Origin of the sequence: Pseudomonas sp. F8002 (assembly GCF_013385495.1) — a bacterium.
Lineage (GTDB): Bacteria > Pseudomonadota > Gammaproteobacteria > Pseudomonadales > Pseudomonadaceae > Aquipseudomonas.
Genome location: NZ_JACAPW010000002.1, coordinates 84,728 through 196,175, shown reverse-complemented (window position 1 = coordinate 196,175; position 111,448 = coordinate 84,728). Strand labels below are relative to the sequence as shown.

119 protein-coding genes, 2 tRNA genes and 1 pseudogene (1 of these 122 only partly in view) are annotated in these 111,448 nt (G+C 59.3%); 69 read left to right on the top strand and 53 right to left on the bottom strand.

The features are described from left to right. From HX811_RS03290 to HX811_RS03240, 11 genes are all read right to left on the bottom strand, one after another. Nucleotides 1-795, bottom strand: the beginning of a protein-coding gene (locus HX811_RS03290; RefSeq protein WP_177044746.1) for a malto-oligosyltrehalose synthase. 1,962 nt of this gene lie to the left of the window's left edge; the window shows 795 of its 2,757 coding nt (coding positions 1-795); it begins with the start codon at nt 793-795; its stop codon lies beyond the left edge, outside the window. Then, nucleotides 792-2,876 (bottom strand): 4-alpha-glucanotransferase, encoded by a 2,085-nt coding sequence (gene malQ / locus HX811_RS03285; protein ID WP_177044745.1) that lies wholly within the window; start codon nt 2,874-2,876, stop codon nt 792-794. The genes HX811_RS03290 and malQ overlap by 4 nt, the downstream gene beginning before the upstream one ends. Beyond that, complete coding sequence (gene treZ / locus HX811_RS03280; RefSeq protein ID WP_177044744.1) at nt 2,873-4,624, bottom strand: malto-oligosyltrehalose trehalohydrolase; 1,752 nt, start codon at nt 4,622-4,624, stop codon at nt 2,873-2,875. The genes malQ and treZ overlap by 4 nt, the downstream gene beginning before the upstream one ends. Before the next feature lie 16 nt (nt 4,625-4,640). Beyond that, nucleotides 4,641-6,200 (bottom strand): glycogen synthase GlgA, encoded by a 1,560-nt coding sequence (gene glgA / locus HX811_RS03275; RefSeq protein WP_177044742.1) that lies wholly within the window; start codon nt 6,198-6,200, stop codon nt 4,641-4,643. Between the two features lie 438 nt (nt 6,201-6,638). Beyond that, entirely contained in the window at nt 6,639-7,592 is a 954-nt protein-coding gene (locus HX811_RS03270; protein WP_177044740.1) for a D-2-hydroxyacid dehydrogenase family protein, read from the bottom strand. 26 nt (nt 7,593-7,618) lie between these two features. Beyond that, complete coding sequence (locus HX811_RS03265; protein ID WP_177044738.1) at nt 7,619-8,632, bottom strand: alpha/beta fold hydrolase; 1,014 nt, start codon at nt 8,630-8,632, stop codon at nt 7,619-7,621. A gap of 55 nt (nt 8,633-8,687) precedes the next feature. Next, nucleotides 8,688-9,119: a YqaA family protein gene (locus HX811_RS03260; protein ID WP_177044736.1), complete on the bottom strand. Its 432-nt coding sequence runs from the start codon at nt 9,117-9,119 to the stop codon at nt 8,688-8,690. A gap of 3 nt (nt 9,120-9,122) precedes the next feature. Further along, nucleotides 9,123-9,569 (bottom strand): DUF411 domain-containing protein, encoded by a 447-nt coding sequence (locus tag HX811_RS03255; protein WP_177044735.1) that lies wholly within the window; start codon nt 9,567-9,569, stop codon nt 9,123-9,125. Nucleotides 9,570-9,723: 154 nt separating this feature from the next. Further along, nucleotides 9,724-10,179, bottom strand: a complete 456-nt coding sequence (locus tag HX811_RS03250; protein WP_003207553.1) for an SRPBCC family protein — start codon at nt 10,177-10,179, stop codon at nt 9,724-9,726. 91 nt (nt 10,180-10,270) lie between these two features. Next, nucleotides 10,271-12,265 (bottom strand): methyl-accepting chemotaxis protein, encoded by a 1,995-nt coding sequence (locus tag HX811_RS03245; protein ID WP_177044733.1) that lies wholly within the window; start codon nt 12,263-12,265, stop codon nt 10,271-10,273. Nucleotides 12,266-12,430: 165 nt separating this feature from the next. Then, entirely contained in the window at nt 12,431-13,426 is a 996-nt protein-coding gene (locus tag HX811_RS03240) for an aldo/keto reductase (RefSeq protein WP_177044730.1), read from the bottom strand. Nucleotides 13,427-13,544: 118 nt separating this feature from the next. Between HX811_RS03240 and HX811_RS03235 the strand changes: the two genes are divergently transcribed. After that, entirely contained in the window at nt 13,545-14,462 is a 918-nt protein-coding gene (locus tag HX811_RS03235; protein WP_102605555.1) for a LysR family transcriptional regulator, read from the top strand. Here the strand turns inward: HX811_RS03235 and HX811_RS03230 are convergent. Continuing rightward, a complete protein-coding gene (locus tag HX811_RS03230; protein WP_177044729.1) occupies nt 14,453-15,358 on the bottom strand; it encodes an AraC family transcriptional regulator in 906 nt (301 codons plus the stop codon). The two genes, HX811_RS03235 and HX811_RS03230, sit on opposite strands and share 10 nt — an antisense overlap. 102 nt (nt 15,359-15,460) lie before the next feature. Between HX811_RS03230 and HX811_RS03225 the strand changes: the two genes are divergently transcribed. Genes HX811_RS03225 through HX811_RS03205 form a run of 5 tightly spaced genes read left to right on the top strand, consistent with a single transcriptional unit; the run spans nt 15,461 to nt 19,888 of the window. Further along, nucleotides 15,461-16,021 (top strand): carboxymuconolactone decarboxylase family protein, encoded by a 561-nt coding sequence (locus HX811_RS03225; protein WP_003207562.1) that lies wholly within the window; start codon nt 15,461-15,463, stop codon nt 16,019-16,021. 52 nt (nt 16,022-16,073) lie between these two features. After that, the gene (locus tag HX811_RS03220) at nt 16,074-17,135 is read left to right on the top strand and encodes an acyl-CoA dehydrogenase family protein (RefSeq protein WP_177044727.1); all 1,062 of its coding nucleotides are present in this window, start codon (nt 16,074-16,076) and stop codon (nt 17,133-17,135) included. Next, nucleotides 17,132-17,935 carry an ABC transporter ATP-binding protein gene (locus HX811_RS03215; protein WP_177044725.1) on the top strand — a complete coding sequence of 268 codons (804 nt, stop codon included), beginning with the start codon at nt 17,132-17,134 and terminating at the stop codon, nt 17,933-17,935. Before HX811_RS03220 ends, HX811_RS03215 begins: the two co-directional genes overlap by 4 nt. Next, nucleotides 17,922-19,121 carry an ABC transporter substrate-binding protein gene (locus HX811_RS03210; protein ID WP_010171568.1) on the top strand — a complete coding sequence of 400 codons (1,200 nt, stop codon included), beginning with the start codon at nt 17,922-17,924 and terminating at the stop codon, nt 19,119-19,121. Before HX811_RS03215 ends, HX811_RS03210 begins: the two co-directional genes overlap by 14 nt. A gap of 14 nt (nt 19,122-19,135) precedes the next feature. Further along, complete coding sequence (locus HX811_RS03205) at nt 19,136-19,888, top strand: ABC transporter permease (protein WP_172834573.1); 753 nt, start codon at nt 19,136-19,138, stop codon at nt 19,886-19,888. 47 nt (nt 19,889-19,935) lie between these two features. Here HX811_RS03205 and HX811_RS03200 read toward each other — a convergent pair whose 3' ends face one another. Together HX811_RS03200 and HX811_RS03195 are read right to left on the bottom strand one after the other, a co-directional pair. Next, nucleotides 19,936-23,298, bottom strand: a complete 3,363-nt coding sequence (locus tag HX811_RS03200) for a membrane-targeted effector domain-containing toxin (RefSeq protein ID WP_256344368.1) — start codon at nt 23,296-23,298, stop codon at nt 19,936-19,938. Nucleotides 23,299-23,611: 313 nt separating this feature from the next. Then, the gene (locus HX811_RS03195) at nt 23,612-23,749 is read right to left on the bottom strand and encodes a hypothetical protein (protein ID WP_003207572.1); all 138 of its coding nucleotides are present in this window, start codon (nt 23,747-23,749) and stop codon (nt 23,612-23,614) included. A gap of 173 nt (nt 23,750-23,922) precedes the next feature. On the opposite strand from HX811_RS03195, the gene HX811_RS03190 reads away from it, so the two are divergent. Further along, nucleotides 23,923-24,117 (top strand): hypothetical protein, encoded by a 195-nt coding sequence (locus tag HX811_RS03190; protein WP_003207574.1) that lies wholly within the window; start codon nt 23,923-23,925, stop codon nt 24,115-24,117. Between the two features lies 1 nt (nt 24,118). On the opposite strand, the gene HX811_RS03185 is transcribed toward HX811_RS03190, so the two are convergent. Then, the gene (locus tag HX811_RS03185) at nt 24,119-24,496 is read right to left on the bottom strand and encodes a hypothetical protein (protein WP_032899365.1); all 378 of its coding nucleotides are present in this window, start codon (nt 24,494-24,496) and stop codon (nt 24,119-24,121) included. A 242-nt stretch (nt 24,497-24,738) separates the two neighbouring features. Between HX811_RS03185 and HX811_RS03180 the strand changes: the two genes are divergently transcribed. From HX811_RS03180 to HX811_RS03165, 4 genes are all read left to right on the top strand, one after another. Continuing rightward, nucleotides 24,739-27,036 (top strand): acylase, encoded by a 2,298-nt coding sequence (locus HX811_RS03180; protein ID WP_177044721.1) that lies wholly within the window; start codon nt 24,739-24,741, stop codon nt 27,034-27,036. A gap of 214 nt (nt 27,037-27,250) precedes the next feature. Next, nucleotides 27,251-27,324, top strand: a tRNA-Cys gene (locus HX811_RS03175). Between the two features lie 382 nt (nt 27,325-27,706). After that, nucleotides 27,707-28,762: a DUF262 domain-containing protein gene (locus HX811_RS03170; RefSeq protein WP_177044719.1), complete on the top strand. Its 1,056-nt coding sequence runs from the start codon at nt 27,707-27,709 to the stop codon at nt 28,760-28,762. Further along, nucleotides 28,762-29,457 (top strand): HEPN domain-containing protein, encoded by a 696-nt coding sequence (locus HX811_RS03165; RefSeq protein WP_177044718.1) that lies wholly within the window; start codon nt 28,762-28,764, stop codon nt 29,455-29,457. Before HX811_RS03170 ends, HX811_RS03165 begins: the two co-directional genes overlap by 1 nt. 69 nt (nt 29,458-29,526) lie before the next feature. Here HX811_RS03165 and HX811_RS03160 read toward each other — a convergent pair whose 3' ends face one another. The 10 genes from HX811_RS03160 to HX811_RS03115 are packed head-to-tail and all read right to left on the bottom strand — an operon-like array spanning nt 29,527 to nt 35,489. Next, nucleotides 29,527-30,591, bottom strand: a complete 1,065-nt coding sequence (locus tag HX811_RS03160) for a tyrosine-type recombinase/integrase (RefSeq protein WP_177044716.1) — start codon at nt 30,589-30,591, stop codon at nt 29,527-29,529. Between the two features lie 3 nt (nt 30,592-30,594). Continuing rightward, complete coding sequence (locus HX811_RS03155; protein WP_177045048.1) at nt 30,595-30,831, bottom strand: DUF4224 domain-containing protein; 237 nt, start codon at nt 30,829-30,831, stop codon at nt 30,595-30,597. Beyond that, nucleotides 30,831-32,663, bottom strand: a complete 1,833-nt coding sequence (locus HX811_RS03150) for a DNA cytosine methyltransferase (protein WP_371132346.1) — start codon at nt 32,661-32,663, stop codon at nt 30,831-30,833. Before HX811_RS03150 ends, HX811_RS03155 begins: the two co-directional genes overlap by 1 nt. Beyond that, complete coding sequence (locus HX811_RS31915) at nt 32,660-33,142, bottom strand: hypothetical protein (RefSeq protein WP_256344367.1); 483 nt, start codon at nt 33,140-33,142, stop codon at nt 32,660-32,662. Before HX811_RS31915 ends, HX811_RS03150 begins: the two co-directional genes overlap by 4 nt. After that, nucleotides 33,139-33,681: a phosphohydrolase gene (locus tag HX811_RS03140; RefSeq protein WP_177044714.1), complete on the bottom strand. Its 543-nt coding sequence runs from the start codon at nt 33,679-33,681 to the stop codon at nt 33,139-33,141. The genes HX811_RS31915 and HX811_RS03140 overlap by 4 nt, the downstream gene beginning before the upstream one ends. Beyond that, nucleotides 33,678-34,076 carry a hypothetical protein gene (locus tag HX811_RS03135; RefSeq protein WP_177044712.1) on the bottom strand — a complete coding sequence of 133 codons (399 nt, stop codon included), beginning with the start codon at nt 34,074-34,076 and terminating at the stop codon, nt 33,678-33,680. The genes HX811_RS03140 and HX811_RS03135 overlap by 4 nt, the downstream gene beginning before the upstream one ends. A gap of 55 nt (nt 34,077-34,131) precedes the next feature. Beyond that, nucleotides 34,132-34,449, bottom strand: a complete 318-nt coding sequence (locus HX811_RS03130) for a pyocin activator PrtN family protein (protein WP_177044710.1) — start codon at nt 34,447-34,449, stop codon at nt 34,132-34,134. Further along, nucleotides 34,400-34,618 carry a hypothetical protein gene (locus tag HX811_RS03125; RefSeq protein ID WP_080673232.1) on the bottom strand — a complete coding sequence of 73 codons (219 nt, stop codon included), beginning with the start codon at nt 34,616-34,618 and terminating at the stop codon, nt 34,400-34,402. Before HX811_RS03125 ends, HX811_RS03130 begins: the two co-directional genes overlap by 50 nt. Then, entirely contained in the window at nt 34,605-34,889 is a 285-nt protein-coding gene (locus HX811_RS03120; RefSeq protein ID WP_177044708.1) for a phage antirepressor KilAC domain-containing protein, read from the bottom strand. Before HX811_RS03120 ends, HX811_RS03125 begins: the two co-directional genes overlap by 14 nt. A gap of 9 nt (nt 34,890-34,898) precedes the next feature. Next, nucleotides 34,899-35,489 (bottom strand): hypothetical protein, encoded by a 591-nt coding sequence (locus HX811_RS03115; protein ID WP_177044706.1) that lies wholly within the window; start codon nt 35,487-35,489, stop codon nt 34,899-34,901. A gap of 357 nt (nt 35,490-35,846) precedes the next feature. Here HX811_RS03115 and HX811_RS03110 point away from each other — a divergent pair, with 357 nt between their 5' ends. Beyond that, nucleotides 35,847-37,640, top strand: coding sequence for an NACHT domain-containing NTPase (locus tag HX811_RS03110; RefSeq protein ID WP_177044704.1), 1,794 nt, complete (start codon nt 35,847-35,849; stop codon nt 37,638-37,640). Nucleotides 37,641-37,660: 20 nt separating this feature from the next. Here the strand turns inward: HX811_RS03110 and HX811_RS03105 are convergent, their stop codons facing one another. Beyond that, nucleotides 37,661-38,386, bottom strand: a complete 726-nt coding sequence (locus HX811_RS03105; protein ID WP_177041799.1) for a LexA family transcriptional regulator — start codon at nt 38,384-38,386, stop codon at nt 37,661-37,663. Nucleotides 38,387-38,464: 78 nt separating this feature from the next. On the opposite strand from HX811_RS03105, the gene HX811_RS03100 reads away from it, so the two are divergent. The 30 genes from HX811_RS03100 to HX811_RS02955 all read left to right on the top strand — a co-directional run bounded on the left by HX811_RS03100 (nt 38,465) and on the right by HX811_RS02955 (nt 64,892). Next, nucleotides 38,465-38,725, top strand: a complete 261-nt coding sequence (locus HX811_RS03100; RefSeq protein WP_177044702.1) for a hypothetical protein — start codon at nt 38,465-38,467, stop codon at nt 38,723-38,725. Between the two features lie 328 nt (nt 38,726-39,053). Beyond that, the gene (locus tag HX811_RS03095; protein ID WP_177044700.1) at nt 39,054-39,572 is read left to right on the top strand and encodes a phage regulatory CII family protein; all 519 of its coding nucleotides are present in this window, start codon (nt 39,054-39,056) and stop codon (nt 39,570-39,572) included. Next, on the top strand, nt 39,565-39,792 hold the full coding sequence (locus HX811_RS03090) for a TraR/DksA family transcriptional regulator (protein WP_177041805.1): 228 nt from the start codon (nt 39,565-39,567) through the stop codon (nt 39,790-39,792). The genes HX811_RS03095 and HX811_RS03090 overlap by 8 nt, the downstream gene beginning before the upstream one ends. Further along, nucleotides 39,782-41,998: a VapE domain-containing protein gene (locus HX811_RS03085; protein WP_177044699.1), complete on the top strand. Its 2,217-nt coding sequence runs from the start codon at nt 39,782-39,784 to the stop codon at nt 41,996-41,998. Before HX811_RS03090 ends, HX811_RS03085 begins: the two co-directional genes overlap by 11 nt. Next, a complete protein-coding gene (locus HX811_RS03080) occupies nt 41,991-42,356 on the top strand; it encodes a hypothetical protein (RefSeq protein ID WP_177044697.1) in 366 nt (121 codons plus the stop codon). The genes HX811_RS03085 and HX811_RS03080 overlap by 8 nt, the downstream gene beginning before the upstream one ends. A 527-nt stretch (nt 42,357-42,883) precedes the next feature. Then, on the top strand, nt 42,884-43,231 hold the full coding sequence (locus tag HX811_RS03075) for a phage holin family protein (protein ID WP_032892960.1): 348 nt from the start codon (nt 42,884-42,886) through the stop codon (nt 43,229-43,231). A 19-nt stretch (nt 43,232-43,250) separates the two neighbouring features. Then, nucleotides 43,251-43,982, top strand: coding sequence for a hypothetical protein (locus HX811_RS03070; protein ID WP_177044695.1), 732 nt, complete (start codon nt 43,251-43,253; stop codon nt 43,980-43,982). Between the two features lie 208 nt (nt 43,983-44,190). Beyond that, nucleotides 44,191-44,685 (top strand): hypothetical protein, encoded by a 495-nt coding sequence (locus tag HX811_RS03065; RefSeq protein ID WP_032892956.1) that lies wholly within the window; start codon nt 44,191-44,193, stop codon nt 44,683-44,685. Nucleotides 44,686-44,704: 19 nt separating this feature from the next. Further along, nucleotides 44,705-46,720: a phage terminase large subunit family protein gene (locus HX811_RS03060; RefSeq protein ID WP_177044693.1), complete on the top strand. Its 2,016-nt coding sequence runs from the start codon at nt 44,705-44,707 to the stop codon at nt 46,718-46,720. 2 nt (nt 46,721-46,722) lie between these two features. Next, a complete protein-coding gene (locus HX811_RS03055) occupies nt 46,723-46,944 on the top strand; it encodes a DUF6148 family protein (RefSeq protein WP_032892955.1) in 222 nt (73 codons plus the stop codon). Continuing rightward, nucleotides 46,941-48,551 carry a phage portal protein gene (locus tag HX811_RS03050; protein ID WP_177044691.1) on the top strand — a complete coding sequence of 537 codons (1,611 nt, stop codon included), beginning with the start codon at nt 46,941-46,943 and terminating at the stop codon, nt 48,549-48,551. Before HX811_RS03055 ends, HX811_RS03050 begins: the two co-directional genes overlap by 4 nt. Nucleotides 48,552-48,553: 2 nt before the next feature. Beyond that, nucleotides 48,554-49,903, top strand: coding sequence for a S49 family peptidase (locus HX811_RS03045; RefSeq protein WP_177044688.1), 1,350 nt, complete (start codon nt 48,554-48,556; stop codon nt 49,901-49,903). Nucleotides 49,904-49,944: 41 nt separating this feature from the next. After that, entirely contained in the window at nt 49,945-50,361 is a 417-nt protein-coding gene (locus tag HX811_RS03040) for a cytoplasmic protein (RefSeq protein ID WP_177044686.1), read from the top strand. Nucleotides 50,362-50,415: 54 nt separating this feature from the next. Further along, nucleotides 50,416-51,363 (top strand): Mu-like prophage major head subunit gpT family protein, encoded by a 948-nt coding sequence (locus tag HX811_RS03035; protein WP_177044684.1) that lies wholly within the window; start codon nt 50,416-50,418, stop codon nt 51,361-51,363. A 35-nt stretch (nt 51,364-51,398) separates the two neighbouring features. Beyond that, the gene (locus tag HX811_RS03030) at nt 51,399-51,647 is read left to right on the top strand and encodes a hypothetical protein (protein ID WP_177044681.1); all 249 of its coding nucleotides are present in this window, start codon (nt 51,399-51,401) and stop codon (nt 51,645-51,647) included. Continuing rightward, on the top strand, nt 51,637-51,837 hold the full coding sequence (locus tag HX811_RS03025) for a hypothetical protein (protein ID WP_177044679.1): 201 nt from the start codon (nt 51,637-51,639) through the stop codon (nt 51,835-51,837). Before HX811_RS03030 ends, HX811_RS03025 begins: the two co-directional genes overlap by 11 nt. After that, entirely contained in the window at nt 51,830-52,117 is a 288-nt protein-coding gene (locus HX811_RS03020; RefSeq protein WP_177044677.1) for a hypothetical protein, read from the top strand. The genes HX811_RS03025 and HX811_RS03020 overlap by 8 nt, the downstream gene beginning before the upstream one ends. A 3-nt stretch (nt 52,118-52,120) precedes the next feature. Next, nucleotides 52,121-52,573, top strand: coding sequence for a hypothetical protein (locus tag HX811_RS03015; protein ID WP_177044676.1), 453 nt, complete (start codon nt 52,121-52,123; stop codon nt 52,571-52,573). 10 nt (nt 52,574-52,583) lie between these two features. Continuing rightward, the gene (locus tag HX811_RS03010) at nt 52,584-53,339 is read left to right on the top strand and encodes a hypothetical protein (protein WP_177044674.1); all 756 of its coding nucleotides are present in this window, start codon (nt 52,584-52,586) and stop codon (nt 53,337-53,339) included. Further along, on the top strand, nt 53,336-53,683 hold the full coding sequence (locus HX811_RS03005) for a hypothetical protein (protein WP_177044672.1): 348 nt from the start codon (nt 53,336-53,338) through the stop codon (nt 53,681-53,683). Before HX811_RS03010 ends, HX811_RS03005 begins: the two co-directional genes overlap by 4 nt. Before the next feature lie 65 nt (nt 53,684-53,748). After that, nucleotides 53,749-53,940, top strand: a complete 192-nt coding sequence (locus HX811_RS03000; RefSeq protein ID WP_177044669.1) for a hypothetical protein — start codon at nt 53,749-53,751, stop codon at nt 53,938-53,940. 61 nt (nt 53,941-54,001) lie between these two features. After that, nucleotides 54,002-54,325 (top strand): hypothetical protein, encoded by a 324-nt coding sequence (locus HX811_RS02995; protein ID WP_177044667.1) that lies wholly within the window; start codon nt 54,002-54,004, stop codon nt 54,323-54,325. 66 nt (nt 54,326-54,391) lie between these two features. Then, nucleotides 54,392-57,166 carry a hypothetical protein gene (locus HX811_RS02990; protein ID WP_177044665.1) on the top strand — a complete coding sequence of 925 codons (2,775 nt, stop codon included), beginning with the start codon at nt 54,392-54,394 and terminating at the stop codon, nt 57,164-57,166. Nucleotides 57,167-57,175: 9 nt separating this feature from the next. Further along, complete coding sequence (locus tag HX811_RS02985) at nt 57,176-57,826, top strand: DUF2460 domain-containing protein (protein ID WP_177044663.1); 651 nt, start codon at nt 57,176-57,178, stop codon at nt 57,824-57,826. Continuing rightward, a complete protein-coding gene (locus tag HX811_RS02980; protein WP_177044661.1) occupies nt 57,823-58,683 on the top strand; it encodes a DUF2163 domain-containing protein in 861 nt (286 codons plus the stop codon). Before HX811_RS02985 ends, HX811_RS02980 begins: the two co-directional genes overlap by 4 nt. Continuing rightward, the gene (locus HX811_RS02975; protein WP_177044659.1) at nt 58,680-59,141 is read left to right on the top strand and encodes an NlpC/P60 family protein; all 462 of its coding nucleotides are present in this window, start codon (nt 58,680-58,682) and stop codon (nt 59,139-59,141) included. Before HX811_RS02980 ends, HX811_RS02975 begins: the two co-directional genes overlap by 4 nt. Continuing rightward, nucleotides 59,122-61,662: a phage tail protein gene (locus HX811_RS02970; protein ID WP_177044657.1), complete on the top strand. Its 2,541-nt coding sequence runs from the start codon at nt 59,122-59,124 to the stop codon at nt 61,660-61,662. The genes HX811_RS02975 and HX811_RS02970 overlap by 20 nt, the downstream gene beginning before the upstream one ends. A gap of 12 nt (nt 61,663-61,674) precedes the next feature. Beyond that, entirely contained in the window at nt 61,675-63,807 is a 2,133-nt protein-coding gene (locus HX811_RS02965; RefSeq protein WP_177044655.1) for an SGNH/GDSL hydrolase family protein, read from the top strand. Between the two features lie 60 nt (nt 63,808-63,867). Further along, the gene (locus HX811_RS02960; protein ID WP_177044653.1) at nt 63,868-64,377 is read left to right on the top strand and encodes a glycoside hydrolase family 104 protein; all 510 of its coding nucleotides are present in this window, start codon (nt 63,868-63,870) and stop codon (nt 64,375-64,377) included. Continuing rightward, nucleotides 64,374-64,892 carry a lysis system i-spanin subunit Rz gene (locus tag HX811_RS02955; protein WP_177044651.1) on the top strand — a complete coding sequence of 173 codons (519 nt, stop codon included), beginning with the start codon at nt 64,374-64,376 and terminating at the stop codon, nt 64,890-64,892. The genes HX811_RS02960 and HX811_RS02955 overlap by 4 nt, the downstream gene beginning before the upstream one ends. 1 nt (nt 64,893) lies before the next feature. On the opposite strand, the gene HX811_RS02950 is transcribed toward HX811_RS02955, so the two are convergent. The 6 genes from HX811_RS02950 to HX811_RS02925 all read right to left on the bottom strand — a co-directional run bounded on the left by HX811_RS02950 (nt 64,894) and on the right by HX811_RS02925 (nt 68,302). Beyond that, a complete protein-coding gene (locus tag HX811_RS02950; protein WP_177044649.1) occupies nt 64,894-65,271 on the bottom strand; it encodes a hypothetical protein in 378 nt (125 codons plus the stop codon). A gap of 85 nt (nt 65,272-65,356) precedes the next feature. After that, on the bottom strand, nt 65,357-66,037 hold the full coding sequence (locus tag HX811_RS02945; RefSeq protein WP_177044647.1) for an SOS response-associated peptidase: 681 nt from the start codon (nt 66,035-66,037) through the stop codon (nt 65,357-65,359). A gap of 28 nt (nt 66,038-66,065) precedes the next feature. Next, nucleotides 66,066-66,428, bottom strand: coding sequence for a hypothetical protein (locus tag HX811_RS02940; RefSeq protein WP_177044545.1), 363 nt, complete (start codon nt 66,426-66,428; stop codon nt 66,066-66,068). A 93-nt stretch (nt 66,429-66,521) separates the two neighbouring features. Next, nucleotides 66,522-66,731, bottom strand: a complete 210-nt coding sequence (locus HX811_RS02935; protein WP_177044645.1) for a hypothetical protein — start codon at nt 66,729-66,731, stop codon at nt 66,522-66,524. Nucleotides 66,732-66,965: 234 nt separating this feature from the next. Beyond that, complete coding sequence (locus HX811_RS02930; protein WP_177044643.1) at nt 66,966-67,694, bottom strand: hypothetical protein; 729 nt, start codon at nt 67,692-67,694, stop codon at nt 66,966-66,968. 308 nt (nt 67,695-68,002) lie between these two features. Continuing rightward, entirely contained in the window at nt 68,003-68,302 is a 300-nt protein-coding gene (locus HX811_RS02925) for a hypothetical protein (RefSeq protein ID WP_177044641.1), read from the bottom strand. Nucleotides 68,303-69,253: 951 nt separating this feature from the next. On the opposite strand from HX811_RS02925, the gene HX811_RS02920 reads away from it, so the two are divergent. From HX811_RS02920 to HX811_RS02910, 3 genes are all read left to right on the top strand, one after another. Next, nucleotides 69,254-71,356: a TonB-dependent siderophore receptor gene (locus HX811_RS02920; RefSeq protein ID WP_256344366.1), complete on the top strand. Its 2,103-nt coding sequence runs from the start codon at nt 69,254-69,256 to the stop codon at nt 71,354-71,356. A 69-nt stretch (nt 71,357-71,425) separates the two neighbouring features. Continuing rightward, nucleotides 71,426-72,577, top strand: a complete 1,152-nt coding sequence (locus HX811_RS02915) for a PepSY domain-containing protein (RefSeq protein WP_177044639.1) — start codon at nt 71,426-71,428, stop codon at nt 72,575-72,577. Beyond that, nucleotides 72,574-72,756 (top strand): hypothetical protein, encoded by a 183-nt coding sequence (locus HX811_RS02910; protein WP_177044637.1) that lies wholly within the window; start codon nt 72,574-72,576, stop codon nt 72,754-72,756. Before HX811_RS02915 ends, HX811_RS02910 begins: the two co-directional genes overlap by 4 nt. A 25-nt stretch (nt 72,757-72,781) precedes the next feature. Here HX811_RS02910 and HX811_RS31910 read toward each other — a convergent pair. The 3 genes and pseudogenes from HX811_RS31910 to HX811_RS02900 all read right to left on the bottom strand — a co-directional run. Beyond that, nucleotides 72,782-72,922 (bottom strand): annotated as a pseudogene (locus HX811_RS31910) (DUF159 family protein); the annotation flags it as partial. A gap of 28 nt (nt 72,923-72,950) precedes the next feature. Continuing rightward, nucleotides 72,951-73,289, bottom strand: a complete 339-nt coding sequence (locus tag HX811_RS02905) for a hypothetical protein (protein ID WP_008435088.1) — start codon at nt 73,287-73,289, stop codon at nt 72,951-72,953. Between the two features lie 121 nt (nt 73,290-73,410). Then, nucleotides 73,411-74,343 carry an alpha/beta fold hydrolase gene (locus tag HX811_RS02900; protein WP_256344365.1) on the bottom strand — a complete coding sequence of 311 codons (933 nt, stop codon included), beginning with the start codon at nt 74,341-74,343 and terminating at the stop codon, nt 73,411-73,413. Between the two features lie 173 nt (nt 74,344-74,516). Between HX811_RS02900 and HX811_RS02895 the strand changes: the two genes are divergently transcribed. Continuing rightward, entirely contained in the window at nt 74,517-75,473 is a 957-nt protein-coding gene (locus HX811_RS02895; protein WP_177044635.1) for a GlxA family transcriptional regulator, read from the top strand. A 248-nt stretch (nt 75,474-75,721) separates the two neighbouring features. Further along, nucleotides 75,722-76,258, top strand: coding sequence for a spore coat protein U domain-containing protein (locus HX811_RS02890; protein WP_177044632.1), 537 nt, complete (start codon nt 75,722-75,724; stop codon nt 76,256-76,258). A gap of 99 nt (nt 76,259-76,357) precedes the next feature. On the opposite strand, the gene HX811_RS02885 is transcribed toward HX811_RS02890, so the two are convergent. The 3 genes from HX811_RS02885 to HX811_RS02875 all read right to left on the bottom strand — a co-directional run bounded on the left by HX811_RS02885 (nt 76,358) and on the right by HX811_RS02875 (nt 78,260). Beyond that, complete coding sequence (locus HX811_RS02885; RefSeq protein ID WP_177044630.1) at nt 76,358-76,738, bottom strand: DUF1090 family protein; 381 nt, start codon at nt 76,736-76,738, stop codon at nt 76,358-76,360. 238 nt (nt 76,739-76,976) lie between these two features. Beyond that, complete coding sequence (locus HX811_RS02880; protein ID WP_087693939.1) at nt 76,977-77,297, bottom strand: hypothetical protein; 321 nt, start codon at nt 77,295-77,297, stop codon at nt 76,977-76,979. 6 nt (nt 77,298-77,303) lie between these two features. Continuing rightward, nucleotides 77,304-78,260, bottom strand: a complete 957-nt coding sequence (locus tag HX811_RS02875) for a glycoside hydrolase family 6 protein (protein WP_008435075.1) — start codon at nt 78,258-78,260, stop codon at nt 77,304-77,306. 145 nt (nt 78,261-78,405) lie between these two features. Here HX811_RS02875 and HX811_RS02870 point away from each other — a divergent pair, with 145 nt between their 5' ends. Together HX811_RS02870 and HX811_RS02865 are read left to right on the top strand one after the other, a co-directional pair. Then, nucleotides 78,406-78,924, top strand: a complete 519-nt coding sequence (locus HX811_RS02870) for a DUF1993 family protein (protein ID WP_177044629.1) — start codon at nt 78,406-78,408, stop codon at nt 78,922-78,924. A gap of 80 nt (nt 78,925-79,004) precedes the next feature. Beyond that, nucleotides 79,005-79,328 carry a helix-turn-helix domain-containing protein gene (locus HX811_RS02865; RefSeq protein ID WP_003207700.1) on the top strand — a complete coding sequence of 108 codons (324 nt, stop codon included), beginning with the start codon at nt 79,005-79,007 and terminating at the stop codon, nt 79,326-79,328. A gap of 34 nt (nt 79,329-79,362) precedes the next feature. Here HX811_RS02865 and HX811_RS02860 read toward each other — a convergent pair whose 3' ends face one another. Genes HX811_RS02860 through HX811_RS02850 form a run of 3 tightly spaced genes read right to left on the bottom strand, consistent with a single transcriptional unit; the run spans nt 79,363 to nt 83,067 of the window. Beyond that, nucleotides 79,363-80,736, bottom strand: coding sequence for a hypothetical protein (locus tag HX811_RS02860; RefSeq protein WP_177044627.1), 1,374 nt, complete (start codon nt 80,734-80,736; stop codon nt 79,363-79,365). A gap of 4 nt (nt 80,737-80,740) precedes the next feature. Beyond that, on the bottom strand, nt 80,741-81,928 hold the full coding sequence (locus HX811_RS02855) for a DUF6384 family protein (RefSeq protein WP_008435073.1): 1,188 nt from the start codon (nt 81,926-81,928) through the stop codon (nt 80,741-80,743). Beyond that, complete coding sequence (locus HX811_RS02850) at nt 81,928-83,067, bottom strand: merozoite surface protein 3b (RefSeq protein WP_177044625.1); 1,140 nt, start codon at nt 83,065-83,067, stop codon at nt 81,928-81,930. The genes HX811_RS02855 and HX811_RS02850 overlap by 1 nt, the downstream gene beginning before the upstream one ends. A 211-nt stretch (nt 83,068-83,278) precedes the next feature. Between HX811_RS02850 and HX811_RS02845 the strand changes: the two genes are divergently transcribed. After that, nucleotides 83,279-83,887 carry a LysE family translocator gene (locus HX811_RS02845; protein WP_032899362.1) on the top strand — a complete coding sequence of 203 codons (609 nt, stop codon included), beginning with the start codon at nt 83,279-83,281 and terminating at the stop codon, nt 83,885-83,887. Between the two features lie 822 nt (nt 83,888-84,709). After that, nucleotides 84,710-84,796: transfer RNA gene (locus HX811_RS02840), tRNA-Leu, on the top strand. 165 nt (nt 84,797-84,961) lie between these two features. On the opposite strand, the gene HX811_RS02835 is transcribed toward HX811_RS02840, so the two are convergent. Together HX811_RS02835 and HX811_RS31905 are read right to left on the bottom strand one after the other, a co-directional pair. Then, the gene (locus HX811_RS02835; protein ID WP_177044623.1) at nt 84,962-85,789 is read right to left on the bottom strand and encodes a hypothetical protein; all 828 of its coding nucleotides are present in this window, start codon (nt 85,787-85,789) and stop codon (nt 84,962-84,964) included. Nucleotides 85,790-85,871: 82 nt separating this feature from the next. After that, nucleotides 85,872-86,006, bottom strand: coding sequence for a hypothetical protein (locus HX811_RS31905; RefSeq protein ID WP_023658805.1), 135 nt, complete (start codon nt 86,004-86,006; stop codon nt 85,872-85,874). 219 nt (nt 86,007-86,225) lie between these two features. On the opposite strand from HX811_RS31905, the gene HX811_RS02830 reads away from it, so the two are divergent. Then, nucleotides 86,226-87,254, top strand: a complete 1,029-nt coding sequence (locus HX811_RS02830; protein WP_177044621.1) for an alpha/beta fold hydrolase — start codon at nt 86,226-86,228, stop codon at nt 87,252-87,254. A 73-nt stretch (nt 87,255-87,327) separates the two neighbouring features. Here HX811_RS02830 and xth read toward each other — a convergent pair whose 3' ends face one another. Further along, nucleotides 87,328-88,146 (bottom strand): exodeoxyribonuclease III, encoded by an 819-nt coding sequence (gene xth, locus HX811_RS02825; protein WP_102368989.1) that lies wholly within the window; start codon nt 88,144-88,146, stop codon nt 87,328-87,330. A 251-nt stretch (nt 88,147-88,397) separates the two neighbouring features. After that, a complete protein-coding gene (locus HX811_RS02820; protein WP_177044619.1) occupies nt 88,398-89,408 on the bottom strand; it encodes an NAD(P)-dependent alcohol dehydrogenase in 1,011 nt (336 codons plus the stop codon). A gap of 183 nt (nt 89,409-89,591) precedes the next feature. On the opposite strand from HX811_RS02820, the gene HX811_RS02815 reads away from it, so the two are divergent. The 5 genes from HX811_RS02815 (at nt 89,592) to HX811_RS02795 (ending at nt 92,695) form a co-directional block, all read left to right on the top strand. Next, the gene (locus HX811_RS02815; protein ID WP_177045043.1) at nt 89,592-90,491 is read left to right on the top strand and encodes a LysR family transcriptional regulator; all 900 of its coding nucleotides are present in this window, start codon (nt 89,592-89,594) and stop codon (nt 90,489-90,491) included. A 291-nt stretch (nt 90,492-90,782) separates the two neighbouring features. Then, nucleotides 90,783-91,100: a hypothetical protein gene (locus HX811_RS02810; protein WP_032899360.1), complete on the top strand. Its 318-nt coding sequence runs from the start codon at nt 90,783-90,785 to the stop codon at nt 91,098-91,100. A 165-nt stretch (nt 91,101-91,265) separates the two neighbouring features. Further along, a complete protein-coding gene (locus HX811_RS02805) occupies nt 91,266-91,634 on the top strand; it encodes a VOC family protein (RefSeq protein ID WP_102370267.1) in 369 nt (122 codons plus the stop codon). Nucleotides 91,635-91,738: 104 nt separating this feature from the next. Continuing rightward, nucleotides 91,739-92,161: a hypothetical protein gene (locus tag HX811_RS02800; protein ID WP_003207738.1), complete on the top strand. Its 423-nt coding sequence runs from the start codon at nt 91,739-91,741 to the stop codon at nt 92,159-92,161. 132 nt (nt 92,162-92,293) lie between these two features. Beyond that, nucleotides 92,294-92,695, top strand: a complete 402-nt coding sequence (locus HX811_RS02795; RefSeq protein WP_003207740.1) for a TonB family protein — start codon at nt 92,294-92,296, stop codon at nt 92,693-92,695. Nucleotides 92,696-92,833: 138 nt separating this feature from the next. Here HX811_RS02795 and deoC read toward each other — a convergent pair whose 3' ends face one another. Next, entirely contained in the window at nt 92,834-93,514 is a 681-nt protein-coding gene (gene deoC, locus HX811_RS02790) for a deoxyribose-phosphate aldolase (protein ID WP_003207741.1), read from the bottom strand. A 143-nt stretch (nt 93,515-93,657) separates the two neighbouring features. On the opposite strand from deoC, the gene deoR reads away from it, so the two are divergent. The 10 genes from deoR to HX811_RS02740 all read left to right on the top strand — a co-directional run bounded on the left by deoR (nt 93,658) and on the right by HX811_RS02740 (nt 103,603). After that, a complete protein-coding gene (gene deoR, locus HX811_RS02785) occupies nt 93,658-94,416 on the top strand; it encodes a DNA-binding transcriptional repressor DeoR (protein WP_008435058.1) in 759 nt (252 codons plus the stop codon). A 171-nt stretch (nt 94,417-94,587) separates the two neighbouring features. Beyond that, nucleotides 94,588-95,562: a substrate-binding domain-containing protein gene (locus HX811_RS02780; RefSeq protein ID WP_003207745.1), complete on the top strand. Its 975-nt coding sequence runs from the start codon at nt 94,588-94,590 to the stop codon at nt 95,560-95,562. A 93-nt stretch (nt 95,563-95,655) separates the two neighbouring features. Then, nucleotides 95,656-96,672, top strand: a complete 1,017-nt coding sequence (locus HX811_RS02775; protein WP_371132342.1) for a galactitol-1-phosphate 5-dehydrogenase — start codon at nt 95,656-95,658, stop codon at nt 96,670-96,672. Between the two features lie 96 nt (nt 96,673-96,768). Next, nucleotides 96,769-98,289 carry a ribulokinase gene (locus tag HX811_RS02770; RefSeq protein WP_087693921.1) on the top strand — a complete coding sequence of 507 codons (1,521 nt, stop codon included), beginning with the start codon at nt 96,769-96,771 and terminating at the stop codon, nt 98,287-98,289. Next, nucleotides 98,286-99,272, top strand: a complete 987-nt coding sequence (locus HX811_RS02765; protein WP_102606040.1) for a sugar-binding transcriptional regulator — start codon at nt 98,286-98,288, stop codon at nt 99,270-99,272. The genes HX811_RS02770 and HX811_RS02765 overlap by 4 nt, the downstream gene beginning before the upstream one ends. Beyond that, nucleotides 99,265-100,761, top strand: a complete 1,497-nt coding sequence (locus tag HX811_RS02760; protein ID WP_177044617.1) for a sugar ABC transporter ATP-binding protein — start codon at nt 99,265-99,267, stop codon at nt 100,759-100,761. Before HX811_RS02765 ends, HX811_RS02760 begins: the two co-directional genes overlap by 8 nt. After that, nucleotides 100,758-101,786: an ABC transporter permease gene (locus tag HX811_RS02755; protein ID WP_003207754.1), complete on the top strand. Its 1,029-nt coding sequence runs from the start codon at nt 100,758-100,760 to the stop codon at nt 101,784-101,786. Before HX811_RS02760 ends, HX811_RS02755 begins: the two co-directional genes overlap by 4 nt. Before the next feature lie 10 nt (nt 101,787-101,796). Beyond that, nucleotides 101,797-102,480, top strand: a complete 684-nt coding sequence (locus tag HX811_RS02750) for an HAD-IA family hydrolase (RefSeq protein ID WP_177044615.1) — start codon at nt 101,797-101,799, stop codon at nt 102,478-102,480. 87 nt (nt 102,481-102,567) lie between these two features. Then, nucleotides 102,568-102,759, top strand: a complete 192-nt coding sequence (locus HX811_RS02745; protein ID WP_023658809.1) for a hypothetical protein — start codon at nt 102,568-102,570, stop codon at nt 102,757-102,759. Between the two features lie 208 nt (nt 102,760-102,967). After that, nucleotides 102,968-103,603 (top strand): LysE family translocator, encoded by a 636-nt coding sequence (locus tag HX811_RS02740; RefSeq protein ID WP_177044613.1) that lies wholly within the window; start codon nt 102,968-102,970, stop codon nt 103,601-103,603. Nucleotide 103,604: 1 nt separating this feature from the next. On the opposite strand, the gene HX811_RS02735 is transcribed toward HX811_RS02740, so the two are convergent. Next, the gene (locus tag HX811_RS02735; protein ID WP_003207761.1) at nt 103,605-103,889 is read right to left on the bottom strand and encodes a hypothetical protein; all 285 of its coding nucleotides are present in this window, start codon (nt 103,887-103,889) and stop codon (nt 103,605-103,607) included. A 308-nt stretch (nt 103,890-104,197) separates the two neighbouring features. Between HX811_RS02735 and HX811_RS02730 the strand changes: the two genes are divergently transcribed. Then, on the top strand, nt 104,198-104,653 hold the full coding sequence (locus HX811_RS02730) for a GFA family protein (protein WP_003207766.1): 456 nt from the start codon (nt 104,198-104,200) through the stop codon (nt 104,651-104,653). Nucleotide 104,654: 1 nt separating this feature from the next. Here HX811_RS02730 and HX811_RS02725 read toward each other — a convergent pair whose 3' ends face one another. Then, entirely contained in the window at nt 104,655-105,182 is a 528-nt protein-coding gene (locus HX811_RS02725; protein ID WP_177044610.1) for a DinB family protein, read from the bottom strand. 124 nt (nt 105,183-105,306) lie between these two features. On the opposite strand from HX811_RS02725, the gene HX811_RS02720 reads away from it, so the two are divergent. Beyond that, a complete protein-coding gene (locus tag HX811_RS02720) occupies nt 105,307-106,026 on the top strand; it encodes a tellurite resistance TerB family protein (RefSeq protein ID WP_177044608.1) in 720 nt (239 codons plus the stop codon). Between the two features lie 155 nt (nt 106,027-106,181). Here HX811_RS02720 and HX811_RS02715 read toward each other — a convergent pair whose 3' ends face one another. From HX811_RS02715 to HX811_RS02695, 5 genes are all read right to left on the bottom strand, one after another. Further along, nucleotides 106,182-106,985 (bottom strand): hypothetical protein, encoded by an 804-nt coding sequence (locus HX811_RS02715; protein WP_177044607.1) that lies wholly within the window; start codon nt 106,983-106,985, stop codon nt 106,182-106,184. 144 nt (nt 106,986-107,129) lie between these two features. Next, nucleotides 107,130-107,477, bottom strand: coding sequence for a DUF2493 domain-containing protein (locus tag HX811_RS02710; protein WP_003217865.1), 348 nt, complete (start codon nt 107,475-107,477; stop codon nt 107,130-107,132). 31 nt (nt 107,478-107,508) lie between these two features. Then, nucleotides 107,509-107,712 (bottom strand): hypothetical protein, encoded by a 204-nt coding sequence (locus tag HX811_RS02705; RefSeq protein WP_256343952.1) that lies wholly within the window; start codon nt 107,710-107,712, stop codon nt 107,509-107,511. Between the two features lie 59 nt (nt 107,713-107,771). Then, complete coding sequence (gene mgtA / locus HX811_RS02700) at nt 107,772-110,486, bottom strand: magnesium-translocating P-type ATPase (protein ID WP_177044606.1); 2,715 nt, start codon at nt 110,484-110,486, stop codon at nt 107,772-107,774. A 246-nt stretch (nt 110,487-110,732) separates the two neighbouring features. After that, nucleotides 110,733-111,026: a hypothetical protein gene (locus HX811_RS02695; protein WP_003219143.1), complete on the bottom strand. Its 294-nt coding sequence runs from the start codon at nt 111,024-111,026 to the stop codon at nt 110,733-110,735. Nucleotides 111,027-111,448 lie beyond the last annotated feature (422 nt).

The window sequence follows — 111,448 nt, the reverse complement described above, 5'->3', positions numbered from 1 at the left end:
ATCGTCCGCTGCCGTGCGCCAGCTGGCCAGGCGATAGCTTTGTTGTTCCAGCAGGTGGTGCAGGCGGGCGAAACCTTCGGGCTGGCGGGCGTCGTAGAGGTCGAGGTTCGCTTCGATGGCCTTCAGGGTTTCGGGGTCGCGGGCGGCCTCGATCAGTTCCTGTTTCAGCGCGGCGGCCTGGGGATAGGCGTCCGGCTGGTAGGCCAGGCTGCTGAAGCGATCGGCCAGTGACTTGACGGGCACCAGCTCGCCATATTCCCGCGGGCAGATCGGGAAGCGATGTTCGTAATGCTCGACGTAGAAGCTGCCGTGCTGCGGGTCGAAGCGCAGCGGCAGGGCACCCGATTGCAGGGCTTCGCCGTAGTCGCTGCCAAGGAACGGCATCAGCAGTTGGCCCTTGAGCAGCGGGTCTGGCGAGTGCCATTGAATGTCGAAGAATTCGCTGTAGGGACTCAGGCGACCCCATTCCAGCAAGTCCAGCCACCACAGATTATCGGCACCGCCGACCGCCATGTGGTTGGACACGATATCGAGGATCAGCCCCATGTCATGTTCGCGCAACGCCGCAACCAATCGCCGCAGCGCCGGTTCGCCGCCCAGCTCGGGATTGACGGTGGTGGGATCGACCACGTCATAGCCGTGCATCGAACCGGCGCGGGCGCTCAGCAATGGCGAGGCGTAGAGGTGGCTGATGCCCAGTTCGGCGAAGTACGGCACCAGCGGCACGGCGTCGTCGAGGGTGAAGCCCTTATGAAATTGCAGGCGCTGGGTAGCCCGAAGCGTCAATGCTTTCATCGGTCACGCTCTTGGGCCTGGATGCGCGCCACGGCCAGCAGCTCAAGGCGGCGGGCGGCATTGTCATCATCGAGCAGGGTGGCGGCATCGCCCGGCAGGCGGCGGCGCCAGTTCGGGTGGGTGTCGGTGGTGCCGGGCAGGTTGGATTGTTCCTCGACCCCCAGGGCGTCCTCCAGCGGCAGCAATACCAAGGGTGCGCGGGTGTGGCCCAGGTAGCGCACGCTGGCGTCGATGACGTGGTCGGTTTCGTTGCGCACTTCGTCGATGAAGTTCTGCGGGTCCTGGCTCAAGGCCTGGCGCAGCGCCTGGCGTTCCCGCAGGCGGTGTTCGCTCCATTGCTCGACGGTGGGTGCATCGATCAGGCCCAGCTGGACATTCCAGTCGATATCGCGGCTGTGCCACCAACCGTTGAGGGTCGGCAGGTCGTGGGTGCTGGTGGTGGCCAGCGCGTTGTCCGGCCAATCGAGGATCGGCTTGAACTGGCCGCCGTGGTCTTGTTCGAACAGCAGCACGCGCATGCCGAGGATCGAGCGCGCGATGAGTTTTTCCCGCAGGCCGTCGGGTACGGTGCCGAGGTCTTCGCCGAGGACGATCGCTTGGTGGCGGCTCGACTCCAGGGCCAACAGCCGCAGCAGGTCATCCACCGGGTAATACAGGTAGGCGCCGTCCCGTGGGGAGGCGTCCATCGGGATCACCCACAGGCGTTGCAGGCCCATCACATGGTCGATGCGCAAGCCGCCGGCGTGGGCGAAGTTGGCCCGCAGCATTTCGATAAACGCGCGAAAGCCGTTGCGCTTGAGGCCTTCGGGGGAAAACGCGGAAATACCCCAGCCCTGGCCGGCACGGTTGAGGATGTCAGGTGGCGCACCCACGGTCAGTTCCGCCAACAGTTCATCCTGGCGGCTCCAGGCCTGGCTGCCGCCGCCGTCGGCGCCCACTGCGAGGTCGGCGATCAGGCCGACACCCATGCCGCTGCCGCGCGCCGCTTGTTGCGCGCGTTCCAGGCACCGGGCAATCAGCCATTGGCTGAAGGCGTAAAAGCCGATTTCGTCCCGATTGGCTTCGGCAAACTGCACCAGGGCCGGGCTTTGCGGGCTGTGCCAGTCCTCTGGCCAGTGGCGCCAGTCGAGGCTCTCGCCGTTGGCAGCGCGTTCGGCTTGTACGGCTTCGAAGCGGCAGTGGTTTTCCAGGGCTTCACCGCCAGCCTGGCGGAAGCTCAGGAAGTCGGCATGTTGCGGGTGGTCGCCCTGGCGGAAGTCGTCATACAGGGTGCGCAACAGGCGCTGCTTGGCTTTGGCCGCGGCCGGCCAGTCGATCAGGCTTTGTTGCTCAAGGTCATACAATTCGTCGGCCAGCCCGCTGGCTTCGATGGCAGTTTGCATCGCACGTTCGCCGAGGATGCAGCCGGGGGACGCGTACAAACTGTTGAGGAACAGGCGGCTGGACGGGGAATAGGGGCTGAAGCGCTCGGTGTCGGCGCTGAACATCGCGTGCATGGGGCTGATGGCCAGGGCGTCGGCGCCGCGTTCGGCGGCGGCGCGGGCCAGTTGTTCCAGGGCCTGGGTATCGCCGAAGCCGCCGTCGCCGCTGCGGCGCAGGGAATACAGCTGGGCGCTCAGGCCCCAGGCGCGGGCGGTCTGGGTGTCGACCGCTTCTGCGACGGTGTAGCAATGCGTCGGTGCCACGGCCAGGGTGAAATGCTGGTCGGCAATATGCACTTGTTGGTAGCCGACCGGAATCGAGCCGGGCAATACCGCGTTCTCGTCCAGGCTCAGGTCCAGCACGCTGGAGTCTTCGAGGTGAATCTGGCACGGCGTACCGGGGGCGAAGTAGCGCGCCAGGTCCAGGCCGGCGCCGCTGTCGACGGTCATCAGGGGCGGCAGGTGCTTGTCTTGTTGCACGCGTTCGAGGTCCAGCAGGCTGGCTTCGATCTCGGCGTCGCTGTCGGCCGGGTGGCCCAGGCCTTTGAGCACGGCGCGCAGGGCGTCGGGCTTTACATGTTGCGGGCGGCCATTCGCGTCGATCCAATCGACGGCCAGGCCCGCTCGGCTGGCGAGTATTTCCAATTGCGCGTCGCTCAAGGGTGCTCTCCAACAGGGGAATGGGTGAGGCTGACGCGGGCGCTGAGGGGAGCCAATTGTTCGGCCCCGCTGGCCTGCGTCACAAATAGGAGGTGCTCGGCAGCCGGGTAGTTCAGAGAATCGGCGCTCAGGTTGAGGTCGATCTGCAACAGGCTGCCATTGCCCAGGCGCCAGCGCGCCGTGACCGCGCCCTGCGCCAGCACGTGCGCACCCAGGGCCATGCTGCCGGGCAGGTGCGGCACGATATGTTGGTGGCGCAGGCTCAACAGGTGCCGGTAGAGCTGCGAGTCGCCGCAGTCGGCGAGGGCGGGTGCCGAGCGGCGGAAGGTTTGCAGGGAGTTGGGGTCGGGAATGCGTTCGCGGCGTTCGGGGTCGCTGAACGCGGCGAAGTCGGCAAACTCGTTGCGCCGGCCTTCACGTACCGCCTCGGCCAGTTCGCCGTGATGGTCGGTGAAGAACAGGAACGGCTCCTCGGTGTTGACTTCATCGCCCATGAACATCAGCGGGATCATCGGCGACATCAGCAGCAAGGTCGTCGCGGCGCTCAGGGCCTGGGGCGAACACAGTTGATGCAGGCGTTCGCCCAGGGCGCGGTTACCGATCTGGTCGTGGTTCTGCAGGAACAGCACAAAGGCGCTGGGCGGCAGGTGCCCGCTGGGCTCGCCGCGCGTGTGGCCGTGGCGCGTGGTGTGGCCCTGGTAGATAAATCCTTCGCTCAGGCAGCGCGCCAGTTTGCCCGTGGGGTCCTGGGCGAAATCGCTGTAGTAGGCGTCGGTTTCGCCGGTGAGCAGCACGTGCAGGGCGTTGTGGCCGTCATCGTTCCACTGGGCGTCGAAACCGCTTTCCAGCAGGCTGGCCTGGTTGAATTCGTTTTCCAGCACCAGCCACACATGCCGCCCCGTGTCGACTTGCTGGCGTACTTTTTGCGCCAGCTCCTGCAGAAATTCGGGATCGTTGATGGCGTGCACGGCGTCCAGGCGCAGGCCGTCGAAGCGGTATTCCAGCAGCCACATCAGGGCGTTGTCGATGAAGAAATCCCGGACCTCCCGGCGATCAAAGTCGATGCCCGCGCCCCAGGGCGTGTGCACGTCTTCGCGAAAGAAATCCTTGGCGTAGGTGCCGAGGTAGTTGCCGTCGGGGCCGAAGTGGTTGTAGACCACATCGAGGATTACCGCGAGGCCATAGTGGTGCGCACTGTCGATCAGCTGTTTGAGCTGCTCGGGCGAACCATAGGAGGATTGGGGAGCGTAGGGCAGGACACCGTCGTAACCCCAGTTGCGTTCGCCGGGGAACTGCGCGATGGGCATCAGCTCAATGGCGGTGACCCCCAGTTCGGCGAGGCGCGGCAGTTGTTTCTCGACCTCGGCGTAGCCCCCCAGTACGCCCACGTGTATCTCGTAGATCACCGCTTCGTGCCACGGCCGGCCTTGCCAGTGGCTTTGGCGCCACTGATAGGCCAGGGGGTCGACCACCACGCTGAAGCCGTGAACGTCCGTGGCCTGTGCCCGGGAAGCCGGGTCGGGAACGTCCTGTTCACCGTCGATGTTGTAGCGGTAGCGGGTGCCCGGCGGGCATTGCAGCTGCACCACAAACCAGCCATCGGCCTGGGGCAGCATCGCTACCGATTTTCCTTCCTCAAATTCTACGCTGACATAAAACGCGTCTGGCGCCCATAACGCGAAGCGGGTGTGTTCCGCATCCAGCATGATCGCGCCGTGGGGCCAGGTTTCCAAAGTCCGTGACGGCATCTATGAAGACCTCTTTTTACTGTTTCCCCGATCTTCCCAGCGCTTTCGCTACCAGTTGCTCATAAAGTTCGGCATAGGGTTCCACTGCCTGGCACCAGTTGAACGGTGCGGCCATAGCCCGGCAACGCATGGCGTTGAGCAAGCCTGGGAAGGCGAAGACCTTGAACGCGCGGTTCAGGGCCGCTTCGTAGCTTTCGACAGTGGATTCGTTGAACAGGAAGCCGGTGACGCCATCCTCGATGGTGTCGGCCAGGCCGCCGGTGTTGCGAGCGACCGGCAACGAGCCGAAGCGCTGGGCGTACATCTGGCTCAGGCCGCAGGGTTCGTAACGGGATGGCATCAACAGGAAGTCGCTGCCGGCGAACATGCGGCGCGCGTCGGTCTCGTTGAAGCCGATGCGCACGCCGATCTGGCCGGGAAAGCGCAGGGCCAGGGCACGCATGGCTTGTTCTTCTTCCGGTTCACCACGACCGATAATCGCGATCTGGCCGCCATTTTCGACGATGAAACTGGCGACCGCCTCGGTCAGGTCCAGGCCTTTCTGGTAGACCAGGCGCGATACCACGGCGAACAGCGGGCCGGTGGAGTCGTGCAAGCCAAACAGGTTGCGCACATGGGCGGCGTTTTGTGCCTTGCCTTCCCAGTCACCAATGTTGAAAGGGTGGGTCAGGTGCGGGTCGGTGGACGACTCCCAGCTTTCATCAATGCCGTTGGGAATGCCGCTGAGCAAGCCTTGCTGGGTCTTGCTGGCGAGAAAGCCATCCAGACCGCAGCCAAATTCGGGGGTGGTGATTTCCTGGGCGTAGGTGGCGCTGACCGTGGTGATATGGCTGGAATACGCCATGCCGGCCTTCAGGAATGACAGCTTGCCGTAGAACTCCATGCCTTCTTGCTGCAAGGCGTGTTCGGGAATCCCCAGTTCCGGGCACGAGGCCAGGCTGACCACGCCCTGGTAGGCGAGGTTATGAATGGTGAACAGCGTTGGAGTGCGTGACCCACGCCAGTGCATATAGGCAGGCGCCAGGCCAGCTGGCCAGTCATGGGCGTGCACCAGGTCCGGGCACCAGTGGATCTGCGCCAGGTTGGCGGCAATATCGGCGGCGGCCAGGCCCAGGCGGGCGAAGCGGATATGGTTGTCGGGCCAGTCGCGGCCGTTGTTGGCGCCGTAGGGCGTACCTTCGCGCTCGTAAAGCTCGGGGCAGATCAGCACGTAGATAACCAGGCCGTCCTTGAGGTCCATGCGCCCGATCTTGCACGGTGGCAGCGCGGCGTGGCCCCCCAGCTCACCGATGATATGAATCGGGTTGTCGCTGTCCAGCACCTGCGGGTAGCCGGGGATCAGCACGCGCACATCGTGCAGGTGCGCCATGGCGCGGGGCAGGGCGGCGGACACATCACCCAGGCCGCCGGTTTTCACCAGGTCGGCCAGTTCGGAAGTGACAAACAGCACTTTTTTGCGATTGGGATTCACACGTGGGACCGGCCGCACCGTGTTGGGAAGGTCGGCCAATGAGGTCGGCCCGCCAACCGGCTGACTAAAACGCTCTCCCTGAGTATCTACAGCGGCACTGATCATAGTTCTCTCCCGAGTTCTGGTCGGCTGATGGCATATGGCAATCAGCGAAGGTTGACCGCGTCCTGCGGCCAGGCGCACAAGCGCTACACAGACTGGCAAGCCTTATGCCAGTTGTGCTGGAGTCTTAAATAGAGTGGATGGACGGGCGTTCGGTGGGAACCGTCAGCACTCGCCTTACCTTAAACCTGACCTGTGGCAGAGTTGGAAAGTTTCGATTTTTTGCGGGGTTTTTGTTTTGGATCGGACCCATCGGTCATGAGTCTAGGACAGATCCCAGAGCCTGTGGGGTCTGTGGGGTATTTTTGTAGGACAAATTTTTTTCATGAGCCCCGTAGCAGCTGTCGAGCGCGCTCCGGTTCAGGATCGGCAGTGCGCCCGACGCAGCCTCGCTGGGGCTCGACAGCTGCTACGGGGGGAGTGGGAGGTGAAATGTGTGCACTAGCTTAGTGCGCGAAGGGGCACTCCTTTGGCCCAGGCCTGGATGTCTTCGATCATCTGCTGGTAGAACTGGCGGTAGTTCTGCTCGCTGACGTACCCCACATGAGGGGTGGCCAATACGTTGGGCAACTGGCGGAATGGATGCCCGGCTGGCAGCGGCTCCTGGGCGTACACGTCCAGTGCCGCGCCCGCCAGCCGGCCATTGGCCAGGGCGTCAATCAAGGCGGCCTCATCGACAATCGGCCCGCGTGCCGTGTTCACCAGATGCGCCGAAGGTTTCATCCAGCCCAACGCTTCGGCGTCCACCAGCCCGCGGCTGCGGTCGCTGAGCACCAGGTGAATCGACAACACGTCCGCCTGTTCAAACAACTCGCGCTTGCTGACCCAGGTCACGCCGCTTTCGGCAGCGCGCTCTGGGGTAAGGTTTTCGCTCCAGGCAATCACGCGCATGCCGAAGGCCTGGCCAAATTTGGCGACCTTCTGGCCAATGCTGCCCAGTCCGAGAATCCCCAGGGTCTTGCCGTACAAATCGCCGCCCAGGCCCACTTGCCAACCCCCGGCGCGCAGGGAATTGGCTTCGGCCAGCAGGTTGCGGGTGGACGCCATGATCAGTGCCCAGGTCAGTTCCGGGGCCGCGTGCTTGTAACTGTCAGTGCCGCCTACCTGGATACCCAGGGCCTTGGCCGCAGGAATGTCGATGGCGGCGTTGCGCATGCCGCCGGTCACCAGCAACTTGAGCCTGGGCAAGCCTTGCAACAGAGCCTGGTCGAAGGTGGTGCGTTCGCGCATCACGCAGATCACCTCGAAGCCCTGCAAACGCTCGATCAACGTGGCGGTGTCCGCCGGGTAATCGTGGAGGAAGTGCACCTGGCCGACCGACGCCAGGACTGACCAGTCCACCACGCCACTGGCCACATTCTGCCAATCATCAATCACTGCGATCTGTACCGACATTCACGCATGCCTCGAAAAAGTTTGGATTAAAGGGCGTTCAGCCCTTGCAACAGTGCCTTGTGAAACTGTGCCGGCTCTTCCATTTGCGGTGCATGGCCCAGGCCCGGGAATTCCACCAGGGTGGCGTGGGGAATCAGCTTGGCCACTTGCTTGCCCAGCACCGCGTAGTTGCCGACCTTCGCCTTGACCGCCGGTGGCGCCAGGTCTTTGCCAATGGCGGTGTTGTCGGAGGTGCCGATCAGCAGCAGGGTGGGCATCTGCAGGTCCTTGAACTCGTAGTACACCGGCTGGGTGAAGATCATGTCGTAAATCAGCGCCGAGTTCCACGCCACCTGGGTGTGGCCGGGGCCTTTGTTCATGCCGGCGAGCATATCGACCCAGCGGTCGTATTCAGGCTTCCAGCGGCCGACGTAATAGGTGTCGAGCTCGTACTTGCGGATGCCTTCGGCGGTCAGTTTCAACTCGCGCTCGTACCACTGGTCCACGCTGCGATAGGGCACGCCGATGGCCTTCCAGTCTTCCAGGCCAATAGGGTTCACCAGTGCCAGCTGTTCGGTTTGCTGCGGATAGAGCAGGGCGTAGCGCGTCGCAAGCATGCCGCCGGTGGAATGGCCGAGCAGGGTAGCCTTCTGAATACCAAGTTTTTCCAGGAGTTGATGGGTGTTGATCGCCAGTTGCTGGAAGCTGTACTGGTAATTGTCCGGCTTGCTGGAGGTGCAGAAACCGATCTGGTCGGGAGCGATCACCCGGTAGCCGGCGTCGCTCAGGGCCTTGATCGATTCATCCCAGGTGGCGCCGCAGAAGTTCTTGCCGTGCATCAGCACGATGCTGCGCCCGTTGGCCTTGCCTTTGGCCGGCACGTCCATGTAGCCCATCTGCAGGGATTTGCCCTGGGACTGGAAGGTGAAGTGCTCTACCGGGTACGGGTATTTGAAGCCTTGCAGCTCGGGGCCGTAGGTCGGACCTTCTTCGGCGGCGAAGGCGGGCAGGGCGCTGCCGAGCAACAGGCTGGCGACGCACAGAGAGCGGATCTTGGACATGGTTAGAGCTCCGGGAACAGTGCCCGGATGCTGTGGCGAGGGGATTAACGGGAGATTAAATCCAGTGCAGGGTGAGCATGGCCAGTACCCCGTAGCGCGCCCCTTTTGCAAGGCTCACCAGCACCAGGAACCGCCAGAACGGTTCGCGCATGACCCCGGCCACCAGGGTCAGCGGGTCACCAATGATCGGCACCCAACTGAGCAGCAACGACCAATGGCCCCAGCGCTGATAGTGGGTACGGGCCTTTTCCAGGTGCCTGGGGCTGACCGGAAACCAGCGTCGATCCTTGAAGCGCTCGACCGAGCGGCCCAGCAGCCAGTTCACCACCGAGCCCAAAACGTTGCCGATCGTTGCAACCCCGAGCAGCAGCCACACGCTGTAATGCCCGCTGATCATCAGCCCTACCAGCACCGCCTCCGATTGCATCGGCAACAGCGTGGCGGCGCCGAAGGCGGCGAAAAACAGTCCCAGGTAACCGGCAAGCATCAATCAGCGTGCCGGATAGTCAGCCACTACTACGTCTTTGCCATCGCGAGTCAGGCCGATGACCTGATAGGCATCGCTGCTGCCGTCCATCTCCATGCCTGGCGAGCCCATGGGCATGCCCGGTGCTGCAATGCCCAGCAAGTCGTCGCGCTTGCGCAGGGCCAAGACCTGGTCAGCTGGCACATGGCCTTCGACGAACTTGCCGTCGATCACGCCGGTATGGCAAGACGCCAGGCGCGGCGCCACGCCCAGGCGTTGCTTGACCTCGCTCATGTTGCTTTCCACATGGTCGTTGACCTTGAGCCCGTTGCTTTCCAGGTGGGCAATCCACTTTTTGCAGCAACCGCAGTTGGCATCACGGTGCACGTCAATCGGAATCAGCTCGGCAGCCTGGGCCAGGGTGCTCATGAGCAGGGCCGACAGTGCGGCCAGTCGCAGGGTGGTTTTCATCGTCATCTCGTCGGATAAAGGGCAACAGCGGGGCATTCTCCCTGCTTTTTGGAAAAGGGTTTCCCGGGAGTGTTACGAGGTTTTACGAAAAACCGACAGCACCAGAATAACCGCCTGGTGCTGTCGGAAAACTGAGAGGGATATGACGGTTTTGTCAGGCTGGCGGGGATTCCAGGCGCTGCTTGAGCTGATCAAGGGCCTGGTTGGACAGTGCGATCATGCGCTCATGCAGGGTGGTCAGTTGCAGTTCGGTTTCATAGGTCAGGATGCGCTTGAACAGCGTGCCGTTGCCCTGTACTTGCAGCAGATAATGAATACAGCCATCGACCGCCAATGAGGTGAACGCGGTCTTGAACTCCCGTGGTCGCTGCGCAATCTGCACCCGATAGCTCATGGGAACCCGCACACCCAGCAGGTCGATGGTTTCAGTGAAACGATGACCGGCAGGCAATGAACCGGCGATACCGGTGTCGGCGCCCAGGGATGTCGGATGCCATTCATGCCAGCGATCCGGTTGGGTAACGTAGTCGTAAACATCGTCGATAGAGGCTTGTATATAGCGTTCCTGACTGATCCGCTCCAGACGGATCGGGTGCTCAACTGCGTGCATGACACACCTCCTGTGTGGCGAGACTAAGCACAGCGAATTGTCAGAATAGTCCGGCTCCCGCGCATTGCACGGGAGCTTGCAGGCTATTTTTTCAACGCACCTTGAAGCGACCCATCAATGCAATAACCCGGCCATTGGCATCCAGCAGGCTCTGGGTGTTGTGCTCGGTGGCGTGGCCGCTTTGCACCAGCTCTTCGACCATGTGGCGGATGTGCACCATGCTGCGGTTGATTTCCTCGGTCACTGCGCTTTGCTGTTCGGCGGCGGTGGCGATCTGGGTGCTGAGGTTGTTGATATGGCTGACGGAGCCGGCCATCTCGTCCAATCCCGTGTTCACCCGGGCCGTGGCGTCAGCCGCAGACTGGCAGCTGGCCTGGGTGGCTTCCATGGCCGTCACCGAGGAACTCACGCCCGTGGTCAGGCGCGCCAGCATCTCATTGATCTGCGAGGTGCTGGCCTGGGTGCGGGCGGCGAGGGCGCGGACTTCGTCGGCCACCACCGCAAAACCCCGGCCTTGTTCGCCGGCCCGGGCGGCTTCGATGGCCGCGTTGAGTGCCAGCAGGTTGGTCTGGCCCGCGATGGCGCCGATCACGCCGAGGGTTTCGGTGATGCGGGCGGCATCCTGGCGCATGTTTTCCACGGTGTGGGTGGCGCTGGAGACCTCGCCGATCAACGCGCTGACGCTGCGGGAAGCTTCCCCGACCACCACCCGCGAACGGTCGGCGTGCTCATTGGCGCGCTGGGTGAACGCAGCCGTTTCGGCGGCGTTCTCGGCCACGGTGTCGGCGGTGGAACTCATCTCGGTGATGGCCGTGACGGTCTGGTCGGTTTCCGAGGCATGGCGCACCAGGATCTGGTTGGTCTGGGCCGACGTCTGCTGCAATTGCGCCAGGCTCGACGACATGGCGCCGGTGGCCAGGGTCACTTCTCCAATCATGTTTTGCAGGTAGACGATAAAGCGGTTCACCGAATGGCCAATCGCCCCCAGTTCATCCTCGGCGCGGATGGTGATGCGCCGGGTCAGGTCGGCATCGCCGTTGGACAGTGCGTCGATATTGGTCTTCAGCGCGGTCATCCGGTGCACCAGCTGGCGGATGGCGTACACCGCCAACAGCACCAACAGCAGGATCATCGGGATTTGCAGCATCGCCAACGTGCCCAGTACGTCATCACGTTGGGCGGTGATCAGCGAGGTCGGCAGCGCAGTGGCGAGGAACCACGGGGTGCCTTCGATCGGGCGCATGAAGAACGTGCTGACCACGCCCTGGTTGTCGAACTCGCTGCGTTGCAGGGTTTGATCACGATGGGCCAGGCCGGCGCTGACCTGGGCGGCAAAGGCCGAGGTGCCGGCCAATTCGCTGATGTTCTTCAACACCACGGGGCCGCTGATGCGCGTGCTGTTGCTGATGATCTTGCCGTCGCCTTCGACGATCAGCATTTGCCCGCCGAGGTCTTTTTCCTTGCTGGCCACCAGGTCGTTGAAGAAGCCCAGGGTCACGTCGATGGTGGCGACGCCATAGGCTGCGCCGTCACGCTGGATCGCCATCGCGCAGTTGGTGCGTGGCTCCTGGCTGGCGTCATCCTTGTAGGCCGCCGCCCAGGCGCACTGGCCGCGGGGCGAAGCGAGGCCGCCCTTGTACCAGCTCTGGTCGTAGTAGTTGGGGGCCGCGTCGCTGTTCCAGAAGGTGTTCACCGCCAGCTTGCCCGAGGCATCGCGGTGCCAGAAGGTGCTGTGCTTGTTGCGCCCCGGCGTGCGCTGGTTGGGCAGGGGCCAGATGCCGCCGCCGAACACTTTCAATTCGCCGTACTGGTCCACCAGGCCTGGCAGCACCTTGTCGATGGCGTCGCTGTCCAGCAGCGGGATGGTTTGGGTGATGCTGCGTTGCTGGGCCTGAACCTTGTTCAGTTCGCCCTGGATCTGCTCGGCCACTTCGGCAATGCGATTGAGGGCCACCTGTTCTTCGGTGTGGCGCAGCTTGGGGGCCACCAACTGTCCGATGCCCACCACCGTCAAGACGAATAACAACAGGACGAACAGCACCAGGAACAGGGTGTAGCGGGCTTGGATAGAGCGCAATGAGGGCATGGGGTCGTCCTTACGAAGCGTTTATTGTGCGACGCGGCTTTGTTAGAGCTTCGAAGGGCTATCGGCTTGGGACGGGCGAGCTTGAGGCACTATCGTGCAAGAAAACCCAGGGCAGGGATTCAAGGAGCGGAGCTGGCGAGCCAGCCCCGATCCGGCGTGGCAGGATTATTTGTCCAGCATCTGCATGACCGCTTCCGGGTAGCGCAGCCCGGCTGTGGCGTTGGCCGGGAATATGGCCTCCAGCGCCGCCAACTCGGTCGGGCTGAGCTTGACCTCCAGTGCCGCGACGTTCTCTTCCAGGTACTTGCGTTGCTTGGTCCCCGGGATCGGGATCAGGTAATCCCCTTGCGCCAGCACCCAGGCCAACGCCAGTTGCCCGGCGGTCACGCCCTTGTCGGCAGCCAGGGCTTGTACCTGTTTCACCAGCAGCAGGTTCTTCGCAAAGTTTTCACCCTGGAAACGCGGGCTGAACCGGCGATAGTCATCCGCCGCAAAGTCATCCGGGCTTTTCAGCGCGCCGGTCAGGAAGCCGCGGCCCAGTGGGCTGTAGGGCACAAACGCGATTCCCAGGCGTTGGCAGGCCGCGAGGCAACCGTTGTCTTCCTGGTCGCGGCTCCATAGCGAATATTCGCTTTGCAGGGCGCTGATGGGATGCACTTTATGGGCGCGCTCCAGGGTGGCCGCCGACGCTTCACTCAAGCCCAGGTAACGCACCTTGCCTTGCTTGACCAGTTCGGCCATGGCGCCAACGGTTTCTTCAATCGCCACTTCGGGGTCGATGCGGTGCTGGTAATACAGGTCCAGGGTTTCCACGCCCAGGCGCTTCAAGGTGCCGTCGATGGCCTCGCGAATGTATTCCGGGCGGCCGTTGACGCCACGCAGTGCCGGGTTCGCCGGGTCGCGCACGATGCCGAACTTGCTGGCGAGGAACACCTGGTCGCGCTTGCCGGCGATGGCCTTGCCGATCAGCGCTTCGTTGGTGTGGGGGCCGTACATGTCGGCGGTGTCGAGCAGGTTGATCCCCAGTTCCAGGGCGCGGTGCAGGGTGTATATGGCTTCAGTGGTGTCGGTGCCGGTGGTGTAGAAATCGGTCATGCCCATGCAGCCGAGGCCGATGGCGGAAACCTGAGGGCCGTTTTTGCCGAGTTGACGTGTGTGCATGGGTCCAGCTCCTGTGTGGGAAGGGCTCCATTGTTGCCCTCGACAAAAGCGGGATAAACCGGCTAAAACCACTATCACTATTATGAAATTCTAAATAATCCCTGAAGGAAACCAGCCAGTGGACCGTTTCAACGCCATGCGCGTATTTGTGCGGATTGTCGAGTTGGGCGGCTTTGCCAAGGCGGCCGACAGCCTGCAACTGCCGCGTGCCTCGGTGACCATCCTGATCAAGCAACTGGAGGCGCACCTTGGGGTGCAACTGTTGCAGCGCACCACGCGCCAGGTCAGCCCGACCCTGGACGGCGCCGCTTACTACCAGCGTTGCGTGAGCCTGTTGGCGGACCTTGAGGAAACCGAGGCGGTGTTCTCCACCAGCCGGCGCAACCCGCGCGGCACGTTGCGCATTGATATGCCGTCGGGTATCGGGCGCTTCCTGGTAATTCCGGCAATGCCCGAGTTCACCACGCGTTACCCGCAGATCGATCTGGAAATCGGCCTCAATGACCGCCCGGTGGACCTGATCCGCGAAGGCGTGGATTGCGTGTTGCGCGGCGGCCTGGCGCTGGACGAGTCGCTGGTGGCCCGGCCGCTGGCGATGATGGATCAGGTGACCTGCGCCAGCCCCGGCTACTTGCAGCGGTTCGGCGTGCCATCGACGCTGGATGAGTTGGCCGGCCATCAAGTGGTGGAGTATTTCTCCAGCACCAGCGGCAAACGCTATGGCCTGGAGTTTCAGATCGGCAGCGACATCCGCTTGGTCGACCTGCCCAAGCAAGTGGCGGTCAACAGTGCCGATGGTTACCTGGCGGCCTGTGAGGCGGGTTACGGCCTGGTACAGACGCCGTACTACCACGCCGTTCGCCAGTTGGAAGCGGGCACGCTGGTGGAGGTGCTGGCGCATCAGCCGCCGCCCAGGTTACCGCTGACGGCGCTGTACCCGCCGCATCGCCAGCTGTCGCAACGGGTGCGGGTGTTTGTCGATTGGCTGGTGGAGTTGTGTGCCCGGCCGGGCAATGGGTTGCAGCGTCAACCTTGAGCCTTGCGGTAGGCGCCGGGCTGGAAGCCGGTGACCTTATGGAAGGCCCTGGTAAACGCCGCCACCGATTGATAACCCACGGCGAGGGACACGTCCGCTACGGTCTGGTCCTGCTTGAACAGTTGGCAGGCGTGGCGCACACGCATCATCAGCAGCACTTGCCCCGGCGACTGGCCGCACAGTTCATTGAAGCGCTTGAAGAACGCCGAGCGCGACAGGCCGGTGCAGGCCGCCATGCTTTCCAGGGTCCAGGGCTCGGCCGGGCGTGCGATCAACTGCTCCAGCAGGTTGGCAAATGCCGGTTGCCGGGCCAGCGCCGCGAGGCCCCCGAGGTCGGTGTTGTCCAGCACTTGCTGGCGCAGCACATACAGGAACAGCAGGTGGCAGAGGCGCTCCAGCAGGGCGGGCGAGGGCGCCGGCCTGCGCTCGCATTCCTGCAGGATCAGTTCGAACAGGTTGCGCGCGGCGGTCAGCGATGGGTCACCGGCCCGCAGGATGATCCAGGCGGGCAGGGTGTCGACAATCATCGCCGACAGCCCGGACTGGAAGTAAAAGAACCCGCACACCAGGCCCACGCCGTCACTGGCCTGGCTGTCCAGTGGCAGCATCGGTTTGCGCGGGCATTCCTGGGCGCCGGTGGGGGTGCCATCGCTGGACAAGCGGTAGGCCAGGTCTCGCAGCAGGAAGACTGCATCGCCGTTGTTCAATGGGTAAGGGGTCGAGTCGCCGTCGATGTGCATCCAGCACTGCCCTTGCACCACCAGATGAAAACTCGCGCTTGCCAGGCCGTGGGTGCTGGCGTGCCAGTCGCCGCAGTAACGCCCGACGTGAAACAGGCTGGTGTTGAGTTCAAGGCTATCTAATAACCAATCGACGAGTGAACTGGACGAATTCATCTAACGGAAAGACTCTAGAGCAAGTAATCGCTACTTTAGACTATTGAGCGGATTTTTTATAACCAACAGACTTGGTACACGAATCCATGAGGAGACCACTCCATGTCCCGCGTACCGATGCTAACCCTGGAAACCGCTCCTGAGGCGGCCAAGCCCTTTCTGGAAAATGCCCTGAAGGGTTCCGGGTTCATCCCCAATCTGTTGGCGGTGCTGGCCAACGCCCCGGCAGCCCTGGAAACCTACATCACCGTGTCGGGCCTGAACGCCAAGTCTGACCTGAGCCTGGCCGACCGCGAAGTGGTGCAACTGATTGCCGCCACCAATCACGGTTGCGATTTCTGCGTCGCCGGGCACACTGCCGTAGCGCGCAACAAGGCCAAGCTGCCGGAAGACGTGATCGACGCCCTGCGCCAGCGCGGCGAACTGCCCAACGAGCGTTATGAGACACTGGCCGCGTTCACCCGTGAAGTGATCGCCACCCGCGGTGATGTCAGCGACGCCGGCTACACCGCGTTCCGTGAGGCAGGCTACACCGACGGTCATGCGCTTGAGGTTATCCTCGGTGTGAGCCTGGCCACCCTGTGCAACTTCGCCAACGTGTTTGCCCGTACCCCGTTGAACCCGGAGCTGGCGCAATACCGTTGGGAAAAACCGGCTAGCTGAAGGCGCGCAAGCGTTCGCGATGGTAAACATGCTGCAACAAGGAGAAACATGAATGCTTGACCCAATCTTGAGCCGTTGGCTCGATGTTCAAGCGCAGGCCCTGGATGTGGGCAGTTGCGATCCGCAGGAAGTGCTGCCACGGCTGGCAGAGGCCAATGTATTACGTATCGGTGTGCCCAAGGACCTCGGTGGCCTGGGCGGCGATGTCACCGGCGCGGTGGAAGCTATCGCCGACGTAGCGAGCCATTCCCTGGCGTCGGCGTTTGTGTGCTGGGGCCAACGCTCGTTTATCGAATACCTGCTGCAAAGCCCGAACCAGCGCCTGCGCGAGCAACTGCTGCCGGACCTGCTGAGCGGCAAGCTGGCCGGGGCGACCGGGCTGTCCAACGCGATGAAGTTTTTGTCTGGCATCGAGTCGCTGCAAATCAGCGCCGAGCCGACCGATGACGGCTGGAATCTCAATGGCCGACTGCACTGGGTGACCAACCTGCGCAAGAACGGGTTTGTGGTGGCTGCCGCCATCGAGCATGCCCAGGGCGGCGCGCCGTTTATCCTGGCGATCCCGGACTCGGTGTCCGGGCTGCAACGTTCCCGCGACCTGGAACTGCTGGGCCTGCAATCGAGCAATACCGCGGCCCTCGGCTTTGAAGCCGTGGAGCTGAGCCGCGACTGGTTGCTGCATGAAGATGCGCGCAAGTTCCTGCCGGCCGTGCGCCCGGCATTTCTCGCCCTGCAATGTGGCATGTCCATCGGCCTGGCGCGGCGCTCGCTGGCGGAGGTGGCCAATCACCTGGGCTCCAGCCGCACCGTATTGCGTGAAGAGCTGGAAGTGTTGCGTACCTCCCTGGAACAGGCGGTCAACGACCTGAAGAAAGGCCTGCTGGCCGGCCGCTTCGGCACTGAGCCGGTACCGTTGTTCCGCCTGCGCATCGCCCTCGCGGAAATCGCTGCCAGCGCTGTGCAACTGGAGCTGCAAGCGAGCGGCGGCAAGGCCTACCTGACGGCCCACGGCAGCGGTTTTGCCCGGCGCTGGCGCGAGTCGGCGTTTGTGCCGATCGTGACCCCGAGCCTGGTGCAGTTGCGCACCGAGTTGAACCGTCAGGCCAATCTATGAGCCAGGCGGTATTGCACGCCCAGGGAATTTGCCTGGGCTATGGGGGCAATTCGGTGCTGGAAGGTTTCGACCTGCAATTGCAGCCCGGCGAAGTGGTGTCGATCCTCGGCCCCAGCGGCGTTGGCAAGTCCAGCCTGCTGCGGGCGCTCGCCGGTTTGCAAGCGCCCCAGGGCGGCAGCATCCGCTTGTTGGGCGAGCCGTTGAATGGCCCGCACCCGCGCGTGGCGGTGGCGTTCCAGGACCCCAGCCTGCTGCCGTGGCTGAGCCTGGAAAAGAACGTCGCCTTCGGCCTGGACTTTGCCCGCCAGCCGCACCTCAGCCCTGAAGAACGTCGCAGCCGCGTCGACCATGCGATCCACGCCGTAGGCCTGGAACACGCCCGCCAGCAATTCCCGGCGGCGCTGTCCGGCGGCATGGCCCAGCGCACGGCGCTGGCGCGTTGCCTGGCACGCCAGCCGCAGGTATTGCTGCTGGACGAGCCCTTCGGTTCCCTGGATGAAGTGACCCGTGCCGACATGCAGCACCTGCTGCTCAAGGTCAATCGCGAGCAAGGTTCGGCGGCGGTGCTGATCACCCACGATATCGACGAAGCGCTGCTGTTGTCCGACCGGATTCTGCTACTGGGTAACCGCCCGGCGCGGACCCTCGGCGAATGGCGCATCGACTTGCCGCAACCGCGGGAAGAACAGGTGGAAGCCATCGGCACCCTGCGCATCGAGATTCTCAAAACCCTACGGCGGGCGAGCCGCACTGACCCCCAACCCCCTGAACTGCTGGAGCCTTGCCATGTGTCTGGATGACCTCACTCACTCGCGCCGTGACTTTCTCAAACTCTCGGCCGTGCTCAGTGCCGCCGGAGCCTTGCCACTGCTGAGCAGCTTGCAGGCCCGGGCGGCCAGTGAGCCGGACGCACCGGTACGCATCGGCTATTTGCCGATCACCGACGCCACGCCGTTGCTGGTGGCCCACAACAATGGCCTGTTCGAGGCCGAAGGCATCAAGGCCGAGCGCCCGGTGCTGCTGCGCAGTTGGGCCCAGGTGATCGAGGCGTTCATTTCCGGGCAGGTCAACGTGATTCACCTGCTGTCGCCGATGACCGTATGGGCGCGGTATGGCAGCAAGGTCCCGGCCAAGGTCGTGGCCTGGAACCATGTGGGTGGCTCGGGCTTGACCGTGTCGCCGGGCATTACCGACGTGAAGCAACTGGGCGGCAAGTCGGTGGCGATTCCGTTCTGGTACTCGATTCACAACGTGGTGGTGCAGCAGTTGTTCCGCGACAACGGCCTGACCCCGGTGGCCCGTGCCGCCGGCAGTGCGATTGCCGCAAACGAGGTCAACCTGATCGTGTTGCCGCCCTCGGACATGCCGCCGGCCCTGGCCAGCAAGCGCATCGACGGCTACATCGTCGCCGAGCCGTTCAACGCCCTGGCGGAAAACCTCAATGTGGGTCGCGTACAGCGCTTTACCGGCGACGTGTGGCGCAACCATGCGTGCTGCGTGGTGTTCATGCACGAGCATGACCTGACCAATCGCCCGGAATGGTCGCAGAAGGTGGTGAATGCGATCGTCAAGGCCCAGGTCTGGACCCGCGACAACCGTGAAGAGGCGGTGAAGCTGCTGTCCAAGGACGGCGAGAACCGCTACACCCCGCATGCCGAACCAGTGCTGCGCAAAGTCCTGGCGCCGGCTGCCAGCGACCGTGCGGCTTACCTGGCTGACGGCGCGATCCAGCACGCCAACTGGGACGAGCACCGCATCGACTTCCAGCCGTATCCATTCCCCAGCTACACCGAGGAACTGGTACGCCGCCTGAAAGACACGCTGATCGAGGGCGACAAGAAATTCCTCGCCGACCTGGACCCGGCGTTTGTCGCCAAGGACCTGGTGGACGACCGCTTCGTGCGTAATGCGATCGCGGCGGTGGGCGGCATGAAGACCTTCGGCTTGCCTGAGGGCTTTGAGCGAAACGAGGAGATTGGCGTTTGAACAACGGCAAAACCTTGGGGTTGCCGGGCTGGTTGCTTGGCTTGAGCGGGTTGGCGGGGTTGTTGTTGCTCTGGTGGCTGGGGGTGAAGGTCTTTGGCAGCGCGGACGGTTTGTCAGCGCGGTTTTCGCTGTCGGCGACCCTCGCCAGCCTGTGGGAGTTGCTGGGCCGCAGCGAGCTGTACCTGAACATAGCCGTGAGCCTCAAGCGGATCTTCGTCGGGCTGTTCCTGGCATTGCTGATTGGTGTACCGCTGGGCTTGCTGGTGGGCAGTTCGCGCAAGCTGGAGGCGGCAACCACGCCGGCGTTCCAGTTTCTGCGGATGATCTCGCCGCTGTCGTGGATGCCCATCGTGGTGATGTTGATGGGCGTGGGCGACCAGCCGATCTACTTCCTGCTGGCGTTCGCAGCGGTGTGGCCGATTCTGCTGAATACGGCGGCGGGTGTGCGTCAGCTCGATCCGCGCTGGTTGCAACTGAGCAAGAGCCTGAGCGCCACGCGCTGGGAAACCTTGCGCCGGGTGATTATTCCCGGAGTGATGGGGCACGTGCTGACCGGCGTGCGCCTGGCCATCGGGATCCTGTGGATCGTGCTGGTGCCGTGCGAGATGCTCGGGGTCAGTGCCGGGCTGGGTTACTACATCCTCGACACCCGTGACCGGCTAGCCTATTCCGAGCTGATGGCGATGGTGCTGTTGATCGGTCTGTTGGGGTTCGCCCTGGATGCGTTTGCGCGCTGGTTGCATCAGCGCTGGGTGCATGGAGGGTGAACACCTCATGCAAAGGCTCGGAGGCTTTCCGGGCCTTTGCGATGTGCTCAGGGTTTCACGTAGATGCGCAGGTCGCCTGGAATATCGTTGGGCTGTAATGGCCGGTTCGGGTCTGGCGCAGGGTTTTTTGCTTTAAGCCCGATGCTGCTGTGGGTCATGTTCCTGTTGTCAAAAACCCCGATGCCGATGCTTTCCGTCAGTTCCGCCAAGCCCGGAACACCTTCGGAGGTGTTCATGTGCGCGCTTCCCACTAACGCGACCCACTTTTCGGTGCCGGAGTTTGCCTGGATGGTTTCCGCAGCGTGGTAGTTGAACTCCTTGAGCCGCTTTTCAGAGTTGACGCCAGTGCGGGTGCGATCACGGGATTTGTCGTGTCTATGTCGCGTCAGGTAATAGTGATCGAGGGGTAAAAGCTCTATTCCATTGTCTTCAAATTTTTTCTTGAGTTGCTCCAGTGTTGGATTCGTGCGGCGAGTGTTGCTGTTTCCGAGCATTCCGATTCCATCATCAACGGGGCCACCGATGTAGTCGATATACCCTTCGAAATAGACTTTTTTGACACCCTGGCTTTTTAGCGTATCGACGTTGTCGAACAGCATTTTAAAGCTGGCCATCTGCGAGTGAGACTCTCCAAACACCACGCCGTTTGATGCTTTCAATGCCTCTGTGATCAGATCGGCTGCGGGGATCGGTACGGGAACATCGGGGATTACCGGGCGTTGCGGAAGGCCTCCCTCTCTGATCGCATCAAAGTAATCCTCCATTTCCACCCGAAACTTATCCAGCGTTGCCTGGCGGGTGTCGGTCTTGAAATGGTCTACTTCGAGCTTCCCTTTCAAACTTTCAACGTATTGGCCCTCAGGTAACGGCTTCCTGATCCGAGGTGGGCGGTTGATGGTGTTTATCGGGTTAAACCGGTGAGTGCTCTTGCTCGATGAGGCGTAGGCGTTGGGGGAGGGCTCCAGCGTATCAGCGCCACTGAACGCCTGCAGAGGGCTGCCATACGGCTGGCGTTTTTGTGCGTCGAAAGCGTACCACTTGCCCTTGATCTGCACGGCGCTGCCTTCGACTGTCTGCTCGCCCAGCTGGAACGAGCCGGTAGCGGCCGCCTCATATCGATTGCCGGCGGCGGCGAGCTCCCGACTGTTTGCAGTGCCCTTGAGTGTTTTCAAACCCTGGGTGGCTGCGCTTGCGCCGTTGATGGCAAGTTTCCCGGCGCCGACTGCCAAGTCGCCAAGGCCGCTCAGCGGATTGAGTTCCGAGAGTGCGGCCACCCCGAAAATCTTGCTCAGCTTGAGGGCTTTGCTGGCCGCGCTGCTGACAGTGCTCAGGGTTTTTCCGACCTTCGCGGCGACGCCCGCACCTGCCGTGAGAAAGCCGAACGCATCAAATGCCAGGTCAGAGAACCCATCTTTATAGTTGCCATTACTGAAGTTGACGATGGCCGACCTGAGCGGAACAAGGTCGAGAAAAAAGTTGCCGATGGTGCTGGCGACGGTCCTTCTATGCTCATCCGGCGTACTTCCGGCCGCTTGTTGCCTGACGGTTTCCAGATCGAGCCCCTCGACGATTGAATCCGCAAGGTACTCCGCCCGGAAATTCCTGAACAGGTTGGGATTGGATCCCTCGAGCGGGTTCTCCTTCTTCACATAGTCGCGCTTGGAACCGAAAGTGGAGAACTCTTCTATTCGGGTGACTTCGTTAGCGATCTTCTGGTCTTGACGCGTGATGATGGAGTTGCTGATTTTTCTGATGCCGCCTTTTTCGGTATCGAACTCATAGGTGGACGACTTGTTCTGGTGTTGTGTGGTTACCAGTATTTTTTTACTTGTGTGGAAAAGTGTTTCGCCTGCGAATGGAATCCAACTGACTCTGTAGGATTTTTCTTTATAGAAATTCAGCTTTCCTAACCGCAAATTTTCTTTGTCTTCCGGTGGGAGATTGGCGAGGGCACTCAGGATGGAATATTTCTTGACGGTTTTATAGTCGCTTATGGTCTGGCTTATGGCTGTGTTAAAGGCGTCTGGAATGTTGACGCCCGGGTCCTGGGTAAAGGCGGCGAAGGCATCAAGGTCGACGCCATGCGTTCCAGGTTTGAGCTCCCAGTCTGATGCCGTTATTTTCTCGCCTTGCATGGTCAGGTCCAGCATGGAATAAGGGCCGCGAATGCCGAGCGCCTTATTGGCGGTTTTGTTGGGCTTGAGCAACACCTTCTCTTCAAAGGGTACGCCTTCGCCAAATTTTTCCTTGAGCAAGTCCAGCGCCATCTGCTTGCGGCTGGGCATCGGGGTGTCAAGCAGGCCGGAGGCGTGTTTCAGCTTGTCCAATTGATAGTTGAACGCGTCCATGGCGGTATCAATGTCTGATTTTTCGTAAAGCGTGTCGTCTTTCGCTTCAAGCACCCCATTGACCACGGCCCAGTCCAACAATGCCGCAGTCTGGGCAGCTTCGGGCGCGGGCCCACTTGAGTCGGCGGCGATCATCACTTCGGCAAAACTCATGTTCGCTACGCTTCCAGGGGACCTGGCTTCGATGGCGGCCGCCGCGATGCACAGGTTGGCCCAGGCCAGGCTGCCGTAGACCACGCTGTCGGGAATATCCTTGATCAGCAACTGCGGCGCCGCCCGCATCAACAGCAGATGCGTACCCAGCGAAGCGTTGGCAGGTGAGGTTTTGCCGGTATCAGTCAAATGCTTGCGCAGGCCGGCGACAATCGCCGAGGTGGGTTTGCCCCAATATTGTTTATGTGCCAGGTCGAATCCGGCCACTTTGTTGCGATGCGGTTGGGTGATGGATTCCTGATCCAGATCGAGGTTGATGGCCGCCAGTACGTGATCATTCACACTGCTATCAGTCGGAATGCTCTCCAGTTTGGTCTGCAAGGCCTCTCCCAACGCTTGGCCGCGGGGGGAATTGATGAGGGCTTCCAGCGTTTTGGCCGGATCGCTCGAGGCGTCGCTGGAGAGCGGCAGGTTACTGTTCAGAAACTCCAGGAGCCCCCGCTGCTGGCTGGCTGGCTGAAAGTCCGGAGCGCCATCGACATGTTCTCTGGCGGCGGTCAGCAGCTCGTTCTGCTGAGGTGTGTCCAAGGGCAGGGGCCAGGACAACGCGCCACCCAGATTTCCCCATGGATGGGGATGTGAACGTGTCAGCGATGTGCCCGCCAGGGTCAGCAGCTCGTCATGGGTGGTTGGCTCGGGCAGGCCATTAGCCTTGAGAAAGTTCGCAAGACTGACGGCGTTAGCACTGTTCGGTGTGTACGAAGAGTTGGGAGTGAGGTCCATCAACCTGCTAGCCAGGGCAGACTGCACCACCAGAAAAGGCGCGTTCGGTCCTACCAACGTGGCGACATGGGTGAGCTGCTGCGCCAGTGTCTGCCAGTTTTTTCGGTCAGCCAGCGCGGTCTCCAAGGCTTTCGGGCCATTGGGGGACGGTGTGTCAGCCGCGGGGTCCGGAATGTCCGTTGCGCTTTGCAATATTTCATCGGGGTATGACGGTATATCGGGGAGTGGTATCGGAGGAGGGGGCGGTGGTGGGTATGCAGTGGAGGAAGGAACCGAGTTGCTGACTATCATCGTGAACACCTTTAGGCACGCTCATTCAGGAATGCGCCTTTCAGGAAAACCTCCCCGCTTCCTGGACGCTCTTGCTGAGTGTCGGAAGCAGGGGGAATGGCTCCGCCTGTAAAGTGTTCAAGATGTCAGAAAATGTACGGATGACCGATCAGCGATGGTAATACCCCGGTCCGCCTTCGCTGTAGCGATGGTCATGCCAACCGCCGCCGCCGTGGGGGAAAATAATGCAGCCGCTCATGCTCAGCATGATCAGCAAGGGAATCAGCAGTGTGATTCGACGAAGCATTTCAAAATCCTCTAGGGTGCTCTCAGGTTCAATCAGGCGTTGGGCAAGCCAAAGTTTTTCATCGCCTGTAACATGAGACCCCGCCGACCCCAATCCATCCCCGCTAACAGGTATGTGCTTGGTGTGGTAGTCGATACAAAGTGGACACAATTTTTCAGCTTCAGGAACCCGTCATGACCCAAAAGCAACGTTTGAAATATTCGATTCTGATCTCCCTGCTGGTGCTGGGGACGATGTTTGGCCTGTCCTACTTGCAGAACAACGGGGTCATCAGCGAAAAGACGTTCCAGTACATCGCGATTGCGGTAGCGGTAACCGTGGTGGTGATCAACGGTGTGATGCGTCGCAAGGTCAAGCCTAACCTTTGAGTCAGGCCCGGCCTTCCAGGACTTTGGCAGCCTGCTCGTGCAGGCTGTAGCTCTTGTCGGCGTTCAGGGTGATCACGCCTTCGGTGCACAGGCGCTTGAGCACCTCACGCACGCTGAGAAACGACAACGGGATGCCCAGCTCCAGCAAATGGCTGTGCACGCCGCGCACGCCGAGGGTGCGCTGGTTGTCGGCGGCGGTCAGCAGGGCGTCGATGACCTTCAGCCGGATCAGGCTGGTGCGCAGGCCAAAGCATTTGAGCAAATGACGAATACGCTGGTTGCCATGTTCCGGCGCCTTGCCGAACGCCTGGTTGCCGGTGGCAAAACCTCCGTCATGCATGGGTGAGTGTCCTTCCGTGGGCAGTTGCGAGTTGTACATGCAGAAACTCCTTATCAGAGCCTGATCAGGAAAATGATGGCGCTCTTAGTTAATAAGACGTACGAGCTGCACAAATCATGAAGCGGGGGATGTAGAAATTTTGTCGGTAACATCCTGGAGACATACCGACCTGTCCGAATAAACGCCTGCGGCTGTTAAATTATTTCCGGTATTTACGTCTTAACTGAGGTGTTGGCGAAGCTGTCCCTCGTCGCGGTGTTTAATTTGGCTGTGGAGTCTGCGTGATTATTTCCAACGGGTTGTTCAGGGTGTGTGTGGCAGGGGCGTTGCTGGGGCTGAGTCTTTCGGCCACGGCGCGGGTGCAGGAGCAACAGGCCACCGCCGAGATCCGTCGCACCAGCTTTGGTGTCCCGCATATCCGGGCCAACGATGAGCGTGGGCTGGGTTTCGGCATCGGTTATGCCTATGCCCAGGACAACCTGTGCCTGCTGGCCAATGAGGTGGTAACGGTCAATGGCGAGCGTGCCAGGTACTTTGGTCCCGAGCAGGCGACCCTGGAAGGGCGTAACAACCTTGCCAATGACGTTTTCTTTACCTGGCTGAACACCCCCGAGGCCGTTGCGGCGTTCTGGAAGGCCCAGCCTGCGGCGATGCAGCAGCGCATCGAAGGGTATGTTGCCGGCTACAACCGCTACCTCAAGGAGCGCACTGCCCAGGGTTTGCCGGCGCAGTGCCAGGCGGCCTGGGTACGGCCGATCACGGCCGAAGATCTGGTCAAACTGACCCGCCGGCTGCTGGTGGAAGGTGGCGTCGGCCAATTTGCCGAGGCCCTGGTGGGCGCCACGCCGCCCAACACCGTCGCCCAGGTGGACAGCAAGGCGTTTGAGGTCGCGGCGGCCAACCAGCAACGTTTCGCCCTGGACCGTGGCAGCAACGCGGTGGCGGTGGGGCGTGACCGTTCGTTCAACGGCCGCGGCATGCTGCTGGCCAACCCGCATTTTCCGTGGGTGGGCGGCATGCGTTTCTACGAGATGCACCTGACCATTCCCGGCCAGCTGGATGTGATGGGCGCTGCCTTGCCGGGCCTGCCGGTGATCAATATCGGCTTCAACCAGCACGTTGCGTGGACGCACACCGTTGATACGTCCAAGCACTTCACCCTGTATCGCCTGACTCTGGACCCCAACGACCCGACTCGCTATTTGCTGGACGGCAAGTCCGTGCCCATGGATAAAACCACGATCAAGGTAGCGGTAAAAACTGCCGACGGCGGTACCCGGGAACAGTCCCGCACGGTCTACAGCTCGCAGTTCGGCCCCATCGTGCAATGGCCGGGCAAACTCGACTGGGACGCCAAATATGCCTTCAGCCTGCGGGATGCCAACCTGGGCAACGACCGTGTGCTGCACCAGTGGTACGCGATGAACCGCGCGGCGAACCTCAAGGAACTGCAAACCTCGGTACACACCCTGCAAGGTATCCCGTGGGTCAACACGGTGGCAGCGGATGACCAGGGTCAAAGCCTGTACATGAACCTGTCGGTGGTGCCGAACGTCAGCGCGAAAAAACTCGCACAGTGCAGTGACCCACGGGTCGGGCTGCAATTCATCATGCTCGACGGCTCTCGCAGCGCCTGCGCCTGGGACGTGGACCCGCGTGCCGCCCAGGCCGGGATCTTCCCCGCCGAGCAACTGCCGCAACTGGAGCGCACCGACTACGTTCAGCACTCCAATGACTCGGCCTGGCTGGTCAACCCCAAGGCACCCTTGACCGGGTTCTCGCCCGTTATCAGCCAGGACAAGATCGGCTTGGGCCCGCGTGCGCGCTTTGCCTTGCAACGCTTGCAGGAGCTCGACAAGCAACCGATCAAGGTCGCCGACCTGCAGAACATGGTCATGGACAACCAGGTGTATCTCGCCAGCCAGGTGATGCCGGACTTGCTGAAGTTCTGCGCGGGTGCCGATGCCAGCGTGAAATCGGTGTGCGACAGCCTGAAAAACTGGGACCAGCGCGCCAACCTCGACAGCGGCCTGGGCCTGGTGCACTTCATCAACCTGGCGGAGCAACTGGCGCAAGCGCCGGACGCGTGGAAGGTGGGTTTCGATCCGGCACAACCCCTGACCACACCACGTGGGCTGGCGGTCGATCGGGCAAACGTGGCCAAGGCACTGCATGAAGCGATGCTCGCGTCAGCCGCCGACGTGGCCAAGCGCGGGCTGACGGCGGACAGCCGCTGGGGTGATATTCAGGTCTCGGGCCAGACACCGATCCACGGCGGCCCGCAAGAGCTGGGCGTTTATAACGCCATGCAAAGCGTGCCTCGGGCCGATGGCAAGCGCGAGGTAGTCAGCGGCAGCAGCTACTTGCAGATCGTGACGTTCGACGAGAAGGGGCCCAATGCCGAAGGTGTGCTGGCATTCTCCTTGTCCAGCGACCCCGCGTCGAAATACTTCAAGGACCAGACCCAGGCGTTTTCCGAGAAAAAGCTCAGCCCGCTGCCGTTTACCGAACAGCAGATCAAGGCGGACCCGCAGTATCAATTGCAGGTTATTCGTGACAAGGAAGAAGCCGGGCGGTAGGGTAGCCCACCAGGAATACCTGCCCCTTTAGAGAATATTTTTTGAAATCAAGGGGTTGCAAGCCCTGGCAAATGAGTACATAATTGCGCCCATCGAACGCACTGAAGCATTAAAAACTTCAATGTTTTCAATGAGATAGAGTAGAGGCAAGCTTCACATAGCCCACTCAAGTTTGTATGCGGTGAATGTCGGTTGTAAGGCATTGATCGTTTGAGGCCGAGTAGCAAAATGGTTATGCAGCGGATTGCAAATCCGCCTACGCCGGTTCGATTCCGACCTCGGCCTCCACTCTTGAAAGCCCCGTAGATCAATGATCTGCGGGGTTTTTTATTGCCTAAAATTTAGAAAGCCTTCCGCAACTTTTTGAATCACTTCCGCAACTCACCCCCACGAGAGCGAAATTTTGTTGCTCGGTTGTGAGTGTCGAAGGTGCTGCGAATGCGTTACGGACGAAATATCCTTCGCGGTAGGTGGCTATATTCTGGGCGATCTCATATAGGTGAGCATCTCCGACGCCCAAAGGTGAGCGGAAGGGTGCAATAACTGCGTCCTTCGAGCTAGAATGCTTGTAGTGCAAGCCAACATGCACGTTGATTGGAATTTAATTAATGATTATCAACATAATGCTTGTGGCATTGAATGGAACTCTGCTAAGTGAGCTGGCGACTATATGACAAAAGCAACCGGTAATTTTTCCCAGTTACAGCAACAACTTGATACCGAGCGTCGGCTAGTTTCATTTGATAGCTACGATATGACAATCAAGCAGATTTATGACATGTTTGCTGAAGGGCATATATTTGTTCCTCCAGAATACCAAAGGCAGTTTGTTTGGGATGCGGTTCGAGAGTCAGAGTTAATCGAGTCTGTGTTTTTGGGTATTCCTGTGCCAAGTTTATTTATGGCGACAAACGCTGATGCTACTTGGGAGATTGTTGACGGTGTACAGCGTTTGTCTACAGTGGCTCATTATGTTGGTGATAACCCAGCCCTACTTGACTCAATTAATAGAAAAGGGCCGCTCGAACTCGATAAGCTGGAAAAGCTGACGACATTGAATAAGCAGTCGTTTGATGATTTGCCGAAATCAGTGCAGCTGATGTTCATGACAAGACCTATCAGAGTTACTGTGCTTAATGATAAAAGTGACTTAAGTGTGCGTTTTGATTTGTTTGAGCGCCTAAATACTGGAGGTATACTGCTAACAAATCAGGAGATTCGTAACTGTATTTTTCGTGGTAAATTTAACGATTCTTTAAAGAAAATATCCAAAATTGAAGATTTTAAAACGGTTGTGCGATTAAGGGAAAGTGATTCCAAGAATGGTACCGCTGAGGAGTATGTTCTCAGATATATGGCCTATCTTTATAATTATGAGAATTTTGAGAAGAGCGTTAAAGGTTTTTTAAATGATTACATGAAGGATAACTCTGATAAGGCACTACCTGCGAAAAAGCTTGTACTTTTTAAGAAGGTGTTGGCGGTTCTCGCAGTTGCATTTCCTAACGGTTTGAGTCGTGGGCAGTCGACAATAACACCCGCGAATTTATTTGAAGCCATTTCCGTGGGGACGGCACTTGCTATAGAAGCAGGGGCTGTAATCGACGTGCAAAAACTTAAAAATCTTGTCGCGGATGCAGAGCTAAAAAAAATCACCACTGCGGGTACCAATAACAAGCGGATGGTTACGGGTCGTATTCATTATGTCCGGGACTACTTAAAATAATGGGCCTCGAGCTACCGAGAGGAAAGATTGCGGATCGTTTTAGAGAGGTCCGTTTGTTTTTATCTTTCATCAAGACGCAGGAGTCTATGGATATCCCTCCTGTGGACTCCCTGGAAGTTAAAATGCTACGGGGGCTCTATTATGTTCAGTTATATGGCGCCCTTGAGCAGTCTCTGAATGATGCGGCAGAAGCTTTTTTGGAAGCGTTAACGGAGTTCGAGTTTTGCAATAATGATTTCGTTTTAGCTATCTTGCCGACAGTAATGAACTCGCATTTTAAAAGCCTTTCTGAGGTGCAGGGCCAAAAACGATGGGGGAAAAGGGTGGATTTTATATCTTCCATCTCGAATGGCGATGCATCAAAAATTGAAAATACTGTTTTTGCCCCTCTTTTTCAAAGCTCTGAGATGGATGTAATTGCAAATGTTATGTCGTATATAGGTATACCTTCAGCTGTTTTGAGGGAAAGCGAAGATCGTTTTTATGTCGATGAGGTAGTTCAGAAACGGCACCAGGTAGCTCATGGTCGAATTAGTCCGGTTATTGTTGGGGCTAGGGGGCGATCTGATGATCTGGAATTGCGGCTTGACGCAGTTTGGCGAACCGTAGACACAGTAGTTGGGATGTTGGATGACCACTTTAAGAGCTTTAATTTTCTCAAGCCTGAGGCAAAAGAAAAATTGAATATGGCATAGTTTTTAGTTTTGAGTGCATTCATATGCCAGTGACCAACTATTAATAGTAGAGGGCGCTCACTAAATTGTTTATTTGGTAGGTCTTACAATCTCTCCTACGCGGCGATAAACTTTTCTGGTCATTTCTTCGGTGCTGTGTCCGAGCAACCGGCTGGCGTGTGAAAGGTCTATCTCACTTGCGGCTTTCGGCCTGATGTCCTTGAATTGGAACTGGCGGATTTGTACTGCAAGAGCTGTGTCACCATCAGCACCAGCCTTAATGGCTGCTTTCTCACGAGCCTCGTCCCAGCGATTGCGCAGCATCTGCTGGCTCATTCGAAGGCCGGAATGATTGGTGATCAGCGTCGAGGTTTTGATGCCGTTGAGTGCTCTACGCTCCTGCAGATCAGTTATAAAGGTGCTCAGGGCAGATAGCACTCCGTCGTCCTCCAGGCGTAGGCGCAGCTTCTTCGCCGTCTTTCCCTGTTTGATCAGCAGGAACCCGGCGTTCAAATCAGTATTAGCCACTTTGAGCACATCGGCAGGTCGTTGACCAGTCAGATAGGCCAAATCCATAGCATCCCTGAGTTCCTGCACGGCTGCGTCGTATACCGCGCTCCACACGATATCGCCGGCGTAATAATCTCGTGGCGTCTCTTTGTTGCGGCGAACACCGAAGCAAGGGTTCGCGTTGTTGGTTAGCCCCCACTCGCGCGCGATCGTGAACATATGCGACAGCAACGCTATTTCTCGGTTGGCCCTTACTTTCGCGGTCCTGGCGTCCCGATACTGCGCAACCACCTGTGGTGTGATCGAATCAATGGGGGCGTTCTCAAACGCTTTCCTGAGCTGCTTGAGTTCCTTCATGTTATCCGACTGGGTCCGTATGCCCTTGGTTGGGATGATATCTTTCACGTACTTGTCGAACAAAAAGCCCAGAAGGTGGGTGGGCTTTGGTGGGGCGCGTCGCTCCAGCCTTGCCCATTCCACTTTTGCCTGGTCCAAGTCGCCCCCCAGGGGGATTTCCTTTCGTTTTCCATTGGCGTCCCTTCCATTGTAGTAATACCCGATCCAGGTCGAACCGTTCTTTCGGAGCTGACACCGTCGGATCATGCGTGGGGGAAGGTCCCGATTAGCTGATGATTTCTTGCGCATTGATCAGCTCACGTTCGCCAGGTCGAGCGTCCAGGTTTCGGCCGCGGGGTTAACCGCAGAGGGAGTGACGCCTGCCAATTTCATTCGGGCATACACCCGGCCAACGATCGGACGGCGGGCACCAGTCAGAACAAACTCCCAGTGGTTCTCGGTCAACCACTGGATTTGCTTGGATGGGATCTGGTAGCCGGTGATGGTGGCCAGTTCTTCGCCGGCCAGGGTTTCGCTTTGGAATTCCATCATGCTGCCTCCAGCTGTTCAGTGATGGTCTCGCTCATGTTCGCCCGAATCAGCGCGGCCATGGGTTGAGGGGAGACGGAGTTTCCCACCATCCGCACTTGGGCGCGCTTGGTGAACCTGCGGCCGTCGTGCCCCACGTCGATGACGTAGTTATCGGGGAAGCCTTGGGCGCGATATAGCTCGCGCGGGGTGAGCATGCGCATGCCGATATCGACGATCACATAAGGGGTACCCTTGATCGTGACGGTTACAAGCGCCAGGCGATCTCGGGTTGTGATGGTTGCTGTTGGGTCGCGCAGGTCGTAGATGTTATCGGTGCCGTAATAACCCATCAGGAACGCTGCGACGCGCATTGCACCCTCCTGGTATTCCGGCGCCAGGGTGTACTCGACCAAGGCGTGGTGCTCGGCGCCGGCGGTGATGGTCGGCACCAGGCCATCCATAGGTTGGCCAACGCAGTTTTTGCGGAGCGTGCACAGGTGGGCGGTGACCACGTTCTGCTGGCTGCCGCTTGTGGTGATCGCTGTCAGGGGCTTGCTCGGGTGGTGCCCGGGGGTGACGTTGTAGCCGCCGTTGTGTTGAGCCAGGTACGCGACGGTCAGTGCGAAGTGGCCACCTTTGACATTTGCGCAGATGGCGCGCAACGGCGCGTCGCCGGGCATGTTGCGCTGGCTACTGCCGTTGGCATGCTCGGTGATGAAGGGGGCAAGCGTTGGGGTCATCAGCGCGAACCCATGGGAGCCGGTGATGGTTTTCGTAGGGAGGTCGACTGAGTGAACGCGCGAGTCGTCGCTGCCCGAGTGGTTGACGCTGACGATGAAAGGGTCTGCGTGATCGATCACATAGCGCTTGGCACCCTTGCGCAGACGCTCTATGGTCTTGTTGACCAGCGGGCGGCGCACACCTGCGGCACGGCCTTCTTCCTTGTCGAGAAAGATGCTGGGGCAGGGGATAGACCAATCAATGCTACTGGCTGCGGTGAGTTGCGGCTTTTGTTCCTTTGTCGGAGCTTTCGTGTGGGTAGGCTCTGGCCATTGAAGTGGCTTGCCGTCGCAGCGGGCCACCAGGTAAAGACGTTCGCGCAATGTGCCGGCACCGAAGTCACTGGCTTTCAGCTTGCCGTGACGCAGGTCATAGCCCATGCCACGCAGGATCGATTTGAACCGGCGCCAGGTTTGGCCTTTGCGTTTCGGATCGGGTATCAGGTACTGGTCTTGCACCGGCACCCGTTCTCCGACATCGGCAACACGCAGGTCGCGGCATATGACCCGGCCTGTTGTTGGGCAGCGCTTGGCGATTAGCGGTCCCCACTGGAGAACCTGCATCACGTTCTCCATGGTGATCATCTGCGGGCGTACCTGGCCAGCCCATTTGATGACCACCCAGGACAGCGACCGGCTGGTGGTACTGCGCGGCTGGCCGCCGGCAGCGAGGCTGTGGTGCGTGCATTCGGGGCTGGCGTGCAGGTGCAGCACTGGCCGCCCCCGGGTGGCCTTGTGTGGGCATACGTCATACACATCGGTGATGTAGTGCTCGGCGCTCGGGTGGTTGCGCTTGTGCATGCTGATGGCGTCGGGGTCATGGTTGATGGCGATATCTACCGGCATACCGGTAGCCATCTCCTGGCCCATGGTCGCGCCGCCTCCGCCGGCGAAAAGATCAACGCGAATCCCGCCTACCAGGTTGAGTCCAAATTGGGTATGGACTGCGCTGGTGATCGGGGTTGGTTTGAAAACTTCCCTTTCGGCCTTGCTGGTGCGCTTGGATCTACGCAAGCGCAGGTGGGTAGTGTCTGCGCAATCTGGCGAGAGTTGCGACGGGAAGGTAGTCACACGACACCTCCTGCCAGTTTGGCCTGATCTTGTTGGTAAGCCTCGAGCAGCACGGCGCGAATATGCGAATAGCCTTCGGTATCAGCCTCCTCATGCGGGAAGCTGATTTCGCTGGTTTTGAACTCACACCACAAGCTTCCTCGCTGATCCAGCCAGTCAATTAGCTGGGTATCGGTGATGTCGACAGGTAGATACATCCGGCCTGGGCTTGCTTCTGTTAAGTAATCCGCATGCCTTGAATCGGGCGTATACCCCACGACAGGCTGCGCGAGCGGGCGTTCCTGAACGTTTAGCGTTGCATCAGCGAGCGCTGCCCCGCGCAGCTTTTCGTGGGGTATAAGTGCATCGGCAGTGGCGCTGGAAGGAGCAATAATGCCTGCTGCTTCGCAGCAGAGACTGTTTGTTTCTAGCGTGTTGACGCTGCTGACAGTGCGGAGCAAAGCGGGCAGCGCAATGGTGTTGTTCTGTGGGTTCTTCATGCCGCTTTCCTCCGGTGTTCGATAGCGAGTTGGTCCATCAGGCGCTGGTGGTAGGTGTTGCGTGCTTCTGCGGCTGACCATGGGCGAATGGTTTCAACCATGGGCTCGATGCCGACCAAACAATCCCAGATAGCCGGATCGGTTGGCATTAGGTCGCGGCGCTCGGTGGTCAGCGCAATCAGGTCAGCCTGGTGTATGCATGCGGGTAGATCGAAGGCCAGGTCGAAGCGCTCACAGATGCGCCCCCAAACGACGTCCTCAAATCCTCGGTAGTCGGGCATCCACTGTTTGAGTGGCCGGGTCATATCGCCCAGGTACGCCTCGGTCGCATCGTGGAGCAGGGCCGCTAACTTGTGTTCTTCCGGCACCAGCTCGGCGACGATGCAGCTGTGTTGTGCCACGCTGTAAAACTCGCGGGTGTGGCCGTTGAAGCGACACAGGTGGGCCAACGAGTGCGATATGTCCCGTGGGTCGATCATGTCGACTTCAGGTTCATAGACGTTGAAGTGCTTGCCGGTGAAGGTGAAGATGAAGTTCATGCTGCATCCTCCAGCGTGAACGGATCCATCGGGGCAGCCATGCTCAGAGCCTTGTCGCGTAAGGCTAGTGCTTGCGTTGCCTGGCTCTCGGATCTCACTGCTCGGAAGGTGTCAGCCGCAAGCTTCAGCTTTTCGGCGATGGCCAACAGGGTGAGTCGATCTTGTGGTTGAAGATGCAAGATAAGCTGCAGGCGCCGGCATCGTTCGGTGACTTGCTCAAGTCCGGTAGCGCTTGCTGACTCGCCCTGGTGCATCCCTTCCATAAAGCCCTGAGCGTGGCCTTCCTCATAGCCCTCAGCTCGACCGTCCGTTAAGCCGCCCTTGTAGCCGACCCAGTAGAGGATCCCAAGCGCGATAACGATGCTGATCAGTGCGTATATTTGATTTGCAGTCATGTGGTGTGCTCCTGGTTTTGTTGGCTGGTGGTGGCAGCCGTCGGGTTTACTAGCCTTACTCGGTTGAGTCGGTTTCTGGACGCGGCATGTCTTCATCTGCTCGGTAAGCGCGGATGTCGATCAGGGCCGCTACGTGTTTGATGTGGGCGTACCTCAATGCCTTGGCGCTGTGGTCCAGAGTGGTCACCGGCAGTTGGATGCGACCGGCGTTGATCGCCTCGATGAATGTCTTTTCATTGAGGTTCTTGAAGTAATGCACGCGCAGCTTTTCCAGTGGGATAAGCACGTCACCGAAGAGTTGATGAAGCATCTCGACGGTCGCGCTATCCGGCGCGGGTTGCAGCCGCAGCGGTGTTTGACTGTTGTTGCTCATGGGGCTCGGCCTCCTTGCGTTTGAGTCGTGATGGATGGTTCCAGGCGTTCAGGCAATGGCGCTTGGTCAGCTCCCGCAGATGCTCCGGCACTTCGAGGAGCGCGGCGTTGCGCTCCTCGCGTGTGCGCATGGCGACGATCTGGCGGGCGTACTCCCTAGGCCACGTCACGGTTGTCTGCCGGGATAGCTGGCAGTTCGAGCCCCAGTTGCTCGGCGAGCCAAGGCATGCCGGCTTGCCGGACCTTGGTCGATTGGCTGTACTGCATGCCGGCAGTCTCGTGGTACCAGTTGCCGTTCTTGATCCGCAGGTACTCACGGTCACGGACGCGGAAGGCCGGCAAGTTACGGTCGTTGAGCAAGCCATTTTCACGTATGAGCGCAATCAGCTTGGGGCGAGTGATGCCAAAGTACTTGGCGGCTTTTTCCAGGCTACGTTCCATCACGGCCTCCTACGCTGCATGCGCGGCAGGTGTAGCTGCTGCGGCCAAGTGGTTGATGGATTCGACGACCATGCCGTACAGCTCGACGTCGGTCCCATATACCGTGAAGCACTTAGTGCGCGGCGACTTCACGCCGATGCCCATGATGGTGGTGATGCCGGAGCGGGTTTTGTTGCGGTGAACAGCCAGGTAAATGGGTTGCTCGAAGCCCATATCGAGACTGATCGCGCCGCCGGTGCGTACCAGCTCGAACACTTGTTGCTTGTGTTCAACATCAAACGTGCCGTAGCGACGGTTTGCGTGGAGAGCCGGCAGTGATTCGGGCGATGTGCTGGGGTCGATCGGGCCGTTGGCTATTTCTTCGATGAAGTCGGCCAGTTTGAGGTGCATTTTTTTGCTGTTGGTCAGGGTCAGCGTGTGGCGTTCGGTGCCCAGTTCAACGGTGAAGTGCGTGTCGGCTTTGCTGCGTTCGACTTTCAGGCGGAAAGCCAGCACATCGCGCCGTGGTGTGGTGCGCAGCGTGTGGTTGAAAGTCTCGCTGAGATTGACTTGAGCATGCAGCAGGGCAAGGGTACGGTTGTCGAGTTTGAACTTGCTCATGCTGCGTGCCCTCCGCCGTTAGGATCGAACGGTGCGGGCGTGGTGCGCTCTTTCAGCTTGGGTTTGGATGCGATGAAGGTGCACCCGCAATCTTGCGCTAGGCGGCGAATCTCGAAGATGCGGAAGGGGTTAGCAACGGCCGGGTGGACGTGCAGGGTGGCTGTGGTGTGCATGGTGTTGCCTCGCTCTGTGGTGGAAGAGTGAAACAAATATCAACCATTGGTTTACAAAAATCAACAACCAAAGGTTGATTTATGGATAAAAAAATCATCACCGTTGAGGTTCCAGAATGAGGTGTGTTTTCATTGTCTTAGCCAGTGGCAAACTGCCAGTCTTTTTGTGAAAAGGATATTCAAGATGAATGAAACCGAAATAGCAGTAGAATTATTTAATTCTCAACTTGAGAATGTATTTAATTTCGGTATGGGGATATATGAAGCTCAAGATGAAAAAAGGAAAATAAAAATTGGTCAGGCTTATCAGCGTTATATATTGAATGCACGCAGTAAGCTGGCGAAGACAAAATCTTTTTTTATTTTAGATAAGCCTACTGATTTTTATGATTATTACGTTTCTACCGAGATTTCATGTGGTCGCATAAGTTTAGATAATCCCGGAATTTCTCAGTGTGTGAATGTTAGCGATCGAATTGTCATCGCCGGTACTGGGGGAAGTGGAAAGTCTATTTTTATGCGTCATATTTTTCTTGATTGCATCAATACCATGAGGTTTGTCCCCGTATTGATTGAGTTACGTGATTTAAACGATTCTAAGAGAACTGTAGAGGAGCAAATATTTTACGTTTTAGAAAATGGCGGCTTTAATGTAGGTGGAGGTTTCGTCATACGTTCAATGGAGGCAGGGAGGTTTTGCTTTTTATTTGATGGTTTTGATGAGTTGATAGAAAGTAGGCGTCGCGAGGTTAGTGATTATATTAATGAGATTTCTCTTCGGTTCTCAGGCTGCCCTATAATAGTTTCATCTAGGCCCGATGAGAGGTTCTACGGGTGGAACCAGTTCAGTATTTTCTTTGTTGAGCCTTTAAGTAAGGAAGCGGCACTATCACTTGTTAAAAAGCTGCCGGTAGAAGAAGAAGTTAAGAAAAAATTTCTAATAGAGTTGGATGAAAGATTGTACGATGAGCATCAATCTTTTTTGTCGAATCCATTACTTCTTTCTATAATGTTGCTTACATATCATCAGAATGCAGATGTTCCTACAAAATTGAGTTTATTTTACAGTCAGGCATATGAGGCGCTATTTCAAAAACACGACGCGACTAAAGGTGCATATTCCCGGAGTAGAGCAACAAGTTTAGATATTCTTGATTTTGCGAAGGTATTTTCGTTGTTCTCCTTGATTACTTTTGATAGGCGGATTTTTAGAATGTCGAAAATTACCTGTTTAGAATTTATTGAGGATAGCAAAATACGCCTCGGGACTAACTTTGATAGACAAGATTTTCTACAAGATCTTCTTGGGGCCACGTGTTTGCTGGTGGAGGATGGGCTTCAGGTAGCATATTCACATAGATCATTCCAGGAGTATTTCGTCTCACTATTTATCCTGGGTGAAAGCTTAGAGGTGCAAACCCAACTGCTGGATCGCTACTGGAATTCGACAGGAAGCGATAGTGTGGTCGAGTTAGTCCATGAACAAAATCCTGCAATGGTTGAAAGGGCGTTGTTGATTCCATTTTTGGACAAGGCATTTGATGAGCTTGGGCAAGTAGCAGATATTACTCCTGAATATCATTTCGAATATTTATGTAAGGCATATACATCAATGCAGGTCGACCCTGGGGGTATTTCAATCACACATTGTATGGATGGTTTAAGTAGCAAAAGAGTAGCGTTTGGTGTAATTGATACCGCAAATAAATTGTGTGGAAGATGGAGTAGCCCACCTGAAGAAGTATACAGAAAGCTCTCAGATGCGATCTTGGATGAACTGGGTGAGAGAGGTGGGAAGTGTTCTTTGAGTGTGTCTGAACTTGCATCTAAGCCCAAAGTATTGAAGGTAATGCAGGATTCAAATACATTCTTCGGAATAGAGTATCTTAAAATGGCGCATGATCTTTATGGTCAACTAAAACGGAAACACTCTGATCATGCAAAAAGCCTTTTTGATTTGTTAGGAACTAATAGGTAGTGGAGGTTAAAAGGTGTCGATTACTCAGGGATGAATGAGCCCACTACTTTGCCGCAGATGTGTGTTTCTTCCGTAATGTCAATGATTGGATATTGCGGATTGATAGGCCTCAAGAATTGGCGCCCTGCATCTTCTACCAAGATTTTAAAGGTGGCTTCATTGGTGCGTGGAACCCTCGCGATCACTCGATCACCTGTCTTGGTTTTAACTTCAGGGTCTACAAAGATAATGCATCCTGTTGGATAACTTCTGCCAGGTCCAGGATTCGTCATGGAGTCACCTAGTACTTTAAGTGCATATCCGCTCTCACTTATAGGCACAGGGCAGGACAGCCAGGACTCGCCGTCATGTTCCTCAAAATTTGATTCGCACCACGCACCTGCCTGTACCCACGAAATCAACGGGACTTTTCCGAAACGCCGAGTTATCTCGCGGACATTGCTCTCGCCCGCAACTCCAATTTGGTGGACATTCCCGTTCCCTGTTTGCTCTTTTGGCAGCACGCCATATTCCAACCATTCCCGGCGAACCTTCAACCATGAGCACAGCACTGCCATGCTATCTGCCTCAGGTATGGAGTCGCCATTTAGCCATTTGCTGATGGCTTGCGGGCTTTTTTCGGCTCCGACCTTCACCAGTTGACTGTGAATATCCGCCCCGCGTCCCCGGGTGCGTACACCGGCATCGTTGAGTGCTTCGTGAAGGCGCGCCGTGAAAGCTGCCCGTATCTCGTTCTTATCAACCATGAGTTGATACTCTCACAGGGGTTGCGCAATAGTCAGTTGATGTTAATATCAACCGTGAGTTGATAAATGGAGGTTGCCATGTTGGACCCCGCCGATTTTCCGAACGCCATCGCGTTTGCATTTGAAGCAGCAGGCGGCATCGGTGCCGCCGCCAAGGTGTGTGAAAGGAGCTATCAGGCGCTCAATAAATGGCGCTTGGCTGCCAGTCTTCCCCGCACCGATTACACCGGTGAAACCCAATACGCCGCACTTTTGGCGAACGCTGCAAGGCAGAGGGGCAATGCGTTTGACGCTGCATGGCTGCTCACCGCATCGGCCCCTCAGAAAGCTGCAGCGTAGATAGAAAAAAGGCGACCCAAGGGCCGCCCAGTTCCCCCCGGCACACACCACCACAGTGCTGTCGGGTCGCGATAAAGAGTTGCGGGCACACCACATGCTAACCACCTCTCTTTACCGCGCTACCAAGACACGGATGTCTTGGGTTGCTGCCTTTTCCACCACAGATTGGGCAGCTGTTGCGCCAGAGGTGAACAACGGATTGTTCGCCTCGGCACGGTGCCGGTTCGATCCCTAGATCTAGCCGGCGTTTTGGGCCCTTTCAAGCCACGCGGCAAATGTACCACCACTGCATGTCGCGGGGCACTGGCAACCTTGTAGGAATAATGCCATGAGCCGAATAGCTTTAAGCTGTGTTGATCGAGCGCAAAGGGAGGTCCTTACGCTCGAATTAGCCCTGTACCACGCCGCACGGGACTATCCCGGCGGTGCTGCCGCAATCGCCGCCACCACCGGCCGTAATGCCACCACGCTGCAGCACAAGCTGTCTCCCACCCATCCGTCTCACGCCGTAAACATTCAGGAGTTCGGCGAGATCCTCGAACTGACCAAGGATCGCCGCATTCTTGATGCGGTGCATGCCCTGGTCGGCGATACCACATGGCAGGAGCTGGCTGAAACCTATACCTGTGACATGCCCGAGACCCTCACCACAGGTATTGCTTCGTACTTCCGTCAGGTGGCTGATTTGGCTGATACGTGGGCCAAGAGCATTGGCGACGGTGTCGTCAGTGATCAGGAACTGGCCGAGATTCGCCTGCAGGTCTTTCGCGGTATTCAGGGGCTGCTGGGTATGTTCAACCGCGCCAAGTATGTCAACCAGACTACGCGGGGTACCGACCGTGGCTGACGTTATCGATTTTGCCAACGACCTGGTGCAAGAGCGGATGGATCAGGCGCTCGCGGCGCGCAATGCGAATAAAACGGCTACTGCTGCACATTCGTTCATGTTCTGCGAAAGCTGCGACACGCCGATCCCGTTGGCACGCCGTGTTGCGATCCCTGGTTGCACCCAGTGTGTGGCCTGCCAGTCCATCGACGAAGCCAGGAAGGCCCGCCATGCTCGATGAGGTACTCAATCAATTCTCTGATTACGGCTTGGAGCCTGATCAACCCTTGGTGTTCGGCAAGCTAACCCGTTGCAAAACCACCCAGGACACGGGCAAGGAAAAAAACGGCTGGTACGTGGTCCATGAGCATCTCACCGAGAAGAACGGAACGTTGATCTTCGGCAGCTTCGGTGATTGGCGGTCCGGTGAGTCTCAGAAGATCAAGGTCAAGGCTGGACGTATGAGCCCTGAGGAGCGCGAAGTCATGCGCGCTCGCCAGGAAGAGGCCAAGCGCAAGGCTGCCGAGGTCGCGGCGAATGCCTCACGTCGAGCGGCCAGCCGTGCAGCGGCTCTGTTCAAGCGCATGCCCGAGAAGGGTAAGAGTGCCTACCTGGATCGAAAGCAGATCGTCGGCTTCAAGGTGCGCTATGCGCCACGTACCGGCGCGTTTTTGGTGCCTATGTGCAACGTGCGCGACCAGATCGTCGGCCTGCAGGTTATCTTCCCGGCAAAGCAAGAAGACACCGGGCGTGACAAGGCCTACTGGCCCTACGGCATGTCGAAAGAGGGTGCCTTCCACTTGATCGGCCCGCACCCTGAACCGGGTGAGCCAGTGCTGGTGTGTGAGGGTTACGCCACGGGCGCCAGCCTGCACATGGCGACTTCGCTGACGGTCGCCATCGCCTTCGATGCTGGCAACCTGTTGCCAGTCTCTAAGGCCATGCGCGAGCGCTTCCCTGGCTGCCCGCTGATCATCTGTCGCGATGATGACTGGAAGACCAAACGCCCCAGCGGCGATCCTTGGAACCCCGGCGAAGAGAAGGCCAGCAACGCTGCACTGATCGTCGGTGGTCAGGTAGTCGCCCCCGTCTTCTCCGGCGAGCGAGAAATCAAGTGGACCGATTTCAACGACCTGCACATCGCCGAAGGATTGGAGGCTGTCCGCCGCCAGGTGCTGGCAGTGGTCAAGCCTCCAGCAGCTGGTGGTTGGAAGGACCAGCTTGCCCGTACCGAAAATGGCTCCCTGATCGCGCACATGCAAAACGTCGAACTGATCCTGGGCAATGACGAACGCTGGGCTGGCGTCATCGGCTACAGCGTGTTCAGCTCCAAGATCGTCAAGCTGCGGTCCGCGCCCTTTGGCGGCGGTGCCGGCGATTGGGCCGACATCGATGACATGCGGGTGATGAAGTGGCTTGCGCAGCAGTACAACCTGCGGGTCAAGGCGTCCCATGTGATCGAGGCGGTCAGCGTAGTTGCTCACGACCATTCCTTCCACCCGGTGCGCGAGTACCTGGAGAAACTAATATGGGACCGCGTGCCTCGGCTGGAAACCTGGCTGACCGATGTGCTGGGCGTCCAGCCTACGGAGTACTCGGCCAAGGTCGGAAAGCGCTGGCCGATCTCGGCGGTTGCCCGTGTGATGCGCCCGGGCTGTAAGGCTGATTCGGTGATGATTCTCGAAGGTGGGCAGGGCGCTGGTAAGTCCACGGCCATGGGCGTACTGGGTGGCGAGTGGTTTATGGACACGCCTTTTGCCCTCGGCGACAAGGACAGCTTCCAGGCGATTCGCGGCAAGTGGATCGTTGAGCTGGGGGAACTGGACAGTTTCAACAAGGCGGAAAGTACCAAGGCTAAACAGTTCTTCTCGGCGTCCACCGACACCTACCGCGAGAGCTATGGCCGCCGAACAAATGACGTGCCACGCCAGTGTGTGTTCGTAGGTACCACCAACCAAGAGGAATACCTCAAGGACGCCACGGGCAATCGTCGTTATTGGCCGGTGTTCTGCAACAAGGTTGACCTGGATACCCTGCGCGAGATCCGCGACCAGCTATGGGCTGAGGCGCTGTTCTGCTTTGAAGCCGGCGATATCTGGTGGGTGACCAAGGACGAATCCTGGATGTTCGCCGAGGCCCAGGACGAGCGCTTCGTGGTTGATGAATGGGAAGGTCCAATCCTGACCTGGTTGGAAGAGTCGCAGATTGGCGAAACTGCAACCGGCAACGAGATCCTGACCCAGGCGCTGAAGCTGGATTTCGGCCATTGGGGCAAGCCGGAGCAGATGCGGGTCGGCGCGATCATGCACCGGCTGGGTTGGCGCAAGCGGCGAATGCCGGCATTGCCGAAAAGCGGCGTGCGGCCGTGGGCCTATGAAAAACCTGCGGGCTGGGGGCGTGCGTCTGCGTTGCAACAGTCGGTGATCGAGGAGCCTTGCTTTGATTAAGCGAATCGACGAAATGCTCAAGCTGTGGGCGCAGGATCTGCATTCTCCTGTGCCGGAGAACACTGGCGGGCCGAGTGGCGGCAACATGATCGCTATGCTGATGGAGTGCAAGGGTGAGCTGATACGCGGCACCCGCGGCAGTCGGGTGCTGCTGGATGAATCAGTGGATATCGAGCTGATCGTCAAGAAGCACCTGCCGCCCCGTCTTGCCCTGGTCGTTTGGGAGCACTACTGCAACCATGAAAGCTTCCTCTCGCAGAAGCTGTTGCACTGCGCCTGCAGCTCAAGAACCTATTACATGCGGCTGCATGACGCCCATGTGTTCATCGAAGGAATGCTGATGGGGAAAGCTGCATGACCCTCGGCGTCACTCCGCGTGCATCTGTCCTACTGTCCCGCCTTGTCCGACTCGCATTTATCGCAGTTGGACGGGCGCAGGCCGCGCCGTTGCTGGTCTGTCCTACCGTCCAACCGTCACCCGCCCCACGCACACATGAGCATAGCGGGCACGTAGTCGCGCCCATGGCGCGAACGCGTGCTTTTAGCTATCTCTCTACACACAAGAGAAAGTTAAATAAGGTAGGACAGTAGGACGAAGCCCCGAATTTAGGCGCCTGTAGCTGTCTTACTTCGATTCTGAATAGTGGGACAGGCAGGACAGGGCACCAGAAGCGATAGCCGATTGAATGCGTTGTACCTCCGTTGCACCTGCGTCCTACCCGTATTGCACCCGTATTGCGCCATGGCATTAAAACCAGCTTGCTGCCAGTAAAATCCACCTGTAAAAAGTACCCATCTTCGATAGGTGCGACCGCAAGCAGCGGGACTCACCACCACACTAAACCCGGCCATTGCGCCGGGTTTTTGCGTTTATGGGGTAAGGCAATGACAAACGAGCAGCAAGCGCTGGCAGAGATGCCGATCTGGTTAGTGATTGTTCTGGCCTTGGTAGGTGGTGTGTCCGGGGAGATGTGGCGCGCAGACAAGGAAGGGGCACGGGGCTGGGCCCTGGTCCGGCGGTTGGCTCTTCGGTCAGGCGCCTGCGTTGTGTGCGGCGTGTCAGCGATCATGCTGCTTTACGCGGCGGGCATGTCGATTTGGACCTCAGGCGCGTTGGGATGCCTTACGGCGATGGCAGGTGCTGACGTTGCCATTGGGCTGTACGAGCGGTGGACAGCCAAGCGGCTGGGCCTGAGTGAGTCAGCAGCGGTAAACGGTGATGTAGGGCGTTAACCCTCAAGGAGCCAGGGCCATGATGCGGCTTGAGATGCGTGACAACATCGATCAGATCGTCAGGGAGATGCGCGGCATCAGCCGGTCGAAGGTGCCAACGGCAGCAGCCAAGGCGCTGACCTTCACGGCGGAGCGCGTCCAGGCTGCCGAGAAAGCCGAACTGGCCCGGGTGTTCGATCGCCCCACACGTTGGACGTTGAACTCTATCTTCAAGCGCAGCGCCACGGTCACCCGGCTGTACGCACGGGTGTGGGTCAAGGACGAAGCCAGCTCAGGTGTTCCCGCATCCAAGTATTTGCCGGTGCACATGGACGGTGGCAACCGCCCGCACAAGCGCTTTGAGAAGGCGCTGATCCATTACGGCTTGATGCCAGCGGACATGTACGCAGTAACAGGTCGGCGCGCCCGAATGGATGGCAACGGGAACATCAGTCGCGGCCAGATCGTGCAGATCCTTTCCGCCCTCGGTGCCGCAGAGCGGGTTTCGGGCTTCATGGCTAACCGCACGAAACGAAGCCAGCGGCGCAACCGCAATGCACCGGACTACTTCGTGGGTCGGCCTGGTAACGGCACCGGACCTCGCGGTATCTGGCAGCGGGTCGGCAACGGTGCCAGGCCCATCTTGATCTTCGTCAAACGCCCGACGTATCGACGGCGCTTTGACTTCTACGGGGTTGCCAATCGCGTGGCCCAAGCCGAGTTCGAACCGCTGTTCCGGCGTGCCCTGGCTCGGGAGATGGAAAGGAGCTAACATCCTGTCGGTTTCGTGCTTTTTTTCTCAAAAAGTGGCGATATTTCAATGAGTTGGCAGGATTTAGGCTTGACAGAGACATATGTGCCCCGAAAGCAATGGGTCCTTCCGGACACCGGGGCCAACGGGGTAATTCGAACCCCGACTTTTTCACAGATTCAACCTGACATAGGGGGTTCCGCTTCCATGTCGGCAATAGGACAAGACCATGCAAACCCAACGTGAAGTCGCTGATCACCTGGACATGAGCGAGCGAAATGCACGCGATGTGCTCAAGGCGTTGGACCTGGACTGGCAGACCGCAAGCCTGGATGAGATCCGGACGGCCTACATCCGCGACCTGCGCGGAAAAGCCGCTGGGCGTGGCGGCAGCCAGCTGGAACAGCTCAACAGAGCGCGCATCGATGACCTGCAACAGAAGTCGGCAAACGGACGGTTGGCTTATCACGAAAAACTGAGATCACTGATCCCGGCAAGTGAGGCCGAGCGGGTGCTGTCCGACTGGGCCAGCTTCGCAAACCGGGAATACCTGGGCGGCCTTGAACGAATCATTCAGGAAATCGAGAACGTGCAGAAACTCACGGTAGATCGAACAGTGGTGGCCAAAGTTGCTGGACCTACAACCGAGCGAATTGCAGGCTACGCGCGAAAACTTGGCGCGGAGCTTGTCGGCAGCAGCGGGGAAATTCAACCCGCCCCGTGATATCCCGACCGCGCATTACATGAGCACCGAGTTTTACCTGCCCGCCGAGAGCGGTGTGCTGCACGGGCTCTACGACTTCCAATACACGCCGTACTTTCTCGGCGTCGCCGCCGCCCTGGACGATCCTCGGGTGAGCGAAGTTGACCTGATGAAAGCGGCGCAGATCGGCTGGACGTGGTTCCTGATCGGCTACCTGTTCAAGTTCATCCACAACCTGCCGCGTCCGATCATGATCCTGTTTGCCAAGGAAAAGGACGGCAAGAACTTTCACGACGAAAAGCTCAAGTTTGGCGTCAACGCGAATACCGAGGTGGCGAAGCTCATGCCGGTGGACGTCAGCCGCACATCGGGCAACCGATGGGACCATAAGACCTTTCCAGGCGGGTTCCTCAAACTGGTCGCGTCCAACTCCCCGGGCAACGTCAAATCCACGTCTTCTGTGGGCTTGTCGGTGGTAGAGGAACCGGACGATACCAGCGACGACGTGAAGGGGCAGGGCGATGCGATCGCCCTGTTGGAAGAGCGAGGCAAGCGCTATCCCGGCTCTAAGATGCTGGTTGGCGGGACGCCGGCAATCAAGGGCGCGAGCAAGACCGAGGCGCGCCTTGCACAGACCGATTGCCGGGTACTGCCGGTTATCTGCCATTCCTGCGGCCAGGCGCATGTGCTGGACTTCGCTCATATCAAGTGGCTCGACATTGAGGAAGAAGCAACCCCCCATGATATCTACGGCCGCGCGGATCCTGATACCGCCGGCTATGGCTGCCCGCACTGCGGCGAGATCTGGGACGACTACCAGCGTAAAGAGAACATCCGCAACACGGTGTTCAATGCGGTCGAAGCTGGAGACCCCTACTGCGGTTGGGTTCCGACCAAGCCCTTCGCCGGGCGCGCCGGGTTCATTGAGCTGAATGAACTGTATGCCTGTTTGCCCGGCACCAGCCTGGCCGACATCGTGCGCGAAAAACTCAACGCCGAGCACCGGGCGTCGATGGGCGACCTGTCGCTGCTGATCAAGTTCGTTAACCAGAAGCAAGGCCGGGCCTACGAGTACAAGTCTGATCTGCCCGAAGCTGACAAGCTGGCCGAACGCGCAGAGGACTACCCGGAGATGTACGTGCCCATGGGCGGCATTGTGGTCACCGCCGGTGTCGACGTGCAGCACGATCGCCTGGCGGTGGTGATGCGGGCTTGGGGCCGGGGTGAGGAATCCTGGTTGCTTTACTGGGGCGAAATCTACGGCGAAGTGGTGCTGCCAGACCAGGGCGTCTGGTTGGATCTGGAAAAGCTGTTGTTTGCGGCGATTCCCCACGCCTGCGGCGCCAAGTTGAAAGTGTTGGCGACTTCGCTCGACACCTCCGACGGCACGATCACCCAGGACGCGGCTTATGCGTTCTGTCGTAAGCACCAACGTAGTGGCGTGATGGCGATCAAAGGCGCGAGCGAGCGAGGCAACACCCGCGACGACGAACGCCGGGAGATCTTCAGCGCTCCTCGGCAGGGCGTCGATACCGACAAAGAGCAGAAGGCCTCCAAATACGGCCTTCGCCCCTACATCGTCGGCACTTCGCGGGCCAAGGATCTGTGGATTGAGGGCCGGTTGCCGCTGACGGGGGATGGCCCTGGTCGGATGCACTTTTACAAGACGGTGCGCCCGGACTACTTCCGGCAAATCACCGCCGAAGTGAAGGCACCCAGCCGTCGACACCACTACCGCAAGGTGTGGCAGAAGAAGGCCGGCGAGCCGAACGAAGGCACGGACTGTGAAACCTACGCGCTGCACGCAGCCCGCTCCCTGAAAACGCATCTGCTGCAGGAGCAGGACTGGGCGGCGCTCGATGCCCAGATCCGCCAGGGTGGTTTGTTTGACCAGCCCGAACCAGTTAGGCCTGAGGCCGAGGCCAATCCCGAAACCGAAGGGGCGACCCCTGAACCACCGCCACCCGTTGAACCCCCCGATCTCCCGCCTGCTGGCGGGAGAGTTGTTTCTGGGCGCCGCAGTGCAATGCGTGTGCTCTCCCAACGCAGGAATTAATCATGGCTATCACCCTGGAACAAGCGCAGGGCCAGCTCCAAGCCTGGCTCGATGCGAGCATGAAGGTCAGCCAGAAGCAAAGCTACCGGATCGGCACCCGCCAGCTGGAGTACGCTGACCTTGCCGAGATCACCAAAACGATCGACTACTGGCAGAAGCAAGTTGATGGCCTGGAAAGCGGCCGGCCACGGGGGATTGTCCTGCGTGGGATCACGCCGCGATGAGCCGCGCACCGAAAGCCCCAGAACCAACACTGCTCGACAAGGCCATCACCTGGTTGAGCCCTGAACGCGGCGCCAAGCGCATGCATGCCCGCCTCACCATGACCGCGCTGGGCGGTTACAGCGGCGCGTCGAAGGCCAAGCGCTCGTTGAGTGCTTGGAACCCAGCCGCCGGCAGTGCGGCGGCTGACTTGCTGCCTGACTTGCCCACGCTTCGCGAGCGTTGCCGTGACCTTGAGCGCAACAACCCCATCGGCGGCGGTGCGATCAACACGGTAACGACTAAAACGGTCGGTACCGGCTTGGCGCTCAAGTCCGTGGTGAATCGCCAGATCCTCGGCTGGGATGAAGATCAGGCCAGGGAGTGGCAGCGCAAGACTGAATCGCTCTTCAAGTCCTGGGCGGAAACCACCTGCTGCGACATCACCCGCGAGCAAAACTTCTATGGCTTGCAGGATCTGACGTGGCGTTCGGTACTGAGCAGCGGTGATGTGTTTCCGCTGTTGACCCACAAGGAGCGGCCTGGTCATCACTACTCGGCGTGTATCCAGCTCATTGAAGCCGACCGGATCTGCAACCCGTCGGGCAAGGCTGATACGGAAACCCTCACCGCCGGTATTGAACGTGATGCCGACGGCGCGCCGATCAAGGCTCACATCCTGCGCAGCCACCCAGGCGCGCTGGGCGTTAAAGAACGGGTATGGGATGAGCGTCCGTTCTTCAACGAGCGCGGCGGTCGGGTGTTGTTGCACGTATACCGCCGCCGCCGGGTGGGCCAGCCACGGGGTGTGCCGTACTTGGCGCCGGTGATCGAAAAGCTCAAGCAGTTGGACCGCTACACCGATGCCGAGCTGGAAGCCGCGGTGGTGTCGGCGTTCTTCGCAGTGTTCATCAAGCCTGGGGCAGGCGGGAGCCTGAGCCCACTGGCATCTGCTGCCACCGGCAACACGCCAGTCGGCGGAGACCGGCCTGCAGGAAGGGAAGAGGGTGGTTGGGACGGTTCGCTTAGTGGTGGCATTGTCGCCGAGCTGGACGACGGCGCGTCCATCGACACTGCAGCCCCAGGCCGGCCAAACATGGCGTTTGACCCGTTCGTGCTGGCGATGCTGCGCCAGATCGGCATGGCCCTGGAATTGCCCTATGAGGTTCTGATCAAGCACTTCACTGCGAGCTATACCGCCGCGCGTGCAGCCGTCATGGAAGCGTGGCAGTTCGTTCGCGGTTGCCGCGACTTCCTGGGCTCACACTTCTGCCAGCCGGTGTACGAGCATTGGCTTGAAGAGGCCATTGCGCAGGGTGATATCGAGGCCCCCGGGTTTTTCGATCACCCGCTACTCCGCTATGCCTACTGCGGTTCGCTGTGGGTGGGCGACGGTCCTGGCACCGTAGATCCGCTGAAGGATATCAACGCCGCTGAAAAGCGGATCGATATCGGCGTCAGCACGCTGGCGAAGGAATCCATGCTCTACGACGGCAGCGACTGGCAGGAAAACCACGAACAGCGCGCCCTGGAAGTGAAGCGCCGCCGCGATGACGGGCTATCAGCTTCACCGACGGCCCGCCCGGACAATGAACCGCCGGCCAATCCCGGCCTACCTGAACGGACCTAACTATGAGCGACAACCCAACCGATGCACCCGTGCACCGGGTGACGGCGTTCGACTTGGTGTCACGCGAGCCCTGGGCCATCACCCCGGACATGCTGCAGACCATCACCGCCATTGCGCGTCGGGAACATGAAGGCCCCGAAGCCCTGGAAGCCAGGCAAGGCAAGCCCCTGCAGAACAGCCGTGCCGTGACTCAGCGTGGAAACGTTGCCTTGCTGCCCGTCACCGGCCCTGTGTTCCGCTACGCCAACTTGTTCACGGCGCTGTCCGGTGCAACCTCGCTGGATGTCCTGGCCAAAGAGTTCACCAATGCCGTCGACGATCCTCGGACCGACACCATCATCCTGGTGATGGATACACCGGGCGGTATTGCCAGCGGCATCGCTGAGTTCGCTCAGATGATCCGCGCGTCTCCCAAGCGGGTGGTGGCCTATGTGTCGGGCAACGCGGCCAGTGCCGGTTACTGGATGGCGGCAGCGGCCCATGAAATCGTCATGAGCCGTACCGGCGCTGTGGGATCCATCGGCACCGTGTTGACGGTGCGCAAGAACGGCGACGACGGCAGCTTCGAAATCGTCAGCAGCCAAAGCCCGAAAAAGCGGCCGGACTTCGGTACCGAATCAGGCCGCGCTGTCGCGCAGGCCCACGTCGACCGCCTGACCGACATCTTCGTCGAGGACGTCGCTAATTATCGCAGCCTCAGTGTTGAAACCGTCCTGGCTGACTTTGGCCAGGGCGACATGCGGATTGGCTCGGATGCCGTGGAACTGGGCATGGCCGACCGTGAATCCACCCTTGAAAACCTTATCGCCGAATTCAACGGCAGTCCCTCTGGAGATCGATCCATGTCCGCACCAAACAGCAGCACCGTACCAGCTCCAACCACCGACAAGCCGGCCATCACTCGTGAATATCTGGCCGCGAATCACGCGGAATTGCTTGCCAGCCTGGAGCATGACGCACATGCAGCTGGCGCTCGCGCCGAGTGCGATCGCATCAAGGCAGTCGAGGCGGCCGCTTTGCCCGGGCATGAAGAGCTGATCGCCAGTCTCAAGTTCGATGGCAAAACCAGCGGCGCCGAGGCGGCTGCACAGGTGATTGGTGCCGAAAAGTCCAAGCGCGCCACTGCTCTTGCCGACATTCGCAGCCAGGCCCCTGCGCCGGTACCCAACGCACCCACGCCACCGGCTGCACCAGTTGCCGCCGAAGAGGATCCGGAGGCGCCCTTGGAAGAGCGTGCCAAAGCGACCTGGGATGGCGATAAGGAACTGCGCGCCGAGTTTGGCACTTTCGAGGCCTACCACGGTTATCGCAAGGCCACCGACCGAGGTTTGGTCAAGGTTCTGAAAAAGTAAGCACCTGGTAAGTCCCTCAAACCCTGGCTCTGGAGAATCCCATGCCTCTTACACTTGATACCCCCCGCGCCTACGAGATCGGCACCATCAACGACTTGTCCGTTGCCGCCGGTGTGCAGATCTTCGAAGGATCGGCCGTTGGCATCATCGCCGCCAGTGGCCTGGCGCGCCCTCTGGCGGCTGGTGATCTGTTTGTCGGTTTCGCTGATCGCGGCGTCGACAATCGCACCGGCGCCGCTGCGGCCGCGCGCGTACGCCTTCGCGAAGAAGGCAAAATTGAACTGCCCGTTGCCGCTCTGGCGCTTGCCGATATCGGAAAGCGCGTCTATGCCAGCGACAGCGGCGCGTTTCTGCTGACAGCGGCCGGGAATAGCCTGGTCGGCCATGTTCACCGTTTTGTCCGCTCTGGCGTCGGCATCGTCAAGTTCGCCGCCCAGCCAGTGCCCGTCGCGCCCTAACGCAACACCCAAACCTTCCTTTTTTGACCGTATCCTTCTTCAGGAGAATCACCCATGGGTGCTGAAGTACTTTCCAGCCGTGCCGTCATCGGCATGTTTTACGAATTGCTCGAACAGAATGTGGGGGCGACTTGGATTGACGCCGTATCCAACCTGTTCGATTCCGACCAGGCCAAAGAAACCTATCCGTGGATCGGCATGGTTCCGACGCTGCGTGAGTGGATCGGCGGTCGTCATGCCAAAGGCTTCATCGGTGCTGACCTCGAAATCGAAAACCTGCACTTCGAAGCAACCATTGAGGTTCTGGTCAAGGAGCTGCGCCGCGACAAGACCGGGCAGTTGCGGATCCGGCTCGGTGAGCTGGCCGACCGCACGAATGCCCACTGGGCCAAGCTGCTCTCGGTACTGCTGGTCAACGGCGAAACCCAGGTCTGCTACGACGGCCAGTACTTCTTCGACGTTGACCACGAAGAAGGCCAGAGCGGCGTGCAGTCGAACAAAATCACCACCAAGCTTTCCGAGCTGGCGGCGGCTGTTCATGGCACGCCAACTCGACCGAGTGTCGAGGAATTCCAGCAGGCAGTTGCCCGGTCTGTGACCCAGCTCACCAGCCTCAAGGATGATCAGGGTGAACCCATCAACGAACTGGCCCGCGAGTTCCTGGTGATGGTGCCGTTCAACCTGTTGAGCGTTGCTCAGTCAGCTTTGAGCGTTCCGCGCGGCACGAACATTAACGAGATTGTTATGCCCGACAACGTTGTGGTTCGGGTTGTAGGCAATGTCCGACTGAATACCTGGCAGGACAAGTTCGTGACCCTGCGTACCGATGGCCGTTTGAAAGCGTTTATCCGCCAGCAGGAAACCGACGTGGCCATGAAGGCGAAGGCGGAAGGCTCGGAATACGAGTTCGATAACGACGCTCACCAATACGGTGTCGACACCTGGCGCAACGTCGGTTTTGGTCGTTGGCAGTACGCGGTCCTTAACCAGCTGGTGGCATAAGCCGGTCGGCCTGCCACCTCATCGAGGACACTGATATGCCGAAATACCGCGTGACAGAGACCATCACCCTTTACGGTGGTGAGTTGATCCTGACAGACCCCCAGGCAAGCGCCCGAAAGCACTGCCTGGAGCCCGTCGAAAAGAAAAAGGGGCGCTACACCATCCTGGAGCCTGTCCAGTTCAAAGTCGGGGAGGTGATCGTGGTACCCGGTGAGCCGGACAAGGCGCTGGATCAGCGGCTTGAGAAAGTGGATAAAGCTGGAGGAACCGGCGATGCCGAATAAATCCTACACCGTGAAATCTGGCTCTTTCCGCCGTCCAGACAACACCTTGGTCGGCCAAGGTGATGTGGTCGAACTGCCGGACGATGTGGCTGATCGCTTCCGCCACCAGTTGGAAGTTGTGGTCGCCGAACTCCCACCGGCTCCGGCAAACGATGGTGGGCGTAAGTCGAAGGTGAACCCCGATGCTTGACGAAGACCTCAGGGGTTTCCTTGAGGACTTCGACGTCGGCGGGATTGTTGATGGTGAGCCGTTTCTGGCGGCGCGTGACATGCCGGATGAGATCCACAGCATGGGAGGCACCAACAGCCAGTCCACCAGCTACGAGATCCTGGTCATCACCGCCGAGGCTGAACGCCTCGGCATCAACAATTCGAAGCTGATCACCGTCGGTGGCGTGTCCTACCGGGTCCGCGACCGCCGGATGATCGATGACGGCGCCTTCAGCCTGGCTTCTCTCACCAAGGTTTAACCCATGCCCTCGATCCAAGACCGCATCGTCTCCAAGGCGCAGGCGCTGATCAAAGCTGCCGGTACGCCGGCGGCTGATCGTGTTTTCCGCAGTCGTACCGAGGCGATTACCCGCGACATGACGCCTGCGATCGTGCTGCGTCCCAGCCTCGAAACCACCGAACGGGAAAGCTTTGCCGTTGATCGCAACCAGTTCGAACTGACGGTGGAAATCATCGCCCGGGAAGACACTGTGACCGGAGACGCCTGGGACCAGGTGGCTGACCTTGTGAAGGTCGCCGTGCACGCGGTGCTGGCCACCGAGGACGCTTTCCCGGAAGCCGATCGGGTCCAGCGGTTTTACATCGATTGGATCGAGGACGAAGGGGACAACACCGCCGGCAACTGCCTGGTCCGCTATCGCTTTACCTACTTGTGCAACACCGGCGACTTGACCACCGGCCCCACCTATTACTGAGGAATAAATTATGCAAATTGCATTCGGCAGTGGGTTGTTTTACGCCACCCCGCTGATGGACGCCTATGGCAACGCCTTGGCGTCACCCACCCCGATCCTGCTGGGCATCATGCAGGAAGCATCGGTTGATCTGTCGTACGACTCCAAGGAGTTGTTTGGTAGCGAGCAGTTCGCCGTCGATGCTGCGCGTGGCCAGGGCAAGCTGTCCGGCAAGGCCAAGGCCGCCCAGATCAGCCTGTCGCAAATGAACGCGCTGGTGTTCGGGCAAACCCTGCAGTCCGGTCAGGTGCTGGTGCACCACGCGACCACGCCTCAGGACATCCCGGCGGGTGGCAAGATCATTGTCGCCGCACCAGGTGCTGGTTTGCTGTCGGGTGACTTGGGGGTTCGCGGCGGTGGCGCAGCTCCCTTCACCCGTGTCCTGGCGGCGCCGGCGAAAGGGGAATACACCTTTGACGCTGGTACCGGTGAATACGCGTTCGCCGCTGTAGACGTCGGCGTGCCGGTGTTTATCGACTATCGCTACTCGGTCGCCACCGGCAAGAGCCTCTCGGTGCGCAACTTGCCGATGGGCGATATGCCGGTCTTCCAGGGCGAGCTGTACCTGAAATACAAGGGCAAATCTATCTACGTCCGCGTGCCCAACTTCGTCAGCAATAAGTTGAGTCTTTCGACCAAGCAGGACGACTACACCATCCCTGACTTTGAATTCACCGGCTATGCCGACGAGTTTGGCGAAGTCGCTTACTGGAGTTCCAGCGAATGACCGTCGTTAATATCCCAGGCGTCGCCTTCCCCTTCCCGGGTAAGTCCCTGGTTATTCCGCCGCTGACGCTGGGCGACCTGGAGCAGTTGCTGGACCGGATTAACCGGGTCATGGCCGGCAACATGGACAAGGACAGTATCGCCACCGTGATCGACGCTACTCATGCAGCACTTCGTCGAAACTACCCCGAAATGGAGCGCTCGGAAGTGGCCAGACTGCTGGACCTCGGCAACATGCGTGAAGCTCTCAACGCTGTGATGGGCGCGTCGGGGCTGGAAGTGACGGAGCCAGAGCTGGGGGAAGGCCAGGCCCCTTTGACTGGGGCCAGCTCTACGCACACCTGATCGCCAGTACGGGACAAAGCCCGGTCACGCTGCGGCGTGACTGGGACATGGTGATGGTGGGCCATATGACGGACTACTGGCGGCACCATCCACCGGTTCATGTGCTGGTGGCCGGGTACATTGGCTACAAACCGGCAGAAGACGTCACGGATGCGCCTGATCTGGCGAGCAACCTAGCGGCAATGGCTGTGGATATGCGCAGTGAACTGCCTGAGCATCTGCGTGGGGCGCTGGATGCATTTGTGGCGTCTGGCTAGAGTCTGGACGCGATAGCGTTGCCGCGTTAGCCTCCCCGGTCCACAACAGGGAGGCTATTTAATGCGTTTTTTGGTTACTTTAATGCTTGGGGTGATTGCTTTCAGTGCGCAGGCAGATGCTGATAAAGAGTTCAAACAAATCGCCCTTGCTAAAAACTTGGTTAAGGCTCGCCTTAAAGATCCTGACGCTGTTAAGTTTCAAGGCGTCTACGCAAACACGTTACCTAATGGAAATATGGTCGTGTGCGGAGAGGCAAATTCCAAAAATAAGTATGGGGGTTACGCTGGGTATCAGAAGTTTTTCAGTACAGGCGCCTCTGTGAAATTTAAAGAAGACTCGCCGGATACATTTGATCGTATTTATCAAATGGTTTGTCCTAAGTAAGTTTAACGTTTTAACAAAACCTCGCTTCGGCGGGGTTTTTTATTACCTGCGATATGAGGCTCCGGCATGGATAGAAATATTGCGTACCAGTTCACTGCCGGCACTCAAGGCTTTGACCGCGCAATCGAAAGTATTGAGCGGAACATGCGTGATGCGCGAACGACCTTCAGTCGTGAACTGCGGGCCATCAACACCGAGATGGTGGGAAGCCAAACACAACTAAGCCGTTTTGGCCCAGCAGTAAATGATGCTTTAGGGGGCGTCAGTGCCATCATGCGAACTGGGCTTTCCAGCGTTGCTGCTGGCCTGATCGGCGTGTTTGCGCTGGGCGCTTTTAAGGTGAAGCAACTCGTCGGTGACAGTAAGGACGCAGCAATTCAACAGCAGGCCGCTTACCGTGGCCTTGAGGCTGTGGCCAACCACGCGGGTGTCGGTATCGGCCGTGCGATGGATGAAGCCAATAAGTTGGCCGCTGATGGGTTGATCAGCGTAGGTGACTCGGCAAAGGCGCTGCAAAACTTGTTAAGTCGAGGATACAGCGTTGATCAGGCTGTGGGAGTTATCACGCGGCTGAAAGATGCCGCAGCGTTTAACCGGCAGGCAAATCTCAGTCTTTCCGAGGCTGTAGTGACGGCTACCGAGGGTTTGAAGAACGAAAACTCGGTGCTGGTCGACAACGCCGGCGTTACAAAGAACGTTGCCAAAATGTGGGAGGAGTACGCCAAAAGTATCGGAACCACTCGTGACAAGTTGTCCGATTCCCAAAAGATCACGGCTGAATACAACGGGGTGATGAAAGAGACGGAAGCGCAGGTTGGTAACGCTGCAAAAGCTGCAGAGGGGTTGACCGGCAGTCAGGCGGAGCTCGACTCGAAAAGCAATGAACTTCAAGTCACCATCGGTACGATTTTGGAACCGGTCTTTGTCAGCCTGAACAAGCGGCTCGCCGAAACTGCAAGTTGGTTCAACAACCTGTTGAAAGGGATGTCAGGGGTTGGGGCGACTGTCGAAGAGGTCGCAGCAAACGTCGCTCGCTATGAGGCCATACTCAAGGACTTTAAGCCTGGCCCGCGCGGTAACGGTAGCAAGGCGCCGCTAGAAGCTGCATTAGTGGAAGAGCGCCTGCTGCTGGAAAACATGCAGTTGGTCTCCAACAAGATCGATGAGGTGGACGCGGGAATTAGCTCCCGTTCTGCACGCATTGAGGAACAAAGGCGAAAGGTTGCCCAGATGGCGGCCACTGGCAATACGGCTCTCTTCAAGCCGGCGCAGCAAGGTAGATCCAGCCCAACTCCCTACGGACTTGAAATTGCGCGGTTGACGAAGCTTGAAGCCGGCTATGCCGCCGCAATTGAGCATCGAAAAAAGGTCGAGGAGACGACAACACCACCGAAGAAAACTGATACCCCTGCTACAACGCCCGGCAAAGTAACCTCGCGAGTCAGCGAATGGTCCGAAGCGCTGGATGCGCAAAAGGTCGCGCATGCCCAGCAGCAGGCCGAGCAGGGCACGTTTCTCCAATTCTCGCAGCAGCAGGAAGCGGATTACTGGCAAGGGATCCTCAAGCGCACAGACCTGACGGCCAAGGAACGGCTGGGTGTGCAGCGCAATTACCTGACTGCGTTGGGGTCATTGCGTCGTCAGGATGAAGGCAAGGCATTCGCCGATCTGCAGGCCCAGGCGCAGCAATACCGCAACAACATGGACGCACGCTTGAACATCGCTCAGCAGGCGCTGGAGCGCAGCCGGCAGCTTTATGGCCAGGACAGTCAGGAATACCGCAGGGCCGCTTCTGAGGTGGTCGCCATCGAGCGGGAGAAACAGCAACAAATCACCAACATGAAGCAACAGGAATATGCCGCCGATAAGCAATCCCGGCTGACCGACGTTGCACATGCTGAACAGATGGCCCAACTGGACCTGCAGGCCAACCTGATCACTCAGGGGCAGTTGCTGCAATCTCAGGCAGAGTTCGAAAAACAGCGGTACGCGATCGAGGCTGAAGCTTTGGCGCAACGCAAGGCGCTGCTGGACCAGGATCCCGACCGCAACCCGGTTGCCCTGCAGCAGGTCCAGCAGCAGATCCTCGCTTTGGAGCAAACCCACCGCAACAGCTTGGCCGTGCTCAGCCGGCAGCAAACCATGGAATCCCAGAGCAACTGGACCGGGATGATGGGGAGTTTGCAGTCCAGCTGGTCGAGCGGGATGAACGGGATCCTCACCGGCACCATGAGTACTCAGGGGTTGCTGAAAGGGATTTTTGGCAGCGTCGGTACCGCATTTGTCGAAAACATGGTCACCAAGCCTTTGATGGCATGGGTGTTCGGTGAAACGGCAAAAACCGGAGCGACCGTAACCGGCGTCGGGTTGCGAACAGCAGCCGAGATCGGAGGCGCCGCGATGTCCGTGGCGGTCTGGGGTGCTGCCACCATCAGCAACATTATTTCCAGCGCTTACCAGGCTATCGCGGGTGCGTTTGCAGCAATGTCTGCAATCCCGATCATCGGGCCGGCGTTGGGCGTTGCTGCCGGGGTTGCAGCCGGTGCGTTCGTATTCGGCCTGATCAAGAACGTGGCCTCTGCTGAAGGCGGCTACGACATTCCAGCCGGGGTGAACCCAATGACCCAGCTCCACGAGCAGGAAATGGTTCTGCCCAAGCAGTACGCCAACGTGATTCGCCAGGCTGCAAACGGCGATGGCCAGTTGGGCGGCGGTGGCGGCGGTGGCTATCACTATCACGACAGCAGCGGCCGACTGACGCCGGCGGACATTCGGCGCAATGCACGGGTGTTTGCTCTCGAAATGCAGAAGCTGCAGCGCAACGGTGCCCTCAAGGCATAAGGAGAATTCATGCTGCTCGGGCCATTTTTTCCAGCGCGTTGGATTGCCGGTTTACCGGATCGCGGTGTTATGGCGGAGGATGTTTTGCCCTATATGCCCGGGCAAACGTTCCTCGCCAAAAAATCCCCGGCCTGGAGCACGGGGGTGCAAAAGTCAGCCAGCGGCCGGCGCCGTACCACCGCGTATTACCCGGCGCCTTTCTGGACGTTCCAGATCAACTACAACGCGGTACGCAAGCGTCCCGGCCTGGACGAATGGTCGCGGCTGGTGGCGTTCTTCAATCGCCGCAAAGGGCAGTTCGAGGACTTTCTGTATTTCGACAGGACCGATCACCAGGTGACCAAGCACCGCTTTGGCTTTGGCGACGGGGTTACCCGAACGTTTCAGCTGACGCGGGCCATTGAAGGGTGGGTCGAACCCGTTTACGGGGTGGTCAACATTGATCTGCTGACCGTCGCGGGAGTGTCTGTGACGGCCTACAACGTCGATGCCCTCGGCCAGGTCACCTTCGACCAAGTGCCCGCATTGGGCCAGGCGCTGGAATGGACTGGCGCCTTCTTTTTCCGCTGTGCATACGACTCAGATTCGCTCGACGGCGCTCAGCCGTTCGAGCGGATTTGGGAGATGAAAAACGTCTCTTTCACGAGCATCAAACCATGATCGATGTCAGTCCCGAGTTGAGACAGTTTCTGTCCACGGCCCGAAGCTTTGTGATGGCCGATCTGTACACCATCACCCTGGCGAGTGGCCAGGTACTGCGTTACACCGACGCCGGCGTGCAGTTGTTCGCTGACGGTGCGAACTACTCGGCGTCCGGGCCGCTGCTCAAACGCACCGGGATCCGCACAGTCCGAGGGGTTGAGGTCGATACCTTGAGCGTCACTCTCTACGCCGGCGTTGAGGACACTTTACTGGGGGAGCCGATTCTGGCCTTCATCGCCGGTGGTGGTTTCGATGGCGCGTCGTTGAGCCTGTCTCGGGCGTTTATGCCCGATTGGGCGGCGCCAGTGGTCGGTACGGTGTTGCGCTTCATTGGGCGGGTTGCCGAGGTTGATCCTGCTGATCGCGAGCAGGCGACGTTCTCGGTCAAATCACCGATGGAGCTGCTCGATACCAAGGTGCCTAAGGGGGTCTATCAGCCTGGGTGCCTGCGGACGGTTTACAGCGCCGATTGCGGCGTTAATCGCTCTCTGTTCGAAACTGCGGGTTCGGTGCTGGAGGCCGCGAGCGGTCTGCGCATTCGTACCGATATCGGCGCTGAAAACGGTTGGTTTGACCAAGGCGTGATCCGGTTCGTAAACGGCGGCAATGCCGGCGTTTCGCGCACTGTCCGTCGCCAGACGGCTGACGGTGCCGTCACGGTGATTCTCGGGCTGCCGGCTGAGCCACAGCCGGGGGATCAATTCCTGATTTATCCCGGTTGCCCGCGCACGCTGGACGTCTGCACCAACAAGTTCGGCAACCGCGGGCGTTATCGCGGCATGCCCTTTATCCCCGTGGCGGAGACCTCCGTATGACCGAGCTGGAGCTGCAGCAGCGCGAAGCTGTCATTGCCCAGGCGAGGCGCTGGCTCAGGACACCTTATCAGCACCGTCAGCACCTGCTGGGCGTTGGCGTGGACTGCGCCTGGCTGCTGATCGAGGTGTATCACGCCGTCGGCCTTCTCCCCTGGATCGATCCTGGCGCCTATGCCCAAGACTGGCATCTGCACCGCAGCAAGGAGCTGTACCTGAGCTGGCTGGAAGAGTACGGGCGCGAAGTCGAAACCCCGCAACCCGGAGACGTCGCCATCTGGAAGTTTGGCCGCACCTACAGCCATGGGGCAGTGATCATTGATGAACACCGCGTCATTCACGCCTTTTTAGATATTGGTGTGGAGGTGGCCGATATGCGCGAAGAGCGACTGGCCAGCAGGCCGGTGCGTTATTACACACTCAATAGTTTTGGAGGCAGTGATGGGGGGAGGGAGCAGTAGTTCAATTTCCAACAGCGCAACACGCATCAACGCGCTGCAGATCCAGAGCAGTGCCAGTGGCAAACCCATCGCCTGGATTGCCGGCCGCAACCGGATCAGTCCCAACCTGATCTACTACACCGACTTCGATGCGGTCGCAAAGACCACCAAGACCAAGACCGGCGGGAAGGGCGGCGGCGGGGCCACACAGAAAGACACCACCTATACCTACTATGCGGCGATCATCCTCGGTATCGGCCGGGGCCAGCTCAGCTCGGTGCGGCGGATCTTTCGTGACAAGGAGGTCTTTGCCGACAAGGTTGTCGATGGCGTCACGCAGTCAGCGCTGGCACAGATCGGATTCAGCTTTATGCCGGGCACTGCAGACCAGCCGGTCTGGGGTTACCTTGAGACAAAGCACCCGACCGAGGCGATCGCCTATTCGGACACGTCGTACGTTTACGCCGCGCGCTACCTGCTCAACGATAACGCCGGCGTGCAGAACCACACCTTTGAGGTTGATGGTCCCTACCAGGTGCCAGGCTTGCCCGACGCCAACCCGGGGCTCTTTCTGCCCGGGCTACTGCTGGATCCGCTGGACGGCATAGGCTTTGATCCGCGTTGGATTGATGACCTGAGCAGTTACCGGGATTACTGCCTGGCCGAGAACCTGTTGCTCAGCCCGGTATTGGATGAGCAGGCCCCGTGCAGCGAAGCCATCACGCGCTGGTTGCAACTGACCAACAGCGAGGTGATCTGGTCAGCCGGCAAAATGAAGGTGATCCCATTTGGTGATCAGGTGGTCACCGGTAACGGTGTGACCTGGTATCCGAATGTCACGCCCGTGGCGCACCTCACGGATGATGACTTTTTGACGGAAGAGGGCGAGCCACCGGTCCAGTTGAAGATCAAGAGCCAGGCCGACAGCTACAATGAAGTGTCGCTGGAGATCCTCGATCGCGATCACGAGTACAACACGGACGTGGTGCGCGCACCGGATCAGGCTGCCATCGAGCAGTTCGGGTCCAAGCCGATGGACACCATCAAGGCGTACGAGATCTGCAATACGGCCATTGCGTCGCACTCGGCGCAGCTGCTGGTGCAGCGCAAGCTGTATATCCGCAACGAATACCATTTTTCCCTCGGCTGGCAGCATGTGCTGCTTGAGCCGATGGATCTGGTCACGATCACCGAGCCGGCGTTGAAGCTTGACCGCCGCCTGGTCCGCTTGATCTCGGTCGAGGAAGATGAAGACGGCAAGCTCGCGGTTGTGGCCGAGGATGCGTTGCTGGGGACGGGCAGCGCACCAAATTATCCAGTGCAGAGCAAGACCGGTTACCAAGGCAATCAGAACGCTGCACCTGGGCCAGTGCTGCCGCCGATTATCTTCAACCCACCAGAAAGCCTACTGTTGCCGGGGGAGACTCAGGTATGGGGTGCGGTCGCCGGCGCCGGTGAGGCGTGGGGCGGCTGTGATATCTGGATCAGCGCCGACGGTGACAGCTATCGAATGGTTGAGACCGTTTATGGTCGCTCCCGTATCGGCCGGCTCACAGCGCCGTTACCGCCTGGTGGGGATCCGGATACGGTCAACACCTTGTCGGTAAAGCTTTCGGTTGCCGATCAATTGACGGCGGCGACCACCGCTGAGGCCGATAGCGGTGCCACCTTGTGTTGGATCGATGGCGAGTTGATCAGCTATCGGGACGCTGCCCTCACGGGGCCGGGCGCCTATAACTTGCAGTACTTGCGTCGTGGCCGCCTTGGGTCGTCTGTCTCCAATCATCCGGTGGACGCTCAGTTTGTGCGACTTGATGACGCGATCTGGAAGTACAGCTACACCGCGGATCAAATCGGAAAAACGGTGTGGGTGAAGTTCCGCTCATTCAACGTGTTCGGCCGTGCCTCAGAGGACTTAGCCGATGTGACCCCCTACAGCATCACATTGTCGCCAGTGCGAGTCGTGCCGGGCGCTGCCCAAGGGTTGCAGTTGGTGGGGGCCTTTGAGGCGCCTTACTTCACCGTTGGTTGGACTGCAGGGGCGCACGCGGCAGATCGCCTGGTTAGGATCCGCAACGCTGGCACGAACGCCCTGTTGCGTGAAGTGGCCACTACCAGCACAACCTTCACTTACCAATTGGCTGACGCCATGGTCGACGCTCCATTGGTTCGCAGCTATCGAGTGGAAGTGGTTGAGCGAAACGCTGCGGGTAGCGCACCTGTCGCGGCATTGGTGGTGGTAAATACCGCGCCGCCGGCAGTCACGGGCACCGCCGCGACGGTAAGCGGCACCACTGCAAACGTCAGTTGCAGTGCCAGCACTGCGCCGGACACGGCGGGCTACATGTTCGTGTACGCGACTACGGCCGGGTTTGACCCGACGATCACCGGCACCATTGGTTATCAGGGTGCTTCGGTCGCCGGGCAAATCACCGGGCTTGCCCCCGGAACAAGGTACTACGTACGAGCAGCTGCGTTCGATACCTGGAGCAGCGTCCGCTCGCAGCTCAATTTCGCTCCCGCCATCACCTTTACCACCTAACAGAGAGCCACTATGCAACCTATTCAGTTCTTCGCTGCAAGAGCCGAAGACGGTGCCCTGTTGCCTGGCGCTACTGTGGACGTCTTTGTCCACGGTACCCAGCAACGAGCAGTCTTGTTTTCGGACTCGGCAGGTAATGTGCCTCTCGGCAACCCTGCTTATGCCGATGCAAGCGCCAGGGTGCTGTTCTACTCATCGACGGATCGCATTGATATTCGCTTGAGCCGTTATGGCTACGTCGCGCCGTTGTTGGTCGATATTTCGACGGTCGACGTGGCCACGGCGGTGGAGCAGGTCAGGGCCGAAATTCAGCGGGCCATAGATGAGGCCGGTGAGTCGATGGATCAGATGGAGCGGGAGTTTGCTGAATTCCTGCTCAAGTCTGGATTTGAGTCCATTTATCTGGCCTACGGTGCGGGAGTCGTTGTCCAGCGAGCAACTCAGCTGGTCCAGCGCAATGGCGAGCTTTACCGCGTCATCAACCAATCGGCCTTGCCGTTAACGTTGACCGGCACCTGGGCCACCGATGCCCCCAAACTGTTCGCTGTAGGCGATGCCGGCCTTCGGGGTGCGCTCTACAGCAGCGCCGGTACTACTTACATCAAACGTGGTGCCGTTGAGCTGGAGCAAAGCCTGGTCCAGATTGAAAGCTCGGTCAGCGTTGTTTCAAGCCGGGCTGAGGTGGGGGTATTGGGTGACAGACTGATGCGCCTGCGTGTTCGTGCTGCCACTTTTGATGATGCATCGATTATCTTCCTGGGCGACTCCAACATGCATGGCGCTGCCTCATTGGACGCCTACCGCAACAGCCATGTGAACCTGCTCAAGCGCATGATCAATGCCGACCTCGGGTTGATGAGTTACGGCTTCACTCCCCTGATGTCCATGGGCATCGGAACGCCTACTGCGACTCAGGACGTGCATGACATAGCCTTCACCCGGGTTGACGCTGCAGCGCATAGCTGGAGTCCAAGGGAGGGCGCTACGGGTTCATACGTAGTGCAGGGGCTGTCTTGGGTATCGCAACAAGCGGGTAACATCCTGAGTAGCACTATCCCGACCTTCCAGCGAAAGGTCTGGGTCTGGTACATCGGCAACCCTGGCGGCGGTACCTTTGACGTGAAAATCAATGGAGTGGTAGCGGCCAGCGTGAACACGGCGGCTGCGTCCGTGACGCTGATGAATGTCCAGGTGGTCGAGATCACTGACAACGGCATGGGCCAGTGCAAAATTGAATGTGTCACCACCAGTGCCGGAAAGGTCGAGCTGTGCGGCTTCAGCTATAACGCCTACGTCAACTCGCTGACCGTCAATAACTTTTCAAACTCCGGCCGGCGTCTGCGTTGGTTAGATGAGCTTGCGATCAATGCGATGCTGATGCGCTGCTCCTGCCTGGTGATGGGGCTGGGCTTGAATGACATGGGAGACAACAAAACAAATCCTGAGTACTTCGCGGCATTCAAGCAGCGGATCGATTGGCTGATTCTTTACGCGAAGTTTTACGAAGTGCCGGTGGTCGTTCCCGATTATCTCTGGTCGGCTGACGGTGCAGATATTACCCGCCGCGAGCTGCAGCGGCTGGCAAAGGAAACGGGTGGCGTGTACATCCCGTTCCCTGACATGTTTCAAAAGTCGGGCTTACCGACGACGGATGATTACCGCGTGAACACGCTTAAGTTGTTTTCGGATGGCTATCACTGGAACGTCGCCGGCCACAAGTACGCGGCAGAGTCGATCGCGAAGTGGATGGGGCTTTCGTGCACGTCCAAAAAAATCGCACTCGATCAGTATGACTGGTGGTACCCAATCCGTTTTGGCAGTACCGGTGTGACCAACATCGGCACTAACTCAGACACGGTGAGCGCTGTTCGAAACGCGGGAAGCAACCGCGCTGATTTGAGGATGTCGGTTTCTGGGATCACCCTCAATACCCAGCGAACGCTTTGGGCGGGCTGGCCAAGCCGAGCAGGCATTTTGCAGGCCTACTCGATGACGAATCAGCTCATGCCGAAAACAGACGGCACATCACGCGGGACGTACGTCGTGCTAGCAGGAGGGGCGGCTACCGCAAACCCCAACTCCTTTAACGACGTTTCACAGCACACCGTATTCATGAGCTTCCCGACTTCGGACCATGGTGCATAGGGTCACATCTGAAAAATCTGCCCGCCGCTGAGCGGGCTTTTTATTGCCAGGAGAAAAGTAATGGCTCGACTTTCTGAAGCGCTCGCCGGCGGCCGTAATGCGCTGGCGTTCCTCGATATGCTCGCCTGGTCCGAGGGCACCAGCACCTCGCGGGCCACCGCCATGGATGGCTACGACGTGATCGTGACCGGCATCGACAAGAAACCAGAGATATTCAAGGACTTTATGGATCATCCCTTTGCCAAGGGCCGAGCGTCAAAGGTCATCAACAGTAAGGGGCTCACGTCCAATGCATCTGGCCGATATCAGCAAATGCTGAGGGACTGGCCGCACTACAGGGCGCAGCTCAAGCTGCCTGACTTCAGCCCGATCAGTCAGGACCTGCTGGCGTTGCAGCATATCCGCGAGTGCCGGGCATTGCCGGACGTAATTGCCGGCCGGATCGAGACGGCTATCGCGAAGTGCCGGAACATCTGGGCGAGCCTGCCCGGCGCCGGGTATGGGCAGCGCGAGCATCGTCTTGAGGATCTGCTGAAACAGTACCGTCTGGCTGGAGGGACTATGTCGTGACGCCCTTGCAGAAGTTGGCCAGCCTAGACGCGCTGGTCCTGCTGGCCATGGCCGTGAGCTTTGGCGCCGCGTGGCAAGTGCAAGACTGGCGGCTGGGCAAAGTACTGGCAGAGCAGAGCGGCCAGTTCCAGACGGACCTTGGCGCGATCGGCAATGCGGCCGCAGCCCAGGTCCGGGCCGACCAGGACAAGCGCTTGGCCATCGAGCAACAGTTGGCCACCTCCGATCAAAAACACACCAAGGAATTATTCGATGCCCAGCGCCACCAGGCTCTGCTGCGTGACCGCCTTGCTACTGCTGATGTGCGGCTGTCAGTCCTTCTCGACGCCACGGATTCAGCCAGTGGCTGCAACGTGCCTGCCACCCCCGGCGCCGTCGGCGTGGTTCATGCAACCCGTCGAGTCCAACTTGACCCAGCGCATGCGCAACGAATTATCGACGTCACCGACGCCGGCGACCAAGGATTGATCGCGCTGCGGGCGTGCCAGGCGTATGTCAGGGATATTGCGCGCTAACCTACTCAGCGCGGGAATATCTGGCCAAGTCGTGATCCTCGCCTTTGGTCTGGGTGTAGGTTTCACCGAGATTAGATATTCGGTTTATTGAAGGGCTTGTGAGCCTAGAACTGATATTGAAATACGGGTATCGGCCGCGAATGTCGGGATGGAGATGCGCTGCAACTTCAACGTCTGAACTGGACACATATCTGCCAGCCCAGCGCTGAATTAGATGCTTCAGATCAAAGGGTTTTTTTTGTATACCCTTCGTTTTTGTTTGTGCGTCGAGCCACTCATAGGCAAAGCGTATGCAGTCGCGGTGTTCCGGCTGATTGCTCTCACCTGGTGTCGATGGTGCTGCTTTAATTGCGTCGTCGATCTGCTTGTCACTAAGCATTGTGCTGCTCTCCCTGCTTCAAGTGTGCTCAAAAGGCTATCATGCCAGACCTAAGTCAAGGGCGATAAAGTGCTGCGATTTCACTTTAAGTCATCGGCGTTATAAGTTCTGGCCCTTTGTTCCGCACGTTGCCCACGGCGGCATTGACCTTGAACCATTCGAAGGCCTCGGCCGGCTCGCCCTGGTGCAACACCATCTGCTCGGCGCGCTCCTTGGGGGTGGCCGGGTCCAGCCATTCCCGGGCAAGGTCCGGCGGCAGCACCACCGGCCGCCGGTCGTGGATGTCCACCATCCCGCCGGCGCTGTCCGCGGTGATGATCACGAAGCCGTCATGCTCGCCCGGGCCTTCATCGCTGTCAGGCAGCTGGCCAATGGCGGCGCACAGGACCGGCGCGCCATCCCGCCGGCGGATTAGGTAGGGCTGCTTCTTCGGGCCGCCTTCGTCCACCCATTCAAACCAGTTGTCGATCGGCGTGATTGCCCGGTGCGGCCAGATCGCGCGGAAGAACGGGCTGTGGGCCACCTTCTCGACACGGGCATTAATCGGCGCGGCGCGATCTTTGGCCCAGTGCGGTCGCCATCCCCAGCGCACCAGGTCGGCATGCAGCAGATCGCCCTGCAGGTGGAGCAGGGCGACTTGGATTGTCGGGGCGACGTTGTAGCGCTCGATCGGCAATTCACCAACGGAGTTCGCCAGGGCATTGGGCATGCTCAACGCCGCAACGAAGTCGTGAATACCGCTGTACTGTGAAAGTCTTCCGCACATGATCAAAACCTCCGAGGCTCAACTCAGGTTAGTTGCTGATCGTGGTTTGCCCCATACGGATCTGACGTAGCAGTTCCTGATTCTGGTGGAGAACGATATCCCGCTGGTTTTTGACGACCATCAGGCTCCGAATTTGGCTATCAAGCTCTGACACTTTGCTGTTTAGCTCGGCTACCTCGGACTGGGCCTTCCTGAGCTTGAGCTCAGTTGCGGCCTTATCGCGTAGAGCATCAGCTTGCATCTGGATCAGCCCCTGAATGTCCTGTCGGGCTTTTCGCAATTGCAGGCTCTGCTCTTGGTACTCGTTCTCCAGCATGAGTGCGTGCTGTCTGCACATTTCCAGAGGCGTGGGGCTGCCAAGCCACCAGTCGGTGTCTTCGTCGATGTTCATGGTTGAGTATTCCGAATGCTGTATGTGCATACAGTATTCGAGATCTCGCGAAGCGGAAGGCTTGAGGCGACGAAATGCAGGATTACCCGACGATCAGTCAGGTGCCATGAGGACCGCCAGGGTCAGCTTGATGAACTCTTCATTCTCGTCGATGGTGTGCAAAGCGCCGCGCACGTTCTCGGCTACATCGGCGGAACCACGCTGCTCGACCCAGTTAGATAGCTCCATGATGGAAGCCTCAAGGGCCAACTGGTTTTCGTACAGCTTGGAGAGCAGGGAAGGGAGCAGGTCTGAATTGGGCATCTGTGTTCCTCTGGTGGAGTGAACAGCGTATCAGTTGGTTGAATCGGGATGATTGATTTAGGCCTGCAGAACCCAGGGGAGGGTATTGGTTTACGCCGCCCGTAGAGCCCAACTTGACCAGCGCATGCTCAACGAGTTCTTGCCATCACTGGAGAGTGCAATGAAGGACTGATCGCGCATGGCATGCCAAGCGTTCGTTGAAAATATTATCACCCAATAAATGATGTTGAAGGCCTAGCTTTTATTCGAAAATGTAACGTGGTCCCCGGCTTTGGATATGTGCAACCCAATCGGTATTTTGTTTATCTCCGTCTCCCAAAGAGCTTTGCTTCTTTTCTGCAACATTGATTTTATTATCCTTAAGAAACTTTCTGTAAGGTCAATGAATGCCTCTATGTTATTTACTAGTGGCATGACAGAGTGATGTACGTGATGAACGTAAGTTAGGCTGTGTGAGTGTGTGAGGTCGATTAGGATTACGGTTTTAGCAAGCTCGAAGTCATTAACTCCGCCATGTGCGATAAAGTTGTGACGTAGGTCTATTATTTTTTCATGGAGAATGTACGCGTCGGAGCTTAACTCGCTTTTAATTTTTTCGCTGTTAATGAATGGTGCTAATCCCTTTCCTTGTGTGAAGTACTTCGCATAGGTAATTATGCTTGAGTTTATGAGGCTGGTGAGTATTAGTTGGTCTGGATTGCTGGTCGTGAACTGAAAGTAATCTATGTTAGGGTTGGTGCTGGGCTCCATGAGTGGAAGGGTTAGTGTTAGCTTAAGTGTTGCAAGTACTATCTCTAGATCTTTTATGATGAGCTGTAGTCCTGCGCATTGCTTTCCTAGGCTTGTATCGAAAGCATACGATTTGATAGGGTGTTTGTCTTTGAAGTATCGCACCTTAACTATATTGTGCTCGTGTGATATTTCCTTTTCGAATGTGATGTTTGGTTCGTTAGGTTGGCTCATGCTTATCTCCTCTAGCTTGCTTTTTGGTGTTGTTGTACGGGGGCGATCCTAAATTGGGTTGCTAAGGGTTGCGTACTTATAAGTTTTATCCCTGCATGGCTCCTATCATTTTTCGCTAGCCTTCTGTGCAATGTTCAAAACTCATTGAGGAGTGCTTTAATGTTTGGCAGTGTCGTGCGAGTTTGCTCTAGATATCATATAAAATCAGTAAAAGTAAAAATCTACGCTAGCTGCAAAAGTATTTTGTACATCTCATTCATATCTTAGTTCGTGCAGTGGCCTGACTGGAAAATTTCTCACTCCGACGGTTATGGTTTATTTCGCCGCAGCTTATTTTTATGGTGGGGGGGGGAGATTTCATCAAGAATGTCTTTGCGGGTATGGCCTTTGCGAAGCAAGCTAGCAGCAAGCCGGGTTTCGGCAAGCGTCAAAGGCCTACCGAGCTTTTTTGCCAACCACCCGATTAGGGCCTGAAAGTTTATACCGTGTATGAAGTCTTCTACCGAAATGAAGGAAAACTGCACCCATAGTGCTAACTCACGATCAGTAAGTCTTCTTCCGATTTGGCCCTCAAGTTCCTGAATTTTCTCAAGCGTTACCTGGGTCATAGCTCATTCTCCATATGATAAGGGTTGCCAATTATAGTCTTTGTGATCATGAGCCGAAACGAAAATTAGGGCTGGAAATGAGATCGCAGTTTTCTAGGTAGAATTTGTTGCGGCTCAACGGGACAGCTCTGTGGGCGCTGCAAAAATCCGTTCCGCAACTCTATAAGCACGCGGTAGCCGGTCTGCGTCCTAGAGGGGGCAAGATCATAGGTACTGCGGAACATATTTTTATTCAAGCCTTTGATAAATAAGGAATTTATCATGGATTGCAAATCCGCCTACGCCGGTTCGATTCCGACCTCGGCCTCCACTCTTAAAAACCCCGTAGATTAACGTCTACGGGGTTTTTTTATTGAGCTCGAAAAAAGAGCCGCCCCCGGATCTTTTCTATTTTGCCGTTTAGCGATAGCTCCAACGCAGGCATCAATCTTCTTTTCGGTCTTCGGCCGGAGTTCATGAATTGACCCCGGCGATTCCTTCCACGACTACGGTACTAGCGCCCTGGCTCCCCAGCCAATCTCGGTCAGACGCTGTTCCTGAACCTTCTTTCTGAGGCATGTGAATACCCTTGTGCCCATAAAAAAGGAGTGTGCGGATGGGTTCTTACAGGAGTGAGGTTGCTGACAGGCCTTCGCGCTTCATCCGCTTCAGCTCCCGACGAATCTACTGGGTAGTACATGGCTCGATGTGGAGTCGGAGCCACTCGGTGCAGAATCAGTCGCCCTCATTCAATCTCGCGGCCTGAGCCGCGGCCGAAATCTTCTCAACGGCGAATCTTCAGTGTTCCGCGCCTTCCCATTTTCAAACGACAAATGTAGCCAAATGTACTCGACAGTAAATGTTTCGAAATGTGAAAAAAATGTCCGACATAACTTGGTAATTGAGTTAGATTCCTATTAGCATTCTCGAAATGTTAACGCGCTTGACCCACTCGTCGTAGGAATCCTCGTTTTGAAACATCACTTTTCTGCCAGTCTGTTGCTTGCTGGCGCTTGCAGCGCTGCGTCCCTCGTTCACGCCACCGAAGACTTGACGTTGCCGACTACCCAGATCGAAGCGAGTAGTGAACCTATTGACGGTCCAACCGTGGGCTACAAAAGCAACCCGTCGTCCAGCACTACCCGTCTGGGCTTGACGGACAAGGAAACCCCGCAGGCCGTGACCACCATCACTCGGCAAGCCCTGGATGACTTCAAGATTACGGGCATCAAGGATGCGCTGCGTGCTGCGCCCTCGGTGACCGTGGAGCAAACCGAAACCGATCGTACGGAATTCACCTCGCGCGGCTTCGATATCAACAATTTTCAATACGATGGCGTGGGCATGCCCTTCGTGGGAACCGTATTGGTCGGTGATCAGGACTTGGCCGAGTTCGAGCAGATCGACATCCTGCATGGCGCCAATGGTTTGATGAGCGGGGCTGGCAACCCGTCGGCCACGGTCAATTTCGTACGCAAACGTCCGACCGAGACCTTCCAGGCGCAAATCGATACCAGCGTCAGCTCATGGGATGGCCGTCGTGTGGACGTGGACGTTTCCGGGCCGTTGACGGATACCGGCAACGTACGCGGCCGCTTCATTTACTCCCACGACAAGGGCAACTCGTGGATGGATCGATACAGCCATGAGCGCAACGTCGCTGCCGGGTTGTTGGCGTTCGATGTGTCCGATGCCGACACCGTAACCGTGGGTTTCTCCCAGCACGACAGCAATTCAAACGGCAGCACCTGGGGTAACTTGCCGTTGGTGGATAACGATGGCAACGCCATTCACTATGGCAGCCGCAGCTCCAGCATCGGCCAGCCATGGACCTATTGGAACCTGCGTACCCAGCGCACATTCGCTGAGCTCAAGCATGATTTTGGCAACGGCTGGAACGCTACGGTCACCGCCACGGGCATCACCGAAAAGCAAGACACCAACATGATGTATGTCGCCGGGGTCAGCGGTGATGACGCCTCAGTGTTTGCCGCCAATACCACCAGCGAGGCTCATCAGTTGCTGGGCGAGGCCAAGGTCTCCGGCCCGTTCAGCCTGTTTGGCCGAGAGCATGAGTTGACCCTCGGTGCCGCCTATGGCCGCACCCATCAGAAGGCCCGGGAATACGATGCGGCTGCAGATGGCTACTACGACGTTTCATTCTCGGATGTGCTGGCGGGCAATCTGGCGCATCCGTCGTTCCTGTTTACCAGCGACGCCAATACCCAGAATTTCACGGACACTCAGAAAAGCGTGTACGCCGGTGCCCGATTCAGTCTGGCCGATGATCTTCACTGGATCGCCGGCGCGCGGATGATCAGCCTGGACGCTTCCGGCGACAGCTATGGTTCCGACTACTACACCCGCGCACATGGCAAGGTGACGCCTTACACCGGCCTGGTCTACGACCTGGACAAGCAGTGGAGCGTGTATGGCAGCTGGACGAAAATCTACAGCGCTCAGTACAACCTGGGCAGGGACGGCAAACTGCTTGCTCCGCTTGAAGGCAAAAGCATGGAAGCCGGTGTGAAGGGCAGCTTGCTGGATGACCGCCTCAACGTCACCGCCGCGGCGTTCAAGACCGAACAGCAGAATGTCGCGGAGTATGTCGGCCTGGTGGGTGGCCGGTCCGTTTACGACCCCATGGATTACAAGAGTCACGGAGTAGAGCTGCAAGCCTCTGGCGAAGCGCTACCCGGCCTGGACGTGCTCGCCGGGTATACCTACGTGCGCATCGACAACGACGATGGCGACAAGGCCCGTAAGTATGTGCCAACTCATAGCGTGCGCGGCATGCTCACCTATCGCTTGCCAAGTTTGCCCCAAGCCAAGATCGGTACACGGGTAAGCTGGCAGAGTGCAGTGGAAAACGACACGAACAGTGCCATCCACCAGAACGCCTACGCGTTGCTCGATTTCATGGCCAGCTATGACATCGACAGCAACTGGAGCACGTCGCTGAACCTGAACAACGTCACCGATCGCAAATACCTGCTATCGCTGTACAACAGTGCCACGACCGCCAGCTACGGCGCCCCGCGTAATCTGGTAGCGTCTGTTACCTGGAAATACTGATACCGCCTGGGGGCTCGCTGTGCCCCGTGACGCGCGGCGAGCCTGGCGCTTTAAGGAAAACCACCGAGCATGACTGCACGCACCTTGCGTATCTGGTTTCTGGTCCACAAATGGACCAGCCTGATCGCTACCGTTTTCCTGTTGTTGCTGTGCCTGACGGGGCTGCCACTGATCTTTCATGAAGAGATTGAGCACTACTTCGAGCCGCCGCCGCCCCTGCGCCCGCTGACCGCCGATACACCACCAATCGACTACGACACCGTCATTGCCAGTGCATTGGTGGCGCAGCCGGGGGAGGTCGTGCGTTTTGTCGGTTTCGATCCGGAAAGTCCGCTCGGTACGGTGTACACGGCAACGAGCATTATGCCGCCACCGATCGAGGGGCATTCGCAGTCGTTCGATACACGCACTGGCGAGTTATTTCCTGCGGTACCGCCAGACGATGGGTTCATGAACCTTATGTTGCGCCTGCATACCGATTTATTCATGGGGTTGCCCGGTTATCTGTTTCTCGGTTTCATGGGGCTGCTGTTGGTCGCGGCGCTGGTGTCCGGCGTGGTGGTGTACACACCGTTCATGCGCAAGCTGGACTTCGCCACCGTGCGCAACGGGCGCAGTTCACGCTTGAAGTGGCTGGACCTGCATAACGTGCTCGGCATCGTCACCCTCGCCTGGGTGTTGGTGGTGGGGCTGACAGGCGTGATCAATACGCTGGCATTGCCCATTTTCGACTTTTGGCAGAGTGACCAGTTGGCGCAGATGACCGCGCCCTACAAGGATGCGCCGCCGCTGGAGCGCCTCGGGTCGTTGCAAAAAGCGCTGGATACCGCGCGTAAGGCGGCGCCAGGCATGGAGCCCAGCTTCATCGCCTTTCCCGGTACTCAGTTCAGCAGCCAGCACCATTACGCAGTGTTCATGCGCGGCACCACGCCGCTCACTGCGCGATTGCTCAAGCCGGCCCTGGTGGATGCGAGTACCGGCGAGCTGACCGACATGCGTGAGATGCCGTTGTACGTGAAAACCTTGCTGGTTTCGCAGCCGCTGCATTTTGGTGATTACGGTGGTGTGCCGCTGAAGATCATCTGGACGCTGCTCGATCTCATCAGCATCGTCATCCTCGGCAGTGGGCTCTACCTGTGGCTGAGCCGTCGCAAGGTACCGTTGCAAAAACGCTTGGATGAATTGCATGCCAGCGGGCCGGAAATGGGGGGCCGATCATGAGGCGCGGACTGTGGATGATCTTTCGCTGGCCGCTGTTGCTCTTTGTTCTAAGCCTGTTCGGATTGCTCTCGGCGCTGATTGGTGACGGCGTCTATGACCTGCTTTCATGGCTCAGCCTGGGGGTGCCGTTGGGGCTGGTCGGGGTGGTTTGGCTGCGTTTTCGTTCAGCCAAACGATGATTGGCGCGATCCTCCGCGCCGTCATCAACAGCGTCAGCTTCCACTCGGTTGCAGGTCGATTTTCTCCCAGCGGCAACTCACCCACGGAGTTCGCCAGGGCATTGGGCATGCTCAGCGCCGCGACGAAGTCGTGAATGCCGCTGTACTGGGAAAGTCTTCCGCACATGGCCAAGCCCTCAACCTGAAACCTGAGCTTAGACGATGGTTTTCGGGTGAGACATCAGTTCGTTCAGCACACTGCGCAGCCTCTCGGCCTCGCGCGTGCTGAGTCGATCTGAAGTGGTGAGGTTGGCGATCTGCTTCCTCATCGCTGCAGCTTCGGCACCGCGCAGCCTGAGGTATCCGGCAAACTCTTCGTTCTTTGCCTGTGCTTCTGTCAGCATCGCGACCAGGCCGAAGATATCCGCCCGGGCCTTGCGCAGTTGCAGGTTCAGTTCCTGGATCTCGTTCTCGAGCAGCCGGGCATGTTGTTTGTGCATTTCGAGAGGCGTGGGGATGCCAAGCCACCCGCAGGTGTCTTCGTCGATATTCATAGGAGGTATTTCGAGTGCTGTATGTGTATACAGTATTCGAGATTGGGTGAAGTGGAATGCTTGAGGCGACGAACTGCAGGGTTACCCGACGATCAGTCGGGCGCGGGCCTCCCACTCTTTACTATTTACCGGCGGTGATACGCGCCATGAACTGACGCGTCAGGCTGGCAATCTGTTCGGTCTTTTCATCCAGTGCGAAATGCCCCGCGTCCAGAATATGAACCTCGGCACCCGGCACATCATCCTTGTAGCGCATCGCCCCCGGCAGAATGAACGACGGGTCGTATTTCCCCCACATGACCAGCATGGGCGGCTGATTGTCTTTCAACCACTGCTGCCATTTTGGGTAAGAGGCGACGTTGTTCTGGTAGTCCAGCAACAACGCCGACTGTATCGCCCGCTGGCCCGGACGGGATAAGGCGGCAAACTCGTCCTCCCAGGCATCAGGGTTGTAACGCTCGGGATGAGGGCTGGTGCCCAGGTGGCGCTGCTTCGTGCCTTCGTACCCCGTGAACCCATCGACTTGTTCGGGATGTTCGGCGGGAGCCTTCCAGTACTTGGCGATGTTCGCCCATTTGGCACCCAGGCCTTCGTCATAGGCATTGGCGTTCTGGATGATGATGCCGTGCAGTTTTTGCGGCGCGTTGAGGATCATCCGAAAGCCTACCGGGCCGCCGTAGTCCTGCATAAACAGGGTGTATTCATGGATCTGCAATTGCGTGAGCAGCTTGCTCATGGTGTCGGCCAGATGGTCAAACGTGTAGGTGTAGGTCGCGGCCGAGGGCGCGTCGCTTCTGCCGAACCCGGGGTAGTCGGGTGCGATCACGTGATACCGGTCAGCAAGCAGCGGGATCAGCGAATCCCACATGCGCGAAGACGAAGGGTAGCCATGGAGCAGCACCAGGGTCGGCGCGTCCCTGGGGCCGGCCTCGCGATAAAAAACCCTCACGCCGTCCACGCTGGACCAATGATAGCCAGTGGACTCGCTGGTATAGGGGATGGAGGGCACCGGTTCGCTGGCGTGTGCCGGTGCGGTCATCGAAAGAGTGGTCATAAGTGCTCCCAGCGTGCAAAAGGTGGCGATGTTCATTGAGGCCCTGAGCTCTGATTTGCGCATTTCCCGGTGAAATGCAGCTGCGATCAGAGTGAACGCATCCGGGAACTCACACCATTGGCCCAATGACCATTTTTCATTAGAATCGGGCCAATCTCGATCAGGCCCGCCCTATGAAAAAAAGTGTGAAAGTTGCAGTCATCGCCTTTAACGGCATCAGCCCCTTTCACCTTTCTGTGCCGTGCCTCGTATTTGGTAAAGATCGCCGAGTGGGGGATTCGCCCTGGTTCGAATTGGTGGTGTGTGCGGGTGAAGAAGGGGCGCTGGTTACCAACGCCGGTTTCGCGATCCACTGTGACCATGGTTTGGACCAGGTTGCAGGAGCTGACATCGTCATCATTCCCAGCTGGCGGGACGTCACCGAAAGGCCGCCGAGCGCGCTCCTCGAAACGCTTCAGGCAGCCCATGAACGAGGCGCGCTGGTGGTCGGCCTGTGCCTGGGGGCGTTCGTGCTTGCCCATGCGGGCCTGCTGTGCGACAAGCGGGCAACCACGCACTGGGCGTGGGCCGCGCATCTGGCGCGAGATTTCCCGCGCATTGAAGTGGACCCCAAAGTGCTCTATGTCGAGGCGCAGCAAATCCTGACCTCTGCAGGCGTGGCCGCAGGGCTCGATTGCTGTATTCATATCGTCAGGCGGATCTACGGGCGGGGAGTTGCCAACGCGTTGGCGCGTCAACTGTTGGTTTCCCCCCATCGCGACGGAGGCCAGGCCCAGTTCATCAGCCAGCCTGTTCCTCAAGGCGCAAGCGACCAGCGTCTCGGCCAGTTGCTGGACTGGCTTCGGGCAAACCTGGAACAACCGTTGTCAATCGATCAAGTGGCGACGAGGCTGGCGATGAGTCGACGCAGTTTCACCCGGCACTTCAAGCAACTGACCGGCTCGACGTTTGGAAAGTGGCTCACGAATGAGCGAATCAAGGCCGTCCAACTGCAACTTGAAACAACCGACCATAGCGTCGAATCGATCGCTGACGCTTGCGGGTTTGGTACAAGCCTGTCTTTGCGTCAGCACTTTTTGTCGATCGTGGGGGTAAGCCCTACAACCTACCGGAAGGCTTATCATCGATAGAGGAGGTAACTGTAATTTCCGGCTGATGTGCAGCGACCAGGCAAAGACTGGCCAGTGATTCCTGCGGGTACAAGGCCGAAAAGTTCTCCAGGCAACCTCCCGCAAGTGACAGCGATTTGGCCTCAGGCTGGCAGTTTCCTCCTGACTGACTAACCTTCTACGCAGCGGCCATCCTTGTACAAGTGTCAAGGGTCCACCTCAGGGACCTGAACCGGCGCGCTGGGTTGGCAAGTCATAAGGAGAGCTTCATGAATGGATTTATCTCAAGAGTCTTACTGGCGTTGACAACACTGGCCTGGGTGTCCGGCGCCCAGGCCGCGACCACCGTCACCGGTCAAATCAGTGCGTCCCTGATATTGATCAATAGTTGCCTGGTCAACGGCGTGGGGGGCACAACAGGCTTGAATTTCGGTGCGTTGAACTTTGGTACCGCCAACACCCTGTATACAGAGGCTGATGGGCAAGTGCTCGGCGGCGGCGGGGCGCCTTTGTCTATTCAATGCTCGGCGGGTACTTCGCCGGTATTGACCATCACGTCCGGCGCCAATGATGGAAAATCCACCGGTGGAACGCGTGCCCTGGCAGACGGTGCCGGCCACTTTGCGCCCTATGACATCTACACCGACGCCGCCCACACGCAAATTCTTGCCAACAACGGCACTATCAATCTCGCGGCCAGCACCGGGGTTGCGCAAACCGTGAATATTTACGGTAAATCACCGGGCAAGGTGGGTTTGCCTGCCGGTACTTACACTGACACGATTGCGGTCACGCTGACGTTTTAAGTATCGGGCGTATCGCCAAGGGGTAAAGGGGCTGATTGCCTGGAAGTGCGATGGCAGAAAAAGGCCCGCAAGCGCGGGCCTTCTGCCGGGCAGCTCGAGTTACTTGAACAGGCCACCAATTGCGTTGATTGCGTCCGCAGCCTTGTTCACGTTTTGCTGGCGCTGAGGGTTAGTGTCCACTTGTGCCTGGGTGTTGTAGGTGCTGTTGCTGCAGCTCTTGTTGGTTTGTGTCAGTGCCGCCTGGAACGCGGTCGCGCGCAAGGTATCGCCCTTGGCATTGGCCGCATTGATATTGGTCTGCAGGTCGCGGATCTGTTGCTGGCAGGAGGCACTATTGGCGTTGACGGTGTTGTTGCTGTTGCCGGCACCCCCCAAGGCAGATGACAGGGCACCGGTGAGGGCAGACAGGTCGGCGGCTTGGGCGGTCAGTGTGAACAGGCTGAACAGGGCGGCGGCTGGGGCGAGTTTAGAAAGACGCATGGCAAACCTCAATGTTTTATTGCCTGCGCATCTCCGGGGGCCCGAGCAGGCGCAGAACAATATCCGTATAGAGGTGAGCGCTCGGGTGGGGCGAAATATATTTGGTCAAATTTTGACCTTCAACCGTGAAACTCCATAAATGTGAGTTGTTTCACGTTGTTTTCTGGCATTGACGACGTATCAAGGTGAGGGCACGAGCCCGAGTGATGCGCGATGCAAGCTGAAACGCCTGGGTGCTTCACTTGGCGCAACAAACACCCGATAGCTTCACCAGCAGTGTCAGCGCGACGATTGCCCAGCCAAAGTTGAGTGCGACAAACATCCATTCCGGCGGATTTGTACCCAGGAAAATCGTCGAGGTAACCGTCAAGAAAACCATCAAAAGACCAATTGGGAGCCAGAACCAGAGGTGTTTCTGGCGCTGGCACACCTCTATGTGCAGCGGGCTATCTTCATGGAGCGTCATGTGTTGTCGGCCTCGGTAACCTGCTGCTTCCCTGCCGATGTTCAGCTCAAGAGCGCTATCCTGAGCAATGAGTCCAGGTGATGCAAGGCTCATTCGCCGTTAGTGTCCATCAATCAGGCGAAGTGCCAGTTCGGCACTGAAGGTGCCTGCCGCCGGGCCTTCATGACAATCGGTTTTCGTCGAAGACGCACCGTCCGAATTGCCCGGGAGTTTGATCCATAGGGCAACCAACCGTGGCGAAAGCACTTGCGGTGGCATGCCCAGCCTGCGCCCCACCGGGTTGCACCAGTCTCCAGGATTCGCACCATTGCCGTTGCGGCTGGTATCCACCGCCACGGCTTTTGTATAGGCGTATTCGCTTAACAACCTGGCATTGATGGCATCACCATAACTGCGCACCTGGGCGAGGGTGTAGAAGTTGGCGATATTCAGGGCAAACCCCCGGATCTGTTTCACCCCGGCTGCATTCAACGCATCGGCCATGGCGCCTGGGGATTTCCAGCCTGGATTGCCAGCGTCCAGATAAACATCGGCATGGCGTGCGCGCTGGTTGAACCCCGATACGGCGTAATTGATTAGCCCCAGCCGCTCGGCGCGCTTGTCCTTGTCCAGGCACTGCAGGTCTGCCAGTGCGTCCGGCTCCAAGATAACCAGCGCCGGCTGGTCTCCAATGCCTTTGATCAGTTGGTCTATCCAGCCCCGGTACTCCGCCGCTGCCGGTGCGCCACCCTTCGAGGCGCCACCGCTGCAGTCGCGGTGGGGCAGGTTATAGGCCACCAAAATCGGTGTTTTATCAGCGCTGGCGGCAGCGGTTACATAGCGATTGACGCGCTCGGCCAGCGTTCCTATGGCCTGGCTGGTGCCGGTCAGCCACAGGGCACTGGGCACCTCGGCAATGGTTGAGCGGATGCTTGCAGTGGCAGGCGTATCGGGGTGCTGCTGGACCCACTGTGCGGCGGTGGACTGTGGGTTGACGTAGAACCCATCACTCGCCTGGGCAGCAGGCAGCATCGACAAGCAGATAAAGCCGGCTGCAAGGGTGGCGATCTTTAGCACGCTCTACACCAGTAAGAGGGGCGGGTGGCCAAGGTAAGTCGGCTCGCCGCTGACGTCACGTGAAGCTGCATGAAGCTTGCCGGCTAGCCGCGTAGACCGTGCCCATGGCATGCTCCCACGCTCAGCATCCAGTCAAGGAAGAACGATGTCGACCTATGTAATCACCGTCCCTTGCTTTGCGCAGATGTTGCGCTCGCTCAAGGGGCTTTTGTCCAAAGGCGAGGCGCATGCCGGCGAGTTGGGCTATGACCCGCGAAACCTGCTGAGCGCGCGGCTGGCGCCCGACATGCACACCCTCGCAACGCAAATCCGGTTTGTGTGCACCCAGGCCCAGGAATCGGTCCAGCGTCTCACCCATCAACCGCTGCCGGTTCTGAGCACACCCGCAACCCTGAGCGAGGCACGTGGGTTGATCGAGCAAACCCTGCAAGCCCTTGCCTCGGCAGATCGCGAACTCATCGACAGCAGCGAGCGCGCTATCTCGATAGAACTTCCCGACGGTACTATTTTCGACATGACTGCCTACGAATACGCGGTCAATTGGGCCATTCCACAGTTCTATTTTCACCTGATGACCGCCTATAACATCCTTCGCCATAACGGTGTGCCGCTCGGCAAGGCCGATTACGTGCCGCATATGTTCGCCTTCGTGCGCACGCAATAGGTAGCCACCCGAATGAATAGACCCCGCTCCTGCGCATAAGCGTATGGTGGGTGTTAAACACGTTTATTGAGGTACCCGCCATGGACGATAAACTCGGCATCCGCCTGAAAGAGGAACGCAAGATCCTGGGGCTCTCCCAACAGGAGTTTGGTGCGATTGGCGGTGTGGGTGCGAATGCTCAGGTGCACTACGAAAGTGGCGCGCGGGCGCCCAAGTCCGATTACCTGATTGCCATCCGGCATAAAGGCGTGGACGTGCTTTACGTGTTGACGGGGGAAAGGGCGGTTATCAACCAGGCCACCCTGAGTGACAAGGAGACGTTGATCATCAACCACTACCGCACGCTGGACGGGCTGGATCAGGATGCGATTGCGCAGATCACTTCCTCGTTGTCTGACAGCTAGCAACGAGGAAGTCCCGGATTTGCTTCGCGCCAGGCTAGAAGCTGTCGGTCGTCCTGAAGCTGCCGCCGCCTGTACTGCCTGACGTCGAAAAGCTGGCCGTGTTGTTATTGCTGCTTTCGACGGTGGCGACGCCAAGGACGACAGGGCTGATCGATGCGCTGACATAGCCTCGCGTCGCCCCTGCCGCTACCTGACTGCGGCGCACGATTTTAAGGCCCCGGCCAAGCACATCCACAACCTGGCCAAGGGTTGCACCCTGGGTCATGTAGCTCTCTACCAGACGCTCGAAGTCAGTCGACAGGTCAAAATAAACATCGCGGCCGGTAAACGCATCGTTGCGAACTTTGCGCTCCAGGTCTTTGGCACGCTGGTAGCTGTTCTGGTGTACCACGGCCTCTTCCTGGGTATCCGCCAGTTGCTGTACCACCGCTTTCAAGCGCAGGTTCAGGGTTTGCAGTTGCTCGACGATCAGGTCGTCGGCGTCGTCCGGGGTGTGGCTGGCCAGGTCGATCAATTCGCCGATGCTGCGGGTTTTCAACTGGTCAGTGAGCAACTGGCGTGCGCGCTGGTAATGCGTGTCTTCGTTGCGTGAGTAGCTGCCGAGTTTTTCCTGGATGGCATTGGCCTGGCGCTTGGCGTTGTCGACTACGCGTTGCAGGGTGTCGAGCTCGGGTTGAATTGAGGCCTGTCCCAACTGGTCACGTGCCTGAGCCAGTTGCGCATCGACGCTGGCACTCAAGGTGCTGATCAGGGCGATGCGCTCGGCCTGCAAGGCCTCGTTTCGCTCACCAAGGGCGATCAGGCTCAGCTCGTTCTTGCGGTTGGCGAGGTAGTTCACCTTGGTCGCCAGCCAGTTGTCCATCCAGCGGTTCAGGCGGTTGCGCCGGTATTGGTCGGTGCCGAAGGCGTGTCCGCGCAAGTAGACGTAGACCAGGTTGGTATCAAAGGTCGGACGCTTCAGTGCGCACTCCTGGCGCAAGTCTTCATAACCGCTGACGTGTTCTCGGTGGGCGGCCTGGGCCAGGTCCAGTTGCTCGACCTGGCGGGCGTAGTCGGGGTTTTGTTCCAGGGATTGCCGGGCTTGCTGGTCGAGGGTGTCGGCTCGCGCTTGCAGTTTTTCCTTGCCCGCCAGCGCCTGGGCCACGGTCTGCTCAGCGTCGCGCAGTTGCTGGTGGAGCAGGTCCTGGGACTGTTGGCGCAGGTTCAGGGCGGCGGCGACTTGCTCGTTCTGCGTGTTGCCCTGGTCCAGGTGCAGGGCCGCGATTTTACCCAGGCGCTGGGTAATGTCCTGCTCCAGCGCCAGTTGCTCGCCGAGCAGTTCAGACAGGTGTTGCTCGGCCGTGCGAATCCTCAGCTCGGCGTTGCGGGAGTTACGTTCGGTGATGCCGATCAGGGTGTCAGGCGTCATGTCTTCACCACTCCAATATCGTTTCGAGCGGGTCGGTGGTCCGTTGGCTCAAGTAGGTGACTTCCATCCTGCCGGCTGGCTTGCGGCCGACTACACGGTTGGTCAGGTGGCCGTCGTCGAGTTTGTCGGCCTTGACCTTCAGGTATTCGGCCTGCGGTACCCGCACAGCGAACTGGCTGGCCCACGCGCCGGTGCCGGTCTCACTGCTGACGGTGGGCAGCAGAACCGGCCTGTCCGACAGGTCGACGGCTTCGACAACCAAATACCAGCTCTTGCCCTGGGTCGAACCAGGATTGGAATTACACAGCGCCTTGTCGTAGCAGCGCTCGACACCGGACGGCGTGCCGGGCCGGTCGACAACCCGAATGGTCACCTCCTTTGGAATCAGTTCGGTGTTGGCACGCAGGGCCCTGAGTTGACCGCCGGCTTTTTCGATTTCGAATTTCCCGATGAGGTCTTTGATCATGACCAATTCGGCCTGCATGCCCCGCGTCGCTTTACTGTCGGCAGCGGGCAGGTGAATGTCGGCGACTTTGCGGGTCAACTCGTTGAGCTGGTCGGTCATCGGCTGGACTGCCTTGACCTTGGCTAAAAACGCCTCCAGCACGCCGATCTGCTCACTGGCGTAATCGACCCCGGAGGTATCGACCATGGCCAGGGCATGTTCGGCCTTGGTATTCAGGCGGGGCAGGGCACTGAACAGGTCGCCGCCCTCAATATAGGCCGGGTCCTGCTGCACGGCGCTCAGGCGAGCCTTCAGGTGGGCGATGTCTGATTGTTTTTGTGCCGCGTTCGTCTCGACGGCGATGGCCGCTCTTTGAGCCTCTTGGATCTCGTGTCTGGCGACCATCACCCGGCTGCATTGCACCACCAGCAAGGTGACCGCGATGAGCTGGATGACGAGTATGCCGCGATGCCGCCTGAGCAGTACTTTGCTCCAGAAGCGGTCAAGCGCACTCAGTTCCGGGGCCTCGAACACCAGGCGTTTGGAAAAGAATTCGCGCACGCCCTGATCGATCTGCGCTTCGGTAAATTGAATGCCGTTGTTCTGGTAATACTCGCGGATGCGCGCCGCCACTTCTGCGCGGCGTTGGGGCAGGCTCAAGTCCTTTTCCACCGCCATCTGTTGGTGGCGCAGTTGATCCACCAGCGCCATCGCGCCGAGTTGCTCGGAGAGAAGAATGTCGCTCATCAAGCGGCCTTGGTCAGCAATGCGGCGAACTTGCGTTTGGCCTCTTCGACGGCTTCGGCGATGTCACGGGACGCGTTGCTGGATTCAGCTCGGTAGGTTTCCGTCAGGCCGCGCATGTCCGTCTGGAAGCTCAGGGTGGCGTCGGCCAGGGCGCGCACCGAGTCGACCTTGATGGTGGAGCCATAGCTGGCCTTGACCGCCGCTTCCAATTGGGTGTTGCCGGTGCTGCCCAGGGCTTCGAGGCCCTTGCTCATGCCGTCGGTGGTGGCATTCAGCGTGTTGGTGGCTTCGGCCAGTCCACTGTTGCTGGTGAACGACACCGCGAGGCCGGTCAACACCACTTCGTTGGTAGAGAAGAACGAGACCATGCGCTGGTACTGGCGCTCCTTGATCACATGCACCTGGTTGATCCGGGCGAAGACCATTTCGGCCGTGTTGTAGCCGACCTTCAGGTCATCGGCGATGTCCTTGACGATCTGGTAGCGCTTGTCTTCGTCCTGCAGCGCGCGTACGGCTTCGTCACGGCGCAATTCCAAGGCCGCGCGTTCGGCCGGCGCCAGGGTTTCGGCAGCCGTGACTTGGGCGTTGGCCTCGTTCAAGGCCTGGGTACGCTGCTCCAGGACCTGGCCGGCCAGGGCGAGCACTTGTTGGGCATCGACCTCGGCCGCTTTCATGGCCATGCGAAAATCCAGGTAGGCCTCCAGAATCACCGTTTCCCGGGAGATCTGGTCATTGGCCGACTTGCACACCTGCAGGTAGTTTTCACGGATCTCGCTGAAGCGGCTGGGGATCGAGCCACGACGCAGGTTCATCCAGCTCAGCTTGAGCTTCTCCAGCGTATCCAGGCGCCCATCATCCATCCAGCCCGCCATGGCCGCAGCGTCTTCGCGAATCGAGGTGAAGCTCTGGGTGATGTCCATGAAGCGCGTGGAGATATCCATGCCGGCGATCTGCTCGCGAACCACGCTGTTAAAGGTGGTCGACTGTTGCAGCACGGCAGCGATAGCGGTGACTTTGGCGGTGTCGTACTGGGCCACGCGGTCCAGCAATACCAGTACCGGTGCGTCTGGAACCGGCTGCAGAAGATTGATGCCCAGGGTCCGCAGGCCCGTCAGCGCGCGGTCGAGGTAGTTGCTCATCGAGTGTCCTTTCAGGATGTGTTCAGCACAGGGTGCAGAGAAGGGCGCAAGTATACCGATCAATGAAGGCAAACCAATGGCAGTTTGGTTGGAGGGCGCTTGTTGGCAGGCCTGGCGAAGTGTATGACCGTATCTACCCGTAGCTGTACGGGGCGCAGGCTGGCGCAACGTTCTACTGTCACGGCCACAGTACTCGTTCGGATGTCGCGCCATGCTCATGTCTTCAAGCCTGCTTTCAGCCTTCGCGCTGTTCGCCTTTGTGTCCTCAATCACCCCAGGTCCCAATAACACCATGTTGCTGGCGTCCGGGGTGAACTTCGGTTTTATTCGCTCGATCCCCCATGCACTGGGCATCAGCATTGGCTTCATGTTGTTGGTGATCGCCGTGGGCCTGGGCCTGGGAGAAGTGTTCAAGGCGTTGCCGTGGGCCTACACCGTATTGCGTTATGTGGGGGCGGCGTATTTGCTGTACCTCGCCTGGAAGATTGCAACCTCCAGTGCGATGTCCGATGACACCGATGACAAGCGCAAACCCATGACGTTTCTTGGCGCGGCGGCCTTCCAGTGGGTCAACCCCAAGGCCTGGGTCATGGCGCTGGGCGCGATCACCACCTACACGCCTGCCGAGGGTTATGTCACCAACGTGCTGTTGATTGCTGCGGTGTTTGCCTTGGTAAACCTGCCCAGCGTTTGCGTATGGGCCGGCTGTGGCAGCGGCTTGCGCAATGTACTGCGCGAGCCACGCTGGTTGCGGGTGTTCAACTGGTCGATGGCGGGGCTGTTGGTGCTGTCGTTGTATCCGATGTTTTTTGCCGGCTGACACGCCCTCTGACCTCCAGCGGGTTGCGTCAGCAGGCCATGGATCCTAGACCGGTGAGATGGTGGCCAGCAGACCAATTGCGATGGTCAGCGCAAGAAAACCGAACAGGAAAAATGCCATCTTAGCCATAAGGCCTCCGAAATGAACGGGCCGGCAGGACGGTTCCTGCCGGGCTCCACGGGCGTGTCGGGAGTGGGAGTATTGTCAGGGCAGGGCGGTTTTCGATACAGGGGCAGATGCAGAAGAAAAAAGCGTATCAGATGGGCCGGGGCGCCGCAGGAGCAGGAAAGCCGGGGATGATCATTTTGGGGTATCAGGGAATAAACAGCGGCTCGGTGCCTTGTGGGTGAAGCTGGTGAAGGAACTAACCTTTTGCGCGGAGTATCGTATCCACGATTTTCGTGGGAGGTTGAAGGCGAACTGCGTCGTGCATGGCTATTCTCAAGCGGCGCTGGGAGGGTTCCTTGAAGTGATTTCATCGGGGCGAGTAGGCAAATGGGCAAGACATTGGCTGCGCTGTCGTTTTTGATGACCCTGGTTTGGGTTTCAGTGGTTATTGCGGTAATGACTTATTTTTCCTGATGCACGTGGGGCACGGGTGCGGCACCTGGTGAAGCGGTCGGTATCGCCATTGCCCACTCCCGCCTGCAAAATCTGTAGATGACTGATCTGGCGAGCTTTTTTGTTTGCCAGGGCGCCGCTTGATTGTTTGAAAAAGCCCGCACCCGACCTTGCATCGAGGGGGCTGGATCTATATATTCCCTAGCCTGCTGCAACGCTCAAGGGCTTTTAACGCTGCTTGGCCTGCTGCATAGCGCTACCGCCCGAATGGCGAAACTGGTAGACGCATGGGACTTAAAATCCCCCGCTCGTAAGGGCGTGCCGGTTCGATTCCGGCTTCGGGCACCATCTAAAACCAAGGGTTTGCGGGCGAAAGCTGATGCAAGCCCTTGTTTGTTTCCGGTCGGCAATTGTTCAACGGGTCCGCAATCCACTCCGTTTGCGAGGCTTCCTTGCCTCCTGCGTTGCAGATGCACCGCCCGGTCATCGCAACAGTAGTGCGCTACCTCAACCTCAGTTCTTCGCGCGGTTCAATGGAAATTCGTACCGGCGCTTATCGATAAAGATCGAATAACGTAATCCTCCGTCGCCGCTCGGCTGAAGAATGCTGTGGGTCTTGGATTTATGGAAAGGGTGGCTGTAAAGAGAGGGAAGGTCTGAATAGGCATAGCTTTCAAAATGCAGTTCGTCGCCTACCCAATGCACCTCGTTGTACAGGAAGTGCCAGTTTTTGCTGGAAGCCATGTAGAGGTAGGCACTGCCGTTGGGACCCATGATGACTTCTACCTCTAGCTCGCCTTTGTCATCTGCCCACTTGCCAATATATCGCTCCATACCGGAGTGGGCAGGTATCCCGGGATCCGCTACAAAGTCACTGGCCTTGAAAGGGGTTTTGCGCGCAGCTTCAGCGGCGGCGTTTGGATAAAGGGCACACAGCGGTGCGACGTTACTGACTTTTACGTAGTTGAAGGTCAGGCTCGTATCCGAAACATCCATGCTCAGCGTCATGGTCTGCGGGTCGAATGCCAGGACCTTCAGGTCGAAGTTGTCTGAAGGTGATTTGAGATGGATGACCTTTCCATCGTCGGACACCTTGAAGTCGCTCACTTCTTTTTCCTGGTGCTTCCCGGGTTCAGCGCAGTTGAATGGATGCAAGGTGGCCTTGGCATCGGCGCTGTATTCGACCACGTTGGCAATTCCGTTGCGCAGAGGAACCATGGCCCAGATGCCAACTACGTTATCTTGAGTCGCCAGCGCGTGCGTCGAAGGCTTGGCGCCATGGTTGGCACACCCGGTCATCATCAAGGTGGCCAGGGAAATTGTCAGAACGTTGATCCGCATCGGGCTTATCCATAAGAGTGTTCGCATTGATCCATCTGTCGCGGTTGGCGACCTTCTGGCAGGCATGCATCATAAGGGATCGTTACGCTACGGTGCAGACCCAGAGGTGATTCTGCCGATAGGGCGCGCGGGTGAAGTGAACATCTGAGACCAGATGCATGCCTCGCTCTTGCAGGGCTTCGGTCAGTTGTACGAGTGTCTCTGCCTGGATAGTCATTGCTGTTACCTCGTCAGATTTACTGCGTTCATAATTCTTGACCGGCGGGGCAACTGGCTAATTCAAATTTTCTACAACGTTGATTGACGTGTGGTTGCTTCAGTTCTTCTGCTCCCGATCCCAGGATAAGTGCTGCCTGAAAATACGCGGGCAGTGGTGCACACGCACTCGAGGTGACCTACAGTGAAACATCGCGCCGGTATGACATGAGGAGATCCTATGTCCACTTTCAAGCTGACTTCGCGCATCTTCAGTACGCCCCGTCACACAACGCATTATCTGGAGTCGGGGCCTGCCGATGGGGCATTGATGATGTTCCTGCATGGCTGGCCCGAACTCGGTTTGATCTGGCGTGCACAGATGGAAGCGTTCGCTGCCCAAGGCTGGCACTGCGTCGCACCCGACATGCGCGGCTATGGCGGCTCTTCGGCGCCGGCCGCGATCAATGCGTACACGATTGAAAACATCGTCGCAGACATGACAGAGCTGCATGACCATCTCGATGGAACGCCCGCCATCTGGGTGGGCCACGATTGGGGCAGCGTCGTGGCCGGTGAACTGGTCGCCCATGAACCTTGGCGCAGCCGCGGCGTTGTGCTGGTTTCGGTTCCGTACTTTCCTTCGACGAACGCGCTGGCGACGCTCATACCGCTGGTTGACCGAGGGATTTACCCGGTCGACCAGTATCCAGACGGCCAATGGGACTATTACCGCTACTACAACACGCATTTTGCGTCCGCCGTGGCTGATCTTGACGCGGACAAAGCAGCATCGCTGGCGTCGATTTATCGAAGAGGCAACCCTGCGAACATCGCCAGGGTCGCCTCCAATGCCGAAGTGACCCGCAAAGGCGGGCGGTTTGGCGAAGCGCACCGGGCTCCCCCGACCCCACCAGACCCGGCGCTCTGGCCCGAGACGGACTTCGCGGCACTGGTGCGCACGTTCGAGGAGCATGGTTTCCGCACGCCCTGCGCGTGGTATCTGAACGACGATGCCAACATCGAATACGCCCATCGCGCACCCAATGGCGGCCGCCTGTCCATGCCCGTCCTGTTTGTGAACGGTGATTACGACCCGATGAATACCATCAACGGCAATCAGTTGGGCGATCCAATGCGCGCGGCCTGCGCAGACCTCACAGTGACGAGCCTGCCTGGCGGGCATTGGCTGCCGGTGGAGTGCAAGACTGAACTCGTTGCGGCCATAAGTCGCTGGCTGATGCTCGCGAAATTCGTGCCCCATCAGTAAGCCCGGATCACACCTTGGGATGGGTGAGTCGGGGACCGGCACGCGTGCCGATAGTCTGCGTCGTGGCTTGTGATCAACTGCGTTTTGGCTTCTTTCTTGACCGGGTTTGCCGTGATGAGATCTCGATCCATGTCGGCGCATGATCACTGGCATGCTCTTCACCCCGTACCCATGCATCTACGCCGACGTTTTTCAGGTACGGGGCGAGTACCGGGTTGAGCAGCAGATGGTCGATGCGCAGCCCGGAATTCTTCTGCCAATGCTGACGGAAATAATCCCAAAACGTGTACACCCGCTCTTCCGGGTACAGGTGCCTCAGCGAGTCGATCCAGCCCTGGGAAAGCAACCTTTGAAAGCACTCACGGCTTTCTGGCTGGAGGAGGGCATCCTTGAGCCATGAGCGGGTGTTGTAGATGTCCAGGTCGGTGGGCACCACGTTGTAGTCACCCGCGAGGACCACCGGATGTTCGCTGGCCTGCAGTGTTGCAGCGTGGGAGATCAGGTGCTCGAACCACGCGAGCTTGTAATCAAATTTTGGCCCGGGTTGAGGGTTGCCGTTGGGCAGGTACAGGCATCCGACAATCACGCCATGGACAGCCGCTTCCAGGTATCGAGACTGCGAGTCGTCCTTGGCTCCCGGCAAGCCCTTATGGATCAAAAGGGGTTCGGAATCCCGCGCGAGAATTGCCACTCCGTTCCAGGAAGCCTGGCCATGGTGCAATGAGCCATAGCCCGCCGCCTCAAGTTCTCCAGCGGGGAACGCGTTGTCTTGCGCCTTCAGTTCCTGCAGGCAGACGATGTCCGGGCGCTCCTTTTCCAGCCACTGCAGAAGGTTGGGCAGTCGCGTCTTTATGCCGTTGACATTGAATGTCGCGATCTTGAGGTTCTGCATGGCGTCGGTCCTTCAATGTGCCGGGTGCGCCGGGTGTTCGGCCACCGTGGGGGTAGGGGGACTACCCTTGCTCATTTGGCGATGTCCCCTATACCGGTTTAGTCGCAAAGCCTCTTTTCGACTACACCAAACCTGTGTTGCTCCATAAATAACAGGAACCGGTCTTTGAACGACCATTGGTGTCATTCGTGAACCGCCTGGGCAAATCCCGCAGCAATCACCTGCCTGTGTGAAACGCCCGGCGGTCGACTTTACCCGACCTTGATGACCACTTTGCCAAAGGCGCCCCTGGCCAAGTGTTCGTATGCCTGGCGCGCTTGATCGAAGGCGTACACACGGTCGATTACCGGGCGAATCCTGTGCTCGCTCAGGAACGCGTTCATGCGGTCGAACGATGAGCGCGGCGCTACGGCAATGCCGCGAATGGTTGTTTGCCGGAATATCATCGGCATCAGGTTCAATGCAGACGTCTGGCCCGTCAGGAATCCGATCTGGGCGATACGTCCACCGACCCTGGTCGCGGCGATCGATTGATTGATGCCATCTCCGCCTGCGACGTCCAGGAGCAGGTCCACGCCCTTGCCATCGGTGAGTTTCAGGACTTCCTCTGCCCAGCCAGGATGCGTGCGATAGTTCACACTGGCGACCGCCCCCAGTTTTTTCATCGCCTCCAGATTTTCATCCCGACTGGAGGTGACAATAACCTTGGCGCCGAGGGCGGTTGCGATTTGCGCAGCGAAAACCGAAACCCCACCGGTACCTTGAACCAGCACCGTTTGGCCCGCCTCGATCTGGCCGAAATCAACCAGCGCGTACCAGGCCGTCAATGCGGCAATCGGAAGAGTCGCGGCTTCCTCATCCGACAGGTTGTCGGGGACACGTACTGCGCTGTCCTCATGGATGATCATATATTGCGCCAGGCCGCCGGGCAAAGGCGAGCCGAAGCAGTAGTCGGGTTCATCCGGCCCAGGCATGCCGTCCAGCCAGCGGGAGTAGAGATGCGAGTTGACCCGGTCGCCAATAGCGAAACGGCTGACACCGTCACCTGTTGCTACGACAACGCCTGCCGCGTCGCTGACGGGAATCAATGGCTTGGGCACCTTGTGGGGCTCATAGATGCCATCGACGATGGCCTTGTCCCGGAAGTTCAGCGAAACGGCCCCCACCTTTACCAGCAGCTCTCCCGCCTTGGGGACGGGGGTCTCGGCGTCCCCTTGTACCAGGTTGTCCAAACCGAAATCTTTCAGAAGCCACGCTTTCATTTTCTGTCTCCAGCAACGGTGAATGGGCAGGGGAGGCAAGTGCCTCCTTGTTGTTGGGGCCATTGTTGAGGTTTCGCAGCGCGGCATAAATGGGCAGAATCCAACAGCATTGTTATTCTGGAGAGCAACAATCAACCCTTCAGCGGCTTCCCGAGGACGAGACGTATGGCGCTTCTACAGTCGATGCAGGTATTTGCCAAGCTGGCGGAGTTGGGCAGCTTCACAAAAGTCGCGGAGGCGACGCAGACCGGCCGTCCCTATGTCACGCGCACTATTCAGGAACTGGAGGCGTCCCTGGGTGTGCGCCTGTTCCAGCGCACGACGCGTAAAGTCAAGCTGACGGCTGAGGGCGAACGATTTTACGAGCGTGTCAAAGAGATTCTGGCCACCATCGCAGAAACCACTTCCATGTTCGACCGCAGTGGCTCGACGCTGAGTGGGCGGCTTCGGATTGATATTCCCACGGCGTTTTCCCAGCACGGGTTCATGGAAAGCCTCAGGCAATTTACCGAGGCATTTCCCGAGATCGAACTGGCACTCGGCGTGACCGACCGCAGGGTAGACCTGGTGGCGGAAGGCATCGATTGCGTATTGCGAATCGGTGATCTCCCGGACTCCAGCCTGGTAGCCAGGGAAATAGGCAGCGCAATCATGGTGACCTGTGCATCTGCAAGTTATCTCCAGGCCTGCGGGGTACCGGAAACCCTGGCGGACCTTGCCGGCCACCGGTGCGTCGGCTTTCTTTCGGGTCAAAACAACAGGCCGCTGCCCTGGCACTTTTCGATGGCGGGCGAGGACCATCCACACACTCCACGCGGCGGTATCACCGTGAACGAGTCCAACGCTTACGTTCAATGCGGCGTTGCAGGCTTCGGCATTATTCAAGCACCGGGGATTACCGTCGGGGCGTACCTCGCCAGTGGAGAACTGGTTGAAGTACTCGGCGCATTTCGTCCAGCACCGCGCCTGGTTTCCGTGCTTTACCCCAGCCGATCCCATCTTGCACCCCAGGTGAATGCATTTGTGGATTGGCTGAAAAAGCACTTTCCGATTGTGCACCCCGACTGGTTCAACGCTTACTGATCCTGCAGAAGCACTTCGCGGCAGACCGAGAGGGGGCAGGTTGTTCAGGCGGGCTGTCGGAACGTATGATCGCAGCGAGCGCCCTTTTCCGGGCGCTGAGACTCACCCTTTGAAGGACATGAGCATGGAAAAGCACTTCGGTAATTCAGGCCTGTTCAAGGCTGCTTCGTATCACTGCAACACGCTCCTGGGCAGCGGCATTGCTCGTTGGGAGCTGAAAAATATTGCGTTGAATACGAAGGAGTTTTTGATATGTCCAAAGAACTACTCGGAGTTTCTGCTCTAGGGTTGATGGTGGTGGGGGAGTTTTGTGCAATCTACAGCGAGGTGGTCACCGCCAGGCTCGCCCAGACAGGGCATGGTTCATGGGAGGCGTTCGTTCTTCCCGTTGTGCTGATGTGTTTTGCCGGGCTTTGCCTGTTGGGTGCGTATTGGCTGGGTTACGTGGCGGTCGGTGATATCTGGGTCGTCACCGTGGTCTCAGTCACCTCCCTGTTGCTGCTCGAGCCCGTGGTGGTCTGGGCGTTGTTCCATGAAGCACCAGGGCGTGGCGCACTCATCGGGTTTGTCCTCGGCGCCTTGGGCATGCTTGCTACTGTATTGCTTTGACTCAGCCCTCTGGCCCGGCAATCAAACGCCGGGCCAGCTCGCCGCAACTGTTCACCGTTTCATCTTAGGGTCGCGATGTGATCATCGACTGATGACAACGCTACTGTCAGGAACTGACGCGGGCTTGAATTAAGGTGAGTTCTCTCACTCCTGTCAGGTCAAATGATGAAATTCTCGTCTGTTCGTCTCGTTACCAACCACTTTGAACGGCTCGTTCAGTTCTATCACAACCTCTCGACTGTCGAGCCAAGGCACCTGGCTGACGGGTTCGCTGAAATTCACCTCGACGGCGTCGTCCTGGCCATAGCCGATGAGCGCCTGGTCCGCCTTCACAACGATGGACTGGCAGTCGCCGCCAGCAACCGGTCGGCGATCCTGGAGTTTCAAGTGGATGATGTCGAGGCCGTCCTGCTGCGTATCGGTCGGGCTGATGTGGTGATGCCGGTGACAGTCATGCCATGGGGCAACACTTCGGTATTGCTGCGTGATCCGGATGGAAGCCTGGTCAACGTCTTTTCGAGACCTCGCCGCTGAATCGGTCCGTCGCTGTAGCCAGGTTCGGGAAGGTCGATAACGGGTTAAAGTAATCAGCTTAAGCGCCGATCAATTAACATCGATACCGGAATTGGATATTTGACATGATCACTAACGTCAGCAGTCTCGCTTCAGTACCCGCCAACCCAAGTCCGGCCAGCGTCAGCGATAGCTCCAAGACCGAAGATTCTGGAACCTTGAGTCTCAACCCGGACACGGGTGCCAAAAGTGCGCCCGCTGCAGGTGGCGGCCAGGCGGCATCCACGTCGCAGGAGTCCGACACCGTCAAGGCGCTGAAAAAGCAGATTGCGGAGTTGCAAAAGCAGCTTCAAGAGCAGCAGCAAAACATGCAAAAGGCCCAGGCCAGCAATCAAAGCGCAGACGCCAAAGCGGCCGCCGTGGCTGCCGCCCAGGCGCAGATTGCCGCAACGGCAGCTGCATTGCAGTCTGCGTCCTCGGCGTTGTTGCAGGCACTGACTTCCGACGGTGGAAGCGGTACCGGTTCCATCGTCAGTACCACCGCCTGAGAGGCAGATTTGGTTTTCCACAAGAAGCATTCGTGTACCCACGGGCCATTCTGTTCGACCTGGATAACACGCTGACGCACCGAGCCTTGATTAGCCTCACCTTGCACACCAAACGTCAACGGAACTGCGTTTATGAAATACAGCTGGATCGCACTTGTCTTACTGCTTTGTGCCTGCACGAGCGGCCCCACCCGGGAACAACTGGCAGAACAACGCTTATGGGAATACCAGTTGCTCACTCACCTCAATCACTTCAAGTCGTACCCCGAAGAAGCTCGCCTGCAAGGATTGACCGGCCTGGTCAGGGTTGAATTCGTGGTCGACGCCAAAGGCAACCTGATACGGCACAAAGTCATCAGCCATACAGGTTCGGATCTGTTCGTCAGCGCCGTGGAGAGATTCGTTCCGGCGGCGTCGCCAGTGCCTGCGCCTCCACCCTCAATGCTGCTCAAAGGCGAAATTCAAGTGGTAGCCCCGTTTGTATTCTGCCTGGAGGGCGTGGCCTGCGCCGGCTCACCGCCACGCCGGCTGTAGCTGACCTGCGGATAAATTCCGGGCAAAGAAAAGCCCGCGATGGGGAGCGCGGGCTTAAAGGTTTTCACCAGGAGCTGAGATGACCATAGGCGCCCGACTGTGAAAGGGTTGTGAAAGGGCGCCAGCGCTGCACTCAACTCAGTAGGCGCCCGCGGCCGCCTTTGCGCCGCTGACGATGGCGATCCCGGAGCTGCTGCCCAGGCGCGTAGCACCGGCTTCGATCATCGCCTGGGCCGTCGCCAGGTCGCGCACGCCGCCCGACGCTTTCACGCCTATCTGCGCCCCCACCACGCCGCGCATCAGGCGCACATCCGCCAATGTCGCGCCGCCATGGCCGAAACCGGTGGAGGTCTTGACGAACGCCACGTTCAGCTCGCGGCACAGGCTGCAGGCATGGGTTTTCTGCTGGTCATCGAGCAGGCCGGTCTCGAGGATGACTTTCAGCGGCACCGCGCCGCAGGCCGCCAGCACCTGGGCAATATCGTCGCGTACCTGGTCCAGCAGGCCATCCTTCAGCCAGCCGATGTTCAGCACCATGTCGATCTCGCCTGCACCGGCCTCGATCGCAAGCTTTGCCTCATAAGCCTTGGCTGCACTCAAGCCCGCACCCAGGGGGAAGCCGACGACGGCACAGACCAACGGCGCGGCGTCGCGCAGGCATTCGGCGGCCAGCGGCACGTTGGCGCTGTTGACGCACACGGACTTGAAGCCATGCTCGCGGGCCTCGGCGCACAGTTGGCGAATGCTCGCCTGGGAAGCATCGGCGGCCAGCAGGGTGTGGTCGATATAGGCTGCGAGCGGCAACGGATCAGTCGGCATGGCAAGTGTCCTGTAAGGATGAGGTGCTGGGAAAAGGCGGTTTGTGTTAAGTTGGATGCATTAAATGTGAAATAAATAACATTGTAAATGGAATTTGTGACTGTCCTGATCAAGGGCACGCATTCAACGAGGGTTGGAACGCAGTGGATTCAAAGAAAAGCGAAAGATTTCGGGCCATGCACAAGGCCTTGCAGGGCGAGTCGGCGATTCACTTGCGTGACATGGCCGCATTGCTGGGTGTATCGGAAATGACCCTGCGCCGCGACCTGGCAGACAGCCCCCAGGGCCTGCGCCTGTTGGGCGGGCACGTAACCCGCAGCGGGCCGCCGGAGCCCGATTACCAGGTCGCCGAACAGGACCAGCGCCACGTCGCCGAGAAGCGTCAGATCGGCGTGCTGGCCGCCAGCCTGGTGCGCCCCGGCGACACGGTGTTTATCGATTGCGGCACCACCACGCCGTTCATTATCGAGGCGTTGCCGGATGACTTGGAGTTCACCGCGCTGTGCAATTCCCTCAACGTATTGCTCAAGCTCCAGCAAAAGCCCCACTGCACCATCATCCTCTGCGGTGGCACTTTTCACCGGCGCAACATGGTCTTCGAGAGCCATGCCGAGGCGGGCATCCTGGATGGCATCCGTGTGGCGTGGGCGTTCATTTCCGCGGCCGGCGTCAGCGCCGCCCACGGTGTGACCTGCTACAACCTCAACGAAGTGGAGGTCAAGCGCCGGGTCATGGCGCGGGCGCAGACCTGCGTGCTGGTGGCCGACCACAGCAAGTTCGACGAAGTACGTGCGGCACACTTTGCCGAGCTGTCGGACTTCCAGCGGGTGATCAGCGACCCCGGGCTCGAGGCGGCACAGCAGCAGGTGATCAGGGACAGCGGGGCGATCCTGCTGATCTGACTCAAACAGCATTGTGATTTTTATTTCATTTGTTCGGAATTTAACAAATTGGCCTTGACACTCTCCGGAGCAAGGCATAGTTTTTCAAATGTGATCGCGGTTCACATTTGTGAGCACGGCCTCCCTGAAGGCCGTGCCCGAATCCTGACAACAATAAAAATAGGAATCACCATGCTCCAGATAGCCCGTAAACCTGTTCATGTGCTGGCCCTTGCACTGGCTGTCGCGGCCTCGGCGCTGGCGCTGAACGCCCAGGCCAAGGATCTGAAGATCGGTTTCAGCCAGGTCACCCTGCAATCTCCCTTCTACGTACAACTGCGCGACGGCGCCAAGGCTGCAGCGGCGAAGGGCGGCGATGAGCTGATCTTCCTCGACGCCAACGGCGATATCAGCAAGCAGAACAACGATATCCAGGACCTGCTGACCCGCAAGGTCGACATCCTCATCATCAACGCCGTGAACCCCGACGCCGTGGGCGCGGCCCTCGACGCCGCCAAACGCGCCAAGGTGCCGGTGATTGCCGTCGACCGCGCAATCAATGCCCCGGTCGCCACCACCATTGGCCGTAACAATGCCGAGATGGGCGAGCTGTCCGGCAAGGCGCTGCTTGCAGCGCTCAAGCAGCGCGGTGTGACCAAGGGCAAGATCATCGAGATCCAGGGCGACGCCGGCGGTACGGTGATGAAAGAACGCCGCAAGGGCTTCCACACCGCTTTGGCCGGCACCGACTTCAAGATCATCGACGGCCCCTACAGCGAGTACATGCGCGCCAACGCAGTCACGGCAATGCAGGATTTGCTGCAAGCGCACCCGGACCTCAAGGCGGTGATCGCGCATAACGACGACATGGCCATGGGCGCGCTGCAAGTGCTCACCGAAAGCGGCAAGAAAGACGTCCTCGTGGCCGGGATCGACGGCTTGTCCGAGGCCTTGAATGCCATCCAGAGCGGCGATCAATACGTGGCCACCGCCCTCAACGACCCACGCTACCTGGGCGAGGTCGCCATTGAGGCGGCGCGGGCCCTGGCGGCCGGCAAGTCGGTGCCGAACTTTGTCGACGCCGGCACCCAGGTGGTGACCAAGGCCAACGTGGCCGAGGTCAAGCATGACTCTACCTTCGGCGAATACCGCCCCGGCGCGCTCTGACGGATCTGCGCCGCCACGCTATGGATTTTTGCGGGCACCTCTTGCGGGAGGTGCCTGGTCGAACGCACTCGTCACTCAACAGAGGAATTCACTGTGAAAGCTGCCGTCATGTACCAACCGGGCGATATCCGGGTCGAAAATGTTCCAAAACCTGCGGTCAAGGCCGGCCACGCGCTGGTTCGGGTCGCCGCCTGCGGCGTGTGCGGCTCGGATATCCCGCGCATGCTGAGCAAGGGCGCCCATGTGATGCCGCTGATTTGCGGCCATGAATTCGCAGGCTTTATCGAAGAGATCGGCAGCGGTGTCGAAGGCTATGCCATCGGCGAATTGGTGACAGTGCCGCCGATGATCCCGGACGTCAGCAGCGACCAATATGCCCGAGGCTTTCCGTCCCGCTCGGAGCGCTACGATTACTTCGGCAGCCGCCGCGACGGCGCGTATGCCGAGTACGTCAATGTGCCCCTGAGCAACCTGATCAAGGTGCCCCAAGGCATGGACCCGATTGCCGCGTCCCTGGTGGACCCGGCGGCGATTGCCCTGCATGCGATCTGGAAAGCCGACTTCAAGGCCGGGCAGAGCGGGGCGGTGGTAGGTTGCGGGCCGATCGGCCTGTTTGCGATCCAGTGGCTGCGGATCATGGGGGCCAAGGACATCGTCGCCATCGACATCGCCGAAGAGAAACTCGCCATGGCCCGCGAAGCCGGCGCCACCCACACCCTGCTCAGCGGCGCGGCGGATGCCGAGTTGCCCCGTTGCCAACTGGTGATTGAAGCGGCAGGCCATCCCAGCTCGATCAACCAGGCCGTGCAACTGACCAAGGCTGGCGGGCATGTGGTGTTTATCGGCATTCCCACCAGTGACGTGGCCCTCAGCACCGCAACCTTCTCGCACTTCCTGCGCCAGGAAATCTCCCTGCACGGCGCCTGGAACTCGTTCTCGGCACCGTTCCCGGGCGATGAGTGGACGGCCTCCATCGACAAGCTGGCTTCCGGTGAATTGCAGTGGCAGTTCATGATTACCCACGACTTGCCGCTGGATGAGTTGCCGGCGATGTTCAAGCGCTATGCCGATCGCAGCGAAGTCGCGGCCAAGGTGATTTTCCGTCCCTGAGCCACGCCGTCAGCTGTGTGTCGCCAAGCCCGACGGCGCTGTGCGTTGCCGGGCTTAAAACAAAAAGCGTTGTTACAAGACGCAGGAGAACTACCGATGACCTTGTTGTTGGGACTGGATTTCGGAACAGGTGGGGTGCGGGCTGGTTTGTATGACCTGCACAGCCACAAACTGGTACACGTCGCCGAGGCGCCGTATGCCACGCAATACCCGCAGCTGGGTTGGGCCGAGCAGGCGCCGGCGGACTGGTGGTCGGCGCTGGGCAAGGCCTGCCGGCAGTTGATGGCCCAGGCCGGGCACCCGCAGGTGGCGGCGGTGTGCGTTGCCACCACAGCCTCCACCGTGGTGGTTGCCCAGGCGGACGGCCAACCCCTGGCCCCGGCGTTGTTATGGATGGATTGCCGCGCCGCTGCCGAGTCGGCGCGCACGGCCCACGTCAGCCACCCGATGATGAACCAGGGCGGTGACGCGGTGGAATGGCTGGTGCCCAAGGCCATGTGGCTGGCCGAGCACGAGCCTCAGGTTTACCAGCGCGCCGAGCGTATTTGCGAGGCCGTGGACTGGATCAACTTTCAGTTGACCGGGCGCTGGGTCGCCTCCCAATTGAATGCCAGTTGCAAGTGGAATTACGACACCCTGCAGCAGCGTTTTCCGGTGGAGTTGTACGCCGAACTGGGCGTGCCTGAACTGGCGCAAAAACTCCCTCAGGAAGTGATCAAAGTCGGTGGCCGGATCGGCCCATTGAGCGCCGATGCCGCCAATCATCTGGGCCTGAGCCGCGACACCCTGGTGGCCCAGGGCGGAATCGACGCCCACATGGCGATGCTCAGTGCCGGTACCACTGGCGCCGGCGAGCTGTTGTTTATCGGCGGTACCTCGGTGGTGCAACTGATGCACACCCCGCAACGCATCGACGTACCGGGCATCTGGGGCCCGTACCCCGGCGCCTTGCTCGACGGCCAATGGTTGATGGAAGGCGGGCAAGTCTCCGCCGGTTCGATCCTCAACTGGCTGGCGCAAAAGATGTTCGGCCTCGACGATGCCGGGCACCAGCGCCTGATCCGCCAGGCCGCAGAACTGCAGCCCGGCTCCACCGGCTTGCTGGTGCTCGATTACTGGATGGGCAACCGTACACCGTACCGCTCACCGGACATGCGCGGCGCGATCATGGGCCTGTCGCTGAACCATGACCGGCATGACCTGTACCGCGCCTCGGTGGAAGCGATTGCCCTGGGCTCGGCGAACATCTTTCACACCTGGCGCTCCGAGGGCATCGAGATCACCCGGGTGGTCGCCGCCGGTGGTTTCCAGAAGAACCCGTTGTGGTTGCAGGCCACGGTGGATGCCACCGGTGTGCCGTTCGAAATGGTGCCCCACGATAACCTCACCCTGATCGGCACCGCCGCCGCTGCCGCCTGCGCCCTTGGTGAGTTCGGCACCTTGCAGGAAGCCGCTACCGACTTCACCACCATCGGCCGGCTGATCGAGCCCGACCCTTACGCCCACGAGCAATACATCGAGCTGTTGGGCCGCTACCGCGCCGCCACCGACAGTGTCGCGCCCATCAGTTGCAAGCCACCGGCGAACCGCACGCTCGGCGTAAGGCCGGCAGCATGAGCGCCCATCCTGAAGAAACGTTTGCCACGCGGTTGTCGGCCGATTCCCAGCGCGATGACTTGATGGTCCAGGTGGCCAAGCTGTATTACGACCTGGAAAAGACCCAAAGCGATATCTCCCGGGAGACCGGCCTGACCCGCTGGCAAGTCAGCCGCTTGCTGCGCGAGGCGCGGGATTGCGGGGTGGTGCGCATCGATATCGTCGCTCGCTCGGCGCGCTTGCCGCAGCTGGAAGTGGCTTTGCAACGGCGCTTCGGCCTGCGTGAAGCATTGGTGCTGGATGTGGAAGATGCCGACACCGCGCTGAACGTCGTGACCCAGGCCGCCGCCCGTTACCTGTGCAACTTGCAGCCGATGCCGGCGCTGATCGGCGTGTCGTGGGGCCGCACCCTGACCAAAATGGCCCAGTGGCTGGTGCCGCGCTGGAACGAGGGGGTCAACGTGGTGCTGCTGAACGGCGCGATCAATACCCGTTCGATGGGCGAGTCCAGCCATAACGTCGCCGAGCGCTTCGCCCAGGCTGCCCGTGGCCAGGCCACGTTGCTGCCGGTGCCGGCGATTCTCGGGCATGTGCATACCCGCGAGGCGCTGGAGCAGGACCCGGTGATCGCCCAGGTATTGCGCCTCGGGCAACAGGCGCCGGTGGCGTGTTTCAGCCTGGGGGAGTTGTCTGATCATTCGGTGTTGATGGAGTCGGGTTACATCGACCGGCCATTGCTCGAAGAGCTGGAACGCCTGGGCGCGGTCGGCGACATCATGGGCCGTTTTATCGGCATGGACGGTGAACCGGTGATGCCCGAACTCGACGCCCGCACCCTGGGCCTGCCGTTGGCCGCCTTGCGCGACAAGGCCTGGTCCATTGCCGTGTGCGTCGGCGCGCAGAAGCACCGCATCGTCCACGCCAGCGTCAAGGCCGGCTACGTCAATGTGCTGGCCACCGACGCGGCCACCGCCCGCTATTTGCTGGAGCAGGATCATGAGTGAGTTGGCCCTGGATATCCGTCATGTCAGCAAGCGTTTTCCGCCCAATGTGGTGGCGCTGACCGATGCCTCCCTTGACGTTCGGCCCGGTGAGGTGCATTGCCTGCTGGGTGCCAATGGCGCGGGCAAAAGTACCCTGTTGAAAATCGTCGCCGGCGCCCATCGTCCGGATGGCGGCGAGATGTCGGTGGCGGGCCGGCGGGTGGAACTGAAGAATCCGCAGCAGGCGCGCCAGGCCGGGATCGCGATGATCTATCAGGAGCTCGACCTGATCCCGCAGATGACCGTCGAAGAGAACCTGATGCTCGGCTATGCGCCCCAGCGCTTCGGGATTATTTCCCGGGGCAAGCGCAGTGCGTTGGCCAAGGCCGCGCTTTTGCGGGTCGGGGCCAACTTCTCGAGTTCCGACCGGGTGGGCAGCCTGTCGATTGCCAACCAGCAATTGGCGGCCATCGCCCGGGCACTGACCTGTGAGGCCCGGCTGGTGGTGATGGATGAGCCTTCGGCGGCGCTGAACGAGACCGAACTCAAGCGGGTGTTCCAGGTGATTCGCGAGATCACTGCGGCGGGTGTGGCGGTGCTGTATGTCAGCCACCGCTTGAATGAAATTCGCGAGATCGGCGACCGGGTCACGGTGCTGCGTGCCGGGCGAACCCTGCAAACCCACGAGCTGGCGCACATTGACGACCAGGCGCTGATCGCCGCCGTGGTCGGCGAGCACCGCGACCTGCTGGAACGCAGCCCGCGTCAGGCGCCGCGGGACAACCTGGCGCTGAATATTCGCCGGCTGCAAGGCGAGCAGGGCCTGGACGTGCAGGGGCTGGAAGTGCGTCAGGGCGAAATTGTCGGGCTTGCCGGGCTTAACGGGGCAGGGCGCAGCACGTTGCTCAAAGCCTTGTTTGGCGTGGGGCGCAACGACAGCGATGTTGAACTGTTTGGCCAGCCTTATCAGCCGCAAACCTCGCGCCAGGCGATCCGCCAGGGCGTCGGGTTGGTGCCGGAAAACCGCAAGACCGAAGGCCTGCTGCTGGATGCGCCGATCTACCGCAACGCCTGCCTGGTGCACACCCGGCACTTGAACTGGTTCTCCCATCGCCAGGCCAAGGACCGCGCCGGCCCGGTGCTGCAGCGCTTGCAGACCAAGCTCGACAACCTTGAGCAACCGGTACGCCAGCTCTCCGGCGGCAATCAACAGAAGGTGGTCATGGCCAAGTGGGTGATCGACGGCGCGCGCCTGTTGCTGCTGGACGAGCCCAGTCGTGGCCTGGATGTCGGCGCCAAGGCCGACCTGTATGCCCTGGCCCGCAGCCTGGCGCAGGAAGGGGCGGCGGTGCTGGTCGCCAGCAGTGAGCTGGACGAGTTGTACGTCAATTGCGACCGCATCTGGGTGATGCATGAGGGGCGCAACGCGCTGTGTTTCGACCCCTTGACTGCCAGTCGCGACCAGATCGACCAGGCCATCCTTATCGGTAGAACGAGTGTAGAACCATGACTATTGCAAGCAACCCAAGCCCGGTTTTCGATAAGCCCGTCACCCTCACCAGCCGCCGTCGCAGTGCGGTGCTGGAGTGGGTGATGCGCTACAACTTCGTGTTCATTTTCCTGTTTGCGGTGGTGGTGGCGACGTTCCTGTCGGACGACTTCCTGACCTTCGGCAACATCGCCAACCTGTTCCAGCAGGGGGCGATTGTCGGGATCATCGCCATCGGCATGACCTTCGTTATCCTTACGGCCAATATCGACCTGTCGGTGGGCAGCCTGTGTGCCTTCGGCGGGATCCTGGTGGCGGTGCTCCTGCAGCAGCAGGTCAGCGGCTGGCTGGCGGTGCCGGCCACGTTGCTGGTGGGACTGGCCATCGGCACCTTGATGGGCAGCCTCACGGTGTTTGGCAAGGTGCCAAGTTTTATCATCACCCTGGCCGGGCTGGTGTCGCTGCGCGGGGCCACCTTCCTGGCATCCGACGGTGCGCCGATTGGCGGATTGCCGGCCAGCTTCACCTCGTTCGGCTCGGCCATGATCGACATCTGGCCCAGCGCTGGCATTGCATTTCCGGTGCTGGGGCTGATCTTTATCCTGATCACCGTCATCGCCTGGCTGGTGCTGCGCTACACGGTGTTTGGCGAGTATGTGCTGGCCACCGGCGGCAACCTGGAGGCTGCGCGGCTGTCCGGCGTGCCGGTGCGGGCGGTGACGATTGCGGTGTTCGCCATCTGCGGCGGCCTGGCAGCATTCGCCGGCTTGTTGATGACCTCACGCCTGCACGTCGGCCAACCGACCGCTGCCCAGGGCCTGGAACTGGATGCAATTGCCGCCGTGGTGCTGGGTGGCACCAGCCTGTTCGGCGGGCGCGGCAGCGTGGTAGGCACGGCGGTGGCGGTGATGCTGCTGCAGGTGTTGCGCAATATCTTCAACCTGCTGGGGCTGGGCTCGTTCTACCAGATGGCGATCACCGGGGTGATCATCGTGCTGGCGATTTTGCTCAACCGCTTGATCGACCATTACGCCGGGCGCACCTGAGGACACCGTGATGAATGCACCGCTACCCGCGCCGATCAAGGCCGTGATCTTCGACATGGACGGCCTGCTGCTCGACACCGAAGGCATCTACACCGAAGTCACCCAACTGATTGCCGACCGCTACGGCCGCACCTTTGACTGGAGCATGAAGCAGAACACCATCGGCCTGGGGGCTTATGAACTGGCCAGCTATATCGTGCAGGCCGTGGGCTTGCCGATGAGCCCCGAGACGTTCTTGCAGGAACGCACACCATTGATGAATGCGCGGTTTCCCCAGGCGGCGGCCATGGCCGGGGCCCAGGCGCTGGTGCGGCATTTGTCGGCCCACGGTGTGCCGATTGCGGTGGGTACCAGTTCGTCGCGGCACTATTTCGAACTGAAAATCACCTTGCACCGCGACTGGTTCTGCTTGTTCGATGCCATCGTCACCGCCGATGACCCTCAGGTAGGCGCTGCCAAGCCGGCGCCGGATATCTTCCTGGTGGCCGCCCAGCGACTGGGAGTGACGCCCGCTGAATGCCTGGTGTTCGAGGATTCCCCATTCGGTATCACTGCGGCCAAGGCGGCCGGCATGTACGCCGTGGCCATCCCGGACCCGGCGATGCCGCAGGAGAAGTTCCTGCATGCGGATGGAAGACTGCTGAGCCTGGAGGCGTTTGACCTCGCGCGATGGGGGTTGCCAGCCTACCGCTGACTCGACGTCCGGTAGGCTGCCTCGTCGTCAGCGGGTGTATGGTAGACCGGGCAAACACCTGGATTATCTCTGGAGAGAGAGGTGACTATGAGCACTCCCATGCTGAACAAGCTGCATCTCAACGGTTATGACATCGTGCAGGTCAACAGCGGCCCGTGGCGCGTCTGTACCAAGGCTGATCGCCTGGCATCCTTCGGTTCCCGTGAACAGGCGCTGGCGTATGCCGCGGCGCTACCGGGTTACAAGGCACGGTCTAGGCCGGTCGCCAATGATGCATGAGCCCTCAACAGCCTCGGTCAATCCGGGGCTTTTTATTGGCACCCAATTGAGCAATACATGACCGGTGGCGAGGGAGCTTGCTCCCGCTGGAGTGCGAAGCGCTCCCGGGATTTTGGGGCCGCTGCGCAGCCCAACGGGAGCAAGCTCCCTCGCCACATAGAGGATAGGGTGCGATGATTCGCAGCTGATCAGCCCGTAGGAACCTGTCATGTCCCTGGCAACCTTATTTCTGTTCGTCATGATGAGCGCCGCGATTATCGCGATACCTGGCCCGACGGTTCTGTTGGCCCTGCAAAATGGTTCGCGCCATGGTTTGCAGGCGGCGTTCTGGGGCATGGCCGGGGCGGTGTTGGCCGACGCGTTGCTGGTGACGGCTGTGGCGTGTGGCCTGGGATTGCTGCTGGCGGCCAGCGAAGGGTTGTTTCAGGCGCTGAAATGGATCGGTTCGGCGTACCTCATCTGGATCGGCTGGCAGATGTTGCGATCACCCCAGGCGGCGTTGCCATCGGTGGGCGAAGGTGAGGACGGCGGCACCCACTCGGCGAGTATTTTCACCCGCAGTTTCCTGGTGGCGATTTCCAATCCCAAGGCATTGTTGTTCATGTCGGCATTCCTGCCGCAATTCGTCGACAGCACCCAGGCACAACTGCCGCAGTACGCGTGCCTGTTGCTGGCGCTGTGCGTGCTCAATGTCAGCATCATGATGTTCTACGCGGTATGCGGGGCACGCTTGCTCAGTCGCCTGCGGCCCGCACATTTGCAGCATTTCAATCGCGGGGCGGGTGGGTTGTTGATGACGATGGGCGTGCTGTTGGCCGCTTACCGTCGTGCCCCGGCTGCGTAACTTAAACGAATGGCTGGCCGTGGAACCCGCGTGGCAGGCGCTGACGGCCTGGCAGGTCGGTCAGGCGCTGGGTCCAGGCACTGCGCCAGTCACCGGCGGCATGGGCGGTTTTGGACTTGCGCGCGGCACGCCGAGCGGCGTTGCGTTGGGTGCGGCGGGCTTCCTTGAAGACTTCGGTGTTACGGCAGGTACGGCACTTGACCCGATTCAGCTCGGTGCTGGAAGGGAGGTTGTTGCCGTGATGACCGCAGGCAAGATGCCCGGCGACCTTGAAGTGAATGACCATGTAAGCGTCTCCTTCTTGGGGGATGCGTCGCATCGGTAATCTGCTGATGCGCGCGGGCAGGGCGGGGCAGCCATTGGCTGATGTTCACCGCTCTGTCTTTTATGACAGTTCGCTGCTCCATGCGTTCGTTTGAGGGTATTGCGCTCCTTTCGACACCCATTGCGCTTGCTGGTGACGCAAAGGCCAGTTGCAGAAGTACCTGGCGTATCCATGGTGATTGCCGCGCCGTAACCTGACCGGCATTGCTGTTCGCGACGCACCCGCTCGTTTATCCTCCGGTCACACACACAATGTGACTGGAGTGGAAGATGAGCAATCAAGAGTCCCAGGAAGGCGGCTGCCGTTGTGACCGGGTGCGTTTTACCGTGACCGAAAAACCATTGATCACCATGGCGTGCCACTGCACAGGGTGCCAGAAGATGTCATCCAGCGCGTTCTCGCTGAGCGCGCTGATCCCCAGCCACGGATTCACCATCACCCAGGGCAACCCGGTGATCGGCGGGTTGCATGGCGTAGACCGCCACTACTGCTGCCCCCACTGCATGAGTTGGATGTTTTCCCGCCCCAATGGCGTGGAAGATCTGATCAACCTGCGCCCCACCATGCTGGATGACGCCAGCGGTTATGTGCCATTCATAGAGACCTGGACCAGTGAAAAGCTGCCGTGGGCGACTACCCCGGCGCAGCACAGCTTTGCGCAGCTCCCGGAGAGGGAGAATTTCCCCGCGCTGATACAGGCGTACGCCGAGTACAGCGGCGGTTGAACTAGTCCATCAGCGCCAGCAGGTCGGTGTCGCCCACGTCGCGCCCGGCCTGGGTCAGCAGCGTTGTCACCTGGCCCCGGTGGTGGGTCTGGTGATTGAAGAAGTGCACGAGCAGTGCATGAAAATTCTTGTTCATGGGCGTGCCCGCCATGTTGTGGTACTGCAGGGGCTGATCCAGGTCCGGCTCGCTGATGGATTGCACCCAGTCGATGATGAGCTGGTCGAGCCAGGCGCGATGGGCCGACAGTTCACGGATATCGGCGAAGGCCAGTTGATTCAGGCGTGGCGGCAACGCCAATGCGCTTAGCGGTGCCAGCGCGGCAAAGCCTGCCGGATGCTCGGCGAAACGCTTGAGCCAGACGCGATCACCCAGGGCGAGGTGGTTCAGCGTGCCAAGGATCGACCCGAAGAACGCGCCACGGTCGGCAATCAAGTCTTCGTCGCTCAGGCCGTGGGCCGCTTCATACACCTTGCGGTTCATCCACTGGTTATAGGTCGCCATCAAGGCAATCTGCTCGGTACGGGTCACGTGAGGTTCCTCGATGGGGGGCGCGTCGCCATGATAATGCGAGCCTGCCGGGCGGTCATGGTGTTCTCGCGCAGCGCAGCTATTGTTGTTGATCTGGAACTCTGCGCCCTGGGAGGGTGACACCATGAATACCGGCGATCTACTGGAACAATTGTTGCGGGCGGGCCAGGCCTCGTCCAGCCAGCAGGGCGGCGCTGCACCCGGGTCTCAGGGCGGGCTCGGTGGTTTGGGCGGCTTGCTTGGCGGTTTGCTGGGCGGCAGCGCTGCTTCGGCTTCCGGCGGTGGCGGCCTTGGTGGCTTGCTCGGTGGCCTGGGCGGCATGCTCGGCGGAACCCGTGCGGCGCCTCAGGGGCGCACCGGCGGCACCAACTACGCGGCGCTGGCGTCGTTGGGGATGATGGCGTTCCAGGCGTATCAGGCCTGGCAGCGGCAACAGGCGTCGGCGCCGCAGCAGGCGTTGCAGACGGTTGACCAGTTGTCTGGCGCGCAGGTCGAAGAACACAGCCACGCCGTGCTGCGTGCATTGATCGCGGCAGCCAAGGCGGATGGCGAGATTGATGAGCGGGAGCAACAGATGATCTCGGCCGAGATCGGCAAGCACACCGATGATCCGCAATTGCAGGCGTGGCTGGATGCCGAGGTAGCCAAACCGCTGAATGCGGCGGATTTTGCCGAGTTTGCCGGCGACCCGGCGGTGGCGTCGGAGGTGTACCTGGTCAGTGTGCTGCTGGTGGATGAACAGCGGGACGCGGAGCGCAATTATCTGGATGAGCTGGCGGCGCAGTTGAAGATTGATCCTGAGTTGCAGGTGCATCTGGAGCAGCAGGCCAAGGGGCAGGTTTAAATCGCTATTACGGTCATACCAACCTGTGGCGAGGGAGCTTGCTCCCGCTGGAGTGCGAAGCGCTCCCAAAGATTCCGGGGCCGCTACGCAGCCCAGCGGGAGCAAGCTCCCTCGCCACAGCAAGCTCCCTCGCCACTGGGGTCATCGTCTGCGGGTTAGAACCGCAGTGTGGCCCCCGTCGTGAGCCATTGATGCTGATCCCCGATCAAACTGCGTCCTACCACCAGGTCCACGTCCACATTCTTGCCGATATGCACCCTCGGCCCGGCTTGCCACGCTTGGTCGCCGCCTTGCTGGCCGTAGCGTTCGGCGATCAGTGTCAGTGAGTCCATCAGGCTGTATTCAAACCCGGTACCCCAGGTCGGCCGATGGGTCTGGTCGCCGTCGTTATAGGCGTGGCTCCAGCCGGCGTTGAAGTTAAGCCGCAGGGCCTCCATGGGCTGCCAGGTAAACGGCACATTCAAGTCCGCTCCATCAAACGAGTGCTGGCGGTTCAGCGCGTAATGTACGCCGGCAGACGCGGCCAGTTCCAGGCCCAGGTCTTCTCGGGCCCACAACTGCGCCTTGAGCTGCGGATTCACTTGGGTTTCGCCGTCGCCATCATGGTTGGCCCGGGACACGGCGGCAGTCCACTGCAACCACGCAATGGCAGCGGAGGTGCAGGCCGGCGCCAGGGTTTCACTGTGGGTTGAGCCAGCGTGCCGGTTGGCGGTGAACCAGGCGTCGACATTGCATTCGCCCGGGGCGTTGATTGCGCCGTCGTCGACCACGTAGGAGCCGCCGGCCGCATGGGCATTCGACATCAGGCTGAGCACCAGCACGATGCCCGCGGTCACGCCGACGAAAATCAGGTTGCGCCGCACTGCCCGAAGCTTGGAGGCGGGCAGGGGATGAAAGGTAACGTGGGTGGTGCGGTTGCGGTATTTAGTGAAACCGTCAGGGGTGTGTTTCTTGTACATGGTGAACCTCGATCAACAGCCGGTGGCGCGCCCCGACCGGACTTGGCAGGGACGCGCCGTGTTTCAAATAGAAAAGGGTGTGCAACGGGGTACTGCTACAACGGGGTTCTTCGTTCATGCCTGGATACTCCAATAAGGGTTGATTCAGCTGTCTACAGTCAGCACATGGATGCCACTGGCCCTGGCCTGGCTCACCAGTTCCGAGGTGTCGTCGCCACCGGGCAGCGCGATGATCACGTCGGGCCGGCTGTCGGTGAGCATGAACTGGTTGCGATGGCGTTCGGCCTGCTTGCCATGGCGTTGCCAGTTGGGTGGGTAACGCACCACATCCACTCCGGTTTCCCGGGCCCAGTCTTCCACGTCGCTGCCCAGGAACTGGCTGCCACCGTGGATCAACACCTGCACCGGGCGCAGGCGGTGGTAGGCGTCCAGCACCTGGCGGGACATTTTTGTATCGGCGTAATGACGACCTGCACAGATCAAGACGCGCATGGTGATCTTTCCTTGTAGTGCGTATTGCCATTTATCGACGCGGGCGCAGCAAGCGGATGCACGTACTGTTCAAGCTGCTGGAGAAGCCCAGCATGAAGCGCATTTCCACGGCGCTGAGCACGTTGCGCGCGTACAGCCGTACGCCCAGCACCATCACCGCCTTGGCCGCCTGGGCGAGGCCGAACACCAGCAGCGCGCGAGCAGCGTTGTCGAGGTAGCTCATAAGTGTGTTCATTGTCTGTCTCCGCGTGCACTGGCTATCTACCGACAGCCAGCGCTTTCAGGGGCGGTTGATCAGTACCACTGCTTGAAGCGGCGGATGTAGAGGGTTTTCATCAGTTGTGCCACGCAGCAGTAGGCGACCAGGGTGCCCACCAGCCATGGGAAGTACGCCAGTGGCAGCGGCTCCAGGCCGACCATCGCGCCCAGCGGCGAGAACGGTACGTAGATGCCCAGCCCGATCACGATGCAGGTCATCATCATCACCGGCCATGCGGCGTTGCTCTGAAAGAACGGGATCTTGCGGGTGCGCAGCATGTGCACCACCAGGGTTTGCGAGAGCAGCCCCTCGATGAACCAGCCGGACTGGAACAGGGTCTGCATTTCCACGCTGTTGGCCGAGAACACGTACCACATCAGGGCAAAGGTGGTCATGTCGAAGATCGACGAGGTCGGCCCGATCCAGATCATGAAGCGGCCAATGTTTTTCGCGTCCCACTTGCGTGGCTTGGCCAGGTATTCCTTGTCCATCTTGTCCCACGGCAAAGCCAGCTGGGAGATGTCGTACATCAGGTTTTGCAGCAGCAGGTGGATCGACAGCATTGGCAGGAACGGGATGAACGCACTGGCCACCAGCACCGAGAACACGTTGCCGAAGTTGGAACTGGCGGTCATGTTCAGGTACTTCATGATATTGCCGAAGGTCTCGCGGCCTTTCAGCACGCCTTCTTCCAGCACCATCAGGCTCTTTTCCAGCAGGATGATGTCGGCGGATTCCTTGGCAATGTCCGTCGCACTGTCCACCGAGATGCCCACGTCGGCAGCCCGCAAGGCCGGAGCGTCGTTGATGCCGTCGCCGAGGAAGCCCACGGTGTGGCCGTTGGACTGCAAGGTCTTGAGCACCCGCGACTTCTGCAGCGGCGTCAGCTTGGCGAACACCGTGCGCTCCTCGACCCGCAGCTTGAGGGTGGCGTCGTCCATCGCTTCGATTTCCGTCCCCAGCAACGGTACGCCTGGCTCCAGGCCGACCTGGCGGCAGATCTTGCTGGTGACGATGGCGTTGTCGCCGGTGAGCACTTTGACCGCCACGCCAATTTCGCGCAGGGCAGCGATCGCCGGGCCAGCGGTTTCCTTTGGTGGATCAAGGAAGGTCAGGAAACCACGGATCACCAGGTTGCGCTCATCGGCCGTGGTGTACTGCTTGCGGGCGAGTGCCTGGGGAATGTTGCGGGTGGCCAGCACCAGCACCCGGAAGCCGTCCTCGTTGTAGTCCTGGGCAATCGCCAGCAACTCGTTGCGACGCCGATCATCGAGCTCGACGGCCACGTCGCCTTCCATCACGTGGGTGGAAATGCTCAGCATCTCCTCGACCGCCCCCTTGCACACCAGCAGGTGATCGTTTTGCGCGTCCTTGACCACGATCGACAGGCGACGGCGAATAAAGTCGAACGGCAACTCATCCACCTTGCTGTAGGCAAACGGCACCTGGAACTTCGGATTCTGCTCGGAGAACTGTACGACCGCCTGGTCCATCAGGTTCTTCATGCCGCTCTGGTGATGGCTGTTGAGCCAGGCGAGGGTCAGCACTGAATCATCACGGTTGCCAAAGGCGTTGACGTGGTGCTCGAGGATGATCTTGTCCTGGGTCAGGGTGCCGGTCTTGTCGGTGCACAGCACGTCCATCGAACCGAAGTTCTGGATCGCGTTGAGGCGCTTGACCACCACCTTGCGCTTGGCCATGGCGGTTGCACCCTTGGCCAGGTTGGCGCTGACGATCATCGGCAGCATTTCCGGGGTGAGGCCTACCGCCACTGCCAGGGCGAACAGCAACGCGTCGCTCCAGTCACCCTTGGAGAAGCCGTTGAGGAAGAACACGATCGGCGTCATTACCAGCATGAAGCGGATCAACAGCCAGCTGACGCTGTTCACCCCGCGGTCAAATGCGGTTTGCACCCGGGAGCCGACAATCGCCTTGGCCAACGAGCCAAAGTAGGTGCGCGGGCCGGTGGCAACCACCACGGCTTTCGCCCGGCCGCTGACCACGTTGGTGCCCATGAAACAGATGTTCGGCAGGTCCAGCAGGTTGCCCTGGTCGGCCGCCGTGGACGTGGCGGATTTTTGCGTCACATCCCCGAGGGTGTCGTACTTCTCTACCGGCAAGGCTTCGCCGGTCAGCACGGCCTGGCTGATGAACAGGTCGCGGGACTCGATCAGGCGGATGTCGGCCGGGATCATGTCGCCGGCAGACAGTTGCACGATATCGCCGGCCACCAGGTCGCGCATCGGCACTTCCCGCAGGGTCGGCTTGGAGCCCACTTGCTCGCGGCGCAACACCGTGGCGGTGGTACGCACCATGGCCTTCAAGGCCTCGGCGGACTTGGCCGAACGATGCTCCTGCCAGAAGCGCAGCAGGCTGCTGAGCATGACCATGGTCATGATAATGATGACCTTGGTCAGGTCGGCTTCTTCACCAGCCTGCAGTGGCAGCCAGTAGTCAGTGAAGAAACTGATGGCGCCGAGGGTCAGCAGCACATAGATGAACGGGTTGTTCAGGGCCTGGAGGAATTGCACGATGGCGTGAGGCGGCTTGTCGTGGGCTACCTCGTTGTAGCCTTCACGTTGCAGGCGAGCAGAGGCATCCAGTTCGGTCAGGCCATCCTTGGTTGCCCGGACATTGGCGAGGGTTGCCGAGAGGCCGTTCTGGGCTTCGCGGGCGGCACGCATCGACAGCTTGGTGTCGGTATCCGTGCCGTTTTTCTTGTGCGGTTTCGGGTTTTTTACTGCGCTCATTGTGTGTACTCCTGTCGCCAATTTTTCGACAAAACATACCCGGTACTTACCTGATGACAGGCGAGCGAAAGCATGCCGAGTCGCTGACTTCGCGATCGGTTTAAATAAGGTGTTGGGTAACTTTCTATGGGCCCGCTAACAGCGCCTTAGTTAACTAGCGCGCAGCGGGCTACTACTGGCTTCGTCCATAGAGAACTCCAGCTAATCAATTAACGGATAATCAGGAAGTTGCTGTTTCCAGCTGGCTTATGCCGCGCGAGCGTCCACGTAGAGGCTCAGCATCAGGCTCGCTTGCGCGACCAGGCTGGAAACGTCCCGTCTCTGTGGGTCTTGAGGGTCGGCGTGATCCCATTGCTGGACCAGGTGGCCGGTGGTGGGGCAGATACGCCAGTGTGCCCGGGGAGTCGGGCACACGCGGGGGGATGAGGTCACAAAGGTGCTGCGGGTAGGGGAAAAGCCTACGGGCTCGCGGCACAATTTGGCACGCAGGGCGTTAGCCAGCGTACGCAGATCAGGTAAAACAATCAGTTGAAAGGTCATAACACACCTCGGGACCGGACTGGCATCCGGTGAGGCAGTTACGTTGGAGCGTCAGGCTCTAGCGCAGCTTACTCGGCCGGAAAGGCGAGTCCCGTCATTTTTTCTGGGTTTGGCGCCCGATTCGCCGCATTCACGGTGATCGGACAACGACTAGATACTGTGTCCATTGGCTTCTTTTGTGAGGTTGAAAAATGGCCCTGAGTTGCAGGCACGGGGAATTTACTCAGGCAGTTGCCGGATGTCAACGGTTAATGACTTAATTTGTTACTGGTTCAGAGTTTGTTCAGATAGAAGGTTGGGGGAAGTTGCAATATCAAGTGTGCTTATTGATAAGTGGCCGGTGTGTGGCGGGCAGGTGAAGTAACAATAGCCGGATAACTTATTGCGGGGTTCCGAAGCCTGCGTTCGGCCAGCGTGGTTTA

Bases quoted from the DNA above. Each gene is read 5' to 3' on its own strand.
- HX811_RS03000 (WP_177044669.1), top strand. From the start codon at position 53,749: ATGACGGACTACTGGCGGCACCATCCACCGGTTCATGTGCTGGTGGCC.
- HX811_RS02935 (WP_177044645.1), bottom strand. From the start codon at position 66,731: ATGCCCAATTCAGACCTGCTCCCTTCCCTGCTCTCCAAGCTGTACGAA.
- HX811_RS02715 (WP_177044607.1), bottom strand. From the start codon at position 106,985: ATGTACAAGAAACACACCCCTGACGGTTTCACTAAATACCGCAACCGC.
- HX811_RS03120 (WP_177044708.1), bottom strand. From the start codon at position 34,889: ATGGAACGTAGCCTGGAAAAAGCCGCCAAGTACTTTGGCATCACTCGC.
- HX811_RS02830 (WP_177044621.1), top strand. From the start codon at position 86,226: ATGTCCACTTTCAAGCTGACTTCGCGCATCTTCAGTACGCCCCGTCAC.
- HX811_RS03190 (WP_003207574.1), top strand. From the start codon at position 23,923: ATGACCCAAAAGCAACGTTTGAAATATTCGATTCTGATCTCCCTGCTG.
- HX811_RS03230 (WP_177044729.1), bottom strand. From the start codon at position 15,358: ATGAATTCGTCCAGTTCACTCGTCGATTGGTTATTAGATAGCCTTGAA.
- HX811_RS02695 (WP_003219143.1), bottom strand. From the start codon at position 111,026: ATGACCTTTCAACTGATTGTTTTACCTGATCTGCGTACGCTGGCTAAC.
- HX811_RS03140 (WP_177044714.1), bottom strand. From the start codon at position 33,681: ATGAACTTCATCTTCACCTTCACCGGCAAGCACTTCAACGTCTATGAA.
- HX811_RS02860 (WP_177044627.1), bottom strand. From the start codon at position 80,736: ATGACGCCTGACACCCTGATCGGCATCACCGAACGTAACTCCCGCAAC.
- HX811_RS02855 (WP_008435073.1), bottom strand. From the start codon at position 81,928: ATGAGCGACATTCTTCTCTCCGAGCAACTCGGCGCGATGGCGCTGGTG.
- HX811_RS03255 (WP_177044735.1), bottom strand. From the start codon at position 9,569: ATGAAAACCACCCTGCGACTGGCCGCACTGTCGGCCCTGCTCATGAGC.
- HX811_RS02805 (WP_102370267.1), top strand. From the start codon at position 91,266: ATGAAATTCTCGTCTGTTCGTCTCGTTACCAACCACTTTGAACGGCTC.
- HX811_RS02980 (WP_177044661.1), top strand. From the start codon at position 57,823: ATGATCGATGTCAGTCCCGAGTTGAGACAGTTTCTGTCCACGGCCCGA.
- HX811_RS02710 (WP_003217865.1), bottom strand. From the start codon at position 107,477: ATGCGCGTCTTGATCTGTGCAGGTCGTCATTACGCCGATACAAAAATG.
- HX811_RS03085 (WP_177044699.1), top strand. From the start codon at position 39,782: ATGCTCGATGAGGTACTCAATCAATTCTCTGATTACGGCTTGGAGCCT.
- HX811_RS03245 (WP_177044733.1), bottom strand. From the start codon at position 12,265: ATGCCCTCATTGCGCTCTATCCAAGCCCGCTACACCCTGTTCCTGGTG.
- HX811_RS02760 (WP_177044617.1), top strand. From the start codon at position 99,265: ATGAGTGAGTTGGCCCTGGATATCCGTCATGTCAGCAAGCGTTTTCCG.
- HX811_RS03065 (WP_032892956.1), top strand. From the start codon at position 44,191: ATGCAAACCCAACGTGAAGTCGCTGATCACCTGGACATGAGCGAGCGA.
- deoC (WP_003207741.1), bottom strand. From the start codon at position 93,514: ATGCCGACTGATCCGTTGCCGCTCGCAGCCTATATCGACCACACCCTG.
- HX811_RS02780 (WP_003207745.1), top strand. From the start codon at position 94,588: ATGCTCCAGATAGCCCGTAAACCTGTTCATGTGCTGGCCCTTGCACTG.
- HX811_RS03225 (WP_003207562.1), top strand. From the start codon at position 15,461: ATGTCCCGCGTACCGATGCTAACCCTGGAAACCGCTCCTGAGGCGGCC.
- HX811_RS02970 (WP_177044657.1), top strand. From the start codon at position 59,122: ATGGGGGGAGGGAGCAGTAGTTCAATTTCCAACAGCGCAACACGCATC.
- HX811_RS02945 (WP_177044647.1), bottom strand. From the start codon at position 66,037: ATGTGCGGAAGACTTTCACAGTACAGCGGTATTCACGACTTCGTTGCG.
- HX811_RS02750 (WP_177044615.1), top strand. From the start codon at position 101,797: ATGAATGCACCGCTACCCGCGCCGATCAAGGCCGTGATCTTCGACATG.
- HX811_RS02990 (WP_177044665.1), top strand. From the start codon at position 54,392: ATGGATAGAAATATTGCGTACCAGTTCACTGCCGGCACTCAAGGCTTT.
- HX811_RS03005 (WP_177044672.1), top strand. From the start codon at position 53,336: ATGACCGTCGTTAATATCCCAGGCGTCGCCTTCCCCTTCCCGGGTAAG.
- HX811_RS02950 (WP_177044649.1), bottom strand. From the start codon at position 65,271: ATGCTTAGTGACAAGCAGATCGACGACGCAATTAAAGCAGCACCATCG.
- HX811_RS03060 (WP_177044693.1), top strand. From the start codon at position 44,705: ATGAGCACCGAGTTTTACCTGCCCGCCGAGAGCGGTGTGCTGCACGGG.
- HX811_RS03265 (WP_177044738.1), bottom strand. From the start codon at position 8,632: ATGTCCAAGATCCGCTCTCTGTGCGTCGCCAGCCTGTTGCTCGGCAGC.
- HX811_RS02900 (WP_256344365.1), bottom strand. From the start codon at position 74,343: ATGACCACTCTTTCGATGACCGCACCGGCACACGCCAGCGAACCGGTG.
- HX811_RS02845 (WP_032899362.1), top strand. From the start codon at position 83,279: ATGCTCATGTCTTCAAGCCTGCTTTCAGCCTTCGCGCTGTTCGCCTTT.
- HX811_RS02870 (WP_177044629.1), top strand. From the start codon at position 78,406: ATGTCGACCTATGTAATCACCGTCCCTTGCTTTGCGCAGATGTTGCGC.
- HX811_RS02720 (WP_177044608.1), top strand. From the start codon at position 105,307: ATGAATACCGGCGATCTACTGGAACAATTGTTGCGGGCGGGCCAGGCC.
- HX811_RS02925 (WP_177044641.1), bottom strand. From the start codon at position 68,302: ATGACCCAGGTAACGCTTGAGAAAATTCAGGAACTTGAGGGCCAAATC.
- HX811_RS02930 (WP_177044643.1), bottom strand. From the start codon at position 67,694: ATGAGCCAACCTAACGAACCAAACATCACATTCGAAAAGGAAATATCA.
- HX811_RS03030 (WP_177044681.1), top strand. From the start codon at position 51,399: ATGCCGAAATACCGCGTGACAGAGACCATCACCCTTTACGGTGGTGAG.
- HX811_RS02880 (WP_087693939.1), bottom strand. From the start codon at position 77,297: ATGAGCCTTGCATCACCTGGACTCATTGCTCAGGATAGCGCTCTTGAG.
- HX811_RS02905 (WP_008435088.1), bottom strand. From the start codon at position 73,289: ATGAATATCGACGAAGACACCTGCGGGTGGCTTGGCATCCCCACGCCT.
- HX811_RS02995 (WP_177044667.1), top strand. From the start codon at position 54,002: ATGCGTTTTTTGGTTACTTTAATGCTTGGGGTGATTGCTTTCAGTGCG.
- HX811_RS02910 (WP_177044637.1), top strand. From the start codon at position 72,574: ATGAGGCGCGGACTGTGGATGATCTTTCGCTGGCCGCTGTTGCTCTTT.
- HX811_RS03185 (WP_032899365.1), bottom strand. From the start codon at position 24,496: ATGTACAACTCGCAACTGCCCACGGAAGGACACTCACCCATGCATGAC.
- HX811_RS03055 (WP_032892955.1), top strand. From the start codon at position 46,723: ATGGCTATCACCCTGGAACAAGCGCAGGGCCAGCTCCAAGCCTGGCTC.
- HX811_RS02765 (WP_102606040.1), top strand. From the start codon at position 98,286: ATGAGCGCCCATCCTGAAGAAACGTTTGCCACGCGGTTGTCGGCCGAT.
- HX811_RS03250 (WP_003207553.1), bottom strand. From the start codon at position 10,179: ATGCACGCAGTTGAGCACCCGATCCGTCTGGAGCGGATCAGTCAGGAA.
- HX811_RS02820 (WP_177044619.1), bottom strand. From the start codon at position 89,408: ATGAAAGCGTGGCTTCTGAAAGATTTCGGTTTGGACAACCTGGTACAA.
- HX811_RS02985 (WP_177044663.1), top strand. From the start codon at position 57,176: ATGCTGCTCGGGCCATTTTTTCCAGCGCGTTGGATTGCCGGTTTACCG.
- HX811_RS02800 (WP_003207738.1), top strand. From the start codon at position 91,739: ATGATCACTAACGTCAGCAGTCTCGCTTCAGTACCCGCCAACCCAAGT.
- HX811_RS03220 (WP_177044727.1), top strand. From the start codon at position 16,074: ATGCTTGACCCAATCTTGAGCCGTTGGCTCGATGTTCAAGCGCAGGCC.
- xth (WP_102368989.1), bottom strand. From the start codon at position 88,146: ATGCAGAACCTCAAGATCGCGACATTCAATGTCAACGGCATAAAGACG.
- HX811_RS03155 (WP_177045048.1), bottom strand. From the start codon at position 30,831: ATGGAATTCCAAAGCGAAACCCTGGCCGGCGAAGAACTGGCCACCATC.
- HX811_RS03195 (WP_003207572.1), bottom strand. From the start codon at position 23,749: ATGCTTCGTCGAATCACACTGCTGATTCCCTTGCTGATCATGCTGAGC.
- HX811_RS02735 (WP_003207761.1), bottom strand. From the start codon at position 103,889: ATGGTCATTCACTTCAAGGTCGCCGGGCATCTTGCCTGCGGTCATCAC.
- HX811_RS02755 (WP_003207754.1), top strand. From the start codon at position 100,758: ATGACTATTGCAAGCAACCCAAGCCCGGTTTTCGATAAGCCCGTCACC.
- HX811_RS03105 (WP_177041799.1), bottom strand. From the start codon at position 38,386: ATGGTTGATAAGAACGAGATACGGGCAGCTTTCACGGCGCGCCTTCAC.
- HX811_RS03270 (WP_177044740.1), bottom strand. From the start codon at position 7,592: ATGTCGGTACAGATCGCAGTGATTGATGATTGGCAGAATGTGGCCAGT.
- HX811_RS02890 (WP_177044632.1), top strand. From the start codon at position 75,722: ATGAATGGATTTATCTCAAGAGTCTTACTGGCGTTGACAACACTGGCC.
- HX811_RS02915 (WP_177044639.1), top strand. From the start codon at position 71,426: ATGACTGCACGCACCTTGCGTATCTGGTTTCTGGTCCACAAATGGACC.
- HX811_RS02975 (WP_177044659.1), top strand. From the start codon at position 58,680: ATGACCGAGCTGGAGCTGCAGCAGCGCGAAGCTGTCATTGCCCAGGCG.
- HX811_RS03260 (WP_177044736.1), bottom strand. From the start codon at position 9,119: ATGCTTGCCGGTTACCTGGGACTGTTTTTCGCCGCCTTCGGCGCCGCC.
- HX811_RS03035 (WP_177044684.1), top strand. From the start codon at position 50,416: ATGGGTGCTGAAGTACTTTCCAGCCGTGCCGTCATCGGCATGTTTTAC.
- HX811_RS03210 (WP_010171568.1), top strand. From the start codon at position 17,922: ATGTGTCTGGATGACCTCACTCACTCGCGCCGTGACTTTCTCAAACTC.
- HX811_RS02770 (WP_087693921.1), top strand. From the start codon at position 96,769: ATGACCTTGTTGTTGGGACTGGATTTCGGAACAGGTGGGGTGCGGGCT.
- HX811_RS02730 (WP_003207766.1), top strand. From the start codon at position 104,198: ATGAGCAATCAAGAGTCCCAGGAAGGCGGCTGCCGTTGTGACCGGGTG.
- HX811_RS02960 (WP_177044653.1), top strand. From the start codon at position 63,868: ATGGCTCGACTTTCTGAAGCGCTCGCCGGCGGCCGTAATGCGCTGGCG.
- HX811_RS02815 (WP_177045043.1), top strand. From the start codon at position 89,592: ATGCAGGTATTTGCCAAGCTGGCGGAGTTGGGCAGCTTCACAAAAGTC.
- HX811_RS03160 (WP_177044716.1), bottom strand. From the start codon at position 30,591: ATGCGCAAGAAATCATCAGCTAATCGGGACCTTCCCCCACGCATGATC.
- HX811_RS03170 (WP_177044719.1), top strand. From the start codon at position 27,707: ATGACAAAAGCAACCGGTAATTTTTCCCAGTTACAGCAACAACTTGAT.
- HX811_RS02745 (WP_023658809.1), top strand. From the start codon at position 102,568: ATGAGCACTCCCATGCTGAACAAGCTGCATCTCAACGGTTATGACATC.
- HX811_RS02885 (WP_177044630.1), bottom strand. From the start codon at position 76,738: ATGCGTCTTTCTAAACTCGCCCCAGCCGCCGCCCTGTTCAGCCTGTTC.
- HX811_RS03130 (WP_177044710.1), bottom strand. From the start codon at position 34,449: ATGAGCAACAACAGTCAAACACCGCTGCGGCTGCAACCCGCGCCGGAT.
- HX811_RS02940 (WP_177044545.1), bottom strand. From the start codon at position 66,428: ATGAACATCGACGAAGACACCGACTGGTGGCTTGGCAGCCCCACGCCT.
- HX811_RS03040 (WP_177044686.1), top strand. From the start codon at position 49,945: ATGCCTCTTACACTTGATACCCCCCGCGCCTACGAGATCGGCACCATC.
- HX811_RS02810 (WP_032899360.1), top strand. From the start codon at position 90,783: ATGGTGGTGGGGGAGTTTTGTGCAATCTACAGCGAGGTGGTCACCGCC.
- HX811_RS02865 (WP_003207700.1), top strand. From the start codon at position 79,005: ATGGACGATAAACTCGGCATCCGCCTGAAAGAGGAACGCAAGATCCTG.
- HX811_RS03045 (WP_177044688.1), top strand. From the start codon at position 48,554: ATGAGCGACAACCCAACCGATGCACCCGTGCACCGGGTGACGGCGTTC.
- HX811_RS03070 (WP_177044695.1), top strand. From the start codon at position 43,251: ATGATGCGGCTTGAGATGCGTGACAACATCGATCAGATCGTCAGGGAG.
- HX811_RS02740 (WP_177044613.1), top strand. From the start codon at position 102,968: ATGTCCCTGGCAACCTTATTTCTGTTCGTCATGATGAGCGCCGCGATT.
- HX811_RS31905 (WP_023658805.1), bottom strand. From the start codon at position 86,006: ATGACTATCCAGGCAGAGACACTCGTACAACTGACCGAAGCCCTGCAA.
- HX811_RS03020 (WP_177044677.1), top strand. From the start codon at position 51,830: ATGCTTGACGAAGACCTCAGGGGTTTCCTTGAGGACTTCGACGTCGGC.
- HX811_RS03075 (WP_032892960.1), top strand. From the start codon at position 42,884: ATGACAAACGAGCAGCAAGCGCTGGCAGAGATGCCGATCTGGTTAGTG.
- HX811_RS02795 (WP_003207740.1), top strand. From the start codon at position 92,294: ATGAAATACAGCTGGATCGCACTTGTCTTACTGCTTTGTGCCTGCACG.
- HX811_RS03095 (WP_177044700.1), top strand. From the start codon at position 39,054: ATGAGCCGAATAGCTTTAAGCTGTGTTGATCGAGCGCAAAGGGAGGTC.
- HX811_RS02705 (WP_256343952.1), bottom strand. From the start codon at position 107,712: ATGAACACACTTATGAGCTACCTCGACAACGCTGCTCGCGCGCTGCTG.
- HX811_RS03025 (WP_177044679.1), top strand. From the start codon at position 51,637: ATGCCGAATAAATCCTACACCGTGAAATCTGGCTCTTTCCGCCGTCCA.
- HX811_RS02965 (WP_177044655.1), top strand. From the start codon at position 61,675: ATGCAACCTATTCAGTTCTTCGCTGCAAGAGCCGAAGACGGTGCCCTG.
- HX811_RS02850 (WP_177044625.1), bottom strand. From the start codon at position 83,067: ATGAGCAACTACCTCGACCGCGCGCTGACGGGCCTGCGGACCCTGGGC.
- HX811_RS03100 (WP_177044702.1), top strand. From the start codon at position 38,465: ATGTTGGACCCCGCCGATTTTCCGAACGCCATCGCGTTTGCATTTGAA.
- HX811_RS03215 (WP_177044725.1), top strand. From the start codon at position 17,132: ATGAGCCAGGCGGTATTGCACGCCCAGGGAATTTGCCTGGGCTATGGG.
- HX811_RS03115 (WP_177044706.1), bottom strand. From the start codon at position 35,489: ATGAGCAAGTTCAAACTCGACAACCGTACCCTTGCCCTGCTGCATGCT.
- HX811_RS03240 (WP_177044730.1), bottom strand. From the start codon at position 13,426: ATGCACACACGTCAACTCGGCAAAAACGGCCCTCAGGTTTCCGCCATC.
- HX811_RS02835 (WP_177044623.1), bottom strand. From the start codon at position 85,789: ATGCGGATCAACGTTCTGACAATTTCCCTGGCCACCTTGATGATGACC.
- treZ (WP_177044744.1), bottom strand. From the start codon at position 4,624: ATGCCGTCACGGACTTTGGAAACCTGGCCCCACGGCGCGATCATGCTG.
- HX811_RS03050 (WP_177044691.1), top strand. From the start codon at position 46,941: ATGAGCCGCGCACCGAAAGCCCCAGAACCAACACTGCTCGACAAGGCC.
- HX811_RS03165 (WP_177044718.1), top strand. From the start codon at position 28,762: ATGGGCCTCGAGCTACCGAGAGGAAAGATTGCGGATCGTTTTAGAGAG.
- mgtA (WP_177044606.1), bottom strand. From the start codon at position 110,486: ATGAGCGCAGTAAAAAACCCGAAACCGCACAAGAAAAACGGCACGGAT.
- HX811_RS03135 (WP_177044712.1), bottom strand. From the start codon at position 34,076: ATGACTGCAAATCAAATATACGCACTGATCAGCATCGTTATCGCGCTT.
- glgA (WP_177044742.1), bottom strand. From the start codon at position 6,200: ATGATCAGTGCCGCTGTAGATACTCAGGGAGAGCGTTTTAGTCAGCCG.
- HX811_RS03015 (WP_177044676.1), top strand. From the start codon at position 52,121: ATGCCCTCGATCCAAGACCGCATCGTCTCCAAGGCGCAGGCGCTGATC.
- HX811_RS03010 (WP_177044674.1), top strand. From the start codon at position 52,584: ATGCAAATTGCATTCGGCAGTGGGTTGTTTTACGCCACCCCGCTGATG.
- HX811_RS02895 (WP_177044635.1), top strand. From the start codon at position 74,517: ATGAAAAAAAGTGTGAAAGTTGCAGTCATCGCCTTTAACGGCATCAGC.
- HX811_RS31915 (WP_256344367.1), bottom strand. From the start codon at position 33,142: ATGAAGAACCCACAGAACAACACCATTGCGCTGCCCGCTTTGCTCCGC.
- HX811_RS03110 (WP_177044704.1), top strand. From the start codon at position 35,847: ATGAATGAAACCGAAATAGCAGTAGAATTATTTAATTCTCAACTTGAG.